We start from the raw sequence: 112,177 nt of genomic DNA, 5'->3' as shown, positions 1-112,177 counted from the left end.
GAGAGCATCGCCGCCTTCGCACTGACCGAACCGGACGCCGGATCGGACGTTGCCAACATCACCTCCAGCGGCGTGCGCGACGGCGACCATTATGTGCTGAACGGCGCCAAGACCTTCATTTCCAACGGCGGCATCGCCGACCATTATCTTATCGTCGTTCGCACCGGCGAAGCGCCGGGGGCCAGGGGCCTCTCCACCTTCCTGGTCGATGCCGCCACGCCCGGCCTCGTCACCGAAAAGCAGGATTATGTCGCCCCCCATGCCGGCGGCTCGCTGCGCTTCACGGACATGCGCGTGCCTGCCGACCGGCTTGTCGGTCAAGCTGGCGGCGGGTTCAAGGCGGCGATGATGACCTTCGATATCTTCCGCGCCTCGGTCGGCGCGGCCGCTGTCGGTTTCGGACGGCGCGCGCTGGACGAGGCGCTGAACCGCGCCGCCACGCGCCAGCTGTTTGGCAAGCCGATGGCGGCGATGGACGGCGTGCAGACCAAGATCGCCGAGATGGCGACCGAAATCGAAAGCGCGAGCATGCAGGTGTATCGCGCCGCCTGGGCCAAGGACATGACCGGCGGTCGCTGCACGCGCGAAGTTTCGATGGCCAAGCTGGTCGGGACCGAAGCCGCTCAGAGCGTCGTCGATGCCGCCGTGCAACTGTTCGGCGGGGCGGGCGTCACGCGCGGATCGGTCGTGGAACAGCTCTACCGCGAGATACGGCCCATGCGCATCTACGAAGGCGCGTCGGAAGTGCAAAAGCTCGTGATCGGGCGCGAGATGCTGAAGAATTGAGTGACGAGAGAGGAAGATGATGAGCGGGACCGCAACCGAGTTCGACTATGTGATCGTGGGCGCGGGCACCGCCGGCTCGCTGATGGCGGCGCGCCTCGCCGAAACGCCCGGCGTCACCGTCTGCGTACTGGAGGCAGGACCGGCCGATACCGATCCGAATATCGGTTTCCCGCCGGGTTTCATGAAGATGATCTTCAACCCCAAGGCGACATGGGGCTTCGTGTCGGAACCGGGCGAGGGCCTGAACGGCCGGTCGATCCCTGCCATTCAGGGGCGCGTCGTGGGCGGATCGATGGCGGTCAACGGCATGGTCTATACCCGCGGCCAGGCCGCGGACTTCGACAAATGGGCGCAGCTGGGCAATCCGGGCTGGGGCTATGACGACATCCTGCCCTATTTCCGCAAGACCGAGACGAACACTGATAAGGGCGATCCCCGATATCGTGGACAGGACGGCAAGCTGCCGATCGTCGCGCTCGACTGGAAGAACGACCTGGTCGACGCCTTCATCCGGGGGGCCAGCGAACTCGGCATCCCCTATAATCCCGACTATAATGGCGCGACCCAGGCGGGGGCGGGCGTCTATCAATATAATATCGGCAAGGGCAAGCGCATCAACACGGCGCGCGCCTTCCTGCATGGCGCGCGCCGCACCGGCCGCGTCGATCTGCGCGTCAACGCCCGCGCGACCAAGGTGCTGTTCGAAGGCAAGACGGCCAAGGGCGTTTCCTACACACGGGATGAGGGCGCGAGCGTGCAGACCGTGACGGCGCGGCGCGAGGTTATCCTCTGCTCCGGCGCGATCAACACGCCGCGCCTGCTGCAAGTGTCGGGCATCGGGGATCCGGAGCATCTTAGAGAGATCGGCGTCGATGTCGTCCATGCCCTGCCGGGCGTGGGGCAGAATCTGCGCGACCATATCACCCCGCGCACGGTCGTGAAGGTGCGTGGCGCGACCTCGCTCAACCAGATCGCCAATAGCAAGGTCAAGATCGCAGGCCAGATGGTCAACTGGTTGCGCAACAAGCCCAGCGTCATCGGCATCGGCGTGGTGCTGGGGCAGATTTTCTGGAAGTCCAACCCCGCGCTGGACAATCCCGACATGCTTGTCACCTTTACCCCGGGCAGCTTCAAGGAAGGCTTTCTGGGCGTGCTGGACGATGTGCCGGGCATGACGCTGGGCGCATGGCAGTTGCGGCCGGAAAGCACAGGCTATGTGAAGGCGAAGTCCACCGACCTGTTCGAAGCGCCGGCGATCCAGCCCAATTATCTGTCCGCCGAACATGACCGTGATGTGCTGCTGAGCGGGCAGAAGCTGATCCGTCGCCTGCTGAACGAAACCTCGCTCAAGAAATATGTGGTGGAGGAGATGATGCCCGGCCCGTCGGTGCAAACCGACGACGATCTGCGCGCCTATGCCCGGCGGCAGGCTCTGGCCGGCTATCATTATTGCGGCACGGCCAAGATGGGACCGGCCACCGACCCGCTGGCGGTGGTCGACGCCTCCCTGCGCATCCATGGCCTCTCCAACATCCGTGTGATCGACGCCTCGATCATGCCCGAGATTACCAGCGGAAACACCAATGCACCCACGATGATGATCGCGGAAAAGGGGGCCGACATGGTGAAGGCGGCCGCCGCCTGACGAGAAATTGACCAATAATGCTCAAACAGTAAGGAGAGGACATATGGCCGATACGGAACTGCTGGCGCGGCTGGAAGCGGTGGAGGCGGACCTCGCCATCCGCAGCCTGGTTGCGCGCTACGCCTTCGTGATGGATGATCGCGACGTCGATGCGATTCCCGCGCTCTTTACGAAGAACGCGCGGGTGACGACGGCCGACGGGGTCATGGACTCGACCGGGCGCGACGAACTTGTGGCGCTTTACGAAGGGCGCTTCGCAGCGCTTGGTGCCACCAATCATGTCGTGCAGGGGATGGACATCACGATCGATAGCCCCACGACTGCCCATGGCCAGATCCAGTCCACGGCGGAAGTCTATCGCAACGGCATCCACCAGGTCGTCGCGCTGCGTTATCAGGACAGCTATGAAAAGGAGGATGGCGCATGGCGCATCGCCACCCGCCACATGGGCTATTTCTATTATGTCCCGCTCGACAAGCATGCCGGCATCCTCGGCACGCTCCAGCGTAACCTGACCTATGCCGAACCCAAGGATGCCGACTTTCCCGAAAAGACGCCGGGCTTCGTCAAATATATGGCGACGCATTGATCTGCCGCGCCGGCACCGGTGCTCGCTTCTAAGAAAAAGCCCTCCCGGTCGCCTGACCGGGAGGGCTTTTTGCCGTACGACCCTCGTGCCCCTTATCTGCGCCACATCGCGCCATCGCCGATGGCGACATTTTTGACCCGCACAAACTCCATCATGCCGTCATGGCCGCCCTCGCGCCCATGACCGCTCAGGCCCCGGCCGCCGAAGGGCGCATTCTCCCGCGCGGTCGGTGCGCCGTTGATCTGGACGGAGCCGGCCTCCAGCCGATGCACCAGTTGCAGCGTGCGGGGCAGGTTGGTCGAATGGATATAGGCGCCCAGGCCGAATTCGGTCGAATTGGCAATTTCGACCGCTTGATCTGCCGTCTTGAATGGGATCACGGAAATGACCGGCCCGAAACATTCGTCCTGGGCGATGCTGCTCGCCGGATCGACATCGGTAAAGACGGTGGGCGCCACGAAATAGCCATTGGGATCGACACCGGCGGGTTTGTTGCCGCCCAGCGCAAGCGTCCCATCGCCCCGTGCCCGCGCCGCCTCGATCAGGCCGAGCAACCGCGTCTGCGAGCTTTCGTTGATGACCGGGCCCAGTTCGGTCGCCTTGTCCTGCGGATCGCCGATGCGGATCGAACTGATCTCCGCCAGCAGCCGTTCGGTAAAGTCCTTGGCGATGCTCTCTTCCACCAGGATGCGCGTCGGCAGGATACAACCCTGTCCCGCCAGGAACATCGGCTGGCGCGCGGCGTGTCGCACGGCGACCTCCATGTCCGCGTCGGCAAAGATCAGGTTCGCCGACTTTCCGCCCAGTTCATAAAGCGCAGGCTTGAGCGAGGGCGCCAGCATCGCGGCGATCCGCTGTCCGGTGGACACACCGCCGGTGAAGCTGATCTTCTGCACGTCGCGATGCTTGACCAGAGCCTCGCCCGCTTCGACCCCGCCGGTGACGAGGTTCAGCACGCCGGGCGGGAAACCCGCCTGCTCGGCCAGGTGGATCAGCTTCCACGCGGTAAAGGGCGTCAGCTCCGATGGCTTCATGACCACGGTATTGCCTGCCGCCAGCGCCGCGCCCAGCTTCATGCCCAGGCCCATCAGCGGGCCGTTCCATGTCAGAATCAGCCCGACCACGCCATAGGGTTCGGCCAGCGTGTAATCGAGCACATTGTCATCCTGGAAGGAAGACACGACCCGGCCCTCCAGCTTGTCGGCGAAGCCCGCCGAATATTTCGTCCAATTGGCGAACTTGGCGGGAATGGCGCGCACGCCACTGATGGGCGACCCATTTTCGCGCGCGCCGATCCAGGCAAATTCGTCGCCATGTTCCAGCACCAGGTCCGACAGCTTCAGCAACAGGTCGCGCCGCACATGCGGGTGGGTCGAACGCCAGCCGGGGAAGGCGGCCTTTGCCGCCGCGACCGCGCGATTGACCTCGTCCGCGCCGGCGACAGGAACCATGGCCTGCACTTCGCCATTGCCGGCAAAGCGATGTTCATGGGTGCCGCCGGTTCCCGTCATCAGCTTTTCCTCGCCGATGATCAGGCCCGCCTGGGGAATGGGGAAGGGTGCGTTCATGCGATCCTCTCTAGTTTATTCGACCGGCCCGGCAGGGCCGCGTTCCAATATGATTTCCATGCGATAACGGTCGGCCGGGAAATGGCCGAAGCCGATTTCCACGATGTCCCCGCTGCTCGCGGAGATAAAGTCGGTCCGCACCAGCAATAGTGGCGACCCCACTTCGACCTTCAGATACTCGGCGATGGCGGGGGATGCTGCGCCGGCATCGATGCTTTGTTCCACCCGCTTGAAGGCGATGCCAAGCTCCTCTTCCAGCACCTTGTAGGCTGGCCCGCTGATCCGCATCTTCTCCGCGAGCGCCGCATGGCGCCCATGAATGTAGATTTCCGAAAAGCCGATCGGAAGAGTGCCGCGCAACGGCATGCGCAATAGTTCCAGCCGCAACCACTGGCTCCCCTGCGCCACGCCGAGCCGCTCGGCCAGCGCCGCCGTCGCCACTATCAGCTCGATGGAGATGATGCGCGTTTCGGTCCGACGGGAATATTGCAGCAGTTCGTGGATCGACTGAACCGAGTTGACGAAATTTTCCTTAGGCTCGCACGACAGCAGGACCGAACGGGTGCCGCGATGCCGCCGGATGTAGCCGTTCAGCTCCAGCGCGCGCAGGCTTTCGCGCACCGTGTTACGGCTGGCGCCGAACCGCTCGACCAACTCCGCCTCGGTCGGCAACGGATCACCGATTTGCCAGCATTGCGCGCGGATGTCGGCGATCAGCCTGTTGGCGATCTGCCGATAACCCGGCCCCCTTTCGCGCGGGACGCTGGTGGAAACGGACCCGTCCTGCTCCGTCATGCCGGCCCATCGCCCTCTTTCATGACGCCGCCGATGGTGATCTTGGCGTCAACCGCCACTACGCCGCCCGTGCCGGGCTGCACCAGTACCGGATTGACGTCGATCGATTCCAGCGCCGGATTGGCCAGTGCCACCCCGCCCAGCGCCGCCGCGACTTGCGCCAGCGCGTCGATGTCATAGCTGCGCCCCCGATAGCCGGTCAGCAACCGCCCGAATTTCGTCCGCAGGATCGCCGCCTTCGCCTCCACGACGGAAAAAGGCGGCACCAGCACGACCGCATCGTCCAGCAATTCGACCAGGATGCCGCCCGCGCCGATCACCACGACCGGGCCGACCGTCGTATCGCGCTGCACACCCAGTATCGCCTCCAGCCCGGTGCCGATCATCTCCTCCAGCAGGATGGAGTCCGCGCCTGGGTCCGCCTTCGCCAGTGCCGCGCCGATATCGTCCCACGCCGTGGCGATCTCCGCATCCGTGCGCAGGCCCAGCGCCACCAATCCATATTCGCTCTTGTGCGCGATCTTGTCCGACAGCCCTTTCATGACCAGCGGCCGCTGCAGTCCGCTGATGTCGCCCATCGGCGCGGCGGCTTTCAGCACCAGGTTGCGCGGCGTGCGGATGCCGGCCTGTTCGATCAACGCCTTGCTGCGCGCCTCGTCCATCAGGCCCGGCGCGGTCGGCAGCGCGACGTCGGGTACAGCCTCGCTGCCCGTCCGGCTCTTGCGCAGCACGGCGGCGGCGCGATGCCGGTCGATCGCACCGAGCGCCTTGAGCAGCGCAGGCACATTGTCGGTGATCAGGATACCCGCTTCGTTAAACCGGGCCCGCTCAGCCGGGTCGACCTGCGGCGACAGCGCGATCAACCGGTCCATGCCCGCCCGCTTCGCTTCGATCAGCATTGCCGCGACCTGTTCGTTGATTTCGGGCTTCAGCATGACCAGCCCGAACAGCAACTGGTTGAAGCCATCCTCGCGGAAAATCTCGATGATGCGCGGTATCAGCCCATTCTGCGCCGCAATGTCGTAGGGGTTGACGGGGTGGCTCTGGGTCGGCAGCGCGGTCAGCTCGGCCGCCCCGGCTTCGGACGGATCGGTCAGCGGCATGCCGAGCCGCGCCATCACATCCGCCGTCTGGGCCGCGAACCCGCCGGAAATGGAGGCGATGAACGGCTTGGCCGGCGCGTCATCCTCCGACCAATCATAGCGCAGCAGGCATTCGACGATCAGTGCCAGCGATTCCAGGTCGTCGGCGACATAGAGGCCCTCATTCTCCAGGAAGGCGATGGTGTTGCGATAGGAGCCGGCGATGGCGCCGGTGTGCGACAGGGTCGCCTTCTGCCCGCTCTCGCTCTCGCCCACCTTGATCGCGACGATCGGCTTGCCGGCGTCGCGGGCCCTGGCGATCGCCGTCTTGAAGGCGGGCATGTCGCGGATCGTCTCCAGATAGATGACGATGATGTCGGTCGCCGGGTCGTCGACCAGATAGTCGATATAGTCGGCGACGTTCAGGATCAGCTCATTGCCGCAGGTCGCGCTCTTGCCGATGCCGATACCGCACTGGTTCAGCTTGGTCAGCAGCGAGGAAACCATCGCACCGCTTTGCGACACCAAGCTGACGCGGCCAGGCTTGACCGCGCCGGCATATTGGAAGATCGGACCGATCGACATGGCGACGCCCCGCGCGACATTGGCGATGCCGTTCGTGTTCGGCCCGGTGATCGCTACGCCCTGGTCCGCCAGCGCCAGCAGCCGCTTGTCGCGCTCCAGCCCTTCGCCGCCCGCCTCGCCAAAGCCTTGCGGGATCATGACCATCGCCTTGACGCCCTTGGCCGCCAGCGCATCGGCCGCGTCCACCGCGCCGGCCGCCGGCAGCACGATCATGGCGACGTCGATATCGTCGGGCAGGGCGTCGATGCTGCCATAGCATTTATGTCCCATCAGTTCGTCGTAACGCGGATTGACCACGCTGATCCGGCCGTCGAAGCCAAGCAGATTCATGGCCGTCAGCGGCGAACTGCCCAATTTGGTCGGATCGGCGGACGCGCCGATGATCGCGATCGATTTGGGTTCGAACAACTTGTCGATCGAATCTCTCACGGAAACGGAAGGACGATCGGCGATGGTCGCGGTCATGCGGGTTCCTCGATTTTCTGGGTGGCGGGGCAGCCGGCGGTGATGAAGTGCCAGAGGCCCTGTTCAGCCTCCCGCGCGGCGCGGCCCAGCAGGGTGGCCCAATGGGCGTCGGTGCCGAAATCGGTCCGCCACTCCCACAGTCGGCGCGTGATATAATGGAGCATATGTTCGTCGGTGACGCCGATCGCGCCGTGCACCTGATGCGCGATCGCGCAGGCCAATCGCGCGGCCTGTCCCGCACGGATCTTGGCAACGGCGGCCATCAGCCCGAGCGATCCCCCGTCCAGCGCCGCCCAGGCGGCATCGGCGGCCGACCGCGCCGCCGCGGCCTCCGCCGCGAGCGCAGCCAGCTGCTGCTGGATGGCCTGAAAACGCCCGATCGGTTTGCCGAACTGCTTGCGCTCATTGGCATAGTCGATCGTCATCTGCAGCGCGCGCGCCACGCCGCCAGCGATCTGGCTGGCGCGCAGCATCGCGCCCAGCGTCAGCGCATCGGGCATGTCGGCGGGCCAGGCCGCATTCGCGACCGGTTCGACATTGGCATCGATCGCCCATCGCGGCGCGCGCGAAATGGACGAAACTTCTTGCGTCGCGGCTGGCAACAACAGCAACTGGCCGGCTTCGCGCAGCAGCACATGCGCCGCTGCGCTGGTCGACCCGACCGATCGGTCGCCCAGCGCGATATCGCCGTCCGGCGCGTTTATTCCGGTCCGCGCTAGCAGCATGCGCGCCAGCATCGTCTCACCGATCGGCAACGGCACGGCGTGATAGCCCAACAGCGCGAACAGCGTACCCGCGTCGGCGAAGGACAGGCCCCCATCTTCCGCCGGCACCGTCAGCGCGTCCGCCAGTCCGAAGGCCTCGACCGCGTCGGCCAGGGCGGCCGGGGCCTTGCCTGCCTCGGCGCCCGCCAGCAGGTCGCGATCGATCAGGTCGCCAAATAGCCGTCCGGCCTGATCGGTCAGCATGGAGATCATATCGTCGCTCATCTCAGGCCCAGCCCCCGTGCGGTCATGCCGCGCATGATTTCGCGCGTGCCGCCGCGCAGGGAAAATGTCGGCGCGGTCTGCGTCAGGAACGCCAGCGCGTCCTCCAGCCCGCCATTGCCCGGCAGGGCCGGGCCGCAGTCGATCAGGTCGCTGAACAGGGCAGGTGTCTCCTGCTCCAGGTCCGCCCCCAGATCCTTCACCAGAGCGGCCTCCTGCAACGGGGTCAGCCCCTCTTCCAGCATTCCGGCGACCGACAGCGACATGCCGCGCAACGTCACATAGCGCGCGACCAGCACGCCGACGGCCCGGTCATCCGAGGCATCCAATCGAGCCAGCGCTGGCTCGATCACCGGGAAGGAACTGAGATAGCGATCCGGCCCGGACCGTTCATAGGCCAGTTCCGCATTGGCCTGCGCCCAGCCTTCGCCCTCGGCGCCGACCAGCATATCTCCGGGCACCAGCACATCCTCGAAATGCACTTCGTTGAAGTGCGCCTCGCCGGTGAGGTCCGCGATCGGCTTTACCGACACGCCCGGCAGCGTCATGTCGATCATCAACTGCGACAGGCCGGCGTGGCGCGCCATGCCATCGGACCAGGGCGTCGTGCGCACCAGGGTGATCGCATAGTCGCATTTGTGCGCGTTGGTGGTCCACACCTTCGTGCCATTGACCCGCCAGTCATTGCCCTCACGCACCGCGCGGGTGCGCAGGGAGGCGAGATCGGACCCTGAATCGGGTTCCGACAAGCCTATGCAAAAGCCGAGTTCGCCGCTGGCTATCTTGGGCAGGAAGCGCATGCGCTGCTCTTCCGTGCCGGCTTTCAGCAGCAGCGGCCCGCTCTGTCTGTCGCCGAACCAGTGCGCGCCGACCGGCGCGCCCGCCGCCAGCATCTCCTCCAGCACGACATAGCGTTCCAGCGCCGATCGCTCATGCCCGCCATAGCGTTTGGGCCAGGTCATCCCGATCCAGCCCTTCGCACCCACCTTCCTGGAAAAGTCGCGGTCGAACCTGGTCCAGCTATGCGCCCGGTCCCACAGGCTCCAGTCCTTGCCTTCCTCGGCCAGGAAGGCGCGCACCTCGGCACGCAACGCTTCGGCCTGCGGCGGCAGCGTCGTCGTCGGAAAGCGGAAGGCGTCGCTCATTTCGCACCTCCATGGATGCGCAGCATGTCCTTGGCCGTCTCGACATGCGCGATATCGACATGTTCGCCGCGATACATGACCGCTGCCTTGCCCTCCGCCTCGGCGGCCGCGAAGGTTTCGATCATGCCCTGGTAATAGTCGCGATCCGCTTCGCTCAGCGAATATATCTCGTTCATGATCGGCACGTTGGACGGGTGGAGCGCGATCTCACCCGTGTAGCCGAGCGATCGGTTGAATGCGGAAAATTTGCGCAGCCCTTCCAGATCATGCACATCCTGCCACAGGCCACCGATCGGGAAGGGCTTGCCCGCCGCGCGGCAGGCGATGATCGTCCTCGATCGGAAATAGAGCGTCTCCAGCCCTTCCGGCGACCAGGTGAAGCCCAGCGCGCGGGCGACATCCGCATTTTTCGCGGCCGACGACACCAGCGTCTGAACGCGCGGGTGCGATGCGATCTCGAACGCCTTCTCCGCCGCGCGCGCCATCTCCAGCGCGACGACCAGCTGCACCTCGCCGATCGGCATGCCCGCGCGGCTCTCCGCCTCCGCCACCATGCGCGACACCATCTCGACATCCTCGACCCCGGTGGCCTTGGCGACGAAGATGCCGGTCAGGTTCGGGTGGACCACAGCCTGGATGTCGTCCCAGTCGGGGATGTGGTTGCCTGGATTCGTCCGGACGTAGAGCAGGCCGTCGGCCGCATCCCATGTCCTGACCGCGTCGGCGACGAGGCCGCGCGCCTCAACCTTGCCGGCCACGGGGACGCTGTCCTCCAGGTCCAGCACAATGGCATCGGGGCCAGCCGCCACCGCCTTGGCGATCCAGCCGGGGCGATTGCCCGGAACGAACATCATCGTACGAATGGGGCGTGCCGGGCGACTCAATGCGCTTCTCCTCCAGGGCCACTCTTGCGTTCTTGTATGGACAACTTTATGGATTGGCGAACGAGCTGTCAATGCATAGACAGACTTGTCACACGCGATATGTGTGGAGCTTGGGAAGGAGAAGGATATGACGGACGATGCTCTGGCGACACGCATCATGAAGTTGGAGGACCGTGAAGCGATCCGGAATCTGTGCAGCCGCTATTCGCTCGCCGTCGATGATCATGATTTTGATACGCTGGCCACGTTGTTCGCGCCCGACACCCAATATGGCTGGATCGACCAGCCGCCCCAGGCGGTGGGCCGCGACGCGACCATCGATCTGCTGCGCAGCCGGATCGGCCCGTCCGGCCCAAGTTTCCACGTCAACCACGACATGATCGTCGACTGGGACGAAAGCGATCCGGCGCGCGCCACCGGCATCGTCTTCTGCCATGCCGAAGTGAACCCGGCGGGCAAGCAGTTGGCGGGTGCCATCCGCTATCGCGACAGCTACATAAAAATTGACGGCAAGTGGATGTTCGCTTCCCGCTTCCTGAGTTTCCTCTATTTCGTGCCCGTGGAAGATCACCCCGGCATATTGACCCAGACGGACAGGCTGCGCGTCGGTGGCACGTCGCGGCCGGCCCATTGGCCGCATTATGCCGTCTAGGCCACATATCGGCGCACTGAATATCTCGACTTGGCCCTGTCACCACTGTTAGGGCGGGGAGCATGGACGTGATAGAAGACAGCGCCGGGCGTGCCGGCTATCGGCAGATCGCAACCCGGCTGATCGACGAGATCCAGCAGGGGATATGGTCGATCGGCACAAAGCTGCCGACCGAACAGGCGCTGGTCGAGCGCTTCGGCGTCAGCCGCAACACCGTGCGCGAGGCGCTGCGCGAACTGCAGAATTTCGGCTATCTCAGCAAACGGCGCGGCGCCAGATCCGAAGTCATCCGCGCCGCGCCCGACAATAGTTTCCTCAATTCCATCCGTTCCGTCGACGAGCTGCTCGAATATGTCCATGCAACTCACGGCACGATCCTCTCCATCGACCGGGTCATCCTGCTGGAGGAACAGGCGCGGCAGGCCGGGGCCGCGCCGGGCAGCGAATGGGTGCGCCTGCAACTCATCCGCCGCCGCGATCCCGCTGCCCCGCCCTTCTGCTATTCGGAAGCCTATGTGGCTCCCAAATTCGCCGAAGCGCTTGATCATCTGGGTCCGTCCTTCGACATCCATCGCGCGGTCGAGGCGCGCTATGGCATCGTCATCGGCCGCGTGATCCAGGAGATTGAGGCGATTACCGCGACCGAAGGCGTCGCGCTCAAGCTCCAGGTCGCACCCGGATCGCCGATCCTGCTGGCGCGCACCACCTTCCATTCGGTTCAAGGCGACCTGGTCGAAATCGGCCTCGCTCATTTCGCGCCCGGCCGTTACAAGATGAAGATCGCGCTGGACCGCCGTCAGCCCGTCGGCGACTGACTTCGCACCCAGCCTGCCCGCTGAATTAGGCGGCGACAAAACCCAAGGTCAGTCCCCGCAATGACCGGTCAATCGATACCCAGCGCATCGAGCACCAGCGCGGTATCGCCATAAAGCGGCACGACCTCCCGCACCTTGCCGCCTTCGAAGGTCCAGCGCTCCAGCAATGGAAAGCTGATCCGCCGACCCGTCGCCCGCGCGGTCCAGTGCATGGTGCCATAGGCGGCGGCCGACATGTCGCTGGCATAGATTTCCTCGATATCGAACCGCCCGTCCTCCCAGCATTCCAATATCTGGTCGATCGCCGCCCGGATCGCCGCTGTGCCGCGATGCGCGCCGCCATAGGGCAGGCTCTCCGCCTCGATCAGCGCCGACCGGTCGTCGATGTAGCTGAACCAGCGATCGAGATCGCCAGTGAAGAAGGCGTCATAGACTTGCTCGACAAGCGCCTTGTTGTCCGCGGCCGATGGCATGGGCGTCCCCCCTATTTCAGGATTTGATGGTCAAAATGCGGTCGAGAAAGGGCTCGAAATCGTCCAGCGAACGGCAATAGGCGCGCGCGGGAAAGCACATCGTCGTGACGCCCGCTGCCTTGAGCGCGGGCACTTTTGCGAGGTTCGCCTCCAGGTCGGCGCTGCCATCCTTGACGTAGAAGGGATCGAGCATCACCCGGACGTTGAGTTCGGCCGGATCGCGCCCTGCTGCGGTGAAGGCGGTCTTCAATGCCGCAATTTGCGGGCCGAGCTTCTCGGGATCCTGCTCCATCGGGAACCATCCGTCGCCCAGTTCGGCGATGCGCGCGAAATTGCGATCGCTCGCAACGCCCAGGCCGAAATTCACCGGCACGCGCGGTTGCAAGGGCAGGGGCAATTGATAGACATTGTCGAAGGCCACGGTTTCGCCGTGATAGCTGGTCGGCGCCTCCCGCCACAGCGCGCGCATCGCCCGCACCGTGTCAAACATGCGTTCGAACCGCCGCGCGAAGGGGATGCCGCAGGCGCTGAACTCCTCCTCCATCCAGCCCGCCCCCACCCCGACCTCTATCCGCCCGCGCGAGATGACGTCGATGGTGGCGATCTGTTTGGCGAGCAGCGCCGCAGGACGAAGCGCCGCGACGACGATCCCGTTGGTCAGCCGGATGTTCTTCGTCACGGCGGCGAAGGCGGACAGCGCGATCAGCGGCTCGAAATAAGGATAGTCGGCCGGCACATAATAGTCGCCGTAAAGATATTTGTCCGGGTTCGCCATCAGGATATGGTCGGGCGTATCGAGCAGGTCGATACCCTTGGCGTCGGCCATCCGAGCTAGGTCCAGCACATTGGCGAAATCGTTGCCGACCAGTTCCTGCGATCCCCACAAACCCAGCGATATACGCATCAGACGAACACTCCTGCCTTGCGCGCGGGCAGGCCCGCAATTTCGACGGGCAGGCGCAGCATGCCGCCTGTCCCCTTCTCTTTGAGATCGCCGCCGGCGACATAAAGCTGGAGCATGTTCTCGCTTCCGAAGGTGAGGCTGGCGACCGCGCCGAAGGGCAGGGGGATGCTGCGAACCAGCCCCTGGCCCGGCACATGATATTCCAGCAGGTTGCACATGTAACGCGCCACCCACAGCCCGCCTCCGCTATCCAGCACGATGCCGTCGCTGTCTGGCAGCGCCGCGATCAGTTGCCGGTCGGTCAGGCGACCGTCGGAGGTCAGGCCATAGCTGAACACGCCCTCGCCGGATTGGGACAGATAGAAGCGGCCATCCGGCCCGAAATCCATCCCGTTGGGAACAGGCATCTGCGCCAGCCTGACCGCATGGCCGTCGCGGTTCAGGCGGAAGAGAATGCTGGGATTTGGGGCGCGGCCTTCATCGAAGGCGGCATAGTCCAGCGTACCCCCATAAAGATTCCCGGCCGCATCCGCCTCCAGGTCGTTCATATCGGCAATGACGACGCCGTCGATCACCACCGGGATCGAACGCCTCTCGCCGGTCATCGGATCGATCCGCAACAGGCCCGCCCTGCCCGAACAGAGGATGCCGCCCGCCTCGTCGATCACCACGCCGCCCACGCTGCGGCGATCGGGTTCGACCGTCTCTATCGCCTCGCCCGGCCGGCAGCGATACAGGCCGACACCCAGGGCGTCGCCGAAATAGAGATCGCCCCGGTCGTCAAAGCGCGGCCCTTCAGCCAGGTTGACGCCCCTGGCAATCCATTCGACCTCGACGCTCATGCCGCTTCCTTTCTGCGGACGGCGCCCACCATGAAGAAGGCGACAAGCGTTTCGGTGTCCCCGTCATTGCGCCAGGCATGACGCGCGCCCGCCATCACGGCGACGTCGCCCGGCCGCATCACACGCTCGACACCGGCGTCCACCGTCAGCGTCAGCGTGCCCGACACCACCAGCACGAAATCCGTCGTATCGGTGCTGTGCATGCCGTCCTCTTCCCAGGGGATGTCCTGCGGTGCACCCTCGGTCGCGCGCAGCTTCTGCCCCGGCGCATAGCGCGACATCACCAGCCGGCATCCCCCGACCGGGGGATAGAGGCCGGACGCGGCGGGATCGCGCCCATCGTCGGGATAGAGCGCGGGTTCGTCCGCACTCCACATGGTCGACAGCAGGCCGACGCCCGGCACGGCCATGCCGGGAACATCCTCGTCGGATGCGATCACCGATCGACCGTCCCCGTCATGCCCGATCACGATCCTGCGCATCGCCTGCCGCTCCCCTGCGCCTTAGAATTTATAGCCGAGCTGGAGCCGGATCTCCCGCGTCCGTGGCGTCGCCGCCTGGAAGTCTGTCGGCGATCCGAAGGATTTGCTTTGGCTGGATTCGATATAATATTTGTTGGTCAGGTTCCTGCCGATCAGCGCGATTTCGTAGCGATCGTCCGTCGTGAAGAACCGCAGCCCCGCATTCACCCGCGCGAAGGCCTTTTGCTCGGTGCCGGGCGCGCGATCCTCCTGGAAGAAATAGCTGCCCGAATAGTTGACGTCGCCATTGATCGACATCGACCAGTCACCGCCGATCGCCGTTTCAAACGTCGCGCCACCGGTGAAAGTCCAGTCGGGCGCGCGCACCAGGGGCGTGCCGGACAGATCCTGCCGCCCATTGGTGCAGAAACCATCGCGCACCGTCGGGCTGGTCGGTTGTCCCGTATAGCATGGCGCCCGCGAGAAATCGAGGAAACGGGCATGGTTGTAGCTGCCGGCGGCGTTCAGCGTCAGTCCCGGCGTGACCCGCCAGTCGCCGGAGACTTCGGCGCCTTGCACCCGCGCGTCCGCGGCATTGGCGATGCTGACGCTGAAGGTCGCAGGGTTGAAGATCGACACCTGAAGGCCGGTGTAGGTGTAGCGATAGGCCACCGCCTCCACCCGGAGCGTGCGGTTTGCCAGCATCGCCTTCATGCCAATCTCTCCGCCCTTCACCTTTTCGGGATCGAAACTCAACTGTTCCGCGCTCGGCTTCTGCCCGGTGGTGGCGTCGATCTGGTAAAGGTCGGCCGAGGAAAAGCCGCCCGACTTGAAGCCGGTCTTGAAGGCGCCATACACCAGAACGTCGCGCTGCGGCTTCCAGGACAAGGTGAATTCCGGCGACCAGTTGGAGAAGGACAGCGTCTCGTCGAAAAAGTCGCCTTCCGGCACCAGATTGAAAGCCGGACCCAGTATCTGGTGCACGAACTGATTGTTGAAATAGCCGCGCCGCCGCTCCCGCGTGTAGCGCACGCCCCCCGCCAGTTCGAGCGTCTCTGCGATCTTGTAGCGGAGCTGACCATAGCCAGAGAGCGTCCGCGCCCAGCCTCTGGGCGTATTTTCGAACGTGTGATATTTGCCGTTGCGCGGGTCCGGGCCGACGTCGCCACCAAAGGTGGATACCCAGTTCTTGCGCTTGATATTGTCGTAGAAGGCGCCGAGTGTGAAATTGATTGGTCCGTCATAGTCCGTCACGGCACGCAGTTCCTGCGAAAAGCCACGCGTCTTTTCCGCGATTGGGACGTAAAGATTGCCAAGGCTGGTGAAGGAATAGCCGTTCGCGTGCTTGTAGTTCAGATTATAATAGCCGGTTACCGACGTCAGCGTGACATTGCCCAGATCCAGATTCATCGTCAGCGACGTGAGGTCTGTCCATGACTTGGTATAGGTGTCGCCATTCCTGTCGGCGAACGGCCAGTCTTTGATATAGCCTGGGTCGATGCCGACGCTGGCCAGCGTGTCGTCGAATTTGCAGTTCAGGAACGGATCGGTGACGCCCAGGTCCGTCGGGCCGCTGCCCGCGATGCAATAGCCCTGCGTGGTCGTGCCATTATCCTCATATTGCGCCAGGCCAACCTTCAGCAGGGCATCGAAATTATCGCTCGGTTCCCACTTCAGCGAAATGCGGCCCATCAGTTCCTTTGCGCCGGGCGAATAGTTGTCCGACGCGCCCGGAGATCCCTTGGTCAGGAATGGGTTGGTTCCGGCGGGAAGGGGTTCGGCGACGTTCCTGATCCATCCGCGCATGGTGGTGCCACGGACGGCTATGCGGGCGCTCAGCGTGTCGCTCAGCGGGCCGGTCACGGCTGCCTCGCCATAGACTTCCTGCGCCTCTGATTCATAGCCGACCCGGGCATAGCCGCCAAAGGTCCGCTCCGGCCCGGCAGTGGTCAGCGAGATCACGCCCGCCGGGCTGTTCTTGCCGAAAAATAGCGCCTGCGGTCCCTTCAGCACTTCTACTTGGGCCAGGTCGAACAGGCCCTGGTTGATGAAGTTGCCGCGTGTCATCTGTATGCCGTCGATGGCCAGCGTCACGCTCTGTTCGATCCCCGCATCGCCTTTGGGCGATCCCACGCCGCGAATGGTGAAGCTGGCGCCAGCACCGGAATCGCCGCGTGCCAGGATAACCTGCGGCGCCAGTTGCGCCAGGCGGTTCAAATCGCTGACGCCCTGGCGCTGAAGCGTCGTTGCGGGAATGGCGGTCACGGCGACGGGGACATCCATAAGAGATTCCGTCCGCTTGCGCGCCGTGACGACGATATCCTCCAGGCCGCCGCTGTCGACGCCGCGTTCAGCCTGTCCGGGCGGCACGGTCTGGGCCTGTGCCAGCCCCACGCTCAAGCTCAGGCCAACTCCACAAAGCAGCGCATGACTAACGATCCGTCCCATTTCCCTCTCCCTCCTTGGACGCCCACCGCAGGGTCGCCCTTTATTCTCTCTGCGCCATCGCTCCTTTGCCCGAGTCGCACCGAGAGGTGGGGGCGAGAGTTCTTCTTGGCGTGAATCAATCATATCCTATCAGAAATGATTTTCGCAAGAGAGAATTATCCAGGAAGGATGATAGTTGGTGACGATAGGCTACTAAGAGAAAGAGTGCCGAGGCCAGCTCCTGCAAATTTCTCGCAGGAGAATTATCATTTCATATCGAGAATTGGGTTCAGGCTGGATTTGAGCGACCCGACATCGGCTGGCCTATGATGGCGCGGCTTGACGAACGTCGCCACAAGCGCCGCAACCGGATCGACATCATGTTCGGCCTGAAGGACCGGCGCCGCATCGCCACACGCTACGACAAGGGTCCAACCGCCTTCTTGTCCGCCATGGCATTCGTCGCAACCGTCATATTCCCGCTCTGGTCAATGCGTCCGGACACCGGGACGTGTGGCTCCGCACCGGTCGTGAAGCGGGCCGGTTGGATGAGTTCGATGCTGATACCCTCATGATCACGCAGATAGATGGCCCGAGCGCCCCGATTGGGTCCTCCGGTGCTCGTGCTGACACCGCCTAACGGCTTCATTCCAAAAGCCGCGGCGCGCGCGACTGTGGCGTCAAGGTCGCGCACGTCGAAGGTGAGGTGGGTGTAGCCGGTGGCACAGGGGCGCGCCTGCACCCGGCCCCGATCGAGCGGACGCCGATATTGCAGCAACTCGACCCCGATCAGGTCAGGACGGCGCAAATGTGCGACCATGATGTCGGAATCCTCGACTCCAGTCAGGGTCGCCACATTGGCGGGGTTGCGCGTCGCGAGCGAAATCAGCCGATATCCGAAGACCTGTGTGAACAAGGCGATGCCACGGTCCATCTCCTCAATGGTGAAGCCGACATGGTTAGTGGCGATAATATCCGACAAGGCGCCTCTCCTTTTAGGATGGGAGAAGACAGGCTCAAGTCAGCTGAGTCAAGATGTCTGGACTAGTTTCATTCGCCCATGATCCGCGACGATCCTGTTCCGGTCCCGCGCGCGCAGGCGAAAAGCCACCTCGTCAGCCGCCAGCATCCAATAGTCCAGGTCCAGCGCCTCGCCGGGGAAAACCGGATTGGTGAACCGCATTCCGATCGCACGCAGGCGCGTCGGATCGCCGTCGGCCAATGCGCATAGCAGAGCCATGCCCGCCATTCCGAAGCTGGCAAGGCCATGCAGGATGGGCCGCGCAAATCCGGCGCCCCGCGCGAACGCGGGATCACTATGCAATGGATTGCGGTCGCCCGACAGCCGATAGATGAGCGCCTGCTGTGGCGAGGAACGAAGCGTGATACTTTGGTCGGGCGGGCGATCGGGCATCGGTTGCGCCGCAGGGGCGATATCATGCGTGCCGCCCAATCCCCCTTCGTCGCGACACAAGATCGTCGATCCCAGGACGGCCAGCAGCCGCCCGTCCGCGGCATCCCGAATCTCGTCCACCGTGCCGATCAGCGCGCCGCGCCCAGCGCCCCGATCAACGATACGGTCGATGCGGGTCTTGCGCCGGATCGTACCTGTCAGCGGCAGGGGGCTTTCCACGCGCAGCGTCTGCGCGCCATGCAGCACGCGCGCCGCGTTGATGCCGGTCGGCACCTGATCGACCCAAAAGCCCGTATATCCCAGCACGACCGCCATGGTGGGCAGCGCACGCAACCGCGCCTCATCGACAAAAGCCAATTGACGATCATCTATCGGGTCCATCCCGGCCCCTACGCCCAGCGCATAGAGCACGCAATCTTGCGGACCATAGCGCTGCACGGTTTCCGGTATGTCGAGCGCGACCAGGCGGTGTGGATCAAATTGCATGGACAACTTACTCTTGATGGAGAATGACATTCGCTATAGCGATTTTGACCGATCAACAAGAGCATAGGAGGGATCATGGGCCAGGATGCGACCGCGATGGCGAGCGAAGAGGGCAAGGTGCTGCGGCCCGGCCTGCTGGCGGGCATGTCTGGCCTCGTCACGGGCGCGGGTTCGGGCATCGGCCGCGCCGTGGCCTTGCGCCTGATGGAACTCGGCATGGACGTGGCGGGCGTCGGCCGCCGGATCGACATATTGGAGGAAACGGCCCAGATGGCTGGAACCCTTCCGGGCCGTTTTTCCTTCGAAAGCTGCGACCTGCGCGATGCCGACGCGACCGAAGCGCTGGTCGCGCGGATCGGCGACCGGCAGGGAATCGACTTGCTGGTCAATAATGCCGGCGGCCAGTTCTACGCGCCCGCGACGGAGATCAGCCGCAAGGGCTGGGACGCCGTCATCGCCATCAATCTGTCGTCGATTTTCACCCTGACGAAGGCGGCCCACCCTTATTTGAAGGCTCGGCGCGGCAGCGTGATCAATATCTCCCTTTCCGGCATCGACCGGGGGTCGAAGGGGCTCGCCCATTCCATCGCCGCCCGCGCCGGGGTGCTGGGCATGGCGCGCTCCATGGCGCTGGAGTGGGCAGCCGACGGCATTCGCCTGAACTGCATCGGACCGGGCCTGGTCACGACCGAGGGGTTGGAAACGCCGACTGCGCGCAAGATGCTGACCAAGCTGCTCGCCGCAACCCCCGCGGGTCGCGCGACGGACCCGGCGGAGGTCGCGGAACTGACCGCCTTCCTTGCCAGTGACGCCGGGCGGCTGATGACCGGCCAACTCATCCAGATCGATGGCGCCGCGCATCTGGGCGCCGGCCTGCACATGATCGATTGAAGAGGGCGCAGATGACCCGGAGCAAGGGCGCCCTTGCGGGCATTCGCATCGTCGAGTTCGCGGGACTGGGGCCGGTCCCCTTTGCGGCGATGATGCTGGCGGACATGGGCGCGGATATCATTCGCATCGACCGGCCCGGCGCGGTGCCGCCGATACCGGACCCTATCACCGGAAGAGGACGGCCACGGGTCGACGCGGACCTGAAGAGCCCGGGCGATCTTGCCGCGGTACAGGATCTGGTCGCCGGCGCCGATGCGTTGCTGGAGGGGTTTCGGCCCGGCGTGATGGAGCGGCTGGGCCTGGGCCCGGACGCGATGCTCGCCCGCAATCCCCGACTGGTCTATGCCCGCATGACCGGCTGGGGACAGGACGGCCCCTATGCCCGCTATGCCGGCCATGACATCAACTATATCGCGATCACCGGCGCTCTGGCGGCGATCGGTCCTGCGGACCGCGCCGTGCCGCCGCTCAGCATCGTCGGTGATTACGGCGGCGGCGCGCTCTATCTGGTCGCGGGCGTCCTCGCCGCCTTGCTTTCCGCCAAGGCGACGGGGCAGGGGCAGGTGGTGGACTGCGCCATGTGCGATGGCGCCTTGTCGCTGACCAGCTTCTTCCACGAAATGGCGGCGGCGGGCCAATGGCGCGAACGGCGCGAGGCGAACATGCTGGATGGCGGCGCCCCCTATTATGGCGTGTTCCGCTGCGCCGATGGCCTGGACGTGGCGGTCGGCGCCATCGAACCCCAATTCCACGCCCTGCTGTGTGCGGGCCTTGGCATCGAGGAGGGGGAGATGGCGGCGCGCGACGATCCCGAGCGCTGGGCTGACCTGCGCGCAAAGATTGCTGCGGTGATTGCAAGCCAGCCGCGCGCGCACTGGCTCGCCCATCTCGAATATAGCGATGCCTGCTTCACCCCGGTCGGCACGTTCAGTGAAGCGGCGCGGCATCCCCATATCGCCGCGCGCGGCGGGATGGTGGAGATCGACGGCGTGCCGCAGCCCGCCCCGGCGCCACGCTTTTCCGCCACGCCTTCTTGCATCCGGTCCGAAGCACGCCGGGCTTTGACGTTGGAAGCCGCCAAGGCCGCATGGTTGTAGGTACAACATATCGGTCATATGATTGACCGGCCTATAGTTGTATGTATAACATTGGGCGCAAGCGGCTGGCGCCGCGAGTCTTTGCAACGGGAGAGCGCGCATGAGCGGCAAATGGTATGAAGAAATGGAACCCGGCATGGTCATCAAGCATGACGTGACGCGCACCTGCACGGAGACGGACAATCTGCTCTTCACGGTGTTGGGCCATAACGACCAGCCGCTTCATCTGGATGTCGAGTTCGCCAAGAAGAGCAAGCATGGCGCCATCGCCGTCAACAGCTTGTGGACGCTGAACCTGATTGGCGGCATTTCGGTACGCAAGACGACGCTCGGCACCACTATGGGCAACCTGGGCTATGACGAGATCCGTTTCCCCAATCCAGTGCGGATCGGCGACACCATTCATGGCGAAACGCACATCCTCGATAAGCGCGAGAGCAAGAAATATCCCAACGCCGGCATCGTCACGTTCAAAGATATCGGCATGAATCAGAAGGATGAAATCGTCGTCACCGCTATCCGCAAAGGCATGGTTTACAAGAAGCCGCAGGCCGAGACGGGGGCATAGGCGATGCATTTCGAGCTGACAGAAGAACAGGTCGCCATCCGTGAGGCGGTGACCCAGTTGATGCAGGATTTTCCTGACGAATATTGGGAAGAAAAGGATCGCGAACACGCCTTTCCCTGGGAATTCTACAACGCCTTCGCCCAGGCCGGCTTCCTGGGCGTCACCATCCCCGAACAATATGGCGGCGCGGGCCTTGGCCTTATCGAGGCGATGATGGCGCTTGGGCCTGTCGCCGGCAGCGGCGCGGGCCTGTCAGGCGCGACGCCGGTGCACATCAACGTGTTCGGCATGAGCCCGCTGGTGAAGTTTGGCAGCGACGAGATGAAGCAGCGCTATCTGCCCGATCTCGTCACCGGCGACCTGCATGTCTGCTTCGGGGTGACCGAACCGGATGCCGGCACCGATACGACCAGCATCACCACCACGGCGAAGCGGGACGGGGACGGCTATATCATCAATGGCCGCAAGGTATGGACGTCGAAGGCGCAGCAATCGACCCACTGCATGCTGCTCACCCGCACGACGCCCCTGTCGGAATGCAAGAAGAAGACCGACGGCATGACGCTGTTCATGGCGCCGATGGACCCCGATCATGTCACCGTCCGCCCCATCCCCAAAATGGGTCGCACCGCCGTCTCCTCCTGCGAGGTGTGGTGGGACAATCTGCGCGTATCCGACGCGGACCGGATCGGCGAAGAGGGCAAGGGCTTCAAATATCTGCTCGACGGCCTGAATGCCGAACGCATCCTGGTCGCCTGGCAGGCGATCCAGCTGGGCAAGCGGGCACTGGAACGCGCCACGCAATATGCGAATGAACGCAAGGTGTTCGGCCGCTTCATCGGCCAGAACCAGGGCGTCCAGTTCCCGCTGGCCGACAGCCACGCCAAGCTGGAAGCAGCCGAGATACTGACCATGAAGTCGGCTTGGCAATATGACCAGGGCCTGCCCTGTGGCGATCTCGCCAACATCGCCAAATATCTCGGCACGGAGGCCGCTTTCGAGGCAGCCGACCGAGCCGTTCAGACCCATGGCGGTTATGGCTATGCGCGCGAATATCATGTCGAGCGATATTTCCGCGAAGCCCGCGTCTGGAAGATCGCACCGATCTCTCAGAATTTGATCCTCTCCTACATCGCCGAAAAGATATTGGGCTTGCCGCGCTCCTTCTGAAGCCGCTGCTCCTTCCGGTTGATTAAAGCGCCGGGTGGCCATGCCGCCCGGCGCATTTTTTTGCTCCCCGAAATGCCGTCGGCGCCCTTTCCCTGGCGAAAATATTTCCAACTGGAGAATGGCGAGCGACTTGGCGGCTCAATGCGCCCGGCCGGCCCGGAGATGGCCTGTGTCCCGACGGCACGTTGTTCCGCCGTTCATATCGATGCTGGCCAAGCGCTGCACGGCGACGGCAACAGGCCCCGCGGATCGCGCGATCGTCCGTTCGCCATGAAGGGCCCCTCGACCGGCTGGGGCAAATCCGTGGCTGGATAAAAAGAGGCGGCATCCTTGCGAATGCCGCCCCATGAGAGGACCAAGATCGAACGGATATATGCTTAGAAGCGCACCGTCGCCTCGATCGCGACCGTCCGGGGGTCGTAGATGGAGGTACGGGTGTCGGCATGGGTGCCGGCGAGCGAGCCCGTGCCCGATCCGGTATAGGTGAGATCGAAAGCGGAGCTGACGATGAAGCGATTGGTCAGGTTCTTGCCGATCAGCTGCAATTGCCAGCTGTCGTCCTGCGCGCCGACCCGAATGCTTGCGTCGATCGTCGCGAACGACTTCTGATAGAAGCGATCGGTATCGTCCGGCGCGAAGCCATAGGTCTTGTAGCGGCTGGAGTAGCGCATATTGCCGGAGAAGCCGCCCTTCAGGCTGGAGCCCAAATCGGTATCATAGTTAACGCCCAGCGTTCCGGTCCATTTCGGTGCCTGGGGCAGCGACTGGCCGCCCAGGTCCTGACGCGTGCCATTGCCCAGCGCATTGGCGCCAAGCCTGCACCCCTCGGCCCGGTTTTGGCCGCTCAGGCAAGGCGCGGCCGGGAACGACTTATATTTGGCGTCGGTGTAGGCGAGCGAAGCCTTGATGTTCAGCCCGTCGATCGCGCGCGGGGCATATTCGACGTCCAGTTCGGCGCCGCGAGTCCGGGCCGACGCGGCGTTCAACGTCAGATACTGAATGGTCAGCGGATTGAAGAAATCCATCTGCAGACCATCATAATTATAGCTGAACATGTCGAAGTTCGCGCGCACCTGGTTGCCGAACAGGGTCGACTTGATGCCGCCCTCGAACCCCTTGACCTTTTCCGGGTTGAACGCGCCGTCAGCGACGGTGCTGGCCGGCGCGATCGTGCCGCTGATCGAATAGCCGCCCGATTTGTAGCCGGTCCGATAGCTCGCATAGGCTGTGATGGCCGGCGTGATCTTGTAGCTGATCGTCGCTTCGGGCGAGGTGTTGTTGAAGGTCTGCGGCACGACGAACTGCGTCAGTGCGGTCGTCTGCTTGAACGAACCCTGAGCCGAAGGATGGACATAGGGCTGAGCCTGGATCGAATCCTTCTTCTCATGGCTGTAGCGAATGCCGCCGGTGATGTTCAGTTCCGGCGTGATGTCCAGGATCGCCTGGCCGAAGACCGAATAGGTCTTGCCCCGGGTTTGCGCATCCTTGAGCACGGACAGATAGCGCAGGCGGGGGTTGGTGACGGCGCTGTTCTCGACGCCGCCAGGGAAATTATTCTCCTGGTCGAAATAGGTGTCCTGGCTCTGATAATAGCCGCCGACCATGAAGTTCAATATGCCGCCAAAATCCGACCGCGCCCGGCCTTCCAGCGAGAAGGCCTTCTGTTGCTCGCGCGTGCCGGTGAAATTGCCGCCGGTGCCCAGCGCCGGATCGCGCGACAGGTAATTGTCGGTGAAATCGAAGTCGCCGGCCCAGTAGGCCAGCGAATGGGTATAGGCCGGCGTCAGGGAGAATGTGATCGCGCCCGCCTTATATTCGAAATTGCCCGTGAAATTATAGGCTTCATAGGTCAGGTATGGGTTGCCGTTGCGACGGCCCGTATAGCTCTGGGTCTGCGCGATGTCATTGGGCAGGCCGCTCTGCACTTGCACGAACTTGTGGCCACATGGCGCGGTCGGATCGGTCTGGACGACGCCCCTTGCTTCACAAACGCCGATGACGGCAGCGGAGTTGGGCGTCGCGCTCGAATATTTGTTGTAGGTCGCCTTGACGTTGGCGGTGAAGTTGTCGGTCGGCTCCCACAGCGCAGTCAGGCGGGTGGTGAACGTCTCCTCGCCCCGGCTCTTGGGGTCGGGACGCGTATGGGGTGTCGATATGCCCGTCACCACGTCGCGGGTATAGGTGGTGCCGCCCTGCGACACGTTGCGGATGAGCGCGTCGAACTGCTTGGAATAGCGGGAGGCCAGGCGCAGCGAGAGCGTGTCGGTGACAGGGCCGGAGATATAGCCTTCGACATAGGGGTTCTGACCGTTGAACTCATAGCCGGTGCGCAACATGCCCTGCAGCTCGCGGGTGGGGCTGGCGGTCGTGAAGGACAGGGCGCCGGCCGTCGTGTTCTTGCCGTAGAAGAGCGACTGCGGGCCCTTGAGCACCTCGACCTGCGCCAGGTCGAACATGCCCATGTTGAGCGCGCGACCGCCGCTGTAATAGACGCCGTCGATCACGATCGCGACCGACTGTTCCAGACTGATCGACGTGGCGTTGACGCTGATGCCGCGCAGGCCGATGGCGGCGCCATTGCCCGATCCGTTGCGGCCGATGATCAGCTGCGGCGCCAGATTGGCGACTTTCTCGATCGAGTTGATGCCGTAATTCTGGATCTGCGCCTCGGAAACGACCGACGCCGCGACCGGAATATTCTGAAGGTTTTCGGTCTTGCGGCGGGCTGTGACGATGATGTCCTCCAGGCCGGAAGAGCGCGCCTCATCCTGCGGCGCGGCCGTAGCGGCGTCGTCCTGCGCGAAGGCGGGAGCCGTCATCAGGCAGGCGGCCGAGCCCAGCAGGACAGTGCGGCCCAAATGCGTTTTGCGTGAAGCGTTCAATCTTACCTCCCCCATGCAACGATGGTTTGATGCCGGACTTGCGAGCGTCCGTGCTGGCATCCCTATAGGCGGAACGAAGGGGTCCAGACAACAAAAATTCGGTATAGACAATGATATTCTTTATGGAGAATTATCGCTGTCCATAGGCGCGTCGCTGCGGCGGCCGCAAAGGCCACGATTCTTGCGGGGATTAAATAGGAGGGACGAAGAGCAATCGCGGTCGTCAGACTTAGGCATCACGCTCGCGTTCAAGACGGAAACCGCGCACCGCGATCGAAAGCAGCACCGCGGAACATAGTCCAAAGGCGGCGGAGATGATCGCCATCGCCTCGCCGATCCGTGATGGATCATGGAAGACCTTTTCCGTCAGCAACGGCACGCCGGTCGGGCCGATACCGTATCCGACCAGACTGACGATGACGAAATAATAGGCTGATGCCGTCCCGCGCAGCCGGGCGGGCGCAGCCAATTGCAGCGACGTGCTCGCCATGCTCATCGGGAAGGTGTAGGAAAAAGTCAGCAACGCCAGGCACAGCAACGCCATTTCCTGCGATTGCGCGAAAATCAGCAGGGTCGCGAAGGCCACAAGCATGAACGGCCCCAATCGCACCGTCTGCATCGTCGGGTCTTTGGACCAGCGGCCAAGGCCCGCGCTGATCAGCGGCGCCGCGATACCGCCGGCAATGCCCAGTACCAACACCAACGTCCCATAGTGGGTGCCGATCTGCGCATGGTTGAGCCCGAACGTCCGCGCCAGATAGGTAGGGGCCCAGGCAGACACCGTCGTCATCACCATGGACGAACAGGACATGCCGAAAAAGAACATGATGTAGAAGCGCCAGCGCTTCGCCATGTAGAGCGTGCCGCGCCAGAAGCCGTAATCTTCGTCATGGCCCGCCGAGCCGGCTGTTGCGGCGGCGCTGGGTCGGCGCCGGTCCGGGATGGTCGTCATCAGCAATACCGGGATCAGCCCGACGATACCGACCACGATCAGCGTCAGCTGCCACCCCTGTAGAGTTCCGATCAACGGCAGGGCGATCGTGCCCAGACTGTCGGTCGCCTCCAGCACCAGACCGCCGCCCAGCAGCGCAAACCCGCCACCCAGCGGCGGGGCAAGCAGAAAGATGCTGGTCGCGACGGGCAGGCGCTTGCGGTCGTACAGATCCGGGATCAGCGACATGCCGGCGGGATAGAGAAAGGCCTCCGACGCGCCGACGAACAGGCGCGAGACGAACAGGCCCGTATAGCCGTCGGCCAGCGCCGCGCTCATCGTGCCGATGCCCCAGGCGATGCCGGCGAACAGGATCAAATGGCTGCGGTTGAACCGATCGGCGCACCAGCCGGCGGGCAGGGCGACGAGCACATAGCTGAAGATGAAGGCCGGTCCCAGCAGATAGCTGATTTCCAGATCGGTGGCGGCAAAGTCGCGCTGGATCGGCCCGACCAGCTGGTTGAAAATCTGCCGGTCGGCAAAGGCGAAGCAATAGACCAACGTAAGGATGATCGCCGCGTAATAGACGCGCAGCACGCTCTCGCGCAGCGTTCCGCCACCGACCATCACGGATGATTTCTCCTGTTGCGACATAGTCGGCGACCTTCTCCAAACATGCTTATCGCGCCTGCATATCCGTAAAGATGTCTGGACATCAAGCCGCTGCTTTGCCCGTTGCCCGGATCGGCAGGCGGGCGCCAGTCATCGCACGGGCCTTGAAAATGGCACTATGCCGGTGCAACATGGGCGAAATGGGGCGTGATTGTATGGATAACTTTATGCAGGAGCGAGTATTGCCGTTGCGGAAAAATCGGTTTCGGGCACCCGTTTCAGCGCTGTCCAGCGCCTTCGCCGCCGTGGCTTTCCTGGCAGCCTGTACTGGCCGAGCGCCCATGGCGGACAGGACGGACATGCCGACCGAGCGTGGCGGCAGGAACTGGGCCGGCTATGGCGGGGAGGAGAATGAGCAGCACTACAGCGCCCTGTCACAGATCAATGCCGGCAATGTCGCTTCACTGGGCCTTGTCTGGTATCATGACATCGACATACCCCCCAACGCCTTCAGCGCGCCCGTGGTGGTGGACGGCATATTATATTTCGCGGCCGGCTACAGTGTCGTGCAGGCGCTCGACGCGCGGACCGGCAAACAGCTCTGGCGCTATGAGCCCAGCCCCAGCGCTGCCTCGGTCGCCGGCGAAAAGATGCGCGGCGGCTGGGGCATTCGCGGCCTGACCTACGGGGACGGGCGCATCTTCGTGGGGACGATCGACGGGCGCCTGCTGGCGATAGACGCGAAGACGGGAAAGCTTGCCTGGTCGACGATGACCATCGGCCAGAATGACGGCCGTTACATTTCCGGCCCGCCGACCTTCTTCAATGGAAAAGTCATTATCGGCCATGGCGGCGCGGATTTCGCCCCGGTGCGCGGATATGTCACCACCTACGACGCCCGGACGGGCAAGCAATTGTGGCGCTTCCATACCGTGCCGGGCAATCCGGCGGACGGATTTGAGAACGAGGCCATGGAGATGGCGGCGAAAACATGGACGGGCCAATGGTGGAAATTCGGCGGCGGCGGGACTGCCTGGAACGCCATCACCTATGATCGCAAATATAACCGCATCTATATCGGGACCGGCAATGGCGCGCCGTGGAACCAGAAAATCCGCTCGCCGGGGGGCGGCGACAACCTCTTTCTCTGCTCGATCATCGCCCTCGACGCCGACACCGGCGCGTATATCTGGCATTACCAGACCAACCCTGGCGAGACCTGGGACTATAACGCCGCGATGGACATAGAGATCGGTACGATCGCGATCGACGGCAAGCCGCGCGAAGTGATTATGACCGCACCCAAGAACGGTTTCTTCTACGTGCTCGACCGAGCCACCGGGAAACTGATTTCCGCCGAAAAGTTCGTGAACAATGTGAATTGGGCATCGCATATCGACCTGAAGACCGGCCGACCGGTCGAAAATGGGGCGGCGCGCTTTCCGGCCGGTCGGGAATTCACCGTCTATCCATCTCCTGTCGGCGCGCACAGCGTGGAGGCGATGGCCTTCAACCCCCGAAGCGGCCTCGTCTATCTGAACGCCATCGAACAGGGCAGGGCCTTTGTCGATCCGCCGGGCGACCTGAAGGCCTGGCGGTTTTCAGGCGGCCAGTTCCTCGACACCGGCGTCGGCAAGGCCACGGCCAAGATTCCGGTCGGGACGAACAGCCTGATCGCCTATGATCCCGCCCGTCAGAAGGTTGCCTGGCGCGTTCCGCTCGCCGGCACTAAAAATGGCGCGACCATGACGACCGCCGGAAATCTGGTGTTCCAAGGCACGGTCAAGGGCACGTTCGACGCCTATGCCGCCGACAGCGGCAAACCGCTCTGGTCCTTCGATGCCCGCACGGGCGTTCAGGCGCAGGCGATCAGCTACGAAGCAGGCGGCACGCAATATGTGACGGTGATTTCGGGCTGGCGCGGCTCGACGGCCGGCGGGCCGGGCCTGTCCTGGGACTATGCCCAACAGAAACGGCGAGTGCTGACCTTCGCGCTCGGCGGCCATCTGTCGTTGCCGCCCGACATCTACGAACCGATGCCGTTCCAGGACGATGCCGGCTTCGTCGTCGATTCCGCGGCGGCGGCACGCGGCGCCGACCAATATGCCAAGCGCTGTGCCATCTGCCACGGCGCCGGGCTCAACGCCGGGGGCACCGCGCCCGACCTGCGCAAGGCGGCCGCTCCCATGTCCTATGAAGGGCTCGCATCCGTGCTCCACGACGGCGTGCTCGTCGAAAATGGCATGCCGGTCTTTCGGGAGCTGACGCCTGACGAGATCCGCGAATTGCAGGCCTATATCCGGCGGGAAGCGCGTGCGGCCCTAGGCGGCGGCGCGGCTGCATCGGCGAAGCATCATGCCGGCGACACCGCGCAATGACGGCAAGGGGAGCAAGTCCTAAAAATCTTTACCGCAATGTTCCGCCTCAGCCTGCCGGCGGCGCCATAGCGGGTCCGGCGGGCGGCTGGATCAATTCTATCGTCACCCCGTCCACATCCCGCAGATAAACGACCCGCGACCCTTCGCTTGCAACCTTCGCGGACTGGACAACGCGGCCCGCCATCTCGAAGCCCAGCGTCATCGCCGTTTGCACCATGTCGCCAATGTCGGCGACGTCGAAAGTCAGGTGCATATGGCCCGCATCGCACGGTCGCGCCATGATGCGCCCGGCATCCTGCGGACCGTGATAGCGGATCAGTTCGATCGCGATCAGGTCTGGATGATGCAGATGCGCGACCTCTATGTCTGCCCCGGCCACGCCGGTCAGCAACTCGACGCCGCGGGGATGGCGGACGCCCCGGTCGTGCAGCACATAGCCAAACAGGCCGACATAGCGCGCGATCGCCCGATCCAGGTCGCTGACGGTAAAGCCCACATGGTTGGTCCGGGCCGCACACTGCATCTTCATCTCCTGATATTTGCCCGACATGCGCATGGAACGACGTCGGAATGAAAAGATATGCGGATTACATAGACATTATTCTGTCCAGATACGTGCGCAGTGATATTCTTATCAGGCAGGTTCGCGTTCGATCATGCCCGGTGCCCGAAAAGTCATCGACCTGCATCCTTTTAATCTTCGGGCCGTCCGGATCGGGGCGGAAAATCATATTGACGACCAAGGCTTGCGCGGTTGAAGGCTTCGGGGGGGGCCTTGGTCGGGAATGGCGAGACTCAGCCCCTGAGCCGCTCCGCAAACGCCATCACGGCGCGGCCGACCCGCTCGCGATCCTCCAGCGTCTTCATGAGAGTGTCGGTAGCGCAATATGCGATATCCAAGCCGGACGCATCGTCCCGTTCATCGACGAGCAGGCCGTCGATAATGCCGAAATAATGGGCCGCGATGTTCGCATTCGTAACGGAAAGCCCCAATTCACCCATCAGTTTTGCGGTTGGTCCCTTGACCGCCTGTCCGCCGACGATCGGCGAAACCGCGACCACAGGAGCATGAGCTGAGGTAAGCGCCTCGCGAATGCCCGGTATAGCGAGAATGGGATCGATGCTGAGCCAAGGATTTGAAGGCGCTATGAATATGGCGATCGTTTCGGGATCCGTAATCGCCTCGATGACGCCTGGGGCGGCCGTCGCGCCCTCCGCGCCGTCGAACCGGATCGAGCGGACAATCGGCGCACAGCGGCGCCCGACGAAATAGTGCTGGAAGGGAAGATCGCCCTCATCGGTCATGAGATGGGTCGCGACGGAATCGTGCGTCATCGGCAAGATGGTAAGATCCAGGCCCCAGGCGGCAGCGAAACCTGCCGTAACGGCGCTGAGGCTTTGCCCGCCAGAGAGAAGATGCGATCGGAGCACATGCAGGGCCAGGTCACCATCGCCCAGCTGAAACCAATCCTCGCCGCCCAGCGATTGCAACGACGACATGAAAGTCCAGCTTTCGCCTTCGCGGCCCCAGCCTTGTTCGGCATTGGCCTTGCCCGACAGGGTGTAGAGAAGTGTATCGATGTCGGGCGAGACCGAAAGGCCCAGATGACAAAAATCGTCGCCCGTGTTGACGATAGCGGTGATCTGATTGGCGGGATGAATGCGCGTCAGCCCAAGCACGAGTTTCGCGCCGCCGACTCCCCCGGTAAGGACCACAATCCGACTCATCTGAAGAGATCTTCCTCCAGCGGACGGACCAGCGCAGCGGCCGGATTTTCTCCCGCCGGCAAAGGCAGGCCACGGATCAAGGCGGCAGGCACGCCTTCCGCGCCTTCTCCAGTCGCCAGCGTCGCGGCAGTCGCAATCTGGTCCGCCAGCGCAATCTGCGTCACCGCCAGCCGACGACCATCCCGGTCGATATCGCCCCTGCGATCGATCAGCGACGGCAGTCCCGATGCACCGATTGCTACGCCGATGACCCCATGTCGCCATGGCCGCCCAAAGCTGTCGGAAATCACGATTCCGATGCCGCCGCCAACCGCTTTCCGGATGCGAGCCGCCGACCCGTCCGGGTCGACGGGCAGCAACAGCACACGTTCACCGTCGCCTGGGCCGATATTGGATTGGTCGATGCCGCTGTTCGCCATGACATGACCCAGCCTGTGCCGGGTGATGAGGATGTGGGGTGCCGCACGTACCACCGCAGTGCTTTCCCGCAGTACCAGTTCCACAAGCCTGGCATCCTTGTGCGTTTTCGCCGCCAGTTCCAACGCCTGCGGACGTGGTTCGATCGTCGCCAGATGCACCGTGCGGCCTTCTGCCTTCGAAACGATCTTCTGCGTGACAACCAGCACGTCGCCAGGTTGCGGGGGCCATAGACCAGATGTCTCAAGCGCTTCGCGCAACAGCATTGCTAAATCATCGTTTTGGCGCACTTCGGGAATAGTATGAAGCGGGTGTATCGAAATCATGGAAGCGCTGTAGCTTTACCAGTGCATAGGGTAAAGCCGCGAGGGGGTGCTGTCAGTCTGACGCGAACGCGTCTTCGCTGCATCGACGGTCCGGCCGGGAGGGCGCCTTCATCTGACTGAAGCGCAGCGTCGCCCGCTCTCGTGGCCGAAAGGGCAGGTGGGTGTTCTTCAGCCGGTTGTTGACCCAGCGCCCGACCGCTTGCTGGTCGCGGTTGCCGATTTGGTTCATCGCCGTGCCTTGGCACTTTGGACAGTGATGGTTGCGACACGCGTTGAAGGCGATCCGCCAGCGCCCGCAGTCGTCGCTCGACGAGACCGTCCAGCGCGGCGGTGCGGCAGTTCCCGATCGCCGTCCGGCATGGTAATGCTGGCCAAAGGTCGATCAACTTTTCCTTGCATCAGGGCGGGCGGGAAAATGAATAGCCAATACGTTCCATATGGCGGCCAGCGGCTGGAGAGGAACGACAGCCAATCAGAACAGTTTATGCAGGAAAGCTAGGATTTCCACACAATGACGGCAATCATAAACCGGCTGTCGACCGCTGTTCCGGGCTGCGATTTCGAAAAGGACTACCGCGCCTGGGCCTTGCGGCAGCTCAAGGGGCAACGGGAAGCGAAGCTATATGCCCGCATGTCCGAGCGTTCGGGGATCGAGCATCGCTGGTCCGTGCTGTCGGAAGAGGACGCCAGGCTGGACGAAGGGGATGGCTTCTATTCGGCCGAAGCGCCGTCCACCGCCCTGAGGATGACGATCTATGCCGAAGAGGCGCCGAAGCTTGCATTGGTGGCGATCAGGAAACTGGGCGAGCTCGGTCATATCACCCATCTCGTCGTGGCCAGTTGCACCGGCTTCGTCGCCCCGGGGATCGACCAGATCGTTGCGCGTCGATTGGGTCTGGCGGACGACGTCGAGCGCGTGCTGATCGGCTTCATGGGGTGCTACGCCGCCGTTACGGCGCTGCGTACGGCCCGCCATATCGTCCGTTCCGAACCCCAGGCACGCGTGCTTGTCGTGACCGTCGAACTGTCGACCCTGCATCATCAGCAGACCGTTGATATCGAGCCGTTGCTGGCGGGCGCGCAATTTGGCGACGGCGCGGCTGCCGCGATCGTCAGCGGCTGCGGCACAGGGCTTTCGATCGGAACCGGAATAGCCGCGGCGCTGGAGGAAAGCGACCAGCTGATCACATGGCAGATAGGCGATACCGGGTTCCGAATGCGGCTTTCGGGCCAGGTGCCGGGCCGCATAGGGGCCGCGCTGAAGCGTCCCGATGTGCGCCAGCGCATCCTGGGTGACGGCGAAAAGCCGGCGGCCTACGCCGTCCATGCAGGGGGCCGTTCCATCCTCGACGCCGTCACGGAAGGGCTTGAGCTGGACCCGCACAGTCTCGACCATTCGCGCGGAGTGCTCCGCGATTTCGGCAACATGTCCTCCTCCACGCTGATGTTCGTGCTGGAACGGTTCATGCAGGAACGGCCTGAAAGCGGCGTGGCCCTGGCTTTCGGGCCGGGTCTGGCGATGGAGGGTTTTCGCTTTGAATGGTGCGATGCTCGCTGATCGGGCCCAGGCCGAGGAAATCATGGATGATCCCGCGCTCGGCACGCATGTCTATGCCGCGGTTCTGGCCGATCTGGCGAAGGTCAACACGATAACCATGGCACGCCGTCCTACGCTGGACTTCATCAAGCGGGCGGTCGGGACGCGAACCCATTTCTCGCTGCTGGATGTCGGCTTTGGTGATGGCGACATGCTGCGCGCCATCGCACGCTGGGCTGGGTCACGGGGCAAGTCGGCGCGGCTCGTGGGGATCGATCTCAATCCGCGCAGCGAGGGAATAGCCCAGGCCAAAACGCGAACCGGCGAGCCGATAGAATATCGCACGGGAGATTACGCCCATCTGGCCGGCGAGGGTTTCGACCTCGTGGTGTCGAGCCTCGTCGCCCACCACATGACCCGCGCGCAGCTGGTCGCCTTCCTGCGCTTCATGGAAAACGAAGCCACCGCAGGCTGGTACATCAACGATTTGCATAGGCATGGATTTGCCTATCTCGGCTACCCGATCCTGGCGCGACTGGCGCGCTGGCACCCGATCGTGCGGCAGGACGGGCGGCTTTCGATCGCGCGATCCTATCGACCGCGGGAATGGACGCCGATCCTTGCCGAAGCGGGCGCCAACGCTGCGACGGTCGAGCGCCGCTTCCCTTTCCGTCTGTGTGTCGAGCGCCTCAAATGACCCGCCCGATCGTGCTGGGCGCAGGACCTGCCGGAAGCATTGCGGCTCTGCTGCTGGCGCAAGGCGGGTCGCAACCGATCCTGATAGATCGCCATGCCGAAGTGGGTGATGCGATTTGCGGCGGATTTCTGAGCTGGCGCACTGCCGAGGGATTGCGGCGGCTGGGCTGCAATCCAGCGACGCTCGGAGCCAGGCCGGTGACGCGGCTGCGGCTCTTCGCCGGACGGCGGGAGGCGGAGGTGCCGTTACCCGAAACGGCCTATGGCCTGTCCCGCCATGCTCTCGACAGCGCACTGCGGCAGCTCGCCATTGCCGAAGGGGCACGGCTCGAGATCGATCGCGCTCGGCGCGTGGCGCCAGGCTTGATCGAAGGCGAACGCCGCCGCTGGGAGAGTCCTGCGATCTTCCTCGCCACGGGGAAGCACGACGTGCGCGGAGAGGGGCGTCCACGCAAGACCGATAACCCCGCGCTCGGCATGCGTGTTCGCCTGCCACCGTCGGCCGAACTTGAACGGCTGATCGGCGCCGCGATCGAATTGCATCTGTTTCGCGGCGGTTATGCCGGCATCGTGCTTCAGGAAGGCGGCAGCGCCAATGTCTGCCTCGCGCTGCGCAAATCCGCGCTTCTCGAAGCGGATGGTGACATGTGGGAGGTTTTGCAGGCGGTGGGGCGGGATAATCCGCATTTTGCGCACCGCATGGCTTGCGCAGAAGGTCGCCTGCCCGTCGATACGATCGGTGCCGTTCCCTACGGATGGATCGCGCAGGACACCGAAGAAGGCGTATATCGTCTGGGCGATCAAGCCGCCGTCATCCCGTCCCTTGCGGGGGAAGGCATGGCCATCGCGCTTGCCAGTGGAGCAGCCGCGGCGCAAAGCTATCTGCAAGGCCAGGGGGCATCGCAATATCAGCGCAGCTTTGCAAGGCGCGCCGCCCGACCGGTGCGTATCGCAAAGCTGCTCTGGCATATGGCCGAAACCCCGAGTGGCGCGCTTGCCATGGTGCTCGCTTCAGGCATCCTGCCCCCCGTCGCTGGATGGGCGATGCGGCGGAGCCGGATCGATTGATCAGGCATGCGTATTTGGCTTTGATCGTGCGGGCCGGTCGCGGGCGGCGACACGCCACTTCTCTTCGTCACATCCGACTTTGCGATGCCCAGAATTGCACGCTGGCTATTTAAAATCCATCTCAAATATCATGACCAAACCGAATTTCTAAAGTGAGAATATGATCAGAACAACCTGTAGCTGATCGAGATACCAGCGCCGTAGCGCGCGCTGTTCTGGTTCGTGCCGACCAGGCCGTAAGCGGTCATATTCCATCGCGGCGACAAACGGATGCTCGCCCAGCTCGTGATTTCGCTCGATGCCGTACGCCCGGCAAATGTTGATTGCTGCCAGTCATAGTCCGCACCCAGGCTGATCCCTTTTGCCGCACTCAGGCTGAAACCGCCGCCTGCGCCCCAGGTCGACCGGATCGTCGAGCCTTCCGGCTTGCCAGCGAATTTGCGACGCCCGTGCAGATAAAAGCTGAACTTCCCAATGTCCTTGACCAGATCGGCGGACACCGTCACGTCGACCTTCTTCGTGCCCAGCCGCTTCTGGCGGGACGCGGTGGGCAGTTTTACCCGCGCTGTCGGCTCGAAATAGAAATCGCCGCCGAGATCGAAACTGTAGGTCGCGGCCACGTTGACATCGCCAAGGCCGCTCCGTCGTTGCATTGCGGACGCAATCGTTCCCACAGATGTTGTCCCGCCGGTCGTGTTGCCCCCCGTGCTGCCCGCTGAACCACCGTTGCCATCGTCGTCGGCGCCATTGTCGTCGGAGCCATCGCCTCCGCCATTATCCAGGCCGCCCTTGTCATCGATGAGCGCGCCGTCATCCTCATCCTCGACTTCAACGTCGCTGCCGGACGAACCGCCACCATGGGAACCGCTCGCCCCGCCTGATCCTTCAGACTTCGCGCCATTATTGGTCTTATCGCGCCCTTCAGGTGTCTGCAGCAAGGATGCCGGTCCCTCGACCCGGACCCAAGGCACCGAAACGCGCAGCTTGAGGCCGCCTCGCTTGTACGTTACCGCGACGGGCGCTGCATAGACTTTCGTATCCCGCGTATCGCCATAATCCCCGGTCGAGAAATTCAGTCCGGTCGAAAGACGCAAGCTCGAGCCTGCCGTGCCGACTTTCTGTTGCGTGACCGGCAAACTGCCCGGATCAGACGGCGCAGCATCGCGCGCTGACACCTGCGTCGGAATCGCGCCAACGCACAGAAAAGCGGCCGTCGCTCGCCAATAACGGAAATGCGCCATGATATTCCCCCCGGACTGAATAATGTCTCGCGAATATTTAGCTGGCAATGTTGAATTGCAGGACGAACAGCCTCGACCGGGTTGCGATCCTGGTCGAGGCTGCCGTTTGATCCCTATATCCTGTCAGATTTTGGGATCGTCCGCGCCACGACCACGGCGACCGCCCAGGGTATCGTCAGCGCCGCGGCCCCGGCGACCGGAGGCGATTGTGTCATCAGCGCCACGGCTTCGCTGCGCCACGGCATCATCCGCACCGCGCCCGCCACGGACATGACCGACCGGATCGTCCGCGCCGCGTCCGCCGCGAACATGGCCAACTGGATCATCGGCGCCGCGACGAGCCATCGCCACACCGGAAGTAGTCAGCATGGCAATAGCTGAACCTGCGACGATCAAGGTCTTATAAACTTGCGTCATTTGAAACTCTCCCGCATCGAATACATCCTGTCATCAGGACAAATATACAACGGGAGGACTGGAAACTTATTCCCCGACGCCGAAATTATTTTTCGATTTTTCCCACCCGGTCGACAGCAGCATCTCTTCTTCCTCCTTGCCCAGGGGGTCGGACATGCTCAGCCGGGCGTAGGCCGCATCCAGGATTCTATCATTCTTTCCACCTGCTGTGCGAATCTGGTCGGTGGCGTCCTGCGCCGCCGCATTTTTGACGAAGGCTTCGAGGGTCCAGCGGGCTTCCTCACGGCAGGCGATCCCAGTCCCGGCCGATTGCCCCCCGTCGCGGACAAATTCCCGACAATAGCGGCCATCGGCAGCTTTGGCGGTCAATTGCGGCGTGATGGTCTCTCCCTTGCCCAGATCGCCACTCTTGCCTGAAGGGAGGTTATCCAGCATCGCAACGACGGCTGGCTCCATGTCATTATTCGCCCTGTCTGGCAGGCCCACCAACAGGAAGACCGCCGCAGCGGCGGCGGCGGCACCCAATCCCGGCCACTGCCAGCGCCGCCAGCCCGGCATATTGTCGTTGCTGGCGGTCGGGCCTCGCGCTGGCGAAGCAGATGCGGTGACGATGGCGGCCTTGACCGAAGCCGTTAGAGTCGCGGGAACAGGCTCGTCAAATGCCTGCCGCAGCAAGGCATCGTTGGCCGCGAACCGTTCGGCGCGCTGCGCCAGGTCGGGCCGCGCTGCCAGTTCCTGTTCGAATGCGGACATTTGCGCCTCGTCCATCGCACCATCCAGATACGCCATCAACCGATCATCGTCTGTCGTCCATTCAGCCATTTCCATCGGTTCCGTTCACAAAGGCATCGATAGCGCGGCGCGCGCGCGCAAGGCGGCTCATCACCGTCCCGATCGGGATTTCCAATATGGCTGCGGCCTCGCCATAGCTTTTGCCATCGAAGACCACCAGCGCCATGAGCGCGCGCTGGTCATCGGGGAGCCGAGAGATTGCCGCGCGCGCCCGCTCCAGAGCGGACCGCTGTTCGACGATGCGAACGCCGTCATCGCCTTTGACCGACGACATTTCATCCACATCCACTTCCTGCCCGCGCGTTTTCACGCGTCGCGCCCGGTCGACGTTCAGATTCTGAGCGATGCGATACATCCAACTGTCGAGCCGGGTGCCGGGATCGAACAGGTGCCGACGCGACAGCGCGCGTTCCACCGTCGCCTGGCACAGATCGTCACCGCCATCACTGGATCTTGTCATAATCACGCAAAATTTCCGCAGTCGCGGGAGCAGCGCCACGATCTGATCGTTCAGATCAGCGGGCGCATCATCCCTGCGTGCCATCATCAATACACTCCCCCTCAACGGTTCGGGCCAGTGATTATTCCCGCTGCGTAGAGAATCCGCATAACCCGAACGGCTTGTTTATCGACAGATTGCACGACCGGGAATAAGCTTAACACCGTTGCGTTGTCGTCCGATGACAACCGGATGAGAGAATATGGCGATGCAGTCTCCCAAGACAGGATGGCCTCTAAAGACAGCGCTGGCCGGGGCGGTCCTGTTCGTTGTCGCACCGGTCGGCGGCGGTTTCGCCAAAGATGGTCGGGACGGTAACGGCGCTGCGGATCGGGCGGACAAGGCTTTGGAAAAGGCGGCCCGCGATGGGGCGCGTGCGGAGGAGCGCGCCGCCCGCGACCAATCGCGCTATATCGATGAGCGTGCCAAGATCATGGATCGCGCAGCGCGAGATCCGCTCAAGGCGCAGGAAGACCTGGCCAAACTGGAAGCCGACAGGTCGAAGGACCAGGCTAAGGCCGCCGAGGATGCCGCCAAGGACAGCGCCGATCTCGCCAAAGACCTCGCTAAGGCGCAGGAGGATGCGGCAAAAGCGGCCCTTGAAAGTACGCAGGACGCAGCCGACGACGATCAACAACTGGGCGACAGCCGCGACATGCGCGATCTTGGCGAGGCGGAAAGTCCTGAATTCGATGAGCGCGGGTTTCCCGTCCGGCGCGGTGAAATCGTTGCGCTCGACCTCAAGGCTGCGAGCCGACAAAATCTCGAACAGGCCGGCTTCACGATATTGGGCGGTGAGCATCTGTCCGCCATTGGTGGCGATGTCACGCGGCTGGCCGTGCCAGAAGGAGTTAGTGTCGGCAGCGCTTTGCGTCGGGTTCGGCAGATCGATCCTGACGGTACGTTCGATTACAGCCATTATTACGGACTGCAAATCACGCCCTCGGGCGCTGGTGGACGGCGCGACACGGGCAGTCTGCCCCGCCACGCAGGCGCGCTGACCATCGGAATGATCGACACGGCAGTCATGAACCATTCGGCCTTGCGCGGCGCCAAGCTGACCGTTCATGATTTCGGCGGTTCACCGGATACGGCGCCTGTCGAGCATGGGACGGCGATCGCGTCGCTGCTGGTCAATGACGGGGCCAGCCAGCTTTATGTAGCCAATATATTCCGCGGAGGCGCCGATCGCCCTTACACCTCCGCCGAGTCGCTCGTCCGCGCGCTGGAATGGATGGTCGCCAACCATGTGCCGGTGGTCAATATCAGCCTTGCCGGGCCGCCAAATGCGATCCTCGACCGGCTGGTCGAACGGACGATCGCGAAGGGTACGATGATCGTGGCGGCGGCGGGGAATGGCGGGCCATCCGCGCCGCCAGCCTATCCCGCAGCGGTACGCCCCGTCGTCGCCGTGACGGCAGTGGACGGGCGAATGCGCGTCTATCGCTACGCCAATCAGGGCCGTTACATCATGGTGGCGTCCAACGGCGTCGATGAACCGGCGGCGCAGGCGAAGGGCGGGATCGGCCGCTTTTCCGGCACCAGCTTTGCCACGCCCCATGTCACGGCATGGATTGCGCGCTGCCTTCAGGGGCATGATGGTCCGACCTGCGTCGGTCGCCTGCGCGAAAGCGCGCGGGATTTAGGACAGCCGGGTTTCGACAGGATCTATGGCTTTGGCTATGTGAGATAGCCGGACAAGGGGAAAAAGGGTGCGGTCAGTCTAACGCGAACGAGTCTCCATTCGATGCACGGAGGGCAAGAAGGGCAGCGGACTGGCTCGCCATCGCCTGCCACTCCGCAAGGGCACAGAACATGGCCGTTTTCCAACCTGTTGTTGGCCCAGCCGCCCACCTCCTGCTTATCCTCATAACAGCCAGAGCAGCCCGATTTGTCGCGCGTTCTGCTGATGTAGCTCTCGCGTATATCGCCCCCGTGATCAATGACGCGCCGGGGTCGGACCATCTCGCCGTTGGTCCTGAGGCACATCTCGTCAAGGTGCCAGCGCCAGCGGTGCAAGCCCCTCATGCGGCTGATCCGCCGCCGACGGATGTCGCCCGCGAACAGGGGGGCTGGACCTGTTCCACCAAAGCCGCGCTGTCTCATCACAGATGTCGACCCCGCGTTCGAACAGCGGCCCTCCACATCCCGCAGTGACAATAGGTAACGCAAGTACATCAGCAAGGCGAGCCGGATCATCTCGCGCCATGCGTTGAAGTAGCGAAAATGGGCTTTGCAATGAACGACACATGCCGCCTCTTCACCCCCGACCCATTTGCTGTGACAGAGCCCTTTTCAACTGACTTTTGGGTCTGAAATTAGGTTCGTCTTGACAAGGAGACTTGCCGGCTGAACAGCGGGGTCGCTTCGGCAGGCTCAAGGGGGGGCGGCGTGCGGGTTCATTATTTTTGGGGTGCTGTCAGTTTGGCGGCGCTCGGCTGGAGCGATTTGGCCGCCGCGCAGGACGGCCGCCAGCTGATCGTCACCGCTCGGCGGATGCCGGAAAATCTGGATAAGGTTCCGCAATCCCTGTCGCGCCTGTCTGCCGCCACGCTGGAAGACCGGCTGGCGCGCGACGTGCGCGATTTGCCGGCGCTGGTCCCCTCGCTGCAACTGGCGACCGCGGGCTGGCGCAGTTCGGCGAGCTTCTCGCTGCGTGGACAAACCACCGGGAGCTACGCTTACGCGACGCCATCGGTGCAGGTCTATCTGGACGATGTGCCGCTGATCGCCGGTATGGCGGTCCGGCAGTTCATGGATCTTGACCATGTGGAGGTGCTGCGCGGCCCGCAGGGGACGTTGTTTGGGCGCGCGTCCAATGGCGGTGCGATCCGGTTCCTGACGCAAGCGCCTGAGCCGGGGACGGATGCGGAGTTGCGCCTTCGTGCGGGCGAGCGCGGCGAACGGGCCGTGCAAGGCGCGATGACCCTGCCGCTCGCTGGCCCGACGCTTCGGCTGCGGGTGGCGGCGCAACTCGCCGAGCGGGATGGCTTCACCAACATCGTGGGCACAAGCGTTGCGCTGGATGGCAAACATGACCTGTCGTGGCGAGCCAGCCTGATGTGGGAGCCGGCGGCGGATTTCAGCACGAGCCTGCTTTACGACGCGACGCGCATCCGCCAGTCCGCCGGGTCTGCCCTGCTCTACAGCCGGCCACGACCCTGCGCGCTTGGGCCGGCGGGGCTGGAAGGGCTGGCGTCCTGCGCCTATGGACCCGGTCTCTCGCTGCTGACCGGCGGGCAAATCGGCTATGCCGACCTGATCCGCGCGCGACCCGAATTTGCGGCCTATCCCGACGGGTTGCAGGACGCATGGCGACAACAACAGAAGCTCGGACCCCGGCGACAAGTGGTGGGCGCGACCGGACTGGCGCGCGGTGATCGGCAGGATTACGTGCTGATCGCACACCGGACCGAAGCGAACCTCGGCACCGTCACGATCCGCAATATTCTTGCCTGGCAGCGCTATCGCGACGCCACGATGATCGACCAGGACGGAACGATCTTCCCCCTGCTCGACAATGTCCGGTCGCCCAGTCCTGGCGGTCGGCAGATCGCGACCACTGGCCTGTCCGATGAAGTGCAGCTGAGCGGCACGACCGGCGGCGTCCAGTGGGTCGCCGGCCTCTTCGCGCAGCGGGTCAGGAGCGACCCGCCCGGCATCCTGTCCTTCCTGCTGCTGCCGATCGTCAACCCGCAGATCAGCAACCTGGCCAATGACGAGCATAGCCGCAGCCGCGCCATATTCGCGCAGGCGGTCGTGCCGGTGGCGCGCGATGTCCGGCTGACCATCGGCGCGCGGCGGACATGGGACCGGGTTGCCCGCTACACGCACCGTTTCGTCCAGCCCTATGACATATTCAGCGACACGGCTGGCTTGGCGATTTGCGCCGAACCGACTTCGGCCGATCTGGGCCTGCCTTTCGATCAGGACCGCTGCGTCGGGCCGGCGGCCAGCGTGCGCAGCCGGGGCACCAACTGGACGCTGGGGCTGGATTATCAGGCGTCACCAGACTGGCTCATCTATCTCGCGTCGCGCCGGGGTTATCGCAGCGGCGGTCTCAATGCCGCCATTTCGGTGCCTGACCTCCAGCGCTTCGCACCGGAAAAGCTCATCGATCTGGAAGCCGGCATGAAAGGACGATGGTCGATCGGCCCCGTGTCGGGATGGCTTGCCCTGGCGGCATACCGCGCCTGGATGCGCGACGTGCAGCGGCAGATTTTCGTCACCGATCCGGCGACCTTCCAGCTTGCGACCATCACCGCCAACGCTGCGCGTGCGCGGGTGGATGGGATCGAGCTGGAAGGTGAGGCGCGCGTGGGCGCCTTCTCGCTCTTGGGCAATGTGGGCCATGTCGACGCGCGATACCGCCGGTTCGACATTCCCACGCTGCTGCCCTCGGGCGGCTTCGGACCGCCGTCGGACGGCCGCGGCAATGCATTTGCCAACACGCCCAGGTGGACGATGGCGCTCACCGGCGCGCTGGCGCTTGCCGTCCCGAAACATTTGGGCGATGTCACAGCGTCCCTCACCGCGCGACACCAGAGCGGCTTCTGGTTTTCCGATCTGCCACAGGCGGAGCGAGACGGACGCGCCCCTGGATACTGGACGTTCGACGCGCGGCTCGCCTGGGACCGCGTCGGCGGCCGGCCGGTCGATCTGGCGTTGTTTGCGCGCAATCTGACCAACCGAACCTATGTGCTGGGCGGGCAGGCGCTCCAGCAACTGGTTGGCTTTACCGTCGCCAATTATGGCGAGCCGCGCATCATCGGGGCAGAGCTTCACTACCGGCTGCGCTGACCGGCTACACCAGCCCGCGTCGCACCGCCTCGACCGCCGCTTCTGCGCGCGAGCTGATATCGAGCTTGCGGTAGATGGTCTTGAGATAACCCGACACGGTCGATTCGCTGATCCCGAGAGCGCCCGCCGCTTCGGATACTTTGAGTCCGCGCCCGATCAGTCTCAGCACGTCGGTTTCGCGTGGGGTAAGCGCGCTGTCGGGCGCGGCCTGTCCCTCCACGAAGCGGGCATGGGCGCGAAACTGGTCGAGGATACGGGTCGCCATTGCGGGCGAGATCGGCAGTTCGCCGCGATCGATCGACGCCAGCCGGCGGCGCAAATCCTCCGGCTCCTGATCCTTCAGCAGATATCCCTGCGCGCCCGCTGCCATCGCGCCAAGCAGATGGGCGTTGTCGTCGAACAGGGTCGTCACCACCGGCTTCGCGCCGGGCAGGGCGCGCAGCAGATCGCGGATGAAGTCCACGCCCGATCCATCCGGCAGGCCAAGATCGACGAGGCAGAGCGGCGTCGAACCGGCAGGCTGCCGCGCCAGCCAGCGGCGCGCCTCCGCCAGCGTCGCGGTCGTGGCCACGACGCCTCCGGGCAAGGCGCGCTCCACCAGTCCCACCAGCCAGTCGCGGGTGGCGGCGCTATCTTCCAGAATCATGATCGACCGCTTGGTCTGCGGATCTGTCATGCGGCTGCCCCTTTGTCTCTCATGCTAAATGGAGGAGAGGGCGGGCGACACCCCGGAAACAGGGGGATGGGCAGGCAGATTGATGAGGATGCGCGTGCCGGGCATACCGGGGGTGATCGCGACATTCCCGCCGACCGCCGCGATCCGGCGCTCTATGTTGACGAGACCATAGCCCTGCGTCACGCTGGCGGGATCAAACCCGATCCCGTCATCGCTGATCGAGAGCCATAGCCGCCCGTCGGCGAGACCGCCATCGACCGCGACGTGGCGCGCCTGCGCATGGCGGATGATGTTGCTGGCGATTTCCCGCACTGCCGACGCCAGATTCTTCGATATCGCATAGTCCAGCAGGATCGCCTCGCCCGCATCGCCGATGGTGATGGGCCAATCGAGCGTCAGGCCGGCGGCGGCCAGGCGCTCGGTGCTTTCGTGGCGGATGACGGCCAGTGCCTGCGGCAGCGGCGTGCGCTCGCCGGCGAGGCCGCCGATGATCGAGCGGATATCGGCGATCGCGGCGCGGACGTCGCCGCGTATCTGCGCCGGATTGTCCCTGTGCAGGCTGGTCAGCAGCCGCGCACCCACATCATCATGTAGATCCTGCGCGATCCGGTCGCGCTCCTGTCGCACCGCTTCCTCGTAGGCGGCGCGATCGTGCTCGACTTCGGCGCAGAGCGTCGCGAAATCCTGCGCCACCGCCAGGTCGCGCGATCCGAACAGCCCGCGCCCGCCCCAGGGATAGCGCAGCAGCAGCGGCGGCGCGCCGGCGACGGCCGGCAGGGCGAGGCCGACCCCGTCCTCGACCAGCGTCGGCCGGCACAGCGGCTCGTCATGGCGCTCGATCGTCAACGGACGGAACAGTGTTTCCAGCATGGCGTGCCAGCGGCGATGCCGCTCGCCCTCATCGCGCGTCAGCACCACATCGACGGCCGAGCGGAACAGCGTTTCGCGGTCATGGCGCGCATTCGGCGCGATCCAGCGCCACAGCCGACCCCGCAGTAGCAGCCAGCCGGCTGTCACCAGCGCCGCGGCGATGATCCAGGCGCGGCTGGGCGCGAGGTTGAACAGGCCCATCAGCGTCAGGTCCACCGCCAGCAACGCCGCCGCCGCCAACGCATAGAGCATCACGCCATAGGACCAGCGATCCAGGTCGAAAAAGCGGAACCGTCCGATGCCGATCGCAAGCCCGCCGTAGAAGGGCAGGAACAGCAGGAAGCTCTGCGCTGTCGTCAGCCACGGCCGCTCGCCCAGCATGACCGGCAGGTGGAAGAAGGCGACATAGAGGCTGAAGCTCAGCAGCGCGACCACGCCGACCCAGCGCAAAAACACCCTTGCGGCCGGATCGCGCCGGCTTGCCCGCCATTGCAGGCTCGCCAGCACCACCAGCGCGACGAAGGCGGTCAGCATCATCCATTGCTGTCGCGCCAAGCCGGCGCTCAACTCGGGCGCGGCGACGCCCCACGCATACCAGCCGGTCAGCAGCGTGGCGATCGCCCCATATTGGCGGGCCGTGATCAGCGGCTTGGGATGCCGTCCCAGCAACCCGATCATCGCCATGGCGAAGAGGGTGACGCCCATCCAGTTCACATAGACGACCCAGACCATCGCCCCGATCATGATGCCGCCCGCGATCAACAAGGCATTGGCGCCGCCAGCGATCAGCAACGCAACGCCGGCGAGCGCGACCATGCGCGCTGCCCATGCCTCGGGCCGCAATATGAGCAGCCACATGCCAATCGCCGCACTCACCAGGCCGATCCCGAGCAGCAGCCAGATGTCGCCAGTCAGCCCGTCCAGTCCCTGCGGCGCGATCGCAACCGGCAGATCGTGAACCGCGCCCTGCCCGTCGCGGACATGGGCGATCGCGGACGCCGATTGTCCGATCGCAGCCATCTCCTTCTGCCGCGGGAACAATGTCGGCCCGACATTGGCCGTTTCCGACCCCAGGCTGTCGGCTTCGACCAGAGCCTCGACCCTGTGCCGTGCGTCGCGGCTGGAGAGGGCGACCAGATGCAGCGGTTGCGGCCAGGCGCGCAACGCGGCCGGACCATCCACGATCCGCAACGCAGTTCCGTCGGCGGTCAGCGCCAGCCCCGGCGCGGGCATCCTCGCGGCAATCGCGATCACCTCCGCGCCCACCAGCGTGAGTAGAAGCAGGAAGCTCGTCAAGATCAAGGTCGGGCGACGCATTTAAAGCCCGCCATAGCCGATGCAAATTCGGGCGTCTCGACCCAATTGTCGATGCGTCCCCCCTGTTCAAGGGGATGCGTTTTGTTCGCCCGCCTTCAATACAGCGCGACATCGCGTTCGACGTGGCGCATTGATCTGGGGGGAACATCATGAAATCGCGCATAAGCGCCTTGCTGCTGGCCGGCTGTCTGCTGGCCCTGACGCCGCCTGCCGCCGCCGAAGTCGATGATGTGGTGAAGCAGGCGTTGGCGCTGCACGGGCAGGGCAAGCCGGACCAGGCCTATGCGCTGCTTGCCCCGATGGAATCGACGCGGGCGGGCGACCCGGACTATGACTATGCGCTCGGCCTTGCCGCCGCCGACAGTGGCCGGCACGGCGCGGCGATCATCGCCCTGCAGCGTGTGATCGCGCAGCAGCCCGGCAACGCGCCGGCGCGCGCCGAAATCGCGCGGGTCTATGCGATGGCGGGCGACATCGACACCGCCCGCGCGACGTTCGACACGGTGGTGAACGATCCGACCGTCCCCGACCCGGTGCGCCAGCGGGTCGGCCGGCTGGTCCGCAACTATGACCGCGAGATCGCCGGTGGCGGACAGAGCCTGACCGGCTTCGTCGATGTCGAAGGCGGCATCGACAGCAACATCAACAGCGCGACGGGCCTCACCTCCATCACGCTGCCGGTATTTTCCTTCCTCGGTCCCGCCGCTCTGGGCGGCGCGGCGACGCGGATGGACGAACCCTATTACCAGGCGCAGGGCGGGCTGTCGGTGAGTGCCGGCCTGTCACGCCAGACCGCGGTCTTCGCATCGGTGCTGGGGTCGTGGCGCGACAATCTGGAGAGCCGTCTGTTCGATCAGGCGGCGGTCACCGGCACCGCCGGCATTCGCCACAGCTTCGCCAACCGTGACGCCATCTCCCTGTCGGGCCAGGCGCAGCGCTTCTGGCTGGGGCGCGACGGGTATCGCACAAGCTATGGCGCGATCGGCCAATATACGCATCTGGTGGGCAGTGGCAGCGCGGTGGCGCTGGGCGCGCAATATTACCGGCTCGATTATGATAATGACCCGCTGCGCGACGCCGACCGTTTCGTGGGATCGCTGACCTACACCACCCGCATCCTGTTCGCGGGCGTCGCGGGCGGCAAGGAGAATACCGTCCGTACCGGGGCCGACCATCTGGGTTACGCCTTCGCCTCGGCGCAGGCCGGCACGGAATATCCGCTGTCCGATCGCGCCGCGCTGATCGCCGGTATCAGCGCCGAGCATCGCGATTATGAAAAGACCGATCCGCTGTTCCTGAAAGGACGCAAGGACACGCAGGTCGATGCGTCGGTCGGGGTGCGCGTCATCGTCGCGGGCGGCTTCAGCGTAAGGCCGCGCGTCACCTGGACCCGCAGCTTCAGCAATATCGACCTTTACGACTATTCGCGCGTCACGGCCGCCATCGGCCTGCGCGCGGAATTTTGAACGACAGCGGGAAACGGGGAAAATCTTGCCATGACGAAGACGCATATCCTTCTGCTCGCCGGCGCATCGCTGATCAGTCTGTCGACCCTCGCCAATGCCCAGCCGCGCGTCATCTATTCGAGCGGCGGCCTGGCTAAGGACGCCGCCCTCAGCGGGCCGCAGAGCACGACCGGCGGCACCACGCAGGTCGCGCTCGATGACGGCAGCCTGCTGTCCTTCACTGGCGCGGCGGCGTTTGAGGTTACCGGCGCGAACGAGGTGTTGGTGACCGGCGGAGCGCTGACGGCGCGGGCCGGGGCGGGGGGCGTCACGGTTCGCACGCCTGCCGGCGCGACGATGCGGTTGAGTGGCGCCAACGCTGCCGCCAGCCTGCGCGTCGATGGCGGACAGGTGAGCGGCATGCCGATGGCCGGACGGCTGTCCGTCTCCTCCAACGGCGCGACCCGCAACTTCACCGCCGGCAGCGCTTTCCGCGCCGACGGCGACAGCGCGCCGCGCGCGGCGGTCACGGCCGGAGCCCAGCCGGTCTCCTCGCCCGGCGTTGGCGGCATGCTGATCGATCAGCCGACGACGCTGGCGCAGGTCATGAACAACGCCGCGCTTATCACCGGCAACGGCGGCGCGGCTGGACTGCCGATCGTGGATAATCCATTGCTGCCGCGCTATCCGCAAGCGGGGGTCGCCGATCTGCTCGAACGCGCCTATGCGGACTCGCGCATCGACTTCCCCGCCGCCAGCCAGGCGCTCAAGGATGTCTATTTGCCCTATCTGCGGAGCGGCGGGACGCCCGGCGGCTTCAACGCCACGCTCGCCGCCAACGCGTCCGCCACGCTGCTGCAATATTTGCGTCGCGGGGGCGAGGGCCCATATCAGGGGCCGCCGCAAGCGCTCGCCGACGCCTATCTCGCCTATCTGAAGGCGGCCGGACTGCCCGCCACCACCGACGAGGGCACCCGCGCGCTCATCCAGAGCTATCAGGCGCTGGTTCAGGCGGCGGCGGGCAAGGCGTTCGCTTTCAGCGGCGAGGGCGTGGCCGACAGCGTCGAGGCTTATGTCCGCTACCTGGCCGAAGGCGGTGACGCCACCGCTTACGCGCTTAGCCCCGCGCTCGTCAGCGCCTATTTCGGCTATATCCAATCGCTTGGCCTAGACGATCAGGTGGCGGAAGCGGTTCGTGCGCAGATTGCCGCCTACCAGGCGCTGGCGCAAGCGGGCGCGACCAATTTCTCCGCCACCAGCGCCGCGGAGGGGCTCGCCACCTATCTCGACTATCTCAAGCAGGGGGGCATATCGGCCGACTATTCGGCGGTCAGCGCCGCCATTCTTCAGGCGTGGCTGACCTACGTCCGCGCGCTTGGCCTGCCTGATGGTCTCGACGGCGATCTGCGCAAGCTGCTGGAAGACTATTTCGCCTATCTCGACGATGGCGGCGAGTTCGGCAAGCTGCCCGATACGCTCGAGCCCCCACCGCCACCGCCGCCGCCACCGCCTGCGGGCAAGGGCATCGGCGCCTCGACCTCGATCAAGGCGCCTACCGCGGTTGCCTTTGCAGGACCGGGCGATCCGGGCGTGCCGCTGGTCGCGCTGGACGCGAGCGGCCATCCCACGACGCTCGACTATTTCGGCGCGCCGGGCACCGCATCGCTCACCGATTTCCAGAGCGGCGATGGATGGATCATGGGGCGTTTCACCAACGGCACCTTCGGCAAGCCGGGCGACAATCGCAGCTATGCCGGCGATGACGGCGTCCATTTCGCGTCCCAGCTGCCGGTGACCAATCTGCCCACCACCGGCACGGCGACTTACACGCTGGCTGCCTTTACCGCGCCGACCTTCGTCAATGGCGGCCGTTCGCTCCTCAACCCGCAAGTGACGATGAAGCTCGGCGTCACCTTCGGCGCAAAGGAGACGTTCGGATTCGAAGGCCGCGTCGCGGGGCTCTTCAACGGCGCGCAGTCCAGCTTCGACTTCGCGACGCCGGGTGGTGGCGCAAAGGGTGTCGGAGCTGCTCCCAACAACAGCCTGCGCTATGACGGGACGCTCGGCCTCTTCGGTTCGGCCCCGGTGACAGCCAGCAGCGGCAATTTCTGCTCGCCGCTCGACGCCTGTAACGTGCTGGCGAATTTCATCGCCGGTGGCGAAGGCGCGGCGACTTTCGCGGTTGCCTGGGGTCTGCAAGCGACCGCCACGAAGAAATCGATCCTGCATGGCGCGGGCATCCTGACCAAGGACGGCACGTCCACGCCGCCCACGCCGCCTAACCCGGACGCGGCTGGCGACGCGCCTTTCGGCAAGCCGCTGATGCTGACCGCGCAGGGCGTGGGCCTCAACCTCGGCGTGAACGCGACGGCCGACATCATCGGGAACAAGGCCGGTGAACTGGCGGGCTGGAGCACCGACACCGGCAACAAGCCCTGGGCCGAACGGGGCACGGCGACGGATGTGCAGAAGGGGGGCATTGCCGGCGTGATCGGCTGGTCGCGCTGGGCGGGCGGCAAGGTGACCCTGACCGGGAACAGCACGACATTGGGCGCAAACCAGTCCGTGCATAATATCTGGGGCCAGGCCGCGACCAACGTCCCGACGAGCGGCACCGCGACCTACAAGCTGGTCGCCGCGACTCAACCGACGAGCGACGCGGGCGCGGCCGCGCCCGGCACCTTCACGGGCAGCTTTGGTGTCGATTTTGCCGGACGAAAGGTCGGCTGGGACGCCACGATCGATTTCGGCGGGCAAAGCTATGCCTACAGCACTTCCGGCGGCATCAGCGCACCTTCGGTCAATCTCCAGGCGGACAACAGCTTCGTGGGCAGCGCCAACATCTCGGGCACCAATCCCGGGCGAGGCTACGGCTTTCTGGCAGGGCCTGGCGCCAGCTATGTTGGCTTCAGCTACTTCATGAACGTCGGCACCGACCGCGTCACCGGAGTGGCGGCCTTCGGGAAAAATTAGACGCAAGGATGGCGGCAGACCCCGGCACCGCCTCCGCAGCTACGGTGCGCGCGGCGCTGACGCGCCGGGCATGGAACGGCGCCGCCCATGTGGTGACCATCGGCGAGGAAAGGGTGATCCGCTGAAACGGAAAGGAGTGGAACAGCCTTTCCGAGGTCGCCCGCGCCATCACCGGCACGCGATGGTCGGACCGACCTTCTTCGGTTTGAAGAGGCGAATGGCGGCATACAGGCCATCCGCTGTGCCATCCATACCCGCAAGTCGAGCGAGGAAGGGCTGGAGCAGAGCGTCAACCCGCTCGACGCGCAGCGCGAGGCCCGCGCCGCCTATATCCTCTCCACGGGCGAGGGAGGGGTGGGTCGAGGTCCAGACCCGCTATGACGATGGCGGCATCTCGGGGGGGGGTACGTTGGGGCGGCCTGGCCTTGAGGCCCTCATGGCGGACATCGCCTTGGGGCTGATCGACATCATCGTCGCCTACACGGTCAATCGCCTCACCCGATCGCTGCTCTCCTTCGCCCAGTTCGAGCACGAGGTCAGCGCCGAGCGCGTCCGCGGCACGATCGCCGCCTAGTGCGCCATGGGTGCGCGGAGAAAGGACCGGAAATTTTGGGCTAATTACTCGGTGGCACGGTCTCAGCGGTACGGAATCACCTGCTGAACGGCGCGGAACTGCGCCGTTTCCGCCAAGAGAAAATGCGACGTACGGACATGTCCAGACTGGGTGGCGGAGCGGGAGTCCGCTATATAATGGCGGAAAGCCGTCGATTATTGCCCACATGCAGACGTTCGGCCAACATACTGGCCATCATAGCGCCGCCCCCAAAGCGCGCACCCCCTGTCTAGCGCGAACGGCACCGAACGCGAAGTCGCAATCGCAACCATCGACGGCATTATGGTCGAAACGCTCGTTGAACTTGCCGTCGTATCTTGCTTTGATGCGGAGAACGAAACGGGGGTGTCGGTATGGCGAGTGCGATTGGCCTACGCGGGTATCTAATTACAGCACATAAGAAGGGCGACCGCGCGCTAGTGCCATTCGGCGCGAAGGAGTTCAACGTTGCCCCGCCGCAATTTTTCACGAACTTCGTGGCCGGGCACGCCTCGGTCGTCCAGAACGCGGAGAAGGAGCGTAGCTGGTATTTCGAAGAGCATGAAAGCGACGGCGTAGGGAACAGCAAGGGCTACACGCACTACGGCACATTCGGATTTGAAAGCAACTTCGTTGATAGCAAGACGAAGGAGAAGAATTACCGTCGCAAGGTTGATGATATCGAAGAAATCCCGCTGTTCTACGAACTGTGGTGGCCGGAAAAGAAGAATTTTTGCTTCGCGGCATTCCAGTCGTTCCAAGGCCGGTCCTGCATCGGACTTGTCATGGATCAAGCGCAAGAAGAGTTCGCCGCGCTCAACCCCGGTTATGTGTTGAAATATCAGAAGCTGCTGCCAAGCGAGGGTAGCAGCCTATACAGCAAAGCGCCGGTCAAAAGGCTTCGTCTCATCAAGCGCAACGCGCCGCAGGACGTAACCGATCGCTACCTTGGCAAGCGAGTGCCGGACAAGGTGAACTTTGAAGTGCGGCTTTCCACGAACCGCAACAAGGTGCTTGGATCATTCGGCGAAATCACTGGCGCACTGAAGAAGAGCGACGCGGGCTTGGTTCTACACGACGGCATCGAATTTACGGAGGCTTACGCCGACGTGAAGATTGGCGGCAAGTATCGGCCTGTTGGCGTATTTGGCAGCGATACGAACGCTGGTGTAATTGACATTACCGAAGACATTGTTCGTGGGGATGATGGCCATCCGACGTTTGATTCCTTGACCGAACAGTGCGACAAGATACTGTTGGACTTCTTCGATGTGCTGACGAACAAGAAACAATGAAGATTAACGTTGCATCCATCGTTAGGGATCACTTCGATACCCTATACGACAGCCGAAGCAATCGCGCGTCGCTGTTTGACTTTGCCTTGTTTTACGGTTTGCCGGTTAGCGCGGCGGGCGCTTCATACTACGTCGGTTTGCGCCTGAAGCCGGAAGCTTACAACATATCTATTACATTCTTCGGCATCTTCATCGCGTTGATATTGAACATTCAGGTAGCGATGTTTTCGATCTTCCAGCGCAAGTGGGAAGTCCCAGCCGATAAGCGCGTTGCGAGTTCAATGGCGGATACGCTGGCGGATCGAAAGAAGCTACTTATCGAATTGAACGCTAACCTGTCTTATCTCATTCTCGTTTGCTGCGTTGCCTTGGTGCTGTCGCTGCTATCGTTTATCAAGTCATACGACAACGGCGTCATTCCAGCGGTGATGGTGTTCCTCTACGCCCATTTCCTGCTAACGCTGTTGATGGTCGTCAAACGCGCCCATGCCCTGTTCCACAAGGAATATCGCGACAGCCCCAGTTGATACGATGGCGGACCTATACTCCGCCCTGTAGCGTCGCAAGCTGCGGCAAATGCTACGTTTTTTCTTGTTAACGACGTTTCGGCCAACATTTCGGCCACCATTGTGCGGAAAAGCCCGGCCCAACGCTGGCACCTACGTTGAACCGGGCTTCCCAAAGCGCGACGGCAAGGAAGGAAGGCGAGACGCCGCGCTAAGGCAGGAACGGAAGCCGATGACCGATAGCGACCCGTTCCTTGGCCGACAGGTGCCATGTGGGCACGACCAGCAGGGGAACAGCGTCAAGGTCCACGCCGGACGCCCCTGCGGCGTCCACGGCGGCGGCTAGGGTCATGTTGGGCGACGGGATGCCCACAAGGGCGCAGGGGCGCGCCTGCCAGCCATCCTGCGTCCGCCACGTCGGGTCTAGGCCAAGCCGGGCGTCTTCCATCTTCGCCACCATGTGCCACAGGCGGTCGAACGCGCGGCCCTGTCCCGATGGCGGCGATAGGTCCGCAACCGGCGGAAGGTTCAACGCTTCGGCCTGCGATTGCGACACGAACAGCGGCAATGCCTGCGGGTCGAAGTCCGACGTTGGCAGCGTGTCGAAATCCCAAGGCAGGATTTCGGCGTATCGACCGACGACGACCATTTCGACGGAATGCGGGATAGGCTTGCCGAAGAAGGTCCGCCGGGGCGGCTTCGCTGAACATGGCGACGGGAACGACGCGCTGGACTTGTCCAACCAGCGCGCCAACTCCGCAAGCCGTTGCTCCGCTAACGTCACGACGGCATTTCAACATACGTCCGAACCTTCGCCAGTTCGAACGGGCTGAAATACGACGACCGCACTTGCGCGATGAACGCCGGATACCGCTTTGCCAGCGCGTCCAGCTTGTGCGACTTGTCGATGTAATCCAATGCCTGTGGCGCGAACTTCTCAACCGCCTTTTCGGCGAAATCCATCGCGTCCGCCTTCGGCAATCCCAGAAGCCGCCAGCTTGTGTTGTAGATCGCGACGGCGAAATCCGGGTCTTCGGTGACGGCTTCGCGAATGGCTTTGTAGCCGTTGCCTTCGCCGTTCTTGGCTTCGCGGGCGATCCAATCGACGGCGCGAAGATAGACGCCTTCACGCTGCGGGTTCGGCGTGAAAGTGTCGTTCATGAACTTTGCTGAAGCTTCGACGTAGCCTTTGGCCTTGGATTCGATAAGGCGTTGCACCCCTTCGGCGGCTTCGATGATGCGACCGGCCAGCTTCGACGCTTCCTGATGCTTCAGCGGCAAGGTGCGAACTTCGTCCTGCGTCAACCGCGCGATGAACTGCGATCCTTCCCGCGCCTTGCCCTGAAGGTTCGTGATGGCGTTGCTGACTTCCGCATCGAATGCGTAGCCTTCAGGATTGCCGGTCATCGCGTTTAGCTGCGTCGGCAACTGCGTGTTTTGATGGAAGGACACGGCTTCCGGGGTTGCGACTAATGATACGTTGGGCGTTACGTCGGCCATTGGGTGCTTCCTTCAGCTTGCGAGTTTCGGTGCGGGCGTCGGCGACAAGGCGGCGCTGTTGTTCTGCCCACAGGGGTTCAAGGTCGGCCAATTCGTCGTCGGTCGCGCGGGCCGGTAGGACGATGCACGACGCCGGGGCGCGGCCATGTCGTGCGACGAAGCGTCCGATGGCCTGTTCGTCGGTTTCGCCAGTGGCCACTTCGATGACGTGCGGCACGATGGCGGCGCGGCCCTGTTCAAGCCGGGCGATGCGACGGGCGATGGCACTGGCCATGTCACCGGCCCGCCTCCAACGCCGCAAGCCGCGCTTCCAAGTCCGACGTTTCGTGAATGCGCGCAATCAGCGACAGAATGTGCGCCAGCTTCGACCCGTCGCCTACGTCCACCAAGCCCGACCGGCATTCGCGATAGACCCGCTGAATTTCCCGGTTCACGTCCGCCACGCTGGACAGCTTGCACCGATACCGCTTGGCGGCGGCAGGGGGAGGGGGCGGCGCTGAAGCCCCCGGCTTTCCGTCGTTTTCTACGCCTGAAGTCCACATATTCCCGCCACCAAGGCCAGCCGAATTGCCCGTTGAACCGCAGAAATATGGCTGAAGCCCTGCCAATGTCAAGTAAGCACCATTTACAATCAAAGTATATCTTAAATTACGCTACATGATACTTGGCAATATACGTTGACTCATACGATGTTTGTAAATGTCGTCTGGCACTAGAAGGCGATCAAAGCTTGCGCCACGACGACGAAGTTCACGACGAATATCGCTTCGAACGCCCGGTAGCGTTGCCGCCGCGAGCAAGATTACGCCGTCGTGTTCAATATAGTCGTATCCCGTCTTCGTGCGTAGGACGTGTAGGCAGGCCAGCCGGAGCATCATGTGATACTGCGGGAAATAGACGTGCGTGTGGTTCGTCAGATGGACGGCGCATTCGCGCTTACGACGTTCCGACAACCGATTGAACTTCGCATCGCCTAGCTTCGATAGGAAGATTTCTGCGCCAATGCGTTCGTCGTTCGTCAGATAGACCAACCCGCCAACGAGGATCCCGGCGCAAGCTTCGATGTAGCGGGCGGTCAGGTATTCGTCGGCCTGCTCCGCCTGACATACGCCGTTGCCGATCATCTTTTCTTCGGTGCGGTCCAGCGCCCCGCTTATGATTGCGTGAAGGCTGTCGTTGAAAGGTTGGGGCTTCATTGCGGCGTTCCTTCGCAGCTATGTTGGACGGTATGTTGGCCGGTTCGCCGACTACGGCGTAGAACGCGCGCAAACCCGATGATCGACGGCGGATATTGTGTCCGCCGTTGTGCCCACAGGATGGTCATGGGCGATGCGTCCCGCCCCAAGCGGGGGCGCTTTCGCCCCTAGCGGGTATGGGGGACTCTGCGGCACGATGTTCGAACAAGTTGGAACAACGGTTTTCTGCGGAGTTGGAAGAAGTTGGAAATTCGCCGGAAGTGGAGTTGGAAGGCATGTTGGAAGTGGAGTTGGAAGTCGCCGCCGCGACGATGACCCGCTTCGATTTCGACGCGAAGCCAACCGCCTGTTCGCCGATGCGCCCGGTGCTGAACAGCCGGTCCATAGCGACGGCGAACTGTTGCTTGGTGAAGCCTTGGGCGTCGGGATGCTTCGCGAACAGCTTCGGCGCATAGTCGATGGACTGCGGGGCGCGGGCTACGGTCTTCCCGCTGGCGTCGAATGCGGCAAGGATTTGAAGGAACAGTTCGTCGGCTGATTGATCGTTGGCCTTCCGCTTCGCCGCTGCGGTGCCGACTGTGCCGACGATGACGAATGCGCCGCGTTCCCACTTCACGCTGATTTGCTGCCCGACCGCGCCATAGTTCGCCTTCATCACTTCGATGGTCCGAAGGTCGGATTGATCGTCGCGTTTCATGTAGAGCCGCGACCGGACGCTGTTATTCCACACCGTCGAACCCGACAGGCCCGACCCGTTCGACATGCCGTTTACCGATGGATGCGCCAGCAATACGACGGTCGTTCCGAAGTCGATTGCGATGGCGCGAAGCATGGCAACGAACTGGCGCACTTGGGCGCGGTTCACTTCGTCGCCGCCGAACAGGTCCGCCAACGTGTCCAGGACGATCAGCGTTGGCCGGTGGGCCTCCACATGGGCGCGCACGGCGGCATAAACCCCTGTGGGCACCAACACGCGCCCGCCCGGCCCCGGCGCTGCCATGAGCGCGTCCAGCCCGGCCAACGACGATATGGCCAGCCGGTCGAAGGCGGACAGCGGCACATGCTCCGCGTTGGCTATGTCGGCCAAGCGGCGGTGAACTTCGTCAAGGTCGTCTTCAGCCGTGAGGAACAGCGCGCCGCCGGGTTGCTGGATAGCTACGCCGAACCATGCGCGGCCCAATACGGTGCCGACTGCCAACTGAAGCGCGACAAGGCTTTTGCCGGTGCCGCCATCGCCGCCGAACAACGTTACGGTGCGCGCCGGGATGATTTCGGCGACATGCCATAGCCGCTGCTGAACGGGCTTGCCGTGTAGCGCGCTGGCCATGACGACGGGCAGTTCGTCGGGCGACGGCGCTTTGAACAGGTGCGAAAAGTCCATCGTGGCGACGGTGCGGTCAAAGGCGCGTTCGATGGTGCGACGACGATAATCGACGCGATGCTGCGTCTTGTCGCGCTGCCCTTGCGGGCTGGCCAGCCATAGCCGTTCAATCTGCGCCGGGTCTTTCGTCCAGAACGCGAGAATGTTCACTAAGGCTTGGTCGATGGCTGAACCCGACGTGTCGCCGGTAAGGTCCGACGCATCCCCGTTCCAAAGCCGCTTGAATTTGCCGCCGTCCGCTGCGTTGGTCGCACGGTTGAATATCGCGTCGTCGGTTTCGGTAGCCGCTTGATAGACCGCCGCGCCGTCGAAGGTGTTGGCCGATGCGCCGCCTAATTCTGCCCACAGTATGCCGAACAATTCGGTCCTGTCCGCGATTGGCACCGGGCGGATTACGTCGCCGGTCATCGTCATAAACCGATGGGACGTATAGACTTCGACGCCACCGCGCCTGCGGCCATTCGCTACGCCGGGCGTTCGCACGATGACATGCGCGCCTTTGCCGCTTGGACTGCGTTCGGTGTAGCTGTCGAATGTCGCTGCGATGTTCTGTTGCCGCTCAAACTCCGCTTGCGGGTTCGCGTGAACGGCGTTGCCTGCGGCGTCCGTCTTCCACGGGTCGTCTAGGTCGATGAAGCCGAACGGGTCGTTGACCGACAGCATGAAGCCTACGCCAGCGACTTCGCCGGTTTGCGCGACACGACACGCGGTGTCGAAATCGCACCATGTCGCCGGATCATCGACGGATGCGCGTTGCCCCGTGTGGGCATTGTAGGGAACCTTGGTCGGCTTGCCGTCGCGGTATTCGGCCTTCCAGACGACGAATTGTTTGAACGACTTCAAGTCGTCAGGAATGTTGTGAAGCACGATGCACCGTCCGACGATACGAGTTACGCGGCGGCGCTGCGCTGGCGGTGAAGGTCATTCACAAGGGCGCGGATTTCGTCGTCAGACTTGCCAGCGATACGGGCGTTCAAGACGGCCTGAACTTCGCGTTCCGGCCAAACCGAAACTGCGCCGATCTTTAGGGGCTTGGGGAAGGTGCCGCGCTTCACGTCGCGGTAGATGGTGGAAGGGGCGAGGCCGGACAGCGCGCGGAGCGTCCCGGCGTCCTGTTCGCCCTTCTTGGGCATCCGAAGCATGGTGTTCACGGGTAGTTTCCTGTGGCGTCGTGTAGAGCCACAGGGATTGCGGGTTCAGGCGCGCGAATGCTGCCAGCAAACCCGGCGATTTACTGGCAGCGGGCTTCCCGTAGGCCGTCGCGGTATTGATCGCGCCACGATTGAAGCTGACTGCGTTCAACATCGACGCCGGTTTCGGCCTGATATTCAGCCATCACTGTGGCCAAGGCCGCTTCGGCGGGTTTGTCCCCAGCTTCGAGACTGTAAACGCGCTCGCCCCAAACAAGCCATGCGTCGGGCGCGTGGCGGTGATGTTTACGACCGCGACCGGCCTTCAGGCCAAGGCGGCGCAACAGTTCGTTCGAGTCTTGGTTCGCATACTGGATCGCATGGCCTAGCCATTGCGCCAGATATGGCGGCAACGCTTCGCCAGCTTCCAAATGTTCGTTGATGGTCGCAAGCTTCGTCCACGGGTCGTCGTTCCGGCCTTCGGGGTTCGCTTCAAACCCGCCGTAGGGCATCTTTGCCATTACGCCGCACCCTTCATCGCTACGACGTTACCGCCGGGCTTTTCGACCGTGGCGCAATACGTCGCCCAATCCGCCATAAGCTTCGCCCGCTTCGGCAGTTGGGTGCGGCGCTGATACGACGCTTCGACCTTATCGGGCAGTTGGTGCGCCAAGGCATGTTCGGCGACTTCGCGCGGATAGTTCGTCCGGTCGGCGACCCATTCGCGGAACGTGGACCGGAAGCCGTGGACCGTCACGCCATCCTTGCGGCCCATGCGCTTCAGGACCGCGCCTAGCGTCATATCGGACATGGTGCCGCCCCGTGGAGCCGGGAAAACGTAGTTGGACCCCTTCATGCGCGGCATGGCCTCTAGGATCGCCACGGCGGCGTCTGACAGCGGCACGACGTGTTCCTTGCCCGCCTTCATCCGGTCAGCAGGCACGGTCCATAGCCGCTTATCAAGGTCGATTTCGTCCCATGTCGCGCCGCGAACTTCGCCGGAACGTGCGGCGGTAAGGATGGCAAATTCCAGCCCGCGCGCTGCGGTGCCGCTGCGCTTGGCCAGTTCGACCATGAATGCGCCAACGTCCGCATAGTCCATTGCGGCGTGATGCTCGACCTTCCGAAGCTTGCCACGCTTCGTCAGATCGTTGTCCAGATGGCCTTTGAACCGGGCGGGGTAATGGCCGCTGCGAAGTTCGTGGAAGGTCGCCCAACCAAGAATGCGTTCGATGCGACCGCGTAGGCGGCTGGCGGTTTCGTTCTTCGTATCCCACAGGGGCTTGGGGCCGTCCTTCGTTTCAACGTCCTGTTTCAACACGCGCAACACGTCGTCGGTGTTCACCGCGTCAATGGGCAGTTCGCCGATCAGCGGATAGGCATAGGTTTCCAGCGTCGCCGACCATTGCTTGACGTGCTTCGCGTTGGAGTTTTCCCATTCGCCTTCCTGCGATTTGAGAAATTCAGCGGCGCATTCCTTGAACGTCTTCGTCCGCACGACCGCGACAAGCTTCGCCTGCGCTTCGGCTTTTTGCTGTTCGATAGGGTCAATGCCCTTGCGGATCATGCGACGGATGACGCGGGCGCGGTTGCGGGCTTCGAACAGCGTCATGCCGGGCGCTTCCTCCGCTTCGGCGTCCGTCATGTTCTTCTTCGGATTATACGGCCCAAGGCCAATGTCCCGGCGGCGTTCGCCAAGCTTGTAGCGCAGCGCCCACGACTTCGACGCGCCTTCGATCCGAAGGTGCAATCCGGCGCAATCTTCGCCGCCAACCATGACGCGACGGTTCGTCTTGCCGTCGCCCTTCAGCTTCTCGACCGCCGTTGCGGACAAAGGTTCAATCGCACCGCGTGACATACGCCATCCTTGGCCAACTTACTGGCCAACATAAAACCATAGATTTGGATGCGCGGCAATGGGCTTCCGTGGACACGGATCGCCGTTAACCCTCTATTTTTCGGGGCTTTCGTAGGTGTCTGTGGATGCCGGTAGAGGCCGGGGTGGCGGAGCGGGAGGGATTCGAACCCTCGATACGCTTTTGACGTATACTCACTTTCCAGGCGAGCGCCTTCGACCACTCGGCCACCGCTCCGCATGCGCTGGAAGGCGGCTCCCTATCGTGCGCGGCGGGGGGTGGCAAGGGGCTTTACATCATTCGGCCGAGCGGCTCTGATGGCGGCATGATCCCTCGCGCCGTCCCTGCCTTAGCCATCATCGCCCTTGCCGCCGCGCCCGCGTCGTCGGCCGATAAGCCGACCACGCCGGCCGCGGTCGTGGCGGCTGCGCCGGCTTCGCAATGGCAGGAGATTGCGGCCGAGGATCTGCTGGTCATGACGATCGAGGACGGGCGGCGCGTCGTCATTCAACTCGCGCCGGGATTTTCGCCGACCCATGTGGGCAATATCCGCGCGCTGGCGCAGGCGCATTGGTGGGACGGCACCAGCATCAACCGGGTGCAGGACAATTATGTCGTGCAATGGGGCGACGCGACCGAGAAGAAGTCGCTGCCGCCCGGCCTGTCGCCCACCAGTCCGGCCGATTATGTCCAGCCGATCGCCAACCGGCGGATGCGGGTAACGCCGTTGCCTTATCCCGATCCCTATGCGCCTTCGACCGGCTTCGTCGCTGGATGGCCGGTGGCGATGGACGGGAACGGGGTCTGGCTGCCGCATTGCTACGGCTTCGTGGGCGTGGGGCGCAACATGTCGCCCGATGCGGGCACCGGCGCGGAGCTTTACGCCGTGATCGGTCAGGCGCCGCGCCAGCTCGACCGCAATATCGCCGTCGTCGGCCGGGTGATCGAGGGCATGGCCCATCTGTCCAGCCTGCCGCGCGGATCGGGCGACCTCGGCTTCTACACGCAAAGCGAGCGCAAGGTGCCGATCCTTTCGGTCCGCCTTGCCAGCGACATGCCGGCAGCCGAGCGGCCGCGCTTCGAGGTTCTGAACAGCGATCTGGACAGCTTTACGCACTATCTGCGGCTGCGCGCGAACCGGAAGGACGACTTTTACGACCGGCCGGCAGGTGGCGTCGATCTGTGCAACGCGCCGGTGCCTGTCCGGCCCATCCCCAAACCCTAAAGCCCGCGCAGCCGGTAGCCGCGCCAGTCGCGGATGCGGCGGATCGCGAAGCTGGTGCGGATCGCCGACACGCCGGGCAGGCGCGCCAGACAGTCGCGATGGATGGCGTCGAAGCCGCTGAGGTCGGCCGCCGCCACCCGCAGCAGATAATCGGCCTGGCCCGCCATCAGGTGACATTCGAGGATTTCGGGAAAGTCGGCCACGGCCGCCTCGAACCGGTCCATCGCCTCGCGGCTCTGGCTGGTGAGCGAGATTTCGACGAAGGCATGGAGCGCGAGGCCCAGCGCGGCGGGATCGAGCCGGGCGGCGTAGCCGGCGATCAGGCCCGATTCCTCCAGCAATTTGATGCGGCGATGGCAGGCGGAGGCGGAAAGGCCGATGCGGTCGCCAAGATCGGCCATGGATCGGCGCGAATCGGCCTGGAGCGCTTCCAGCAGCGCGATATCGAACCGATCCATGCAATATCATCCCGAAAAAGGCGCGAATAATCGGATAGCATCCTGAACGCACGTGATAAAGCCCCTGAATGAGGGAACATCCGCCGCCGCCACTGCGCTATGATGCGGGAAGGGAAGGGCGCGCCGCGCCGGGGAAGCATGGAGAGCCAGGATGATCGTCGGCACCGTCAAGGAAATCAAGAATCACGAATATCGCGTCGGCCTGACGCCCGAGAGCGTGCATGAGCTGGCCGCGCACGGCCATCGCGTGCTGGTGGAAAGCGGCGCGGGCGAAGGCATCGGCGCGAGCGACGATCAATATGTGAAGGCTGGCGCGGAGATCGTCGCCACCGCCGCAGAGATCTTCGCCACCGCCGACATGATCGTGAAGGTTAAGGAACCGCAGGCAGCGGAGCGCGCGATGCTGCGCCCCGGCCAAATCCTCTACACCTATCTGCACCTTGCGCCCGATCCCGATCAGACGCGCGACCTGATCGCATCGGGCGCCACCTGCATCGCCTATGAAACGGTGACCGATGCCAGCGGCGGTCTGCCGCTCCTCAAGCCCATGAGCCAGGTCGCGGGCCGCATGGCGATCCAAGCGGGCGCGACCGCGCTCGAAAAGGCGCATGGCGGGCGCGGCGTGCTGCTGGGCGGCGTGCCGGGCGTGCTGCCTGCCAAGGTCGCGGTGATCGGCGGCGGGGTCGTCGGCTTCAACGCGGCGCAGATGGCCGCTGGCCTGGGCGCCGACGTCACCATCCTCGATCGCAGCCCCGAAGTGCTCGAAAAGCTCGGCATGTATTTCGAGGCTCGGGCCAAGACGCGCTTTTCCAACAAGGCGAACCTGGCCGAATGCGTCGCCGAAGCCGACCTCGTCATCGGCGCGGTGCTGATCCCCGGCGCGGCCGCGCCCAAGCTCGTCACCGCCGACATGCTCAAGACGATGAAGAAGGGCGCGGTGCTGGTCGATGTCGCGATCGACCAGGGCGGCTGTTTCGAAACCAGCCATGCGACCACCCATGCGGAGCCCACCTATGTGGTCGATGGCGTCGTCCATTATTGTGTCGCCAACATGCCCGGCGCGGTGGCGCGCACCAGCACCTACGCACTCAACAATGTGACGCTGCCGCACGCGCTGCGGATCGCCGAGCTGGGCTGGAAGGAAGCGCTGCGCCGCGACCCGCATCTGCGCGCCGGGCTCAACGTCTGGGACGGGAAGATCACCTATCAGGCGGTGGCCGACGACCTTGGCCTGCCCTATACGCCCGCCGACGAGGCGGTCGCCTGATCGCTTGGGCATCGAGGGCTGGACAGGGGACGTTTGATGCAATTCATGTCGGAAGAGGAATCGGCGCGTCTCGTCTCCCACGACATGGCGTTCGCGGCGGCGCGGGAAGCGATGATCGCGGTCGTCGCCGACGCGGTCATCTTTCCGGCGGTGATCGCGCACGGGTCGGCTCCCTCCAACCGCTTCTCGGTCAAGTCGGCGTCGACATCGACCTTTGCCGGGCTCAAGGTCGGTTCCTTCTGGCCGGGCAATGGCGAACGCGGCCTGCCGCGCCATAACTCGCTGACCCTGCTGTTCGACCAGCAGGTCGGGCGGATCGAGTGGGTGATCGAGGCGGGGGTCGTCAACGCCTACCGCACCGCCGCCGCCGATGCGGTGGCGGCCGATGCGCTGGCGCGGCCCGATGCATCCGTGCTCGCCATGTTCGGCGCGGGCAACCAGGCGCTGTACGAAGCCGTTGCGATTGCGCGGGTCCGGCCGATCGAAACGACACTGGTCGTGGCGCGAGACCCGGCGAAGGCCGATGCCTTCATCGCGGCGCTCGCGGAGCAAGGGCTGGCGGCGGCGGTCGCCGACCCGGAAACGGCCTGCCGCCGCGCCGACATCGTCGTGACGGCGACCCCGTCGCGCGCGCCCCTGTTCGATGCGGACTGGATTCGCCCCGGCACCCATGTCGCCAGCATGGGGTCGGATGCGGCGGGCAAGCAGGAACTGCCGCCCGCGCTCTTCGACAGGGCGGCCTTGTTCTGCGACCTTCCCGCCCAGGCTGTCGTGATGGGCGATCTCCAGCATTTCACCGGCGACCGCAATCGGATCGTTGCGATCGGCGACGTGCTGCGCGGCGCGGCGGCGGGCCGGACATCGCCCGATCAGATCACCGTCTTCGACAGTTCCGGCATCGCGCTTCAGGATTTGACCATCGCGCGCAAGCTGATCGCCGCGCGGGGATGAACCGGCGGGCGGCGGTAGATCGTGCCGCCGTTCACGCGATATAGGCCAAGCTGTGCCACGCACGGGGCCAACAATAACAGGATCGCGCCGTTATGTGGCGCTACTCTCCGTAGGAACGACGCCGCGGTTGCGGGTGGGTGATGCCGGGCGGTGGCGCGGCATGATCTTCCGCGTATCTCCGGCGTCGGGGCGATCAGCTTTACCGACAAGGGGGTTCCCGTGACGACACTCAGGCCCAAATATATCAGCTTCGACTGCTACGGCACGCTCATCAACTTCGAGATGGCCCCGGTCGCTTGCCGCGTCTATGCCGACCGGCTGTCGGGACAGGCGCTGGAGGATTTCGTCGAATATTTCTCCGCCTACCGGCTCGACGGCGTACTGGGCGCGTGGCGGCCCTATCGCGAGGTCGTCGCCGAAGCCTTGCAGCGTGCGGCCAAGCGCGCGGGCATCGAATATCGCGATGCCGATGGCGAGGCGCTCTATGCCGCCATTCCGACCTGGAACCCCCATCCCGACGTGGTCGAGCCGTTGAAGCGCGTGGGCGAGAAGATTCCGCTGGTGATCCTGTCCAACTCGATGGTGGACCTGATCCCCTATAGCGTCGAAAAGCTGGAGGCGCCGTTCCACACCGTCTGCACGGCGGAAGAGGCGCAGGCGTACAAGCCCCGGATGCGGGCATTCGAATATATGTTCGACACGCTGGGCTGCGGGCCGGAGGATGTGCTGCACTGCTCGTCCAGCTTCCGCTACGACATGATGACCGCCTATGACATCGGCATCAAGGACAAGGCGTTCGTCAATCGCGGCCATGAACCGCTGAACGCCTATTATGAGGTGCATGACATTCCGAACCTGGGCGGGCTCCCCGGCCTGGTCGGGCTGTGAGCGCCGTCATCGAACAGACGGTCGGCGCGGTTATGGACATGCGCGCCTATGCGGCAGGGACCGCGCCGTCGGCCGACTGGTTCGCCGGCCGCAAGGCGCCGGCCTTCGCCGACGAAGCAGCGCAGGTGTCGGCCTTCGCGCTACGCGGGCAGGGGGAGGTCGCAGGTCTGGCGGCGGATGAATTCGTGCTGGTGCTGAAGGGGTCGCTTGCGATCGATAGCGACGCCGGCACGCTGACGGTACTGCCCGACAATGGCGTGGTGCTGCCGGCGGGGAGCGATTTCCACTGGCGCGCGTCGGACGACATGCTGGCGATCATCTATTCCGCGCCGACGCAGGGGCCGGGGAGCGCCACCGCGCCGACCCCGATCGATCTCGATGCCGAACTGACGCCGTCGGGCGCGCCCGCGCCCGAAAATCTGATCGGCCCGGTGCCGTCCTGCCGCAATCATAGCGACTATCTGTCAGCGAACGGCGAGTTCGTGTGCGGCATATGGGATTCCACGCCCTATCACCGGCGGCAGATAGCCTATCGCCAGGTCGAACTGATGCTGTTGCTGGAGGGCGAGGTGCGCTTCAGCGATGCGGGCGGCAGCGTCGCCTTTCAGGCGGGCGATGTCTGCATGTTCGTGCGCGGCGACGGCTGCGCGTGGCTCAGCGAGACCTATGTGAAGAAGATCTACGCCACGCAGCGCCCGCTGTCCTGACCGACGGCAGCATCTGTCGCAAAGCCGCCGCGTCGCCGCAGTTGTGGTTGGCCGGCGCGGCGCTTTTGGACGATGGTGCCAGGGCAGGCGTGGATAAATGGTGCAAGTGCGAATGGGCGGGAAAGGCGGGCGATCTATGACGGACGGAAGCGCTGCTGCGGTCGGCCTGACCGATGCCATTCCGCTGACGCGCGATCATCTGCCCCAGGCGCTGGTGCTGTCGCAGGCGGTGCAATGGCCCTATCGCGCGGAGGATTGGGCGTTCGCGCTCGATCTTGGCCGGGGTTTCGGGGTCGAAATGGACGGGCGGCTGGTCGGCACGGCGCTCTGGTGGCCCTATGGCGACGATTTCGCGACGACGGGCATGATCATCGTGGCGCAAGACGCGCAGCGACGCGGGATCGGCGCGCGATTGATGGATGCGCTGCTCGCCGATGCGGCCGGGCGGCGCGTCATCCTCAATTCGACCGATGAGGGGCAGGCGCTCTATCGCAAGCGGGGCTTTGCGCCCTTCGACAGCGTGATCCAGCATCAGGCGGTGCTGGGCCAGGTGCCGGCGATCGATCCGGCCGTGCCGCTGCGCGCCGCCACCGCCGATGACCGCGCCGCGCTTCTGGCGCTGGACGAGGCGGCAGCCGGGATGGAGCGGACGGCCTTGCTCGACGCCTTGTTCGCGCTCGCCGACGTGCTGGTGGTGGAACGAGACGGCGCGGCGGCGGGCTATGGCTGCGTGCGCCGCTGGGGCCGGGGGCATGTCGTGGGGCCAGTGGTCGCCCGCAGCGATGCCGACGCCAGGGCGCTGATCGCGGCGCTGGCCGCGCGCCATGTCGGCGATTTCGTGCGGATCGATGTGTTTCGGAGCGGCGGGCTCAGCCCATGGCTCGAAAGCCTGGGCCTGCCGCAGGTCGGCGAGGTGCTGTGCATGGCGCTCGGCGCGCCGCCGCAAGCGCGCGACGGCGTTGCGCTCTACGCTCTTTCGAACCAGTCGCTCGGCTGAAGGGGGAATGATGACGACCGATAGCATCGACACGCCGGCGCTGCTGCTCGACCTCGCAAAGGTCGATCGCAACATCGCGCGGCTGCGCGGCCGGCTCGATGCGCTGGGCGTCGCCTTCCGCCCGCATGTCAAGACCGCCAAATCGATCGAGGTGGCGCGGCGGCTCTTCCCTGCGGGCGTCGGGCCGATCACCGTGTCGACGCTGGCGGAGGCGGACTATTTCGCGGCGGGCGGTTTTACCGACATCACCTATGCCGTGGGGCTGGGGCCGGACAAGATCGGGCGCGCGCGCGATCTGGTCGCGCGGGGCGTGACTTTGTCGGTACTGATCGATTCTGTCGCGCAGGCCGAAGCCCTCGCCGAGGCCGCGCGCGATGGCGGGGCGATGCCGCGCGTGCTGATCGAAATCGACTGCGACGGGCATCGCGGCGGGCTTTTGCCGGATGATCCCACGCTGCTCGCGGTGGCGGACATCGTGCGCGATGGCGGCGTGTCGTTGGCCGGGGTGCTGACCCATGCGGGCGAATCCTATGGCGCGCGGGGCGGCGTCGGCCTGCCGGAAGCGGCCGAGGCGGAACGCGTCGCTGCGGTCGCTGCAGCGCAGGCGTTGCGCGCCGCCGGCCATGCCGCGCCGGTGGTCAGCGTCGGATCGACGCCCACCGCCCATTTCGCGCGCAACCTCGACGGCGTGACGGAGGTGCGGGCGGGCGTGTTCATGTTCTTCGACCTCGTGATGCACGGCATCGGCGTGTGCGCGATCGAGGACATCGCTCTGTCGGTGGTTGCGACGGTGATCGGCCACCGGCCCGAAAAGGGCTGGATATTGACCGATGCCGGCTGGATGGCGATGTCGCGCGACCGGGGGACGCAGAAGCATCCCGTGGATCAGGGCTATGGCCTTGTCTGCGACATTGATGGCACGCCCTTCACCGACCTGATCGTCGCCGATGCCAGCCAGGAACATGGCATCCTGGCTGTACGCGAAGGCAGCGGCGCAAGCCTTCCTGACCTTCCCATCGGCACGCGGGTCCGCATCCTGCCCAACCATGCCTGCGCCACCGGCGCGCAGCATGACGCCTACCGGGTGATCGAGGACGGGCGCGCCATCGCCGCCACCTGGCAAAGGATGCGCGGATGGTAATGGAGACCCGGCCATGAAGATGACTTCCTACTGGCTCGACACCGCCAAACCCTTCGCGTCGGGCGCGCAGGGCGGGCCGCAGGGAACCGCCGATGTGGCGATCGTCGGCGCGGGCTTTACCGGCCTGTCGGCTGCATTGGCGCTTGCGAAGAAGGGCGCGAAGGTCGTCGTGCTGGAGGCCGACCGCGTCGCCGGTGCCGCATCGGGGCGCAATGGCGGCATGTGCAACAATGGCTTCGCGCAGGACTATGCCGGCATGGTCGCCAAGCTGGGCCGCGAACGCGCCAACATGCTCTACCGCGCCTTCGACGCCGGGGTGGACAAGGTGGAATCGATCGTCCGCGAAGAAGGCATCGACTGCCATTTCGCCCGCGTGGGCAAGCTCAAGCTCGCCGCCAAGCCCGACCATTATGACCGGATCGTCCGCTCGCAGGCATTGCTGGCGCAGGAGGTCGATCCCGAAACCCGGCTGGTCCCCCGTTCGGAGATGCGCGCCGAAATCGGGTCCGACGCCTATTATGGCGGGATGCTCTATCTGAAGGGCGCGAACATGCATATGGGGCAGTTCGGCCAGGGGCTGGCGGAAGCCGCCGCCCGCCACGGCGCGCTGATCCACGAACATAATCCTGTCACGGCCATGAAGCGGCTGGCGGGACAGGCGCATGAGCTGACGACCCCGCACGGCAGCGTGCGCGCCAGCCAGGTGCTGCTGGCGACGGGCACGTCGGCGGTCGGGCCGCTCGGCTGGTTCCGCCGCCGGATCGTGCCGGTGGGGGCGTACCTGATCGCGACCGAACCGCTGCCCATTGATCTGCTCGACCGGCTGACGCCGCATCGCCGCAACACCACCGACACGCGCAATTTCGTCAGCTATTTCCGCACCTCGCCCGACAACCGCATCATCTTCGGCGGGCGCGCGCGCTTTTCGGGGCGAAGCGATGCGGCGTCGGACGCGAAGAGCGGCGTCATCCTGCGCCAGTCGATGATCGGCGTCTTTCCCGAACTGGCCGACGCGCGGATCGATTATTGCTGGGGCGGGATGGTCGACATGACCCGCGACCGGCTGCCGCGCGCGGGCGAGCGCGACGGCATCTTCTACTCGATGGGCTATAGCGGCCATGGCACGCATATGGCGACCCATATGGGGGCGATCATGGCGCAGGTGCTGGACGGCCGCGCCGACCTCAACCCTTGGCGCGATTTCGACTGGCCGGCGATCCCCGGCCATTTCGGCAAGCCCTGGTTCCTGCCGTTCGTCGGCGCCTATTATCGCTATCAGGACTGGGTGAAATGAGCGACCTCGACCTGGATGCGGCGATCGCGCGGGGCGGGCAGGCCTATATCGGCGGCGCGTGGGTCGACCTGCGCGATGGCGAGATGCTGCCGGTGGTGAACCCGGCCACGGGCGACGTGGTGGCGAACGTGGCGGCGGGCACGGCGGCGGACCTCGACCGCGCGGTCGCCGCTGCTCGCGCCGCCTTTCCGGCCTTCGCCGCATCGCCGGTCGAGGATCGCCTCGCCCTGCTGGAGCGCATCCACGCGCTGATGCTCGACCGCGCGGAGCTGCTGGCGCAGACTTTGGTGCTGGAGATGGGCGCGACGATCAGCCATGCCCGCGCCGCGCATATCCCGCTCGCCGCCGCCCATGTGCAGGCGGCGATCGACGTGCTGCGCGACTATGATTTCCTGACGCTGCGCGGATCGACCGCGATCGTGCGCGAGCCGATCGGCGTGTGCGGCCTCATTACGCCCTGGAACTGGCCGCTTTACCAGATCGCCGCGAAGGTCGCGCCCGCGCTCGCCGCCGGATGCACGGTGGTGCTGAAGCCCAGCGAACTCTCGCCGCTGAGCGCGATCCTGTTCGCGCAGATCGTGCATGATGCCGGCGCGCCTGCCGGCGTCTTCAACCTTGTCAACGGCACCGGCGCGGAGGTCGGCGCGGCGATGGCGGCGCATCCCGATGTCGACATGATCTCCATCACCGGCTCCAACCGCGCCGGGGTACTGGTGGCGCAGGCGGCCGCGCCGAGCGTCAAGCGCGTGACGCAGGAGCTGGGCGGCAAGTCGCCCAACCTGATGCTGCCCGACACCGATTTCGCGAAGGCGGTGCCACTGGGCGTCCTCTCCGCCTTCCGGAATGTCGGCCAGTCGTGCAGCGCGCCCACCCGCATGATCGTGCCGCGCGATCGGCTGGGCGAGGTCGAGGCGATCGCGCGGGCGACGGCGAAGGCGATCGTCGTCGGCCAGCCGGGCGATCCGGCGACCGAGATGGGGCCGATCGCCAATCATGCCCAATATCGGCGCGTGCAGGCGATGATCGCGGTCGGCGTCGAGGAAGGCGCGCGGCTTGTCTGCGGCGGGCCGGGGCAGCCCGAGGGTCTGGCGCAGGGCTTCTTCGTGCGCCCGACCATCTTTTCCGACGTCGCCAGCCCCATGCGGATCGCGCAGGAGGAAATCTTCGGGCCGGTGCTCGTCATCATCCCCTATGACGATGTCGACCAGGCGGTGGACATCGCCAACGACACCATCTTCGGCCTGGGTGGTCATGTGCAGGGCACGGACCTTACCCAGGCGCGCGCCGTCGCCCGCCGCATCCGCACGGGCCAGGTGCACATCAATCATCCCGCCTGGGACGCGCATGCCCCCTTCGGTGGCTACAAGCGCTCGGGCAACGGGCGCGAATATGGCGCCTTTGGCTTTGAAGAATTTCTTGAGGTGAAGTCGATCCTCGGCTTCGCCTGACCCGCCCCTCACTGGAGACCCGTTCCATGCCCGCCCCGCTGCGCTACATCGAATCGTCGCCCACGCTTCCGGCGGAAGCCGATGTCGTCGTGATCGGCGGCGGGATCATCGGCGCGTTCACCTCCTATTATCTGGCGCAGCGCGGCCTCAAGGTGGCGCTGGTCGAAAAGGGCGTGGTCGGCGGCGAACAGTCGAGCCGCAACTGGGGCTGGTGCCGCCAGCAGAATCGCGACGAACGCGAATTGCCGCTCGCCACCAAGGCGCTCGATCTCTGGCAGGCCTTTGGCGAGGATACCGGCGAAGATACGGGTTTCCGCCGCTGCGGCCTCTTCTATGTCAGCAACAATGACGAGGAACTCGACACCTGGGCGCGCTGGGGCGACTATGCGCGGTCGGTGGGCGTGGCGACGCGGATGCTGTCGGCGGAGGAAGCGACCCGCGCCGCGGGCTTCACGCGCGGCAGCTGGAAAGGCGGGGTCCATTCGCAGAATGACGGCATCGCCAATCCGGGGCTTGCCGTGCCGGCGGTCGCGCGCGCGCTGATGCGGATGGGCAGCACGGTGCATCAGGCCTGCGCCGCGCGGGGGATCGAAACCAGCGGTGGCGCGGTGAGCGGCGTCGTGACCGAGCGCGGCACGATCCGCACCAGGCTCGCCATCCATGCCGGCGGCGCCTGGGCCTCCTCCTTCATGCGCCAGCTGGGCGTCGATTTCCCGCAGGCGACCGTCCGCCAGACCATATTGGCGGTGGGCACGAGCGGGCTCGACCTGCCCGACGCCTTCTACACCCAGTCGCTGTCGATCACCCGCCGCGACGATGGCTGCCACGCGCTGGCGATCAGCGGCCGGGCGAAGGTCGATCCGACGCTCCAGTTCCTCCGCTACCAGCACAAATTCCTGCCGATGTTCACCAAGCGCTGGCGCAGCCTGTCGCCGGGCGGACTGCACGGGCTGCGCGGACGGCATGAAGGCATGGGGCGCTGGCGGCTCGACGGGCCGACGCCGATGGAGCAGGTTCGCATCCTCGACCCGATCGCCGATCCCAAGACGGTGCGCCTGACGCTGAAGCGCGCCGCCGCGCAGATCCCGGCGCTGGGCTCCGTGCCCATGGTCGCATCCTGGGCGGGCTTCGTCGACAGCACCCCGGACGGCGTGCCGGTGATCGGCGAGATTCCCAAGATCCCCGGCTTCATCCTGGCCGCCGGCTTCAGCGGCCATGGCTTCGGCATCGGGCCGGGCGCGGGGCATCTGGTGGCCGACATCGCATCGGGCCACACCCCGATCGTCGACCCTAAACCCTACCGCCTGTCGCGCTTCAGCGGCAGCGGAAAGATCGACGTTTCGGATTTCTGAGGGCCCCGCACGTTCATGCCGCGCGGCTCCCGCGATTCACAATATTGCGCCGGGGTGTCATGCGATTTTGACGTAATATTTCCGTAACCGGGCCTAGCCTGATCTGTAACAAGAGGCAGGAAAACCGCCCCGGCAAAGGCTTCCGACGCAGGGCCATAAGGTTCGCGCGGGTATAAAGGCCAGCCCCCGTTTCGCAGGACATCAGGGAACAGCGATCTTATTAGGGGTATCACATCATGCGCATGTCATCGGCCCACCGCTTTGGTTTTCTCGCCGGTTCCGCCGCCATAGCCCTTTCCGCCGCGCCCGCCGCGCTGGCGCAGGCACCGGCCGAGCCCGCCGCCGAGAGCGACATCGTCGTCACCGGGCTCAAGCGGCAATATTTCGGCGACACGCCGGTCAAGGAAATCCCGCAGGCGGTGCAGTTTCTGGAAGGCAAACTGCTCGACGATCTCAACATCACCCGTCTCGACACCGCGCTCGAACTGGCGAGCGGCGTGTCGCGCCAGAATAATTTCGGCGGCCTGTGGGACAGCTTCGCCATTCGCGGCTTTGCCGGCGACGAAAATTTCCCGAGCGGCTTCCTGGTCAACGGCTTCAACGGCGGGCGTGGCTATGGCGGCCCGCGCGACGCATCCAATGTCGAGCGGATCGAAGTGCTCAAAGGCCCCAATTCGGCGCTGTTCGGGCGCGGCGAGCCGGGCGGCACGGTCAACATCGTGACCAAGAAGCCGACCTTCAAGGAAGGCGGCAGCTTCTCCGTATCGGCCGGCCGCTGGGAAACCTACCGGGTCGAGGGCGATTATAACCTGCCGCTGTCCGACAGCGTCGCCGTGCGGATCAACGGATCGTCCGAGCAGGCGGACAGCTTCCGCGACACGGTAAAGACCCAGAAATATACGGTCACCCCGTCCTTCCTCGCGAAGCTGTCAGATGCCGACATCTTCACCTACGAGCTGGAATATGTGAACCAGGAAGTGCCGTTCGAGCGCGGCGTGGTGGCGATCCCGACCGTCGGCGCAGGCGGCGCCATCAGCTATAATCTGGGCGCAATCCCCAACAGCCGCTTCTTGGGCAACCCCAATGACGGCCCGACCAAGGTCGAGGTGCTGGGCCACCAGGCGCAATATCAGCATGATTTCAGCGAGGATTGGACGCTGATGCTGGGCGCGGGGTACAAGGACACCACGTTCGAGGGCTTCTCCAGCGATCCCGAACTGGTGCTCGGCCGGCAGCGGCTCGACAATGACGGCCGCACCCTGTCGCGCCAGCGCCGCTTCCGTGACTACAGCACCACCCATATGGTGTTCCGGGGCGAAATCAGCGGGAAGCTCGCCATGGGATCGATCATCCACAATATCCGCGTCGGCGCGGACTGGGACAAGTTCAAGATCAAGACCTTCCAGACCCGCTATCGTCCCAGCGCGGCCGACGTGTCCTATGCGATCGACATCTTCAACCCCAATTACAATATCCCGGCGCCGACCCCGACGGTGGTGATCCAGAACTCCACCGAAATCCAGAAGGCCTGGGGCATCTACGCGCAGGATCAGGTGGAAATCACCGAGCAGTTCAAGGTCCGGTTCGGCGGGCGCTACGACGATTTCAGCCAGGATATCGACCTGCGCCTCAACAACACCAATCCGCGCAAATCCTACACCAAATTCAGCCCGATGGCGGGCGTCGTGTTCGAGCCGACCCGCAGCCTGTCCTTCTATGGCAGCTACGGCAAGGGATTCCGCCCGAACAGCGGCGTCGGCTTTGACGGCCAGCCGTTTGAGCCTGAAATCAGCGAATCCTACGAAGTCGGCGCGAAGTTCGTGACGCCCGACGGGCGCATCACCAGCACCGTGTCGCTCTACAAGATGAAGAAGGACAATGTGCTGACGACCGATCCGGCCAATGCGGGCTTCTCCAAGCCGGTCGGCTCCGCCAAGAGCAAGGGCATCGAGTTCGACCTCAACGCCAAGCTGCCCGCCGGGTTCGAGCTTTTCCTCACCTACGCCTATACCGACGCGGAATGGGCGACCAACGCGCTCGATCCCAATTTCGGCTTCCAGATCCGCAAGGGCGATCCGCTGATCAACATTCCCAAGCATCAGGGCAATGCCTTGCTGTTCAAGAATTTCTCGATCGGCGATCATGAAGCGATGCTGGGCGCGGGCGTCACCCATGTCGGCCGCCGCCTGGGCGAAACCGCGACGACCTTCTTCCTGCCGAGCTACACCATCGCCAAGGTACTGGGATCGTTCAACATCACCGACCAGATCAAGCTGTCGGCCGATGTGACCAATGTGTTCAACAAGAAATATTATGCCAGTTCCTACGCGGCTCTGTGGATCGCGCCGGGCGCGCCCCGTTCGTTCAGCGTGCGGGCGAGCTTCAACTTCTGATAGAGAGCCATGCCGCCGGCGTTCGCGCGTCGGCGGCTTTTATCGAGGCGCTTCCCATGTCCCGGCTGCAATGGCTCCGCCTTCATCGCTATGCCGGCCTGACGATGGCGCTGTTCCTGCTGGTGCAGGCGATGACGGGAGCGCTGCTGCTCCATCGCGGCCCGGTGGAGCGGTTGCTCGATCCGGCGGGCCAGACCAGCCGGGGGCAGGGTCCGGCCGTCAGCGCAGGGCAGGCGATGGCGGCGGCGAACGCGGCTTTCCCGGACGCGCGGGTCACGCGCCTGTTCGCCCCCGATGCGAGCCGCTCGACCTGGTTCGCGCACATGGCCCGCGCGGACGGCGGGGCGGTTTACGCCACGGTCGATCCTGCCGGCGGCGCAGTGTTGCGCGCGGGCGGCCTCTCGCGCTTCCCGCTGGAGGCGGCGCTGCAAATCCATTACCGGCTGCTGTCCGGCCGTGCCGGCATGGCGGTGATCGCCCTCAACGGGCTTGCCCTGCTGCTGATGGCGGGCAGCGGGCTTGCCTATTGGTGGCCCAAACGCAATCCGGCAAAGGCGCTGGCGATCCGCTGGAGCCTGTCGCCCCGGCTGGTGCTGCGGCAGGCGCACCGCACGCTTGGCGTCGTCGCGGCGGCCTTCCTTATCCTGCTGTCCACGACGGGCGTCCTCCTGGTCTTTCCCGATCTTCTCGCCAGCAGCGGCGGGGTCGCACCGGCGGTCACGACAGCTGCTCAGATCGATCGCGGTCTGGCACTGGCGCAGAGCGCCTTTCCCGGCGCTGCGCTGCGCGACATCAGGGTCGGCGGCGACCGGCTGACCGTCAATTTCCACGCGCCCGAACGCAATGCCCGCGCGGTGCATGTCGTCGCCGTGGCGCTGCCCGGCCCGCGCATCCTCATCGCCACGCCGGCGCAGCGCAGCCCGGCGCTCTGGATGCCGCTGCTGCCGATCCACACGGGCGAGTTCCTGGCGCCCGTCGGGCCGCTGCTCTGGCTGCTCGTCGCCCTGTCCCTCGCCGCGCTCGCGATCAGCGGCCCGATCATGTGGTGGCACGCCGCCGCCCAGCGCCGCCGCGCCGCCCGAAAGGCTCCCGCATGACCCTGCTCTACACCTCCGACCCCGCGCGCGGGCAGATCTGGCGCGACATTTTCGCGGGCGAGGCGGCCGACATCGGCTTTATCGCGCCGCCCGAACCCTATGATACCGCCGCGATCCGCTATCTTGCCGCCTGGAGCCCGCCCGCCGACCTGATCGCCAGCCTGCCCAATCTGGAAGTCCTCTTCTCGATCGGCGCGGGGGTCGACCAGTTCGACATGGATAGCCTGCCGCCCCATATCCAGGTCGTGCGGATGATCGAGCCCGGCATCGTCGCGGGCATGGTCGAATATGCGACGCTGGCGGTGCTGGCGCTGCACCGCGACCTCATCCCCTATCGCGCCGCGCAGGCGGAAGAACGCTGGGCGCCGATCAAGCTCGTGCCGGCGGAGCAGCGGCGCGTGGGCGTGATGGGGCTGGGGCAACTGGGCAAGGCGGTGCTCGGCGCGCTTGCCCCCTTCGGCTTCGCGCTGTCGGGCTGGAGCCGCTCGCCGCACGAGGTGGAGGGCGTGACCTGCCACAGCGGGGCCAAGGGGCTGGACGCTTTCCTCGCCGGCTGCGACATCCTCCTGTGCCTCCTTCCCCTTACCCCCGACACGCGCGGCATCCTGTGCCGCGACCTTCTGTCCCGTCTCCCGAGGGGCGCGATGCTCATCAACGCGGCGCGGGGCGGGCATCTGGTGGCGGACGATGTGATCGCGCTGCTGGACGAGGCGCATCTGTCCGCCGCGATGCTCGACGTCACCGATCCCGAGCCGCTGCCGGCCGGCCATCCCTTCTGGAGCCACCCGCGCATCCTTCTCACCCCCCATGTCGCCAGCATGACGCGCGCCGACAGCGCCGGCCGCGCGCTCATCGCCAATATCCGCCGGCATCAGGCGGGCGAACCGATGGACGGGGTCGTCGCGCGGGGCAGGGGTTATTAAAGGCTGAAGCCGAAGCCGATCACCGCGGTGGTCGCCTGCACCGTCTCGCCCTGATCCTTCGCCAGCCGGCGCGTCGCGCCCAGCAGCCGCTCATGCGCGACGCCCACATAGGCGTTGATCTTGGGCTTCAGGCGGTAGCGCAGGCGGACCGACCCCTCCGCCTCGCCAATTCCCGATCGCACGCCCTGGTCGGTCCAGTCGCGCGCCGCCCATCCGGCCGCGACGCGCGGTTCGATATAGAGTTTGTCGGTGATCGGCATGGCGTAGATGACCTGCCCCTCGCCGGTCAGCCGTCCGCGATTGGACAGGAAGACATAGGCTTCCCAGCTTAGCCGCGTGCCGACCGATCCCTGCGCGCCGACGATGGCATGGAAGTCACGCGGCGCCGGGGTGATGTCATGGCGGACCCCCGCCAGCCAGGTGACGTTGCCGTCCGTGCGGCCATAAAAGACGCGAATTTCCGACTGGTCGATCTGCGCGGACAGCGGCCCGCCGCCGGTCGTGACGACCATCAGCTGATCGGTCGCGTCGCCATAGGAAAAGGTCGCGTCCCACAGGAAAATGTCGCCGCCCTTGTCGGCGCGCATTTCGATGAGGTCGAAGCCGCCGCTCAGCGCTGCGCCGCCGTCCGCATCCTGCGCCCGCGCGGGCGAGCCGAGCAGTGCAGCGCAGGCGAGCAGCAGCCGACATGGACCTGAAACGCGCAGCATCGACCCCTTTCCGTTCGCGCCGAACCTAGGGCGGCGCGGGCGGGGCTATCGTGCAAAGCCGCGTCGGCCTTGTGGCGAATATGACGAAATCGGGTCAGGCGGCGGCATGTTATGCCGCGTGGGTCAGAACCAGAACCGGATGCCCATGACCAGGCTGGTCGCCGACGCGCGCTCGCCTTCCGCACGGGCGAGGCGGGCCGTGTCGCCGAACTTTCGTTCCCAGTTCACGCCCACATAGGGCGCGAATTCGCGCGCGATCTCGTAGCGCAGCCGCAGGCCCAGCTCGATGTCGGACAGGCCCGACCCGACGCCGATCTCCGGCACGTCCTGCGCCGCGAGATTGACCTCGACCGCCGGTTGCAGGATCAGCCGCTGGGTGATGCGCTGGTCGTAGCTGCCCTCCAGCCGCAGATGCGCGTCGCCCTTGTGCGACAGGAAAAGCTGCCCTTCGGCCTCGAACCAGTAGGGCGCGAGACCCTCGATCCCGATCGTGGCGTAGGTTCGCTCGGGCTGCGGCCGGAAATCCTGCCGCACGCCGCCGATCATGTTCCACCACGGGTCGATGGCGCGGCTGTAGAGCGCCTGCACCTCCGCGCTTTCGAGCGCGCCGCCGACCACGCCTTCGCCCTCCGACTTGATGGCGAGCCGGTCGATGTCGCCGCCGATCCAGCCTTCGCCCTCCCAATGATAGCTGTCGCGGCCCTTCTGGGCGCGATATTCCAGGCGGTCGACCATCAACTGCGAATAGGCCATGCCCCCATGTTCGCGCGTCATGGCGGACCGGGCGCGGGCCATGACGGCGGGATCGTAGAAGGCGTCGGCGGCATGATCGGCCGGGACGGGCGGGGGCGTGCCCTTTGCTATGGCACTGTCCGCGGCGCCCATCGCATGACCGGCATGGGGATCGGCGGTCGGGGGCGTTTCGCTCTGCGGCATCCCATGCGCGCCATGGCCCATCTGGCTATGGTCCATCGTCTGCGCCTGCGCCGGCAGCGCGACGCCGAGCAGCGCGATCGCCACCACGCGCCTCATGCCGCGCCCCCTTCGTGCCGGACGGTCACGACCCGCATCATCCCGGCATGCATGTGCATCAGCATATGGCAGTGAAACGCCCAGTCGCCGATCGCGTCGGCGGTCAGGTCGAAGCTGACCTTGCCGCCGGGCAGCACATTGACCGTATGTTTGCGCGGATTGGCCGCCGCGTCCTCGCCGGTCACGAGCTGGAAGAAATGGCCGTGGATATGGATGGGGTGGGGCATCATCGTGTCGTTGATCAGGGTGACGCGCACCCGCTCCATATGGCGGAAGGCGATGGGCTCGGCCCCTTCCGACAGCTTCACCCCGTCGAACGACCACATATATCGCTCCATGTTCGCGGTCAGGTGAATGTCGAGCGACCGGGTCGGCGGGCGCGTGTCGCTGTTGGGCTCCAGCGCTTTCAAGTCCGCATAGGTGAGCACGCGATGGTCGACATCCTCCAGGCCCGTGGGCCGGTCGGCGGTGCGGTCGGCGGGCATGGCGGACAGGGTGGCGACGCCCGGCCCCATCGGCACATCGGGCGCGACCGAGGGGTCGAGCATCTTCATGGCATGCCCGCTCATGCTGTCATTGGCGGGCTGGCTCAAATCGATGACACCATTCTGGCCCATGTCCATGCCGCTCATGTCCATGCCCATGTCCTTCATCGTGAGCAGCGGGCGCTGGCGCAGCTCCGGGATCGGCGCGACCATGCCGATCTGCGGCGCGAGCGTCGCGCGGACGAGGCCGGAACGGTCGATCGCCTCCGCGATCAGGCCATAGGGCTTCGCTTCGGGCGGCTGGACGATGACGTCATAGGTTTCGGCGATGCCGATCTGGAACTCGTCGGTCTCGACCGGCTGGACATGCTGGCCATCGCACTGGACGACCGTCATGGGGAGGCCCGGCACCCGCACGTTGAAATTGGTCATGGCGGACGCATTGACGATCCGCAGCCGCACCCGCTCGCCCGGTGCAAACAGGCCGGTCCAGTTTTCGCTCGTGCCATGGCCGTTGACGAGGAAGCTGTAGGTGGAGCCGGTGACGTCGGAAATGTCGGTGGGGTCCATCCGCATCCTGCCCCACTCGATCCGTTCTTTCAGGCTCTGGTCCCTGCCCGCGAGAAGGCCGGCCAGCGTCTGCTTCTGGAAATTATGATAGCCGCCCATCTGCTTGAGGCGCTTCAAGAGAATATGCGGGTGGACCGGCGACCAGTCCGACAGGACGATCACATGCTCGCGATCCGCCTGCACGGGATCGGGGCCGGCGGGGTCGATGACGATCGGGCCATAATGGCCCATCGCCTCCTGCATGCCTGAATGGCTGTGATACCAGTAAGTGCCCGACTGGCGGATGGGAAATTCATAGGTGAAGGTTTCGCCGGGCCGGATGCCGGGAAAGCTGATCCCCGGCACGCCGTCCATCTGGAACGGGACGATCAGGCCATGCCAGTGGATCGACGTATCCTCCTTCAGCCGGTTGGTGACGGCGAGGCGCACGGTCTGCCCTTCCTTCAGGCGGATGAGCGGGGCGGGCAGGGTGCCGTTCACGGTGATGGCATGGGCCGACCGGCCGCCGGTGGCGAAATGGCTTTCCCCCACGGTGAGCGCGATCGTGTCGCCAGACAGCACATCCGGGGTGGGGCGCAGGCCCGCCGATCCGCTGCGCGCCCAGGCGGGACAGGCCTGCGCCAGCGTGAGCGCGGCGGCGCCCTTCATCAGGGCGCGACGATCGAAAGTCAGGGAAGCCATGCCCCCTTTACGCGGCAGGCGGGCTAATCCCTCAATATTTCGTTCAGCTTCGCGCGGGCGCGGTAGAGGCGGGTCTCGATCGCCTTCGGGGTCACGCCCAGCACCGCGCCCGCCTCGATCTGGCTCATCCCCTCGATCGCGCAGAGCAGCAGCGGGTCTTTCAATGTCTCGGGCAAAGCGGCGACGGCGGCGTTGATGCGGGCGAGCGCGCGCGCCGACTCCAGCGCCTCCTCCGGCGTCGCCGCCTCATCGCCTATGTCGGATGCCTCGTCGATCGGCCGCGCCCCGGTGAAGAAGCGCCGCACCGCCCGCCGCCGCGCCCAGTCGCGGCACTTGTTGAGCGCGATCCGCGCGATCCAGACGCGGAAGGGCCGCATTCCGTCATAGCGGGCGAGCGCAGCGAAGGCGGCGACGAACGCCTCCTGCGTCACGTCCAGCGCCTCGTCCGCGTCGCCGACATGGCCGCGCGCGAGCCGATACACCGCGTCGCGATGGCGCTGCATCAGCCCGGCATAGCCTGACTGATCGCCCGCCAATGCGCGGGCGACGAGCGCGCGATCTTCGGGATCGGCGGCGCTCACCGTCAACGCTGGGATTGGTCGGGCTGGGTCAGCGCCTTGACGATGGCGGCGTCGAACCGCGCCGCCTGATCGGGGCGCAGCACGCCGCGCATCGCGAAGATGTGCCGCAGCGTCTCCTTCTGGAGTTCTCCCATGACATGATGCGACCGGTCGACCGCCGCGCCGACCTTCGGGCCATAGCCATGCTCGGCGGCGATGGCGTCCGCCAGCCGCCGGTTGTCGGCGCGCATCTCCGCCTCCAGGGTCGCGCGCCGCTTGGCAAAGGACGTTTCCAACGCATGGATGCGCGCCTCCTGCGCCGGGTCGAGCGTCAGCCGCTCGTGCAGCAGCGCATGGACCTCGCTCTCGACCCTAGGCGCGGGCGTCATCCAGGCGCGCGCCACCAGCACGGCGGCGAGCGCGGCGGCGAAGGCCACCAGCGCCACGAGCAGATAGCGACCCGCGCTCATTGGCCGGCGCTCACTGGCCGAGCAGGCGCGAAGGCGCATAGTCGGACATGCCGATCGGCACGGGCGACGCCTGCGCCGGGGCGGAAGGCAGGACGCTGCCCGCCCAGCCGATGCCGATCGCCAGCAGCCCCGCCAGCGCCAGGCTGCGCCGCGCCGCCACCTGCTCACGCCGCCGCGCGACGCCCGCGATCACCGCGCCGTCGATCTGCGTCAGCCGCGCGTCGGTCGGCATGGCGCGCATCGCGTCCAGCATCGCGTCGAGGTCGCTCATCGTCATCGTCTCCATATTCCCGCACTTGCATACGCGCACCGCGCGCCGATCCCTCGCCAGAAATTATGCGCCGCAGATGAGGGGGCGGGCAAGTCAATGCGTAAAGCCTCTTATCCATGCCTTTCGGAGACTGTCCCATGAAGCGTTCGTTCGTCGCCCTGTTTGCCGCCGCCGCCATCGCCCTGCCGGGCGTCGCCGCCGCGCACAGCAAGCTGCTCTCGTCCAGCCCCGCCGCCAACGCGACCGTCGCCAAGCCGACCAAGCTGACGCTCACCTTCTCCGAAACCTTCCTCGCGCCGATGAGCGGCGTGGACCTCACCATGACCGGGATGCCCGGCATGGCCGATCATCCGCCGATGCAGATCAAGGGCTTCAAGACCAGCGTCGAGGGCAAGACCATGACCGTCACCCTGCCGCGCGCGCTGCCCGCAGGCAGCTACGACCTCAAATGGCACATCGTCGGCGCGGACCAGCACAAGATGGAAGGCGGCTACAGCTTCAAGGTCAAGTAAGCCGACATGGGCGAGGGGGCGCTGATCGCCGCGCGCTTCGCGCTGATGATGGACCTCGCGCTGCTTCTGGGCCTGCCTTTGTTTTGGTGGGTCATGGGCAGGGCGGGGCGGGGGGCGGCCGCTGCCTGGCTGGCGCTCGGCGGGCTGCTCCTGTCCGCCTTCTGGCTGGTCGCCAGCACGGCGGCGATGACCGGCACGTCGGTCTTGGCCCCTGACTGGGCAAGCGTCGCGGTGCTGCTGACGATGACGCCGATCGGCCCGGTGCTGGCGGTGCGCGCCTGCGCCCTGCTGCTCGCGCTCCTGCTGGCGCTGGCCGGGCGCCTGCGGCTCGCGATCGTGCCGTCCGCGCTCGCCGTGGCGACTTTGGCCTGGACCGGCCATGCCGGCGCGACCGAGGGGCTGGCCGGCACGCTCCACCGCGCCGCCGATATCGCGCATGTCTGGGCCGCTTCGGCCTGGATCGGCGCGCTCGCGGCGCTGCTTCACGCGGCGCTGCGACTTCGCCAGGGTCATGATCCCCGCCCCGTCGCGGCCATGCTGGCGCGCTTTGCGCTGATGGGGACGCTGGTGGTGGCGACGCTCGTCGTCAGCGGGGCGGTGAACCTCATCCTGATCACCGGTCTGGTGGAAATGACAAAGCTGCCGGGCAGCCGCTACGGCTGGTTGCTCGCCGCGAAGCTGCTGCTGTTCGCGCTGATGCTCGGCCTAGCCGCCGCCAACCGCTGGCGGCTGACGCCCGCGCTGGAGCGCGGCGGCGACGGCGCGCTTCGCCATCTGCGCTGGTCGCTGCTGGTCGAAACCAGCGCCGCCGTCGCCATCATCGGCCTCGTCGCCTGGCTCGGGACTCTCGATCCGATGGCGTAGCATGGTCGGCGGGGTTCGACTCCGGCTGTTCTGACCTGGCGGGCCGGCGATACCGGGCGCCTGTCGCCTATAGCCCGAGCGCCAGTTGCTCTCCGGCCGCATCCGCCTCTTCCCCCTCCAGATTATGCACCCCCAGCCCCAGCAGCCGCGCGCCCATCCGCAGCGGGAGCTGCGCCAGCAGCAGGTCGCGCCCGACCTGCGCCAGCAAGTCGCGCGACCGCACCGGCGCGGCGAAGCTGCGTGACCGGGTGATGATGCGGAAGTCGGCGAACTTCACCTTCAGCACCACCGTCCGCCCCCAGGCATCGGCCTTCTCGATCCGCCCCCAGAGATTGTCGGCGATCCGGTCGAGCTGTTCCACCAGCGCCGCTTCCTCGGTCAGGTCATCGAAGAAGGTATCCTCCACGCTCACCGACTTGCGCCCCTCGCGCTCGCGCACCGGCCGATCGTCCTGGCCCCGCGCGGCGCGGTAATAATAGTCGGCGGCGCTGCCGAAATGCGCCTGGAGGAAAGCCATGGTCCGCGCGCGCAAATCCGCGCCGGTTTCGATCCCCAGCGCCTGCATCCGTTTCGCCGTCACCGGCCCCACGCCATGGATGCGCCGCACCGGCATCGCCGCGATGAAATCCGCGCCCTCATGCGGCCGCACGACGCAGATGCCGTCGGGCTTGTTCTGGTCCGACGCGAGCTTGGCGATCAGCTTGTTGTAGGAGACGCCGGCCGACGCGGTAAGGCCGGTCTCCGCGCGGATCATCGCCCGGATCTGCCGCGCCACCTCCGTCGCCGACGCGATGCCGGGCTTGTTCACCGTCACGTCCAGATAGGCTTCGTCGAGCGACAATGGCTGGACGATGTCGGTAAAGCGGCTGAAAATCTCCCGCACCTGGCCCGACACGGCGCGATACACCTCGAATCGCGGCCGCACGAAGATGAGGTCCGGGCACAGCCGCCGCGCCCGCCCGCCCGGCATCGCCGACCGCACGCCGAACTTGCGCGCTTCATAGCTGCACGTCGCCACCACCCCGCGCGGCCCGCCCCCGCCCACCGCGATCGGCAGCCCGCGCAGCGACGGATCGTCACGCTGCTCGACCGACGCATAGAAGGCGTCCATGTCGATATGGATGATCTTGCGCACGGGCGAGTCCATGGATGCGCTCTATGCCATGACCCGGAACGAAAGGGAAACGCTGCGGCACCCCGCTCAGGGGAGGACGCGCAAATGCCCGAGCAGCGCCTCCAGATGGGCGCGGCTGATGCGGCTCCACACATTATAGGTGCACGCCTGCCCGCCGACGCGCAGATAGGCGACCGACTCCATCCCGTTGCCCTCGGGATTCCCGGTCGGATAGGGCTGCGCCCCCGACAGTCCGTAGCCCGCAAAGCTGGGTGCGGGCAGCGTGTCTATCTCCATCCGATAGGGCCATTGCTTCGCCAGCCGCGCCCGCTGCGCCTCGGCTGGCGCGCGATCCTGCGGCAGCACGCCCGGCCCGGCAAAGCCGTAGGCGCTACGCCGTCCCGGCAGATCGAAGGCAACGCCCCATCCGCCGCTGAACTCGGCCCGTCGCGCGGCACCGTCCGCGCCGGCGTCCGACACCAGCGCCAGCGGAGCGCAGCCCACCTTGGCTTTTGCCTTGGCCCACTCGGCGCGGGCGATGCTTTCCCCGACAAGCATAGGTCGGGGCAGCGGGGCGACAGGCGGCGACGACGGTTGCGCGACATGTGCGCCGGTCTCCGACGTCTTGCCAGCCTTCCCGGCCTCGACCGCGCGCTCTTGGGCCGGTGGCGGCGAGTTGCCACCGTCACATCCCGCCACTAGCGCCGCAATGGCCATCATCATCGTCATCGACCGCATCCGGCATCGACGCCGGAGCCGCCGATCGGGTTCCCTCACCCCTTCCCCTTCAGTCCCAGCAGCGCGGCGAACGGGCTGGCCTGTTCCTCGCTCAGCACGCCCGCCGCCTTCAGCACCGCGTCCGCGTCCGGCGACCGGGGGTAGGGGGTCATCGCCAGCGCCATCGTCTCGGCCACCGCCTCGCCCATGTCGATCGCCTGCCCGTCATAGCCGATCGTGTCGACATCCTCCGCGTCCAGCTCCAGTTCTTCGCCCTCGGCCGCTTCGCTCTCGACCACGAACCGCAGGGAAAAATCAGTGTCTACCGTCTCGGGCACCGGCTCGCCGCTCGCGATGCAGGGCTGGGCCAGCGCCGCGCGCACGCGCCCGCGCGCCACGATTGCGCCGGCCTCCTCGTTCAGCGCATAGTCCGCCTCCAGCCGGTCGAGCGCCAAAAGCCCGAACCGCTTCGCCAGCGCGGCCCGCTCCGCGTCGCTGGCCTCGATATGCGTCTCCCCCGTCAGGCGCTTCACCTGATCGGCCCGCACCACGCGCGAAAATTCCGGCGTCCCGCTCATCCGAGGTCTCCCGCCAGCAGCGCCTCGCGCGTCATACAGCCGATCCGCACCCAGCGCGCCCGCAGCGCGCCCTCGACATGCGCCACCGCCTGCGCCGGCACATCGGCCCCGCGATAGAGGTTGCGCCGCAGCACCCTGTCCAGCGCATCGTCACCGCTGAGCGCCGCGCGATAGGCGCTGATCCGCCCGCCCAGCGCGCTGATCATCCGCCCGACATGCTTGCCCACGACCACGTCGCCAATCCCCTCCTGCCGCAACTGCCCGTCCATATCGTCGACGAACAACTCGGTCAGCCAGACGCTCTCCTGAGCGGCGCCCAGTTGCTCCAGCCGTATCAGCGCCTGCGCCAGCACAGCGACGATCATGTCGAACCGCCCGTCCAGCGTATCGGGCACCTGCCCGTCCAGATACCAGTGCGGCTGCCGCCCCTCGGCGACCACGGCGCGGTAGAGCGGCAGCAAGCCTTCGCGCGGATCGCTCCGGCCCAAAAGGCGATTCAGAAAGGAAGAGGCAGGCATGATGAGGCGCTTCTGTTGAAAAGGGGGATGTTCGCGCCCCTTGCCGGGGGCCGCGCATTTCCATATTGATCGCTGCGTCGCCCAATGCAACAGCGGCGTCTTGAGATTAAAGCGTATCGCGGGCGCGCCCCCGCAGGAGATATACATGCCCCAGTTCAGCCGCCATGACCGCCGCGGGCGCGTGATGATCGCGATCGGCTTGGCCACGCTGCTGGTGGGCACCTCCGCCTGCACCCGCATCCGCACGCATCAGGGCTATCAGGTCGACAAGCTGCTGGTGGATTCGGTGCAGCCCGGCATCGACAATCGCGCTTCGGTGGAAGGGACGCTAGGCCGTCCCAGCTTCGTGTCGCAATTCGGCCAGCAGGACTGGTATTATGTCTCGCGCAACATGCGTCAGCTTGCCTTCGCCAATCCCAAGCCGGTCGACCAGACCGTGCTGCGTGTCCGTTTCGATCCCGCCGGCAATGTCGTCGCGGTCGATCGCATGGGGCTGGAGCAGGTCGCGCGCATCTCGCCCGCCGGCGACAAGACGCCGACGCTTGGCCGCCACCGCAGCCTGTTCGACGAGATCTTCGGCAATATCGGCGCGGTCGGCGCGGGCGGCATGGGCGGCGGCAATGCCGGCCCCAATGGCGGCGGCCCGAACGGCAGCTAAGGGGCAAATCATCCTCCTCTTACAGCGGAGGATCGACACCACTCAGCCTGATCAAACGCCTAATCCACGCCCCCACGCCGCCGCTCGATCCGATGCGTCATCGTATCGAGCAGCCACAGCGCGAGTTCGATCACCCCGTCGGGCACATCCTTCATCAACGCTTCGCGCATCGTCTCCAGCCTTTCCTCGATCCGCCCGGCAAGCGCGCTACCCGTCGGCGTCAGCGCGACGATCTTGGCCCGCCCATCATCGGGGTGCGGACTGCGCTCCACCAGCCCCGCCGCTTGCAGCCGGTCGATCGTCCGCACCAGAGAGGGCGGGGCGATGCCGATCGCCTCGGCCAGTTCCGCCTGCGTCGGATCCGGCCCCAGCCGATCGATGGTGACGAGGCACCATCCGGCGCTGTCGGACACGCCCATCTCGGCCAGCGCCGCGTCCGCCATCACGCGCCATCCGCGCGCGACACCCTGCACCGCAGGCACCAACGCGCGCCGCATTTCGGCCAAGTCCTTATCCATTCCGCCAACCTGCATATAATGTTCCCCGGCGAACGCCGGGGCCCAGGGTGCGAGGCGCTGCCCATGGACTAACGCCCCACCTCAACCATTAGTTAGCTACCTAAAGGAAAAAACGCACCCGCGTATAGCTGTACAACTCGCTGTACAAATCACCGAAAAGGGGCGCTCCGGTCCTCCCGAAGCGCCCCTTTTTCCAAGCCCGAAAGCCGGCCGGCGTCAGGCCCGCCGCGTCCCCGAAAAGGCCGACGCCCCGAACGCGCCGAGCTGCATCGTGCCGCTGATGCTGTCGCCTGAAACCTCGGCCTCGCACTCCAGCGTCATCGGCATCGGCATGGTCATTTCCATTTTCCATGTGAGCTTGCTCCCCGCGACCTGCCCGTCGACCACATCGAGCGATCCCATCATCCCGGCGAACGTGCCGTTGAAGCGGTCGCCGCTGCTGATGACGGTGAATACGCCCTTCTGGTCGCCCATCGGCGTCTTGGCCACGCAATCATAAGCGCCATCCACGCTAGTCATCTCAATTCTCCCAAAAAATAGTCCGTTCGTGCTGAGTAGGGGCTGAGCGAAGTCGAAGACCCGTATCGAAGCATTTGTGCCAAGGCCGGGGCCTTCGACACGCCATTTCGACTTCGCTCAATGGCTACTCAGGACGAACGGAGAAATGTTGATTTACCGCCGCACGTTCTAATCAGCCAATGTGCCCGTTTCCACCGGCAGCCCCACCGCGTCAAGCTGCGGCCGCACCAGCTTGGCATCGCCCACCACGACCCAGATCAGCCGGTCGGGATTGATCGCCTCGCGCGCCGCCTTGTCGAAATCGGCGGCGGTCATCGCGCGGTAGGTCTTGGGCAGCGTCTCATAATAATCGTCGGGCCGGCCGATCAGGTCGTTCCGCATCATCGCCGTCAACAGTTCCGACGACGTTTCGAAACTGCCCGGCAGCGAAAGAATCTGGCTGTTGATCGTCTGGTTGCGCTCGACCTCGGTGGTGCCCTTGGTCGTCAGATACTCGCTCATATCCTTGCGGACCGCGACGATGGACTCGCCTGTCTTGTCGGTCTGGACCGGGGCATAGACCAGCAGCGGGATCGTATCCTTGACCCCCGACAGCACCGTGCCCACGCCATAGGCCCAGCCCTTGGTCTCGCGCAGGTCCATCCACAGCCGCGAGGAGGTGGAACCGCCCAGCACTTCGTTGGCGGTCTGGAGCGTCACCGGATTGTCGGTGCCCTTCTTGTCGGTCAGCAGCCCGGCCAGAATCATCGATTGCGGACTTTGCGGCTTGTCGATCAGCACGATGCGCGCCGGCCGCATCATCTTGTCCATGCGGAACGCCTTGACCCCCTTGGCCGCCGCCGGCGCCTTCCAGTCGCCGAAGCGCTTTTCGAGCAGCGGCATCAGTTCGGCCAGCGTCGTGTCGCCCGCTGCGAAGATGGTAGCGTTGTCGGGCCGCAGCCACTTGTCGTGGAAGCCGGTCAGGTCCGCCCGCGTCACGGCCTTGACCCCGGTCTCGGTGCCGGAGCCGGTGAAGGGGATGCCGTAGGGATGCGCCTGTCCATAGAGCAGGGGCGGCAGCATCCGCTGCGCGATCGCCATCGGCTCGGTCTTCTCGGCCTTGATCCGGGTGAGTATCTGCCCGCGCAGCCGTTCCACTTCCTCGGGCTTGAACGCGGGGTTGCGGATCACGTCCGCCAGCAGGCCGAGCGACGCATCCAGATTGGGCTTGAGCGCGAACAGGCCCACCGAGGTGCGGTCCATGCTGTTGGCCGCGCTGATCGTCGCGCCCAGCCGTTCCTGCTCTTCGGCGATCTGCTTGCCGGTGCGGGTCGTCGTGCCTTCATCGAGCAGCGCGGTCGTCAGCCCCGCCGTGCCCAGTTTCGCCTTGTCGTCCGCCGCATTGCCCGCGTCGAAGCCGACAGAGACGCGCACGGTCGGCACGGCGGTGCGCCGCGCGAACACGACCTTGATCCCGTTCTTCAGCGTCGCCCGCTCGACATCGGGGAAGTCCAGATCCTTGACCGGCTCGATCGGCGGCTCGGCGATCTTGGTCGGGGCGGGGGGGCTGCCCGCGGCCGGAGCCGGGGCGCCGGGCTGCTGGAAATAGGCGGGATGATGGGTCGCCTCGCCGCCCTTCGCATTGCCCGCCAGCGCATTGTCCGCCGCGCTCCGCTCGCCCGGCGACACCGTCAGCCGCAGCACCGGCCGTCCCAGCCACTTTCGCGCCGCCGCGCTGACCGACTCAGGCGTTGCGGCGGCATAGATGGCGAGATCCTTCTTATATTTCTCGGGATCGTTGGAATAGACCGCGCCCTCGGCCAGCGTCACCGCCTTGCCCGAAAAGCCGCCGACCTTCTCCAGCCCGGATATGGTGCCCGACGCTTGCTGCGTGGCGGCGCGCAGCACCTCGTCGGCGGTCGGTCCCTTGGCGAGATAATCGGCCAGCAGCTGGTCCAGCCGCTTGCCCACCGCCACCGCGTCCACGCCCGGCTTCACATCGACCGTAATCTCGACCATGCCCAGCTTCTCGAACGGCTGGACGCTGGCCTTGGCCGCCACCGCCACCTTTTCGTCGCGCACCAGGATATTGTCGAGCCGCGAGGAAGCGAGGCCGCCGAAGATCGACAGCGCCAGGTCGAGCTGCGGCAGCTCGGGCGAATTCAGCCCCGGTACGATCCAGTTGCGATAGAGACGGGTGGCCGCGACATTGTCGTGCATCGTCACCTCGGCGTCCTTCGCCAGCGTCGGCACGGTCGCATCGACATCCTGCGGCGCGGGACCGGCGGGAATATTGCCGAACCACTTCTCGACCTTGGCCTTGGCGCTCGCCACGTCGATGTCCCCGGCCAGCACCAGCACGGCGTTGTTGGGGCCGTAATGGGTCTTGAACCAGCTCTGCACGTCGGTCAGGCTGGCGGCATTCAGGTCCGCCATCGACCCGATGGTCGAGTGGCGATAGGGATGCCCCTCGGGCAGCAGCGCGGCGAGCTGGGCATATTCGACCAGGCCATAGGGCTCATTCTCGCCCATCCGCTTCTCGTTCTGCACGACCCCGCGCTGGGTATCGAGCTTCACCTGGGTCACCGCGCCCAGCAGATGCCCCATGCGGTCGCTTTCAAGGAACAGCGCCCGGTCGAGCGCGCCGGTCGGCACCGTCTCGAAATAGTTGGTGCGGTCGAACCAGGTCGTCCCGTTCCAGTCGGTCGCGCCGATATCCTCCAGCCGCCCGAAGAAAGGCCCGTCGGCATTTTCCGAACCATAGAACATCAGATGTTCGAACAGATGGGCAAAGCCGGTCTTGCCCGCCGGCTCGTGCCGCGACCCGACATGATACCAGATCGACACGCCCACGATCGGCGCCTTGCGGTCGGTATGGACGATGACGCGCAGCCCGTTCGCCAGCCGGAACTCCTCATAGGGGATGTCCACCTTCGATACGAGGCTGGACAGCGGCGCGGGCGCGGCGGTGGCGGTCGCGCTCTGCGCCAGGGCATGGGCGGGCGTCAGGGCGAGGGCGGACAGCCCGGCCATCAAAGTCAGGCGGCGCGAGGAGCGGGACAGGATCATGACAGGGCCTTCTGCGAAAAAGCGTGTGGACCAACGGCACGGACGCGCCGCAACTGCCCGCACCATAGCGGGGCGTGGTAGCGGCGCAATACGCTTCGATGGGCCACCGCGCCGTCCCGCGCGATAATCTTGTCGCAACCCTTGTGTTGTTTTTCGGCAACACTACATCTCGCCCAGAAAGTGAGAGTGGGACCGCCATGAACCTCGAGAAATTCACCGATCGCGCCAAGGGCTTCCTCCAGTCGGCGCAGACCGTCGCCATCCGCATGAGCCATCAGCGGATCGGCCCGGAGCATTTGCTGAAGGCACTGCTGGAGGATGAACAGGGCATGGCGTCCGGCCTCATCAAGGCGGCTGGCGGAAACGCGTCCACGGCGCTGCGCGAAACCGACGCAGCGCTCGCCAAGGTGCCGTCTGTCTCGGGCAGCGGCGCGCAGCAGACGCCTGGCCTCGACAATGACGCTGTGCGCGTGCTCGATACCGCCGAGCAGGTCGCGCAGAAGGCGGGCGACAGCTTCGTGACGGTGGAACGACTGCTGCTCGCCCTGACCCTCGCCACCACCACCGCCGCGGGCAAGGCGCTCGCCGCCGCCGGGGTGAAGCCCGATGCGCTCAACGCCGCCATCAACCAGCTGCGCGGCGGCCGCACCGCCGACACGGCGGGCGCGGAGGATCGCTACGACGCGCTCAAGAAATTCGCCCGCGACCTGACCGAAGCGGCGCGCGCGGGTAAGCTCGATCCGGTCATCGGCCGCGACGAGGAAATCCGTCGCACCATCCAGATCCTCGCCCGCCGGACCAAAAACAACCCCGTCCTCATCGGCGAACCTGGCGTCGGCAAGACCGCCATTGCCGAGGGGCTCGCGCTCCGCATCGCCAATGGCGACGTGCCCGACACGCTCAAGGATCGCACCTTGATGGCGCTCGACATGGGCTCGCTCATCGCTGGCGCCAAATATCGCGGCGAGTTCGAGGAGCGGCTGAAGGGCGTGCTCGACGAAGTGAAGGGCGCCGAAGGGCAGATCATCCTCTTCATCGACGAGATGCACACGCTGATCGGCGCGGGCAAGTCCGAAGGCGCGATGGATGCCGGCAACCTGCTCAAGCCCGCCCTGGCACGCGGCGAGCTGCACTGCATCGGCGCGACCACGCTGGACGAATATCGCAAATATGTGGAGAAAGATCCCGCGCTCCAGCGACGGTTCCAGCCCGTCTTCGTCGGCGAACCCACGGTCGAGGACACGATCTCGATCCTGCGCGGCATCAAGGACAAATATGAGACGCACCACGGCGTCCGCATCGCCGATAGCGCGATCGTCTCTGCCGCGACCCTCTCCAACCGCTACATCACCGATCGTTTCCTGCCCGACAAGGCGATCGACCTGATGGACGAGGCCGCCTCGCGCATTCGCATGGAGGTGGAGAGCAAGCCCGAGGAGATCGAGACTCTCGACCGCCGCATCATGCAGCTCCAGATCGAGCGCGAGGCGCTGAAGAAGGAAAGCGATCAGGCGTCGAAGGACCGGCTCGCCGCGCTCGAAGCCGACCTCGCCAATCTGGAGCAGCAGTCGGCCGAACTCACCCAGCGCTGGCAGGCGGAAAAGGACAAGATTGCCGGCGAAGCCAGGCTAAAGGAACAGCTCGACGCCGCGCGCGTCGCGCTGGAGCAGGCGCAGCGCTCGGGCGAATATGCCAAGGCGGGCGAGCTGCAATATGGCACCATCCCGACGCTGGAAAAGCAGCTGGAGGAAGCGCAGTCCGCTTCCAAGGGTGCGATGTTGCGCGAGGAGGTGACGCCGGAAGACATCGCCGCCGTCGTCAGCCGCTGGACCGGCATCCCGGTCGACCGGATGCTGGAGGGCGAGCGCGAGAAGCTGCTCAATATGGAAGCCGAACTCGGCAAGCGCGTCATCGGTCAGGCCGATGCGGTCAAGGCCGTATCGACCGCCGTCCGCCGGTCCCGCGCCGGGCTGCAAGACCCCAACCGCCCGCTTGGTTCCTTCCTGTTCCTGGGGCCGACGGGCGTCGGCAAGACGGAGCTAACCAAGGCGCTCGCTGGCTTCCTGTTCGATGACGACAGCGCGATGGTCCGCATCGACATGAGCGAGTTCATGGAGAAGCATTCGGTCGCCCGCCTGATCGGCGCGCCGCCGGGCTATGTCGGCTATGAGGAAGGCGGGGTGCTGACCGAGGCCGTCCGCCGCCGCCCCTATCAGGTCGTCCTGTTCGACGAGGTCGAAAAGGCGCACGGCGACGTGTTCAACATCCTGCTTCAGGTGCTGGACGACGGCCGCCTGACCGACGGACAGGGGCGCACAGTCGATTTCACCAACACGATCATCGTGCTCACCTCCAACCTTGGCAGCCAATTTATCGCGTCGCTGGGCGACGATGATCCGGTGGAAAAGGTCGAGGATCAGGTGATGGACGTGGTCCGCGCCCATTTCCGGCCTGAATTCCTGAACCGGCTGGACGAGATCATCCTGTTCCACCGCTTGGGGAGCAGCCACATGGCCCCGATCGTCGACATTCAGGTCGCGCGCATCGGCAAGCTGCTCAAGGACCGCAAGATCAGCCTGGACCTGACCGACGGCGCGCGGGCGTGGCTGGGCCGCGTGGGTTATGACCCGGTCTATGGCGCGCGACCCCTGAAGCGCGCGGTCCAGCGCTACCTGCAAGACCCCCTCGCCGACCTCATCCTGCGCGGCGAAGTGCCCGACGGGGCAACGGTGCGGGTCGAGGATGGCGATGGCGCTTTACGGCTGGAGGTGGCGTGACAGCTGCGGGCCGGCTCTCTTCCGAGTGCCGGCCCGGTCTGGCTTAGCCGTTGGGGTTCATCCCCGCGCGGCTGCGTGTAATCAGGTCGTCGGCGTCACGATTCTGCTGCTCGCTCGTCGCCCGCCATTCCGCGTTCGTCCGACAGACGCGCTCTTTCCGCACCAGCGATCCGGTGACCGCCAGCCGCTTGCAGCGTGTCGCGTTCGGATCGTTTCGGTCCAGCTTGGGCTTGTCCTCGGCCATAGCCGGCAGGGCGATCGCAAACAGACCGGACGCAATAATCAACTTCGCAGCACGCATTCTAAAAGTCTCCCGAAAGGACGGCCGGGCTTTTCCTGCGCGCGCCGCCGGTTAGATGCCCGCCATCATGGTCTTGCTGGCATCGGCCGTCGCATAGAATTGCTTCAACAGCATCTGTTCTTCAAGCGACAAATGCGGATTCCAGACATCGAATATCAGCACCACGCGCAAATGATCGCTGTCGTTCCAGGCTTCATGGTCGATCGTGTCGTCGAAGGCGAAAGCCACGCCCTCTTCCCAGACGCGCGTTTCGCCTCCGACACGAAAGCGGCACCCCGGCGGAACGATCAGCGGCAGGTGGATGATCGCCCGGGTGTTGGTCACCCCGCTATGGGCGGGAATATGGCTGCGCGGCTTGAGAAGCGAGAAGAAGGCGGACGGGGCGCGGCCGGGGATATCCGCCCGCGGCAGCGCCTCCAGCGCCGCGACGGTCTTCGGACAGGCGGCGCAGACGGCCTCGTTGCGCACGCCATATTCCCACAGGAAGGCCGCGCCCCAGTCGAGCGATCCGTCGAGCGCGGTCCACTTATTCTCGGGCGTCCCCGCCTCCTGCCTGACATAGGGGCGGACGGTGTCGCCCCTTGCGGCGACCAGCGCTAGAAACTCGTCGCGGATCGCGCCCGACTGCGCCTCCAGCTCAGCCATCCAGGGGAAGTGCGGGCGGTCGAAAAACTCGTCTGCGGGCAGGAACGGGTAATGCAGCCCCGAACATTGATTGGTGAAGATGTCGCGGCGACCAAATTCCCGGTCGAGGCACGCCTGGAAACGCCGCCGCGCTACCGGATCGGCCTGAATCAGGTTCTGCGCCACCCCCGCCTCCACGAAAGTGGCAAAGCGGGCCTGGTGATCCTGCACGAAGCGCCTCGCTTCCACCAGAATCTCCGCCAGCGCCGGCGGCACATCGGGGATGGCCGATGCCAGCGCCAGCACCTTTCCCCAGCTGTCGACCGCCCCCTGACGCTCGCCCAGCCGTTGCTGCAATTGTGCCATACGCACCTGGCCCATGAGGTTGCGCTGGTCGATCGCGAGTACATGATCGAGCGCCGCGCGCTCGCCTTCGCCCGAACCCAGGCCGCGTTCGGCCGACGCGACGTTCATCCATAGCGCCGGCTCCCGCGGATCGGCCTTGGTGGCCTCCAGAAAATAGCGCCGCGCGTCAGCATGACGGCTTTGTTCGAGCGCAATGAGGCCGAGCAGGTTGAGCGCCTGTGGCTCCCCTGGCCCCAATGCCAACGCTTGTTGCAAGGCGCGCTCCGCTTCCGCCGGCCTGCGCGCCTGCCTCGCCTCCACCGCCTGCCGCATCAGCCGCGCGACTGTCCCGTCCATGCAAGCCCCCTTGCCGATAACGGGTGCTATCATAGGTTGCTATCGGGCGTCACCAGCCCATTTGTGCGCCTGCTTGCCGATCGGGCTCCACCATGTAACAGGCAGGAAATGACCCGCCCCGTCTCTTCCGTTGCCGACATCGCCGGACAGGCCGAATGGCTGGCCCACCGCTATGATCCGGGCCATGACGCTTTTCATTTTCGCTTCGTGCCCCGTGCCCGTCATGCCGAGCTTCCCTTTCTGACCGACGCGCATCTGGGCGAGGTGGATCCTGTCGTGCTGACGGCACAGGACGCGCTCGCTCACGCGGCGGCGGCTGGCCCGGTGCATTTCATATTCCATTCGGCCTATTGCTGCTCGACCCTGCTAGCCGCCGCCTTCGACATTCCCGGCGTCGCCATGGCCCTCAAAGAGCCTGTCCTGCTCAACGATCTCGTCGGGTGGCGGCATCGCGGCGCGCAGGGCGCTCAGGTTGCCCGCGTGCTCGACCAATCCATGCGCCTGCTCGCCAGACCCTTCGTATCGGGAGAAGCGGTGGTGATAAAGCCGTCCAATATCGTCAATCCGCTCATCCCGGCTATGCTAGCGATGCGCCCCGCCACGCGGGCGCTCTTCCTCCATGCCCCCCTCGATGCCTATCTCGCCTCGATCGCGCGCAAGGGCATGTGGGGGCGGCTATGGGTGCGCGACCTGTTCGGCAAGCTGCTGCGCGAAGGCATGATCGCGCCGCTCGGCATCGCGCCGGACCAGTATCTTGCGCTGACGGACATTCAGGTCGCCGCAGCCGGCTGGCTGGCGCAACAGCATCAGTTCGCGGCCCTCGCCCGGCAGAATCCGGGGCGGGTGGCGACCCTGAACAGCGACACGCTGATCGCGGACCCTCGCACGGCGCTTGGCGCGCTGGCGGCGCTGTTTGGTTTAGCGATGGAAGCGGGCGTGATCGACCGGATCGTCGATGGTCCGATCTTCGCGCGCGACAGCAAGACCGGCGCGGCCTTCGGCCAGGCCCAGCGCGCACAGGATGCCCGGCGCGGCCAGGATCTGTTCCGCGATGAGGTCGAGAAGGTCGGCGAATGGGCACGCGCGGTCGCGCAAGGCGCGGGCATTCCGCTGGATCTGCCGGCCCCACTGCTGGCCTGACGCCCGGCCACCGCGCATAAGAAAAGGGCCGGTGTCGCCACCGGCCCTTTCTTTTATCGGATGTGAACCGCGATCAGAAGCGCAGCTTGGCGGCGACCGTGTAGCGGCGGCCCAGCGCGTCGTAGGTCGACGGATAGACGTTACCGCTATTGTAGCTGGTCGAGCCGATGGTGTTACCCACGACCTTGGGCTGGTTGTCGAGCAGGTTCTGCACGGTCAGCGTGAAGGTCAGCTCGTCCGAAGCATGGAAACGACCGGTCAGGTCGAAATAATGCTCGGCCGGAATGGTGTTGAAGTCGACCTGCTTGCCGTTGAGGGTGCCGACAAAAGCGTCGCCGTCCTCATACTTCACGCCGTCGATGTAGCGCCACAGCACCGACACGTCGAACGACTTGAACGCCAGCGTGTTGCGGACCGACCAGCTGAACTCTGGCTGGATCGAGGCGCAGTTGACCGAGTAGAGCCCCACGCAGTCGCGGTTCAACGACGTCGGCGTCGCCTGGAAGGTCGATTTGTTGGTCCAGTTGCCGATGGCGCTGAGCGACCACGTCGAGAAGCCGATATCCTTGCTGTAGTTCAGCTGAACGTCGATTCCGTCGGTGGCCAGGCGGCCCAGGTTCGACAGGGTGAGCGGAAGGCCAGGGGCCACAGCGGCTTCGCCGAACAGGGCACCCGTGCCCGGATCGCGGCGGATGCTGGTGCATGCCGGGTCGGTCGCGCTTGCCGCCGTAATATTGGCAAAACACGCTTGAACCGCGTCATCAGGAGTCGGCGAGGTTATCGCGCCGGTGATCTTGATGTTGTAATAGTCGACCGTCAGGCTGAGGCTGGGCACAGCGCTGGGCTGAAGCGTGATGCCCACGCCCCAGCTGTTCGACTTTTCCGGTCCCAGGGCGAGGTTGCCGCCGCCGGTCGAGTTTACCTGGCCGGCCGGATCGTTGATGATCGAGCCGAGCTGGGCGGCGGTTGCGCCCTGTGCAATACAGACCGCGCCCAGGTTCGCGTTCTGCGTCGGTGCGACACCGGCGCAAGGATCGTTGTCCAGGTTGGTCAGCGTGGTGTTCACAGGCGCAAACAGTTCGGCGATGTTGGGCGCGCGAACCGCACGGCTGTAATTGCCGCGGATCTTGAAGCCATCTACCGGCGCCCAGTTGCCCGCGACCTTCCACGTCGTGGTGTTGTAGCCCGAGGCGTTGGGCGCTTTGACGGTGTAGTCGGAATAGCGGATGCCCGCTTCAACCGACAGCTCGTGGAAGAAGGGCTTGTCTTGCACCAGCGGCAGGATCAACTCGCCGAAGGCTTCGTACACGTCGTAGCCGCCGTCAATATTCGGCGCTGCGCCGCCGGCACCGCCCAGATCGCCCGACTGCGACAGCAGATCGGATTCCTGGCTCGCCTTGTACCGGCGGAATTCGCCGCCGATGGCGAAGGCGATCGCGTCCGACGCCCAGGGGCTCGCCACGCCGACGTCGCCATTGATGACGCCCTTGACCTGCGCCAGCGACGTCTTGGTCGCGACCAGGCTGTTGGCGGTCAGGTAGGCATTCTGCGCGGCAGTGATCGAACCGTCCGGCCCGAAGACGTTGAGCGGCACGCACCCGTTGGTGTCGGTGAGGCAGGTGTTGGTGTTGGTCGCAAGAAGCGCTTGGCGAACGCGCGAGTTCAGCCAGTAGCCCTGCTGGGTCTGCACATTCTCTGATTCGCCATAGGCGCCCGCGATATCCCAATCGATCGTGTCGGTGATGCCGCCACGTGCGCCGATGCGATAATCGAAGAAGGTCGTAACGAAGTCCGAGATGCGCGGCCCAAGTTCAGTCGCACGACGGGACAGCGTCGTGGTAACGGTCCGGTAGTCGGGATTTGCCGTGCCGTCAGCCAGGGTCGGCTGCGCGGTCGCTGCCGCGTCGCACTGCGCCTGAGTGAAGCGCGGGGTGTAGCCGACACCCGGGTTGGTGTCGAAGGCGCAGAAGGCGTTACGCTGGGCCGCAGTAAGGTAAGGGTTGCTCAGCGGGACGACGACCGAAATCCCGAACGCGCCCGACGGAGCGATGATCGTGCTGACGGTGTTCTTCGAGAAGATGCCCTTGCTGTACACTTCCACCGCGTCGCTGACTTCGTAGCGCGCCGAGCCGAACATGTTAAAGCGTTCGAACGGCGTCTGGAAGATATTGAACGGGTTGAAGTTATAGGCGTCGAACGCAGAAGTGCCGCGGAAGCCGCCACCGGCGGCGAGAACCTGCCGGTTGCCCTGGACCGTGTTACAAGCCGGCTGGCCCGCCAGGCCGCAGCCTGTGGTGATGGAATCAGCGCCGGTCGTGTTCACGTTGGTGAAGCGCGACGGGGTCGACGTGCCCGAGCCGCCATTTGCGCCGGAGAAGGAGTCGATCGAGAAGTTCGAGAACGACCGCTGGCCTTGATAGACCGGGTCCGACTGCTGATAGCCGACCGCGAACACGACATTGCCGCGACCATCGTCGAAGTTGGCGCCGATGGTGAGGTCGGCACGGAAATAATTGCCGTCGCCCTGTTCGGTGAGCTGATTGGCGACATTCGCTTCCACGCCGGCAAAGTCCGACTTAGTGATGAAGTTCACCACACCCGAGATAGCGTCCGCACCATAGGTGGTGGAAGCACCACCGGTCAGCGTTTCGACGCGCTCGACGAGGGCGACCGGGATATTGTTAAGGTCGAAACGGCCGTTCAATTCGGCAGGCACCAGGCGGTTGCCGTCGATCAGAACGATGTTGCGGTTGGAACCCAGGCCACGCAGGTTGACGAAAGAAGCGCCGCCGTTGCCGTTGTTCACGGCCGAGCCGATGCTGGGGACAATACCCGGAATTTCACGCAGAATTTCTTCCGCAGTGTTGTTCTGCTTCAGCTCGATCTGGTCGGCGGTGGTCGTGGTCACCGGCGTGGAGCGCGCCAGGTTCGGGTTCTTGATCAGCGACCCCGTCACGATGATGGTGTCGCCTTCGGTCGCTTCGGCCGCTTGCGGCGCATCCTGCGCGAATGCTGCGGTTGCGATCAGCGACGCGCCCAGGATCGCCGGAGCGGCGCTGGCACGCAAAAGTGCCCTTTTCGAAAATGTTGTCACGGTCCAGTCCCTTGCTCTGGAGGTGGCAGATGCCTGCCACTGAAATGGCCCGTGTGGGAGGATATGGTGCCCGACAGCGATCCCCCCACATGGATCGGGCGAACCTGCGCGGGGTTATGGGCGCTGTAAAGCAGGGGAAAAGGGCAACCGTTGCTTTTGAATGCGGCTGTATCATAATTACAACACGGCAACGAAAGCGCAGTTTTACATTCGTATGGCAACAATATTGCGGGACGGCGTGGGTGGCGCGCCAAAAGCTGCGAGTTAGGCGGGAATGACGAATCTTTTGTGACCCCTTGCGGTTCACCGACGCAACGCTTGACCTGCCGCCCGGCCGGTGCATGTTAGCGTCCGTGGCAGGATCGAGGGAAAAGGGCGTCCGATGAAGCGCGCGATAATCTGGCTGGCAGGCGGCGGCATGGCGCTGCTTGGCGTATCGGTGGCCGCCGCGCCTAAGACGCAGCAGCCCCGCCCTGAAATCTTCACCAGCCTGCTCCAATGCCGCGCCATAGCGGAGGACGCCGCACGGCTAGCCTGTTTCGATCGGCAATCCGCCGCCATGGATGCCGCAGCGCAGCGCGACGAAGTCGTCGTTCTGGACAAGAGCGAACTGAAAAAGACCCGAAAGACCTTGTTCGGCTTTTCTTTCCCGAAGCTGCCTTTTCTGGGTGGCGGCGATGACGAGCAGGAGGTGGCGCGCGAGGAGGAGGGCTTCAGCCATATCGAAGCGAAGATCGCGTCGCTACGCAGCATGGGCTATGGCAAGTGGCAGATCGGGCTTGAAGACGGCGCGCAATGGGCGACGACCGAGGCCGTGACCGGCCGGGAACCCAAGGTCGGACAGATGATCGAAATCCGCCGCGCGGCCATGGGCAGCTACATGGGCAAAGTCGCGGGCGGCCGCGCCGTTCGGATGCGGCGGGTCGGCTAACCCGCCGGCATCGCCCCCGCCACAAGCAGGGGATCGATCCGCGCATCGTTCCATTTCATCCCCCAGTGGAGATGTGGCCCGGTGGCGCGGCCCGTCGCCCCGATGGCGCCGATACGCTGGCCCTGCCGCACCGCGTCTCCCACCTTCACGTCGATCCGAGACAGGTGCAAGAAGGCGCTGTTCAAGCCATGGCCATGGTCGATCATCAGCAGATGCCCCTCCAGGGTGAAGGGCTTGTCGGCGGCGGCCAGGATCACCACGCCGTCGGCCGGGGCGACCACCGGCGTGCCGGTCGCGCCCGCCACATCGACCCCGCCATGATAGGCGCCCGGCACGCCTTGGTAGACGCGCTGCGCGCCGAACAGGCCCGATACCCGTCCGACGCTGGGCCAGATAAAGCGCTGCCGCCACCCTTGCGCCTGTGTCACCATCGCCCGCGCCGCCGCGATCGCCGCCAGTTCGGGCTGGCGCAGCGCCAGAAAGGCCGCGCTGTCCTTGGTCGGACGAAGCGGGGCATCGATCCGCTCGATCCGCCAGGCGCGTGGGCCGACCTCCAGCGTTCGTTCGACGACATGCCCGTCGCTCGTCCGTGCGCTGAGCTTCGCCGCCGGCGCAGCGTCGCGATCGAAGGCGATCAGGAAGCGCCCATCGGCATCGAGCGGCACCGGCTGTCCGCCGAGCGTCAGCGCCACCGTTCCGGCAGGCGCTGTGCCCAGCATCACCCCGCCCTGCACCGCGCGTCCTTCAAAACGGAAATCGTGCGCTACCGGCGGCTGCGCCACGGCCCCGGTCGCCCATAGCAGCGCGGCGGCTCCCGCTCTCCGCATCAACCGCGTACCGCCCGCTGCTCCGCCTCGACCGACGCCTCTGCGCTGGCATAGGCTTCCTGCCGCGCGATGCTCCAGTAGCGCAGATGTTCGAGTGCGATTTTCTGCCCCGTCACCGCACAGAGCACATAATCACCCGCCTGCAACACCCGGAAGCTGTAGGGCATATAATGAAGCCGGGCGACCCGGTCGCTATTGGACATCAGCATGAGGCGGCCTTTCTGCGCGTCAGGAGAAAAGATCTTGCTGTCCCTCTTCGGAACCGCGCGCCTTACGCGCCGGACGGGAGGGAGGAGATATAGCGGGCGCTGTCGCTGGCTCAAGCGAGCGCACGGCATCGCCCACCCGCGCGCCGACCGTCCCGTCGCGGAAATGCAGCACCACTTGGCCCGCCGTCCGCGCCGCGTCCACCGATGCGACCAGGTGCCCGCCCGCCATCACCCGCGCATAGCCGCGCTCAAGCGGCAGGTCGGGATCGAGCGAGGCGAAATGGCGCGCCACCCGGTCGAACGCTGTGGCGCAGTCGCGATGCGCGCGCGTCAGATAGTCGGGCCTCAGCCGCAGCCGGCCCAGCCGCTCGGCCGCGCGAAGTAAGTGCTGCCTGAGCAGCGGCGGGCGCAGCGCCGCTCCCGCCTCGCTCAGATGCGCGCGCGCCTCCGCCAGCCGATGGCGCAGCCCGCCCGCCAGCGCGTCGGACAATTGGTCGAGCCGCTGCCGCTGGGGGCTGAGCAGTGTGTCGGGCGTCGGCATCAGCCGCGCCTGCATCTCCAGCCGTTCGCGTGCCTGCGCCGCGCTGCGCCGCACCGCTCTGCCCGACCGCAGGCCCATTTCGGTGAGGCCCGCCAGCAGCTCCGCCCGCACCGGCACCGCCATTTCAGCGGCGGCGGTCGGCGTGGGCGCACGCCGGTCGGCGGCATGGTCGCACAGCGTCGTATCGGTCTCATGCCCCACGGCCGAGATGATCGGAATGGTGCAGTCTGCAACGGCGCGGACGACGATCTCCTCGTTGAAGCTCCACAGATCCTCGATCGACCCGCCGCCGCGCGCCACGATCACCAGATCGGGCCGGGGCAGGGGGCCGCTGCCGTCCATCGCGGAAAAGCCTCGCACCGCGCGGGCCACCTGTTCGGCCGCGCCGGCGCCCTGCACCAGCACGGGCCAGACCAGCACGTCGGTCGGGCAGCGATCCGAGAGGCGATGCAATATGTCGCGGATCACCGCCCCGGTGGGCGACGTCACCACGCCGATGGTGCGCGGCAGGAAGGGGAGCGGCTTCTTGCGTTCCGGCGCGAACAGCCCCTCGGCGGCCAGCTTCGCCTTCAGCTTCTCCAGCAGCGCCATCAGCGCGCCTTCGCCTGCCAGCTCCATCCGGTCGATCACGATCTGATATTTGGACCGCCCCGGATAAGTGGTGAGCTTGCCGGTCGCGATGACTTCCACCCCGTCCTGCGCGGCAAAGGCGAGCCGTTGCGCGCCGCCCTTCCACATCACCCCGTCGATGACCGCATTGTCGTCCTTCAGGCAGAGATACAGATGCCCCGACGCCGCCCGCTTGAACCCCGAAATCTCGCCGCGAAGGCGGACATGGCCGAACCGGTCCTCCACCGTGCGCTTCAGGGACGCCGACAATTCGCTGACGGTCAGCGGCGGCGCGTTGTCGCCCGCCCGTTCCTCGGCTAACAGGCGGGCCGAACTGTCATAGGCGTCATATTCCGGGGACATGGGCGAAATGAACATCCTTCTGCTGGGCGGCGGCGGCCGCGAACATGCGCTGGCGTGGAAGCTGGCGCAATCGCCCCGGCTTTCGACCCTCTATGCCGCGCCGGGCAATCCCGGCATAGCCCAGCATGCGCGGCTGGTCGACCTCGACGCCTCGGATCATCGCGCGGTGCTGGATTTCTGCACGCGCCATTCGATCGGCCTGGTGGTGATCGGGCCGGAAGCGCCGCTGGTCGATGGCCTCGCCGACAATCTCCGCACGATGGGCGTGCCGGTGTTCGGCCCGAACAGGAAGGCCGCGCAGCTGGAAGGGTCGAAGGGTTTCACCAAGGATCTGTGCAAGCGAGCCAACATCCCCACCGCCGCCTATGTGCGCGTTACCAGCAAGGACGGGGCGATCGCGGCGCTCGACGATTTCACCCTGCCCGTCGTCATCAAGGCCGACGGGCTGGCGGCGGGGAAGGGTGTCATCATTGCTGAAACCCGCGAGGAAGCGCTTCAGGCGCTCGACTCCATGTTCTCCGGCGCGTTCGGCGCGGCGGGCGAGGAGGTCGTCCTCGAAGAATTTATGACAGGGGAGGAGGCTAGCTTCTTCGCCCTGACGGACGGCAGCGCGATCCTGCCCTTCGGTTCGGCGCAGGATCACAAACGGGTAGGCGACGGCGACACCGGCCCCAATACCGGCGGCATGGGGGCATATAGCCCGGCGCGGGTGCTGACGCCCGAACTGGAAGCGCAGGTGATCGACACGATCATCCGCCCCACCGTGGAAACGATGGCGGCGGAGGGGATGGCCTATTCGGGCGTGCTCTATGCCGGTTTGATGCTGACCGACGAAGGCCCGAAGCTGATCGAATATAATGCCCGCTTCGGCGACCCGGAATGTCAGGTGCTGATGATGCGTTTCGATGGCGATCTGGTGGACCTGCTGCTGGCCGTGGCGCAAGGGCGGCTGGCGGAACAAGAGCCGGTGGCGCTGGCCGACCGGACGGCGCTGACCGTGGTCATGGCGGCGAAAGGCTACCCTGGCACGCCGGAAAAGGGCGGCGCGATCGGCGGCATGGACGCGGCGGAAGCGCAGGGGGCCAAGGTCTTTCACGCCGGCACCGCCGATCGCAACGGAACGCTCGTCGCCAGCGGCGGCCGGGTGCTGAACGTCACCGCGACCGGCGACAGCGTCAGCGCTGCCCAAGCGGCCGCCTATGCGGCCGTCGATGCGATCGATTTTCCGACCGGGTTCTGCCGCCGCGACGTTGGTTGGAGGGAGGTCGCCCGCGAAGCGGGCTAGGGGGTTGGAGGGAGGTCGCCCGCGAAGCGGGCTAGGGGGCTGGAGGGAGGCCGCCCGCGAAGCGGGCTAAGGGGCTGGAGGGAGGTCGCCCGCGAAACGGCGTGACGCTCTTGCGGCGCGGCGTCGTCCGTTCTTAAATGGCGCAAATCATCATCAGGGGAGATAAGCGGGCGATGCAGGAATTCTTCATGGACTATGGGCTGTGGTTGCTGATCGGCCTGCTCGTGGTGATCGCCTTGGTCTTTCTCCTTTCGGGCCGCAGCAAGGCGGAGCGCACCACCGACGCTTCGCCGACGTCAGTCGACGTCGCGTCGCTCCCGCCTGAGGCCGTTGCTGTCGCAGCCGCCCCCCAACCGACGGCCGTCGTCGCTGCGCCTGAGGCGGTTCCGCCGGCTCCCGTCGTGGTTCCGGTCGAACCCGTCATGCCGGTCACGCCCCAGCCAGCCTCCGAACTGATCCCGGCTTCGTCGGCGGTTACCGCCGCCTCGGAGCAGGCTGACGATCTGCTCCGCCTGAAGGGCGTCGGCCCCAAGCTCAAGGCTCTGCTGATCGAACTCGGCGTCACCCGCTATGCTGAGATCGCCGCCTGGTCGGAAAGCGACATCGCCGCCATCGACGCGCGCCTCGGCAACTTCAAGGGTCGTCCGGTGCGCGACCAGTGGGTCGATCAGGCCAAATATCTGGCCGCCGGCGACCTTGCCGGTTTTGAGGCGAAATACGGCAAGGTCTAAGGGCGGAGCTGCCGCGCCGTCATCAATGGCGCGCAGGCACGGCGTCCGACTGGCGGCGGATCAGCTGATAATCCAGCTTCACCTTGCCGACGATACCGTTCGCGCCCTCATCCTGGCTGCGAAAGCGCATCGCCAGCAGGCCGATCGCCTCGCGGCTCATGTCGCGGATCGGCTGGCGGATGGTGGTCAGCGCCGGCCAGATCGCGCTCGCGAGCGGCGTATCGTCGAAGCCGCAGATGCTGATCTCCGCCGGCACGTTGATCCGCCGCTGGTGCGCGACGGTGATCGCGGCAGCGGCCATATCGTCATTGCAGGCGAAGATGGCGGTCGGGCGCTGGTCCAGCCCCATCAGCCGCTCGGCCGCGTCGAGGCCCGACCGATAGCTATAGTCGCCCGCCACGATCAGCGCCTCGTCCACCGGCAGTTCATGGCTCGCCATCGCATCGCGGAAGCCCTGCAACCGCCGCGCGCTTGACCGGTGGCGCGGATTGCCGGCGATGAAGCCGATCCGCTGATGCCCCAACTCGACCAGATGGCGCGTCAGGTCGTAGGCGGCATGGCGATCGTCGGTGCCCACGCTCAGCATCTCGTCGCCATCCTGATCGGGGGCGACCGCCACCACCGCGATCTCGCGGGCATGGAGCGCCTCGACCAGCTCCGCCCAGTCGCACAGCGGCGGCGGCAGGATGACGCCCGCCACATGCGCCTGCGCCACCTGCTCGACAATCTCCTCGACATAGGCGCCGGGCGCGCATTGTTCGACCACCATATGCAGATGGCGTTGCGGCGCTTCGCCCAGCGCGCCAAGCAGCAGTTCGCCGAGATAGGCCGATGTGGTCGAATTGCTGTGGAGCAGCGCCACCCGCCGGTCGACATTGCCCGCCAGCGCCCGCGCCGATGCATTGGGGACATAGCCCAGCGCCTTGACCGCCTGCTCCACCGCGCGCTGCGCCTTGGCGCTAACCAGCGCCTTGCCGTTGACCGCGCGCGACGCGGTCATCACCGATACGCCGGCCTTCGCCGCTACATCCCTGATCGTTGGCGCCTTGCCGTTCTGGTTTTTGTCCATGCCCTGTCCTAACCGCTTTTCGAGCAAAGCATAGGCGCCGGTTCAGCGGAAAAGGCGCAGGTCGAAGGCGTCGGCCATCGCCTTGAACCCCGCGTCATTGGGATGGAGCGCATCGCCCACATCATAGGGCTTCGCCATGCGCGCCGGATCGGCGGGGTCTGCGATCGCCTTGTCCAGATCGACAAAGCCGTCCGCTTGCCCGCTGGTCCTGATCCAATGGTTGACGGCCAAGCGCGCCGTCTCGCCCGGTTCGCTCCAATAGCCTGCCCCCTTGTAAGGCAGGATCGTCGCCAGGATCACCTTCACGCCCCGGTCGTGCGCCCGCGCGATCATCTGGCGGTATGCGCCGATCAGCGCCTCGGGCCGCAACATCTGTCCGGCGCGCGCGGCATTGCCAAGGTCGTTCACTCCTTCCAGGATGACGACGTGGGTGACGCCCGGCACCGCCAGAACATCGCTGTCGAACCGCGCCAGAGCATTATAGCCCGCCCCTTCCGACAAGAGCCGGTTCGCGCTGATCCCGGCATTGGCGATCCCGACCGATGTCCGTCCCGCCTTCTGCAACCGCTCCGCCAGCAAGTCGGGCCAGCGGCGGTTGCTATCGGGGGTCGCGCGCACGCCGTCGGTGATCGAATCGCCCAGCGTGACGATGGTCGTGCCGGCCTTGCGATTCTCGACCTCGACCGCGGTCAGGATCAGCCGCGGCTCGATCCGGCTCTCGCCCGTCATACGCACCGCCGCCGTCTGATCGCCCGGCGCGGTCCAGCCTGTGGCCGCCGAATAGCTGTGAACCGTCGCATCGGGCGCACCGCGCGGCATATGGATACTGACGGTGACATGCGTCAGCGGTTTCACCGGCATCGCGATCGGGTCGCTCAGCAGCGGCGCGCGAGCGGGGATCAGCGCATCGCGCCGCCCGTCGAAGGTAACGACATGATCGGACCCCGGCACGATCGCGCCATTCTCGCTCGCCAGCGCGACATGCACTGCGCCCACCTCCAGCGGCAGGACCGACATTTCGTTGGACAGGCGCAGGCGGATGCGCTGCCCCCCGCTGCTGATCCGCACCACCTGTCGCACGGTGCGGTCGGCTAGATCGGGCCGGTTCTCCGCCGGCGCGCCCGCCACCTGCGGCGCGGCCATCCAGCTGCGCGACCAGCCCTCCGCCAGCGCTGGCGCAGCGCCCAGAGTCAGCACCAGAGCAGCGCCGATCACGCCCGTCCGCATCTTCATCCCTCCAAAAAGAAACCCGCCGGTCATCGGCGGCCGGCGGATTTCTTGTAGCGGCGCTTGGCGAACGCTCAATATTGAATGGTAACGGTCACCGCGCGGCGATTCTGCGCCCAGGCCGCTTCGTCCGATCCCAGCGCCGCCGGTCGTTCCTTGCCATAGCTGACGGTGGTGATCCGGCCCGGATCGATGCCGAGCGAGGCGAGATAGTTTTTCGCTGCATTGGCGCGGCGCTCGCCCAGCGCGATATTATAGTCGCGGGTGCCGCGCTCGTCGGCATGGCCCTCGATCGTCACCCGCACCGACGGGTTCTGCTGCAACCACGCCGCCTGGCTCTGGAGCGTCGCCTGATCCTCGGCGTCGATGTCATATTGATCGAGGCCGAAGAATATGCGGTCGGACGCGACCGACGCGACGAAATCTTCCTGGCTGCCCTTGCGCGGGCCGGCGGGCGTGCTGGGGCCGCTAGGGGCCGTCGCGCCGGTCCCCGACCCGGCGGGCGGCGGGGGCAGGTCGGCAGGCGGCTTTTTCGAGCAGGCGGCCAGCGCGATCACGGCGCTCGCCATGATGATGGTCCGGGACAATTTCATCGGGGTCTCCTTTATTTCGTCTGCCCACCCGCGAAGACAGGACATGGTTCGTGAAGTTCGTTACGCTGTCAAGACGAACTGGTTCCCTTGGGCCTCACGGCAACAACGGTCCCCAGGCCGGGTCCGATCCGCTCAAGGGCGTGGGGATGCGCCGCTCGTTCACGCCGGTCAGGTCGACCTGCCACACCTGGCTGCTGCCTTGGCGGCCCGGTGTCGTGCGGAAGAATTGCAGCACGCGGCCATTGGGCGACCAGGTCGGCTGCTCGTCCTGCCAGCCATTGGTCAGGATGCGCTCATTGTCGCCGCTGGGCGTCATCACCGCGATCTTGAAGTCGCCCAACAGTTTGGTGAAGGCGATGAGATCGCCGCGCGGCGACCATTCGGGCGTCGCATAGCGTCCGCCGCCATGGCTGATCCGCTGCTGGTTCGATCCGTCGGCGTTCATGACGTAGAGTTGCTGCCCGCCCGACCGATCGCTCTCGAACACGATCCGGCTGCCATCCGGCGAGTAACTGCCGCCGACGTCGATGCCTGGCGAGGTGGTGAGCCGCACCGGCGTGCCCCCATTGGCGCCGACGCGGTAGATATCCGTGTTGCCGGCGACAGCCATCGAGAAGAGGATGCTGCGGCCATCGGGCGACCAGCGCGGCGCGAAGGTCGGGTTGTTGCTTTCGGTCACCAGCCTCTGCTGGCCGCTGCCATAGTCGTAGACATAGAGGCGCACCCGACTGCCCAGATAGCTCACATAGACGATCGACTTGTAGTCGGGCGACCAGCGCGGCGTCAGCGCGATCGATTGGCCGTTGGTGATGAACCGGTGGTTCGCCCCGTCCGAATCCATGATGGCGAGCCGCTTGGTGCGGTTTCCCTTGGGCCCGCTTTCGGCGATATAGGCGATGCGGCTGTCGAAGAAGGGGCTTTCGCCCGACAGCCGTGCATAGATGGCGTCGGCGCATTTGTGCGCGGCGCGTCGCCAGTCGCGCGGGGCGACGACATAGCCCTGCCGCGTCAATTCCTGCTTCAGCGCTACGTCGTAGAGATAGCAGCCGACGGTAATGTCCGCCTCGCCCCCGGTCGTGCGCACGAAGCCCTGCGCCAGCGCCTGGTATGCGCCCCATTTGTCATAGACCGGGTTGGTGACCTCGGGAAAAGCGACGGGCGGCATCCCGCCCGGACCCGAAGGATCAAACAGCCCCGAGCCTTTGAGGTCCGACGCGATCACCTCCGCGATCTTGCGGCCAAGGTCCGACGCGGTGCCGGCGGGCGTGTCAACATCCTGCTGCGCGGGGAGGGCAGGGACGGCAATCTTGAGGTTGCTGTCGATGTCGCCGGTCACGTCGACCGACAGCTGCGCCAGTGCGGGCGCGGAGAGGATGGCGGAAAGCGCGGCGGTCGCCACGAGCAGGCGGCGCAACAAGTGGGTCTTCATCGGTTCAGCCTCGCGTCAAAGCGGAGTGGCCGCAGCCATTTCCATTGGTCGTAAAATTCGCCCGGTAGATTGCGGAACGGCGACGCCAGCTTGACGGCCTGGATCGCCCGCTCGGCATGCAGTTTGGCCTGCGGCTGGTTGCTGGCGGTCACGCCCTGCTGGTCGATCACCTGCGGCGTGCCCACGATATTGCCATTCTGGTCCAGCCGCACCTCCAGCAACGTCACCAGCTTGTCCGCGTCCGCACCCGACGGCGGTCGCCAATGCGGCTTCAACTGGCGACGAATCTCGGCGTCCAGCGCTGCCTTCTGCTGCGGCCCCATGACGGCGGCGGGCGGCGGCGCGGGCTTGCGCGGGGCGTCATCGGTGCTGTCGATGCCCTTGAGGAAATCCTTGCCCAGCAAAGACCCGCGCGGCTTCTCCGCCTTGCCCTGTCCTGACGCTTTGGCGGGCGCGGTAGCCTTGCTGCTACTGCTGCTGCTCTTGGCGGGAGCCGAAGATTTGGCCTCGCTCTTTGCCGGCTTGGCGGGCGCTGCCGCTGCCGGCTTCGGTTTCTCAGGCGTCGGTTTCGCTTTGGGCGCGGGCTTTTCCGGCGCTGGCTTGGGTTTGGCCGGAGCCTTAGCCACTGGCTTCTTGGCCGGCGCGGGCTTTTCCTGCGGCTTGGGGGGCTCGACCTTCTTGGGCGGAGGCGCGGGAGCGGGCTTGGGCGCGGGTGCCGGCTTGGGCGGCGACGGAACCGGTTCGGGCTGCGGTTCGGGTTCCGGCGCGGGCGCAGGCTTGGCGTCCTCGGTCGGCCCCTGCTCCGGCGCGACGCTGGGCGGCGGTGGCTGGGTCGACACCTGCGGCGCGGCGGATTGCAGCGCGACCTCGTCCACCAGGCTGACGTCCATCGGCGGCGACTTGAGCTTCAGCGGATTGGGCGACGCCAGAAATCCGGCGGACAGCAGGCCGAACAGCAGGACATGCCCCGCCGTCGCTACGCCTAAACCGATTTTTTCCGCGCGCTCCATATGCCCGGCCTATGGCCCCTAGTCTGAACCGCCGCTGTCCGCACCGGCATCGGTGCTGACCAGCGCGACCTTGTTGAGCCCGGCGCGATTGAGCTCGCCCATCACCCGCATCACCCGGCCATAGTCCAGCGCGGTATCCGCGCGCAGGAAGATTTGCGGCGGCTCGGCCTTGCCGGCATTGGCCGACATGATCTCGGCCAGCCGATCGGGCAGGTCGGCGTCGCTGATCTGCGCGTCGTCGATGAACAGGCCGCCGTCGCGGTCGATCGACACGACGGTCGGTTTCTGGTCCTCATCCAGCGCCTTGGCCCGCGTTTCCGGCAGGTTCACCGGCACACCCGTCACCAGCAGCGGCGCTGTGACCATGAATATGATCAGCAGCACCAGCATGACGTCGACCAGCGGCGTCACATTGATGTCCGCCATCGGCGCACGCCCGCGTCCGCGCCGGCTGGAAGGCGGTCCCGCCATCGCCATCAGCGTTGCGCCTCAAGTTCACGGCTTAGCGTCGCGTAAAAGCCGTCGGCAAAGCGCGACAGGCCCGCCTCCAGCCGGTTGATGCCATGGCTGAAGCGGTTGTAGGCGATCACGGCCGGAATCGCCGCGAACAGGCCGATGGCGGTCGCGAACAGCGCCTCGGCGATGCCGGGTGCGACCACCGCCAGGCTGCTATTCTGCTCCGCCGCGATCGAGGTGAAGGCGCGCATGATGCCCCATACCGTGCCGAACAGCCCGACGAAGGGCGCGACCGACCCGATCGTCGCCAATATGTTCAGCCGGTCGGACAGTTGATCCACCTCCGCCGCGATCGCGCTCGACATGGACGTCGACAGGCGGTCGCGCGTCCCTTCCCGGTCGATCACCCGCTGCGCGGTCGATCGACGCCATTCGGTGACACCCGCCGCCATCACCTTGGCCGCCGGAAAATCGGTCTTGCCGCGTGATTCATAGAAGCGGTCGATATCCTCCGCCTTCCAGAAATCCGCCTCGAACTTGCGGCTTTCCTTGCTCGCCCGGCGCAGCGTGATGGAAAAGCCGATGATGATCGCCCAGGTCCAGATGCTTGCGAGCAGCAGCCCGAGCATTACGCCTTTGACGACGATATCGGCCTGAAGGAACAGGGCGAGAGGGGAAAGGGTCGCGGCGTCGGTGATCGCGCCGGCGGTCAGGTGGAGGCTCATGGGTGAAGATCGTCCCCTTGGCAAAGGCGGGTGTAGATGTCGGTCCAGGCTTTGGGCTGTCGCTGCGGCCGGCCCTGCGGCGTCAGCCAGGCGACGGTGATGCTGGCGTCGGTCAATTCGTCCGCGTCACGCATGACCGCCTGACCGATGGTACAGCGCGTCGGGCGCACGTCGATGACGCGGCTCACCACGGTCAGATCGTCGTCCAGCCGCGCCGGCCGGCGGTAGCGGATCGAGAGGTCGGTGACGGCATAGACGCCCGCGCCACCCTCATGCTCGCTTCGCTGGTCGATCCCGGCCAGGCGCAGCATGTCCGATCGCGCCCGCTCCATATAGCGCAGATAATTGGCGTGATAGACCAGCCCCGACAGGTCGGTGTCCTCGAAATAGATGCGCAGCGGGAAATGATGCACGGCGGAAACGAAGCGGCCGGACGCGGGCATCAGTGTGGGCAAGGACATGGGCCGGCTTTTAACCATGGCGCACCCTCCACGCAAAGCGGGAAATCGTTCATCGATGTCATCTGTCGCGCCCGCCTGCTCGCCTCGCCGCCTCGCGCATTTGACAGGGCGCGGGCACTGGCGGCGGGCGCGAGCCGCCGCTAAGGGAGGGCGGAAAGATGGAGGGAGACAGGCATATGACGGATATTCGCACCCTGGGCGTCATCGGCGCGGGACAGATGGGCATCGGCATCGCGCAGGTGTCGGCGCAGGCCGGCTATGACGTCATCCTGTCCGACATTGATCTTCCTCGCGCTGAAAAGGGCAAGGCGAACATCGCCAAGCTGCTGTCCCGTGCGGTGGAGAAGGAGAAAATCAGCCAGGCCGACGCCGACGCGACGCTGGCGCGTATCACGCCCGTCGGCGAACTCGCGCCGCTCAGCGCCGCGCAGTTCGTGATCGAGGCCGCGACCGAGCGCGAAGAGGTCAAGCGCGCCATCTTCGGCAATGTGGGCAAGCTGCTCGGCCCCGACGCGATCCTCGCCACCAATACGTCCTCCATTCCGATCACTCGCCTGGCCCAGGCCGCGCCCGATGCCGGCCGCTTCATCGGGCTGCATTTCTTCAATCCCGTGCCGGTCATGGTGCTGGTGGAGATCATCCGCGGGCTTGCCACCACGCCGGAAACGGTCGCCGCCATTGAGGGCTATGCGACGAAGATCGGCAAGACCATCGTCCACGCCTTCGACGCGCCGGGCTTCGTCGTGAACCGCATCCTGCTGCCTATGCTCAATGAAGCGGTGTTCGTGCTGGGCGAGGGCGTGGGCGGCGTCACCGACATCGATCAGGGCTGCAAGCTCGGCCTCAACCACCCCATGGGTCCGCTGACCCTGCTCGATTTCGTCGGGCTCGACACCGCGCTCGAAATCCTCAACGTGTTTTTGAGCACGACGGGCGACCCGAAATATCGGCCCGCGCCGCTGCTGGTCAAATATGTCGAAGCCGGCTGGTATGGCCGCAAGAGCGGGCGCGGCTTCTACGACTATTCGGGGCCGGAGCCGGTGCCGACCCGCTGACCCGGATCAGCCCGCGCTCAGCCCATGCTTCTTCATGCAATGGCGCAACTGGTCGTAGCTGAGGCTCAGCGCCTTCGCCGTTGCCCGCTGATTATAGCGATAGCGTTCCAGCGCGGCACGGATGATCGCCACTTCATGCGCGTCCACCGCTGCGCGCAGGTCGGTGATGTCATCGAGAGGCGCGGGCATCGCGCTTGCCGACGCACGGGCGGGGGCAGGATCGCCTTCCTCCGCCCTTGGCATCAGGGCCTTGGGTTTCCA

Annotated in this window: 105 protein-coding genes, 1 tRNA gene and 2 pseudogenes (2 of these 108 running past the window's edge); 44 read left to right on the top strand and 64 right to left on the bottom strand. The window is 65.3% G+C overall.

The annotated features are described in order from the left end of the window. The 3 genes in view from ACETPF_RS11950 to ACETPF_RS11940 are tightly spaced (at most 43 nt apart) and all read left to right on the top strand, a layout consistent with a single transcriptional unit that may run on beyond the window. A protein-coding gene (locus ACETPF_RS11950; RefSeq protein WP_373934705.1) for an acyl-CoA dehydrogenase family protein crosses the window boundary here: on the top strand, positions 1-786 show its 3' portion. It extends 366 nt beyond the left edge of the window; the window shows 786 of its 1,152 coding nt (coding positions 367-1,152); the start codon falls outside the window, past its left edge; it ends in the stop codon at positions 784-786. A 19-nt stretch (positions 787-805) separates the two neighbouring features. After that, the gene (locus ACETPF_RS11945) at positions 806-2,431 is read left to right on the top strand and encodes a GMC family oxidoreductase (protein ID WP_373934704.1); all 1,626 of its coding nucleotides are present in this window, start codon (positions 806-808) and stop codon (positions 2,429-2,431) included. Between the two features lie 43 nt (positions 2,432-2,474). Further along, the gene (locus ACETPF_RS11940; RefSeq protein WP_373934703.1) at positions 2,475-3,020 is read left to right on the top strand and encodes a nuclear transport factor 2 family protein; all 546 of its coding nucleotides are present in this window, start codon (positions 2,475-2,477) and stop codon (positions 3,018-3,020) included. A gap of 92 nt (positions 3,021-3,112) precedes the next feature. Here the strand turns inward: ACETPF_RS11940 and ACETPF_RS11935 are convergent, their stop codons facing one another. The 6 genes from ACETPF_RS11935 to ACETPF_RS11910 are packed head-to-tail and all read right to left on the bottom strand — an operon-like array spanning position 3,113 to position 10,500. After that, positions 3,113-4,588 (bottom strand): aldehyde dehydrogenase family protein, encoded by a 1,476-nt coding sequence (locus ACETPF_RS11935; RefSeq protein WP_373934702.1) that lies wholly within the window; start codon positions 4,586-4,588, stop codon positions 3,113-3,115. Positions 4,589-4,603: 15 nt separating this feature from the next. Continuing rightward, the gene (locus ACETPF_RS11930) at positions 4,604-5,383 is read right to left on the bottom strand and encodes a GntR family transcriptional regulator (RefSeq protein ID WP_373934701.1); all 780 of its coding nucleotides are present in this window, start codon (positions 5,381-5,383) and stop codon (positions 4,604-4,606) included. Next, positions 5,380-7,515 (bottom strand): acetate--CoA ligase family protein, encoded by a 2,136-nt coding sequence (locus tag ACETPF_RS11925; protein ID WP_373934700.1) that lies wholly within the window; start codon positions 7,513-7,515, stop codon positions 5,380-5,382. The genes ACETPF_RS11930 and ACETPF_RS11925 overlap by 4 nt, the downstream gene beginning before the upstream one ends. After that, positions 7,512-8,504, bottom strand: a complete 993-nt coding sequence (locus ACETPF_RS11920; protein ID WP_373934699.1) for an acyl-CoA dehydrogenase family protein — start codon at positions 8,502-8,504, stop codon at positions 7,512-7,514. The genes ACETPF_RS11925 and ACETPF_RS11920 overlap by 4 nt, the downstream gene beginning before the upstream one ends. Further along, positions 8,501-9,646, bottom strand: coding sequence for an acyl-CoA dehydrogenase family protein (locus ACETPF_RS11915; protein ID WP_373934698.1), 1,146 nt, complete (start codon positions 9,644-9,646; stop codon positions 8,501-8,503). The genes ACETPF_RS11920 and ACETPF_RS11915 overlap by 4 nt, the downstream gene beginning before the upstream one ends. Then, positions 9,643-10,500: an HpcH/HpaI aldolase/citrate lyase family protein gene (locus tag ACETPF_RS11910; RefSeq protein ID WP_373934697.1), complete on the bottom strand. Its 858-nt coding sequence runs from the start codon at positions 10,498-10,500 to the stop codon at positions 9,643-9,645. The genes ACETPF_RS11915 and ACETPF_RS11910 overlap by 4 nt, the downstream gene beginning before the upstream one ends. Positions 10,501-10,657: 157 nt before the next feature. Here ACETPF_RS11910 and ACETPF_RS11905 point away from each other — a divergent pair, with 157 nt between their 5' ends. Together ACETPF_RS11905 and ACETPF_RS11900 are read left to right on the top strand one after the other, a co-directional pair. Then, positions 10,658-11,182, top strand: coding sequence for a nuclear transport factor 2 family protein (locus ACETPF_RS11905; protein ID WP_373934696.1), 525 nt, complete (start codon positions 10,658-10,660; stop codon positions 11,180-11,182). 62 nt (positions 11,183-11,244) lie between these two features. Continuing rightward, positions 11,245-11,997: a GntR family transcriptional regulator gene (locus ACETPF_RS11900; RefSeq protein WP_373934695.1), complete on the top strand. Its 753-nt coding sequence runs from the start codon at positions 11,245-11,247 to the stop codon at positions 11,995-11,997. 68 nt (positions 11,998-12,065) lie between these two features. Here ACETPF_RS11900 and ACETPF_RS11895 read toward each other — a convergent pair whose 3' ends face one another. The 5 genes from ACETPF_RS11895 to ACETPF_RS11875 are packed head-to-tail and all read right to left on the bottom strand — an operon-like array spanning position 12,066 to position 17,125. Beyond that, positions 12,066-12,470 carry a nuclear transport factor 2 family protein gene (locus ACETPF_RS11895; RefSeq protein ID WP_373934694.1) on the bottom strand — a complete coding sequence of 135 codons (405 nt, stop codon included), beginning with the start codon at positions 12,468-12,470 and terminating at the stop codon, positions 12,066-12,068. Between the two features lie 16 nt (positions 12,471-12,486). Then, a complete protein-coding gene (locus tag ACETPF_RS11890) occupies positions 12,487-13,374 on the bottom strand; it encodes a TIGR03619 family F420-dependent LLM class oxidoreductase (protein ID WP_373934693.1) in 888 nt (295 codons plus the stop codon). Continuing rightward, positions 13,374-14,216 carry an SMP-30/gluconolactonase/LRE family protein gene (locus tag ACETPF_RS11885; RefSeq protein ID WP_373934692.1) on the bottom strand — a complete coding sequence of 281 codons (843 nt, stop codon included), beginning with the start codon at positions 14,214-14,216 and terminating at the stop codon, positions 13,374-13,376. Before ACETPF_RS11885 ends, ACETPF_RS11890 begins: the two co-directional genes overlap by 1 nt. After that, positions 14,213-14,698 (bottom strand): cupin domain-containing protein, encoded by a 486-nt coding sequence (locus ACETPF_RS11880; RefSeq protein ID WP_373934691.1) that lies wholly within the window; start codon positions 14,696-14,698, stop codon positions 14,213-14,215. Before ACETPF_RS11880 ends, ACETPF_RS11885 begins: the two co-directional genes overlap by 4 nt. A gap of 21 nt (positions 14,699-14,719) precedes the next feature. Then, a complete protein-coding gene (locus ACETPF_RS11875) occupies positions 14,720-17,125 on the bottom strand; it encodes a TonB-dependent receptor (RefSeq protein ID WP_373934690.1) in 2,406 nt (801 codons plus the stop codon). A gap of 314 nt (positions 17,126-17,439) precedes the next feature. Between ACETPF_RS11875 and ACETPF_RS11870 the strand changes: the two are divergent. Then, a pseudogene (locus ACETPF_RS11870) lies at positions 17,440-17,583 on the top strand (IS5/IS1182 family transposase); the annotation flags it as partial. Here ACETPF_RS11870 and ACETPF_RS11865 read toward each other — a convergent pair. After that, positions 17,523-18,086, bottom strand: a complete 564-nt coding sequence (locus tag ACETPF_RS11865; protein WP_373934689.1) for a VOC family protein — start codon at positions 18,084-18,086, stop codon at positions 17,523-17,525. The pseudogene ACETPF_RS11870 and the gene ACETPF_RS11865 sit on opposite strands and share 61 nt — an antisense overlap. Before the next feature lie 48 nt (positions 18,087-18,134). Continuing rightward, positions 18,135-19,004 (bottom strand): MaoC/PaaZ C-terminal domain-containing protein, encoded by an 870-nt coding sequence (locus ACETPF_RS11860; protein ID WP_373934688.1) that lies wholly within the window; start codon positions 19,002-19,004, stop codon positions 18,135-18,137. A gap of 75 nt (positions 19,005-19,079) precedes the next feature. Here ACETPF_RS11860 and ACETPF_RS11855 point away from each other — a divergent pair, with 75 nt between their 5' ends. The 4 genes from ACETPF_RS11855 to ACETPF_RS11840 all read left to right on the top strand — a co-directional run bounded on the left by ACETPF_RS11855 (position 19,080) and on the right by ACETPF_RS11840 (position 22,730). Then, complete coding sequence (locus tag ACETPF_RS11855) at positions 19,080-19,895, top strand: SDR family NAD(P)-dependent oxidoreductase (RefSeq protein ID WP_373934687.1); 816 nt, start codon at positions 19,080-19,082, stop codon at positions 19,893-19,895. An 11-nt stretch (positions 19,896-19,906) separates the two neighbouring features. Then, complete coding sequence (locus ACETPF_RS11850; protein ID WP_373934686.1) at positions 19,907-20,992, top strand: CaiB/BaiF CoA transferase family protein; 1,086 nt, start codon at positions 19,907-19,909, stop codon at positions 20,990-20,992. A gap of 100 nt (positions 20,993-21,092) precedes the next feature. Then, complete coding sequence (locus ACETPF_RS11845) at positions 21,093-21,560, top strand: MaoC family dehydratase (protein WP_373934685.1); 468 nt, start codon at positions 21,093-21,095, stop codon at positions 21,558-21,560. 3 nt (positions 21,561-21,563) lie between these two features. Next, positions 21,564-22,730 (top strand): acyl-CoA dehydrogenase family protein, encoded by a 1,167-nt coding sequence (locus ACETPF_RS11840; RefSeq protein ID WP_373934684.1) that lies wholly within the window; start codon positions 21,564-21,566, stop codon positions 22,728-22,730. 377 nt (positions 22,731-23,107) lie between these two features. On the opposite strand, the gene ACETPF_RS11835 is transcribed toward ACETPF_RS11840, so the two are convergent. Both ACETPF_RS11835 and ACETPF_RS11830 read right to left on the bottom strand, forming a co-directional pair. Next, positions 23,108-25,612, bottom strand: a complete 2,505-nt coding sequence (locus ACETPF_RS11835) for a TonB-dependent receptor (protein WP_373934683.1) — start codon at positions 25,610-25,612, stop codon at positions 23,108-23,110. A 229-nt stretch (positions 25,613-25,841) separates the two neighbouring features. Beyond that, on the bottom strand, positions 25,842-27,197 hold the full coding sequence (locus ACETPF_RS11830; protein ID WP_373934682.1) for an MFS transporter: 1,356 nt from the start codon (positions 27,195-27,197) through the stop codon (positions 25,842-25,844). A 299-nt stretch (positions 27,198-27,496) separates the two neighbouring features. Between ACETPF_RS11830 and ACETPF_RS11825 the strand changes: the two genes are divergently transcribed. Then, positions 27,497-29,533 carry a PQQ-dependent dehydrogenase, methanol/ethanol family gene (locus tag ACETPF_RS11825; RefSeq protein ID WP_373934681.1) on the top strand — a complete coding sequence of 679 codons (2,037 nt, stop codon included), beginning with the start codon at positions 27,497-27,499 and terminating at the stop codon, positions 29,531-29,533. Positions 29,534-29,579: 46 nt separating this feature from the next. Here the strand turns inward: ACETPF_RS11825 and ACETPF_RS11820 are convergent, their stop codons facing one another. From ACETPF_RS11820 to ACETPF_RS20975, 5 genes and pseudogenes are all read right to left on the bottom strand, one after another. Beyond that, positions 29,580-30,083 carry a VOC family protein gene (locus tag ACETPF_RS11820; protein ID WP_373934679.1) on the bottom strand — a complete coding sequence of 168 codons (504 nt, stop codon included), beginning with the start codon at positions 30,081-30,083 and terminating at the stop codon, positions 29,580-29,582. 245 nt (positions 30,084-30,328) lie between these two features. Continuing rightward, complete coding sequence (gene cofD / locus ACETPF_RS11815) at positions 30,329-31,261, bottom strand: 2-phospho-L-lactate transferase (RefSeq protein ID WP_373934677.1); 933 nt, start codon at positions 31,259-31,261, stop codon at positions 30,329-30,331. Continuing rightward, positions 31,258-32,004, bottom strand: coding sequence for a coenzyme F420-0:L-glutamate ligase (gene cofE, locus ACETPF_RS11810; protein WP_373934675.1), 747 nt, complete (start codon positions 32,002-32,004; stop codon positions 31,258-31,260). The genes cofD and cofE overlap by 4 nt, the downstream gene beginning before the upstream one ends. Before the next feature lie 52 nt (positions 32,005-32,056). Next, on the bottom strand, positions 32,057-32,233 hold the full coding sequence (locus ACETPF_RS11805; protein ID WP_373934674.1) for a hypothetical protein: 177 nt from the start codon (positions 32,231-32,233) through the stop codon (positions 32,057-32,059). Beyond that, a pseudogene (locus tag ACETPF_RS20975) lies at positions 32,234-32,369 on the bottom strand (transposase zinc-binding domain-containing protein); the annotation flags it as partial. Between the two features lie 146 nt (positions 32,370-32,515). Between ACETPF_RS20975 and ACETPF_RS11800 the strand changes: the two are divergent. The 3 genes from ACETPF_RS11800 to ACETPF_RS11790 are packed head-to-tail and all read left to right on the top strand — an operon-like array spanning position 32,516 to position 35,305. Further along, a complete protein-coding gene (locus ACETPF_RS11800; protein WP_373934673.1) occupies positions 32,516-33,562 on the top strand; it encodes a type III polyketide synthase in 1,047 nt (348 codons plus the stop codon). Then, positions 33,552-34,238, top strand: coding sequence for a methyltransferase domain-containing protein (locus ACETPF_RS11795; protein WP_373934672.1), 687 nt, complete (start codon positions 33,552-33,554; stop codon positions 34,236-34,238). Before ACETPF_RS11800 ends, ACETPF_RS11795 begins: the two co-directional genes overlap by 11 nt. Continuing rightward, entirely contained in the window at positions 34,235-35,305 is a 1,071-nt protein-coding gene (locus ACETPF_RS11790; protein WP_373934671.1) for an NAD(P)/FAD-dependent oxidoreductase, read from the top strand. The genes ACETPF_RS11795 and ACETPF_RS11790 overlap by 4 nt, the downstream gene beginning before the upstream one ends. 164 nt (positions 35,306-35,469) lie before the next feature. Here the strand turns inward: ACETPF_RS11790 and ACETPF_RS11785 are convergent, their stop codons facing one another. Then, the gene (locus ACETPF_RS11785) at positions 35,470-36,399 is read right to left on the bottom strand and encodes a hypothetical protein (protein ID WP_373934670.1); all 930 of its coding nucleotides are present in this window, start codon (positions 36,397-36,399) and stop codon (positions 35,470-35,472) included. A gap of 228 nt (positions 36,400-36,627) precedes the next feature. On the opposite strand from ACETPF_RS11785, the gene ACETPF_RS11780 reads away from it, so the two are divergent. Next, a complete protein-coding gene (locus tag ACETPF_RS11780; protein ID WP_373934669.1) occupies positions 36,628-36,927 on the top strand; it encodes a hypothetical protein in 300 nt (99 codons plus the stop codon). 102 nt (positions 36,928-37,029) lie between these two features. Here the strand turns inward: ACETPF_RS11780 and ACETPF_RS11775 are convergent, their stop codons facing one another. Further along, positions 37,030-37,785 carry an anti-sigma factor family protein gene (locus ACETPF_RS11775; protein WP_373934668.1) on the bottom strand — a complete coding sequence of 252 codons (756 nt, stop codon included), beginning with the start codon at positions 37,783-37,785 and terminating at the stop codon, positions 37,030-37,032. Next, complete coding sequence (locus ACETPF_RS11770) at positions 37,778-38,254, bottom strand: RNA polymerase sigma factor (RefSeq protein ID WP_373934667.1); 477 nt, start codon at positions 38,252-38,254, stop codon at positions 37,778-37,780. The genes ACETPF_RS11775 and ACETPF_RS11770 overlap by 8 nt, the downstream gene beginning before the upstream one ends. 202 nt (positions 38,255-38,456) lie before the next feature. On the opposite strand from ACETPF_RS11770, the gene ACETPF_RS11765 reads away from it, so the two are divergent. Together ACETPF_RS11765 and ACETPF_RS11760 are read left to right on the top strand one after the other, a co-directional pair. Next, a complete protein-coding gene (locus ACETPF_RS11765; RefSeq protein ID WP_373934666.1) occupies positions 38,457-39,947 on the top strand; it encodes a S8 family serine peptidase in 1,491 nt (496 codons plus the stop codon). A 698-nt stretch (positions 39,948-40,645) separates the two neighbouring features. Continuing rightward, complete coding sequence (locus tag ACETPF_RS11760) at positions 40,646-43,054, top strand: TonB-dependent receptor (protein ID WP_373934665.1); 2,409 nt, start codon at positions 40,646-40,648, stop codon at positions 43,052-43,054. A gap of 4 nt (positions 43,055-43,058) precedes the next feature. Here the strand turns inward: ACETPF_RS11760 and ACETPF_RS11755 are convergent, their stop codons facing one another. Together ACETPF_RS11755 and ACETPF_RS11750 are read right to left on the bottom strand one after the other, a co-directional pair. Then, positions 43,059-43,730: a LuxR C-terminal-related transcriptional regulator gene (locus tag ACETPF_RS11755; protein WP_373934664.1), complete on the bottom strand. Its 672-nt coding sequence runs from the start codon at positions 43,728-43,730 to the stop codon at positions 43,059-43,061. Between the two features lie 24 nt (positions 43,731-43,754). Continuing rightward, positions 43,755-45,917: an ATP-binding protein gene (locus ACETPF_RS11750; protein ID WP_373934663.1), complete on the bottom strand. Its 2,163-nt coding sequence runs from the start codon at positions 45,915-45,917 to the stop codon at positions 43,755-43,757. 149 nt (positions 45,918-46,066) lie between these two features. Between ACETPF_RS11750 and ACETPF_RS11745 the strand changes: the two genes are divergently transcribed. The 5 genes from ACETPF_RS11745 (at position 46,067) to ACETPF_RS11725 (ending at position 52,749) form a co-directional block, all read left to right on the top strand. Further along, positions 46,067-47,383, top strand: coding sequence for a tetratricopeptide repeat protein (locus tag ACETPF_RS11745; RefSeq protein ID WP_373934662.1), 1,317 nt, complete (start codon positions 46,067-46,069; stop codon positions 47,381-47,383). Between the two features lie 30 nt (positions 47,384-47,413). Beyond that, positions 47,414-50,335, top strand: a complete 2,922-nt coding sequence (locus ACETPF_RS11740) for a hypothetical protein (protein WP_373934661.1) — start codon at positions 47,414-47,416, stop codon at positions 50,333-50,335. A gap of 70 nt (positions 50,336-50,405) precedes the next feature. Then, positions 50,406-50,909 carry a recombinase family protein gene (locus tag ACETPF_RS11735; RefSeq protein WP_373934660.1) on the top strand — a complete coding sequence of 168 codons (504 nt, stop codon included), beginning with the start codon at positions 50,406-50,408 and terminating at the stop codon, positions 50,907-50,909. 392 nt (positions 50,910-51,301) lie between these two features. Next, positions 51,302-52,222 carry a hypothetical protein gene (locus ACETPF_RS11730; protein ID WP_373934659.1) on the top strand — a complete coding sequence of 307 codons (921 nt, stop codon included), beginning with the start codon at positions 51,302-51,304 and terminating at the stop codon, positions 52,220-52,222. After that, a complete protein-coding gene (locus ACETPF_RS11725; RefSeq protein WP_373934658.1) occupies positions 52,219-52,749 on the top strand; it encodes a hypothetical protein in 531 nt (176 codons plus the stop codon). Before ACETPF_RS11730 ends, ACETPF_RS11725 begins: the two co-directional genes overlap by 4 nt. Positions 52,750-52,939: 190 nt before the next feature. On the opposite strand, the gene ACETPF_RS11720 is transcribed toward ACETPF_RS11725, so the two are convergent. The 10 genes from ACETPF_RS11720 to ACETPF_RS11675 all read right to left on the bottom strand — a co-directional run bounded on the left by ACETPF_RS11720 (position 52,940) and on the right by ACETPF_RS11675 (position 60,028). Next, complete coding sequence (locus ACETPF_RS11720) at positions 52,940-53,377, bottom strand: hypothetical protein (protein WP_373934657.1); 438 nt, start codon at positions 53,375-53,377, stop codon at positions 52,940-52,942. Between the two features lie 131 nt (positions 53,378-53,508). Further along, entirely contained in the window at positions 53,509-54,135 is a 627-nt protein-coding gene (locus ACETPF_RS11715; protein WP_373934656.1) for a hypothetical protein, read from the bottom strand. After that, positions 54,119-54,502, bottom strand: coding sequence for a hypothetical protein (locus ACETPF_RS11710; RefSeq protein WP_373934655.1), 384 nt, complete (start codon positions 54,500-54,502; stop codon positions 54,119-54,121). Before ACETPF_RS11710 ends, ACETPF_RS11715 begins: the two co-directional genes overlap by 17 nt. 1 nt (position 54,503) lies before the next feature. Further along, entirely contained in the window at positions 54,504-54,662 is a 159-nt protein-coding gene (locus tag ACETPF_RS11705; protein WP_169800566.1) for a hypothetical protein, read from the bottom strand. 219 nt (positions 54,663-54,881) lie between these two features. Then, positions 54,882-55,424, bottom strand: coding sequence for a hypothetical protein (locus ACETPF_RS11700; protein ID WP_373934654.1), 543 nt, complete (start codon positions 55,422-55,424; stop codon positions 54,882-54,884). Between the two features lie 124 nt (positions 55,425-55,548). Next, positions 55,549-57,648 (bottom strand): phage NrS-1 polymerase family protein, encoded by a 2,100-nt coding sequence (locus tag ACETPF_RS11695; protein WP_373934653.1) that lies wholly within the window; start codon positions 57,646-57,648, stop codon positions 55,549-55,551. A gap of 47 nt (positions 57,649-57,695) precedes the next feature. Then, positions 57,696-57,947, bottom strand: coding sequence for a helix-turn-helix transcriptional regulator (locus ACETPF_RS11690; RefSeq protein WP_373934791.1), 252 nt, complete (start codon positions 57,945-57,947; stop codon positions 57,696-57,698). 89 nt (positions 57,948-58,036) lie between these two features. After that, complete coding sequence (locus ACETPF_RS11685) at positions 58,037-58,456, bottom strand: hypothetical protein (RefSeq protein ID WP_373934652.1); 420 nt, start codon at positions 58,454-58,456, stop codon at positions 58,037-58,039. After that, positions 58,456-59,793, bottom strand: coding sequence for a tyrosine-type recombinase/integrase (locus ACETPF_RS11680; RefSeq protein WP_373934651.1), 1,338 nt, complete (start codon positions 59,791-59,793; stop codon positions 58,456-58,458). The genes ACETPF_RS11685 and ACETPF_RS11680 overlap by 1 nt, the downstream gene beginning before the upstream one ends. A 144-nt stretch (positions 59,794-59,937) precedes the next feature. Continuing rightward, positions 59,938-60,028 (bottom strand) — tRNA-Ser (locus ACETPF_RS11675). A gap of 88 nt (positions 60,029-60,116) precedes the next feature. On the opposite strand from ACETPF_RS11675, the gene ACETPF_RS11670 reads away from it, so the two are divergent. Beyond that, positions 60,117-61,016, top strand: coding sequence for a peptidylprolyl isomerase (locus ACETPF_RS11670; protein ID WP_373934650.1), 900 nt, complete (start codon positions 60,117-60,119; stop codon positions 61,014-61,016). Here ACETPF_RS11670 and ACETPF_RS11665 read toward each other — a convergent pair. Next, entirely contained in the window at positions 61,013-61,474 is a 462-nt protein-coding gene (locus ACETPF_RS11665) for an Lrp/AsnC family transcriptional regulator (RefSeq protein ID WP_373934649.1), read from the bottom strand. The genes ACETPF_RS11670 and ACETPF_RS11665 overlap by 4 nt on opposite strands. A gap of 151 nt (positions 61,475-61,625) precedes the next feature. Between ACETPF_RS11665 and ald the strand changes: the two genes are divergently transcribed. From ald to ACETPF_RS11605, 12 genes are all read left to right on the top strand, one after another. Continuing rightward, positions 61,626-62,741, top strand: a complete 1,116-nt coding sequence (gene ald / locus ACETPF_RS11660) for an alanine dehydrogenase (RefSeq protein ID WP_373934648.1) — start codon at positions 61,626-61,628, stop codon at positions 62,739-62,741. Positions 62,742-62,777: 36 nt separating this feature from the next. Beyond that, positions 62,778-63,692: an ornithine cyclodeaminase family protein gene (locus tag ACETPF_RS11655; protein ID WP_373934647.1), complete on the top strand. Its 915-nt coding sequence runs from the start codon at positions 62,778-62,780 to the stop codon at positions 63,690-63,692. A 219-nt stretch (positions 63,693-63,911) separates the two neighbouring features. Beyond that, positions 63,912-64,580 (top strand): haloacid dehalogenase type II, encoded by a 669-nt coding sequence (locus ACETPF_RS11650; protein WP_373934646.1) that lies wholly within the window; start codon positions 63,912-63,914, stop codon positions 64,578-64,580. Then, on the top strand, positions 64,577-65,287 hold the full coding sequence (locus tag ACETPF_RS11645) for a cupin domain-containing protein (RefSeq protein ID WP_373934645.1): 711 nt from the start codon (positions 64,577-64,579) through the stop codon (positions 65,285-65,287). Before ACETPF_RS11650 ends, ACETPF_RS11645 begins: the two co-directional genes overlap by 4 nt. Positions 65,288-65,423: 136 nt before the next feature. After that, positions 65,424-66,284, top strand: a complete 861-nt coding sequence (locus ACETPF_RS11640; protein ID WP_373934644.1) for a GNAT family N-acetyltransferase — start codon at positions 65,424-65,426, stop codon at positions 66,282-66,284. Positions 66,285-66,294: 10 nt separating this feature from the next. Further along, the gene (locus ACETPF_RS11635; RefSeq protein WP_373934643.1) at positions 66,295-67,425 is read left to right on the top strand and encodes an alanine racemase; all 1,131 of its coding nucleotides are present in this window, start codon (positions 66,295-66,297) and stop codon (positions 67,423-67,425) included. A gap of 13 nt (positions 67,426-67,438) precedes the next feature. Further along, complete coding sequence (locus ACETPF_RS11630) at positions 67,439-68,719, top strand: NAD(P)/FAD-dependent oxidoreductase (RefSeq protein ID WP_373934642.1); 1,281 nt, start codon at positions 67,439-67,441, stop codon at positions 68,717-68,719. Next, on the top strand, positions 68,716-70,167 hold the full coding sequence (locus tag ACETPF_RS11625) for an aldehyde dehydrogenase family protein (protein ID WP_373934641.1): 1,452 nt from the start codon (positions 68,716-68,718) through the stop codon (positions 70,165-70,167). The genes ACETPF_RS11630 and ACETPF_RS11625 overlap by 4 nt, the downstream gene beginning before the upstream one ends. Before the next feature lie 26 nt (positions 70,168-70,193). After that, a complete protein-coding gene (locus tag ACETPF_RS11620; RefSeq protein ID WP_373934640.1) occupies positions 70,194-71,519 on the top strand; it encodes an NAD(P)/FAD-dependent oxidoreductase in 1,326 nt (441 codons plus the stop codon). A 236-nt stretch (positions 71,520-71,755) separates the two neighbouring features. Next, positions 71,756-73,912 carry a TonB-dependent siderophore receptor gene (locus ACETPF_RS11615; protein ID WP_373934639.1) on the top strand — a complete coding sequence of 719 codons (2,157 nt, stop codon included), beginning with the start codon at positions 71,756-71,758 and terminating at the stop codon, positions 73,910-73,912. Between the two features lie 56 nt (positions 73,913-73,968). Further along, positions 73,969-75,009, top strand: coding sequence for a PepSY-associated TM helix domain-containing protein (locus ACETPF_RS11610; protein WP_373934637.1), 1,041 nt, complete (start codon positions 73,969-73,971; stop codon positions 75,007-75,009). Next, positions 75,006-75,932: a 2-hydroxyacid dehydrogenase gene (locus ACETPF_RS11605; RefSeq protein ID WP_373934636.1), complete on the top strand. Its 927-nt coding sequence runs from the start codon at positions 75,006-75,008 to the stop codon at positions 75,930-75,932. The genes ACETPF_RS11610 and ACETPF_RS11605 overlap by 4 nt, the downstream gene beginning before the upstream one ends. On the opposite strand, the gene ACETPF_RS11600 is transcribed toward ACETPF_RS11605, so the two are convergent. The 6 genes from ACETPF_RS11600 to ACETPF_RS11575 all read right to left on the bottom strand — a co-directional run bounded on the left by ACETPF_RS11600 (position 75,929) and on the right by ACETPF_RS11575 (position 80,711). Then, the gene (locus ACETPF_RS11600; RefSeq protein ID WP_373934635.1) at positions 75,929-76,642 is read right to left on the bottom strand and encodes a copper resistance protein B; all 714 of its coding nucleotides are present in this window, start codon (positions 76,640-76,642) and stop codon (positions 75,929-75,931) included. The two genes, ACETPF_RS11605 and ACETPF_RS11600, sit on opposite strands and share 4 nt — an antisense overlap. Positions 76,643-76,765: 123 nt before the next feature. Next, positions 76,766-77,674, bottom strand: coding sequence for a copper resistance protein B (locus ACETPF_RS11595; RefSeq protein WP_373934633.1), 909 nt, complete (start codon positions 77,672-77,674; stop codon positions 76,766-76,768). Further along, the gene (locus ACETPF_RS11590; RefSeq protein ID WP_373934632.1) at positions 77,671-79,410 is read right to left on the bottom strand and encodes a copper resistance system multicopper oxidase; all 1,740 of its coding nucleotides are present in this window, start codon (positions 79,408-79,410) and stop codon (positions 77,671-77,673) included. The genes ACETPF_RS11595 and ACETPF_RS11590 overlap by 4 nt, the downstream gene beginning before the upstream one ends. 23 nt (positions 79,411-79,433) lie before the next feature. After that, positions 79,434-79,991, bottom strand: coding sequence for an RNA polymerase sigma factor (locus ACETPF_RS11585; RefSeq protein ID WP_373934631.1), 558 nt, complete (start codon positions 79,989-79,991; stop codon positions 79,434-79,436). Between the two features lie 2 nt (positions 79,992-79,993). Further along, the gene (locus ACETPF_RS11580; RefSeq protein WP_373934630.1) at positions 79,994-80,440 is read right to left on the bottom strand and encodes a periplasmic heavy metal sensor; all 447 of its coding nucleotides are present in this window, start codon (positions 80,438-80,440) and stop codon (positions 79,994-79,996) included. Positions 80,441-80,450: 10 nt separating this feature from the next. Then, complete coding sequence (locus ACETPF_RS11575) at positions 80,451-80,711, bottom strand: hypothetical protein (protein ID WP_373934628.1); 261 nt, start codon at positions 80,709-80,711, stop codon at positions 80,451-80,453. 137 nt (positions 80,712-80,848) lie between these two features. Here ACETPF_RS11575 and copC point away from each other — a divergent pair, with 137 nt between their 5' ends. Continuing rightward, entirely contained in the window at positions 80,849-81,223 is a 375-nt protein-coding gene (copC, locus tag ACETPF_RS11570) for a copper homeostasis periplasmic binding protein CopC (RefSeq protein ID WP_373934627.1), read from the top strand. 6 nt (positions 81,224-81,229) lie between these two features. After that, positions 81,230-82,087 carry a copper homeostasis membrane protein CopD gene (gene copD, locus ACETPF_RS11565; RefSeq protein WP_373934626.1) on the top strand — a complete coding sequence of 286 codons (858 nt, stop codon included), beginning with the start codon at positions 81,230-81,232 and terminating at the stop codon, positions 82,085-82,087. Positions 82,088-82,154: 67 nt separating this feature from the next. On the opposite strand, the gene dinB is transcribed toward copD, so the two are convergent. From dinB to ACETPF_RS11545, 4 genes are read right to left on the bottom strand one after another with little or no spacing between them, the layout of a single operon-like run. Then, a complete protein-coding gene (gene dinB / locus ACETPF_RS11560; protein WP_373934625.1) occupies positions 82,155-83,234 on the bottom strand; it encodes a DNA polymerase IV in 1,080 nt (359 codons plus the stop codon). 54 nt (positions 83,235-83,288) lie between these two features. Then, on the bottom strand, positions 83,289-83,930 hold the full coding sequence (locus tag ACETPF_RS11555) for a hypothetical protein (protein WP_373934624.1): 642 nt from the start codon (positions 83,928-83,930) through the stop codon (positions 83,289-83,291). Between the two features lie 44 nt (positions 83,931-83,974). Continuing rightward, positions 83,975-84,496, bottom strand: coding sequence for a DUF177 domain-containing protein (locus ACETPF_RS11550; protein WP_373934622.1), 522 nt, complete (start codon positions 84,494-84,496; stop codon positions 83,975-83,977). Continuing rightward, entirely contained in the window at positions 84,493-85,014 is a 522-nt protein-coding gene (locus tag ACETPF_RS11545; protein ID WP_373934621.1) for a ubiquinol-cytochrome C chaperone family protein, read from the bottom strand. The genes ACETPF_RS11550 and ACETPF_RS11545 overlap by 4 nt, the downstream gene beginning before the upstream one ends. Positions 85,015-85,159: 145 nt before the next feature. Here ACETPF_RS11545 and ACETPF_RS11540 point away from each other — a divergent pair, with 145 nt between their 5' ends. Further along, complete coding sequence (locus ACETPF_RS11540; RefSeq protein WP_373934620.1) at positions 85,160-85,672, top strand: outer membrane protein assembly factor BamE; 513 nt, start codon at positions 85,160-85,162, stop codon at positions 85,670-85,672. A gap of 59 nt (positions 85,673-85,731) precedes the next feature. On the opposite strand, the gene ACETPF_RS11535 is transcribed toward ACETPF_RS11540, so the two are convergent. The 3 genes from ACETPF_RS11535 to ACETPF_RS11525 all read right to left on the bottom strand — a co-directional run bounded on the left by ACETPF_RS11535 (position 85,732) and on the right by ACETPF_RS11525 (position 89,757). Then, positions 85,732-86,190 (bottom strand): MarR family winged helix-turn-helix transcriptional regulator, encoded by a 459-nt coding sequence (locus ACETPF_RS11535; protein ID WP_373934619.1) that lies wholly within the window; start codon positions 86,188-86,190, stop codon positions 85,732-85,734. A 216-nt stretch (positions 86,191-86,406) separates the two neighbouring features. Beyond that, the gene (locus ACETPF_RS11530) at positions 86,407-86,709 is read right to left on the bottom strand and encodes a hypothetical protein (protein WP_373934618.1); all 303 of its coding nucleotides are present in this window, start codon (positions 86,707-86,709) and stop codon (positions 86,407-86,409) included. A gap of 168 nt (positions 86,710-86,877) precedes the next feature. After that, entirely contained in the window at positions 86,878-89,757 is a 2,880-nt protein-coding gene (locus ACETPF_RS11525; protein ID WP_373934617.1) for a M16 family metallopeptidase, read from the bottom strand. A gap of 197 nt (positions 89,758-89,954) precedes the next feature. On the opposite strand from ACETPF_RS11525, the gene clpB reads away from it, so the two are divergent. Continuing rightward, positions 89,955-92,534 carry an ATP-dependent chaperone ClpB gene (gene clpB / locus ACETPF_RS11520; protein WP_373934616.1) on the top strand — a complete coding sequence of 860 codons (2,580 nt, stop codon included), beginning with the start codon at positions 89,955-89,957 and terminating at the stop codon, positions 92,532-92,534. Between the two features lie 43 nt (positions 92,535-92,577). On the opposite strand, the gene ACETPF_RS11515 is transcribed toward clpB, so the two are convergent. Both ACETPF_RS11515 and ACETPF_RS11510 read right to left on the bottom strand, forming a co-directional pair. After that, complete coding sequence (locus tag ACETPF_RS11515; protein WP_373934790.1) at positions 92,578-92,778, bottom strand: hypothetical protein; 201 nt, start codon at positions 92,776-92,778, stop codon at positions 92,578-92,580. Positions 92,779-92,886: 108 nt separating this feature from the next. Then, the gene (locus ACETPF_RS11510) at positions 92,887-94,137 is read right to left on the bottom strand and encodes an aspartyl/asparaginyl beta-hydroxylase domain-containing protein (RefSeq protein ID WP_373934789.1); all 1,251 of its coding nucleotides are present in this window, start codon (positions 94,135-94,137) and stop codon (positions 92,887-92,889) included. 132 nt (positions 94,138-94,269) lie between these two features. On the opposite strand from ACETPF_RS11510, the gene ACETPF_RS11505 reads away from it, so the two are divergent. After that, positions 94,270-95,301 carry a hypothetical protein gene (locus tag ACETPF_RS11505; protein ID WP_373934615.1) on the top strand — a complete coding sequence of 344 codons (1,032 nt, stop codon included), beginning with the start codon at positions 94,270-94,272 and terminating at the stop codon, positions 95,299-95,301. Positions 95,302-95,374: 73 nt separating this feature from the next. Here ACETPF_RS11505 and ACETPF_RS11500 read toward each other — a convergent pair whose 3' ends face one another. Continuing rightward, positions 95,375-98,395, bottom strand: a complete 3,021-nt coding sequence (locus ACETPF_RS11500) for a TonB-dependent receptor domain-containing protein (RefSeq protein ID WP_373934614.1) — start codon at positions 98,393-98,395, stop codon at positions 95,375-95,377. A 418-nt stretch (positions 98,396-98,813) separates the two neighbouring features. Between ACETPF_RS11500 and ACETPF_RS11495 the strand changes: the two genes are divergently transcribed. Beyond that, on the top strand, positions 98,814-99,326 hold the full coding sequence (locus ACETPF_RS11495) for a hypothetical protein (protein ID WP_373934788.1): 513 nt from the start codon (positions 98,814-98,816) through the stop codon (positions 99,324-99,326). On the opposite strand, the gene ACETPF_RS11490 is transcribed toward ACETPF_RS11495, so the two are convergent. Genes ACETPF_RS11490 through xseA form a run of 3 tightly spaced genes read right to left on the bottom strand, consistent with a single transcriptional unit; the run spans position 99,323 to position 101,875 of the window. Further along, on the bottom strand, positions 99,323-100,153 hold the full coding sequence (locus ACETPF_RS11490) for a M23 family metallopeptidase (protein WP_373934613.1): 831 nt from the start codon (positions 100,151-100,153) through the stop codon (positions 99,323-99,325). The genes ACETPF_RS11495 and ACETPF_RS11490 overlap by 4 nt on opposite strands. Next, positions 100,153-100,362 carry a DUF2093 domain-containing protein gene (locus tag ACETPF_RS11485; protein ID WP_373934612.1) on the bottom strand — a complete coding sequence of 70 codons (210 nt, stop codon included), beginning with the start codon at positions 100,360-100,362 and terminating at the stop codon, positions 100,153-100,155. Before ACETPF_RS11485 ends, ACETPF_RS11490 begins: the two co-directional genes overlap by 1 nt. A 19-nt stretch (positions 100,363-100,381) precedes the next feature. Beyond that, the gene (gene xseA / locus ACETPF_RS11480; protein WP_373934611.1) at positions 100,382-101,875 is read right to left on the bottom strand and encodes an exodeoxyribonuclease VII large subunit; all 1,494 of its coding nucleotides are present in this window, start codon (positions 101,873-101,875) and stop codon (positions 100,382-100,384) included. A gap of 7 nt (positions 101,876-101,882) precedes the next feature. Here xseA and purD point away from each other — a divergent pair, with 7 nt between their 5' ends. Both purD and ACETPF_RS11470 read left to right on the top strand, forming a co-directional pair. Further along, complete coding sequence (gene purD / locus ACETPF_RS11475) at positions 101,883-103,160, top strand: phosphoribosylamine--glycine ligase (protein ID WP_373934610.1); 1,278 nt, start codon at positions 101,883-101,885, stop codon at positions 103,158-103,160. 173 nt (positions 103,161-103,333) lie between these two features. Next, entirely contained in the window at positions 103,334-103,891 is a 558-nt protein-coding gene (locus ACETPF_RS11470) for a helix-hairpin-helix domain-containing protein (RefSeq protein WP_373934787.1), read from the top strand. 22 nt (positions 103,892-103,913) lie between these two features. On the opposite strand, the gene ACETPF_RS11465 is transcribed toward ACETPF_RS11470, so the two are convergent. The 8 genes from ACETPF_RS11465 to ACETPF_RS11430 all read right to left on the bottom strand — a co-directional run bounded on the left by ACETPF_RS11465 (position 103,914) and on the right by ACETPF_RS11430 (position 110,861). Beyond that, positions 103,914-104,960 carry a LacI family DNA-binding transcriptional regulator gene (locus tag ACETPF_RS11465; protein WP_373934609.1) on the bottom strand — a complete coding sequence of 349 codons (1,047 nt, stop codon included), beginning with the start codon at positions 104,958-104,960 and terminating at the stop codon, positions 103,914-103,916. A gap of 42 nt (positions 104,961-105,002) precedes the next feature. Beyond that, on the bottom strand, positions 105,003-106,193 hold the full coding sequence (locus tag ACETPF_RS11460; protein ID WP_373934608.1) for an SGNH/GDSL hydrolase family protein: 1,191 nt from the start codon (positions 106,191-106,193) through the stop codon (positions 105,003-105,005). A gap of 68 nt (positions 106,194-106,261) precedes the next feature. Continuing rightward, entirely contained in the window at positions 106,262-106,780 is a 519-nt protein-coding gene (gene pal, locus ACETPF_RS11455) for a peptidoglycan-associated lipoprotein Pal (protein ID WP_373934607.1), read from the bottom strand. Between the two features lie 94 nt (positions 106,781-106,874). Beyond that, positions 106,875-108,209: a Tol-Pal system beta propeller repeat protein TolB gene (gene tolB, locus ACETPF_RS11450; protein WP_373934606.1), complete on the bottom strand. Its 1,335-nt coding sequence runs from the start codon at positions 108,207-108,209 to the stop codon at positions 106,875-106,877. Continuing rightward, on the bottom strand, positions 108,206-109,219 hold the full coding sequence (gene tolA, locus ACETPF_RS11445; RefSeq protein ID WP_373934605.1) for a cell envelope integrity protein TolA: 1,014 nt from the start codon (positions 109,217-109,219) through the stop codon (positions 108,206-108,208). The genes tolB and tolA overlap by 4 nt, the downstream gene beginning before the upstream one ends. A gap of 18 nt (positions 109,220-109,237) precedes the next feature. Further along, positions 109,238-109,696, bottom strand: a complete 459-nt coding sequence (gene tolR / locus ACETPF_RS11440; RefSeq protein WP_373934604.1) for a protein TolR — start codon at positions 109,694-109,696, stop codon at positions 109,238-109,240. Beyond that, a complete protein-coding gene (gene tolQ, locus ACETPF_RS11435) occupies positions 109,696-110,400 on the bottom strand; it encodes a protein TolQ (RefSeq protein WP_373934603.1) in 705 nt (234 codons plus the stop codon). Before tolQ ends, tolR begins: the two co-directional genes overlap by 1 nt. Further along, a complete protein-coding gene (locus tag ACETPF_RS11430; RefSeq protein ID WP_373934602.1) occupies positions 110,397-110,861 on the bottom strand; it encodes a YbgC/FadM family acyl-CoA thioesterase in 465 nt (154 codons plus the stop codon). The genes tolQ and ACETPF_RS11430 overlap by 4 nt, the downstream gene beginning before the upstream one ends. A gap of 176 nt (positions 110,862-111,037) precedes the next feature. Between ACETPF_RS11430 and ACETPF_RS11425 the strand changes: the two genes are divergently transcribed. Further along, positions 111,038-111,916 (top strand): 3-hydroxyacyl-CoA dehydrogenase NAD-binding domain-containing protein, encoded by an 879-nt coding sequence (locus ACETPF_RS11425; protein ID WP_373934600.1) that lies wholly within the window; start codon positions 111,038-111,040, stop codon positions 111,914-111,916. A gap of 6 nt (positions 111,917-111,922) precedes the next feature. Here the strand turns inward: ACETPF_RS11425 and pspF are convergent, their stop codons facing one another. Continuing rightward, positions 111,923-112,177, bottom strand: the end of a protein-coding gene (gene pspF / locus ACETPF_RS11420; RefSeq protein WP_373934599.1) for a phage shock protein operon transcriptional activator. The gene runs 771 nt beyond the window's last position; the window shows 255 of its 1,026 coding nt (coding positions 772-1,026); its start codon lies beyond the right edge, outside the window; its stop codon occupies positions 111,923-111,925.

This window comes from Sphingobium agrisoli (assembly GCF_041877245.1).
Taxonomy (GTDB): domain Bacteria; phylum Pseudomonadota; class Alphaproteobacteria; order Sphingomonadales; family Sphingomonadaceae; genus Sphingobium.
Note: the sequence above shows the minus strand (reverse complement) of the source record. Positions and strands in the feature narration are given on the sequence as shown.

What these genes read in the sequence shown, in the direction of transcription:
- xseA (WP_373934611.1), bottom strand. Translation starts at nt 101,875, where the DNA reads ATGTCCCCGGAATATGACGCCTATGACAGTTCGGCCCGCCTGTTAGCC.
- ACETPF_RS11905 (WP_373934696.1), top strand. Translation starts at nt 10,658, where the DNA reads ATGACGGACGATGCTCTGGCGACACGCATCATGAAGTTGGAGGACCGT.
- ACETPF_RS11820 (WP_373934679.1), bottom strand. Translation starts at nt 30,083, where the DNA reads ATGTCGGGCAAATATCAGGAGATGAAGATGCAGTGTGCGGCCCGGACC.
- ACETPF_RS11655 (WP_373934647.1), top strand. Translation starts at nt 62,778, where the DNA reads ATGCAATTCATGTCGGAAGAGGAATCGGCGCGTCTCGTCTCCCACGAC.
- clpB (WP_373934616.1), top strand. Translation starts at nt 89,955, where the DNA reads ATGAACCTCGAGAAATTCACCGATCGCGCCAAGGGCTTCCTCCAGTCG.
- pal (WP_373934607.1), bottom strand. Translation starts at nt 106,780, where the DNA reads ATGAAATTGTCCCGGACCATCATCATGGCGAGCGCCGTGATCGCGCTG.
- ACETPF_RS11850 (WP_373934686.1), top strand. Translation starts at nt 19,907, where the DNA reads ATGACCCGGAGCAAGGGCGCCCTTGCGGGCATTCGCATCGTCGAGTTC.
- dinB (WP_373934625.1), bottom strand. Translation starts at nt 83,234, where the DNA reads ATGGACTCGCCCGTGCGCAAGATCATCCATATCGACATGGACGCCTTC.
- ACETPF_RS11680 (WP_373934651.1), bottom strand. Translation starts at nt 59,793, where the DNA reads ATGTCACGCGGTGCGATTGAACCTTTGTCCGCAACGGCGGTCGAGAAG.
- ACETPF_RS11470 (WP_373934787.1), top strand. Translation starts at nt 103,334, where the DNA reads ATGCAGGAATTCTTCATGGACTATGGGCTGTGGTTGCTGATCGGCCTG.
- ACETPF_RS11895 (WP_373934694.1), bottom strand. Translation starts at nt 12,470, where the DNA reads ATGCCATCGGCCGCGGACAACAAGGCGCTTGTCGAGCAAGTCTATGAC.
- ACETPF_RS11690 (WP_373934791.1), bottom strand. Translation starts at nt 57,947, where the DNA reads ATGCTTCGGATGCCCAAGAAGGGCGAACAGGACGCCGGGACGCTCCGC.
- ACETPF_RS11495 (WP_373934788.1), top strand. Translation starts at nt 98,814, where the DNA reads ATGGCGCTGCTTGGCGTATCGGTGGCCGCCGCGCCTAAGACGCAGCAG.
- purD (WP_373934610.1), top strand. Translation starts at nt 101,883, where the DNA reads ATGAACATCCTTCTGCTGGGCGGCGGCGGCCGCGAACATGCGCTGGCG.
- ACETPF_RS11755 (WP_373934664.1), bottom strand. Translation starts at nt 43,730, where the DNA reads ATGACAGATCCGCAGACCAAGCGGTCGATCATGATTCTGGAAGATAGC.
- ACETPF_RS11875 (WP_373934690.1), bottom strand. Translation starts at nt 17,125, where the DNA reads ATGGGACGGATCGTTAGTCATGCGCTGCTTTGTGGAGTTGGCCTGAGC.
- ACETPF_RS11885 (WP_373934692.1), bottom strand. Translation starts at nt 14,216, where the DNA reads ATGAGCGTCGAGGTCGAATGGATTGCCAGGGGCGTCAACCTGGCTGAA.
- copD (WP_373934626.1), top strand. Translation starts at nt 81,230, where the DNA reads ATGGGCGAGGGGGCGCTGATCGCCGCGCGCTTCGCGCTGATGATGGAC.
- ACETPF_RS11670 (WP_373934650.1), top strand. Translation starts at nt 60,117, where the DNA reads ATGATCCCTCGCGCCGTCCCTGCCTTAGCCATCATCGCCCTTGCCGCC.
- ACETPF_RS11940 (WP_373934703.1), top strand. Translation starts at nt 2,475, where the DNA reads ATGGCCGATACGGAACTGCTGGCGCGGCTGGAAGCGGTGGAGGCGGAC.
- ACETPF_RS11775 (WP_373934668.1), bottom strand. Translation starts at nt 37,785, where the DNA reads ATGGCTGAATGGACGACAGACGATGATCGGTTGATGGCGTATCTGGAT.
- ACETPF_RS11900 (WP_373934695.1), top strand. Translation starts at nt 11,245, where the DNA reads ATGGACGTGATAGAAGACAGCGCCGGGCGTGCCGGCTATCGGCAGATC.
- tolA (WP_373934605.1), bottom strand. Translation starts at nt 109,219, where the DNA reads ATGGAGCGCGCGGAAAAAATCGGTTTAGGCGTAGCGACGGCGGGGCAT.
- ACETPF_RS11600 (WP_373934635.1), bottom strand. Translation starts at nt 76,642, where the DNA reads ATGCTGCGCGTTTCAGGTCCATGTCGGCTGCTGCTCGCCTGCGCTGCA.
- ACETPF_RS11945 (WP_373934704.1), top strand. Translation starts at nt 806, where the DNA reads ATGAGCGGGACCGCAACCGAGTTCGACTATGTGATCGTGGGCGCGGGC.
- ACETPF_RS11715 (WP_373934656.1), bottom strand. Translation starts at nt 54,135, where the DNA reads ATGACCGGCAATCCTGAAGGCTACGCATTCGATGCGGAAGTCAGCAAC.
- ACETPF_RS11550 (WP_373934622.1), bottom strand. Translation starts at nt 84,496, where the DNA reads ATGAGCGGGACGCCGGAATTTTCGCGCGTGGTGCGGGCCGATCAGGTG.
- ACETPF_RS11730 (WP_373934659.1), top strand. Translation starts at nt 51,302, where the DNA reads ATGGCGAGTGCGATTGGCCTACGCGGGTATCTAATTACAGCACATAAG.
- ACETPF_RS11665 (WP_373934649.1), bottom strand. Translation starts at nt 61,474, where the DNA reads ATGGATCGGTTCGATATCGCGCTGCTGGAAGCGCTCCAGGCCGATTCG.
- ACETPF_RS11805 (WP_373934674.1), bottom strand. Translation starts at nt 32,233, where the DNA reads ATGAACCAAATCGGCAACCGCGACCAGCAAGCGGTCGGGCGCTGGGTC.
- ACETPF_RS11530 (WP_373934618.1), bottom strand. Translation starts at nt 86,709, where the DNA reads ATGACTAGCGTGGATGGCGCTTATGATTGCGTGGCCAAGACGCCGATG.
- ACETPF_RS11910 (WP_373934697.1), bottom strand. Translation starts at nt 10,500, where the DNA reads ATGATGTTCGTTCCGGGCAATCGCCCCGGCTGGATCGCCAAGGCGGTG.
- ACETPF_RS11465 (WP_373934609.1), bottom strand. Translation starts at nt 104,960, where the DNA reads ATGGACAAAAACCAGAACGGCAAGGCGCCAACGATCAGGGATGTAGCG.
- ACETPF_RS11750 (WP_373934663.1), bottom strand. Translation starts at nt 45,917, where the DNA reads ATGCGTCGCCCGACCTTGATCTTGACGAGCTTCCTGCTTCTACTCACG.
- ACETPF_RS11935 (WP_373934702.1), bottom strand. Translation starts at nt 4,588, where the DNA reads ATGAACGCACCCTTCCCCATTCCCCAGGCGGGCCTGATCATCGGCGAG.
- ACETPF_RS11710 (WP_373934655.1), bottom strand. Translation starts at nt 54,502, where the DNA reads ATGGCCAGTGCCATCGCCCGTCGCATCGCCCGGCTTGAACAGGGCCGC.
- ACETPF_RS11795 (WP_373934672.1), top strand. Translation starts at nt 33,552, where the DNA reads ATGCTCGCTGATCGGGCCCAGGCCGAGGAAATCATGGATGATCCCGCG.
- ACETPF_RS11790 (WP_373934671.1), top strand. Translation starts at nt 34,235, where the DNA reads ATGACCCGCCCGATCGTGCTGGGCGCAGGACCTGCCGGAAGCATTGCG.
- ACETPF_RS11685 (WP_373934652.1), bottom strand. Translation starts at nt 58,456, where the DNA reads ATGGCAAAGATGCCCTACGGCGGGTTTGAAGCGAACCCCGAAGGCCGG.
- ACETPF_RS11620 (WP_373934640.1), top strand. Translation starts at nt 70,194, where the DNA reads ATGCCCGCCCCGCTGCGCTACATCGAATCGTCGCCCACGCTTCCGGCG.
- ACETPF_RS11825 (WP_373934681.1), top strand. Translation starts at nt 27,497, where the DNA reads ATGGCGGACAGGACGGACATGCCGACCGAGCGTGGCGGCAGGAACTGG.
- ACETPF_RS11925 (WP_373934700.1), bottom strand. Translation starts at nt 7,515, where the DNA reads ATGACCGCGACCATCGCCGATCGTCCTTCCGTTTCCGTGAGAGATTCG.
- tolR (WP_373934604.1), bottom strand. Translation starts at nt 109,696, where the DNA reads ATGGCGATGGCGGGACCGCCTTCCAGCCGGCGCGGACGCGGGCGTGCG.
- ACETPF_RS11855 (WP_373934687.1), top strand. Translation starts at nt 19,080, where the DNA reads ATGGGCCAGGATGCGACCGCGATGGCGAGCGAAGAGGGCAAGGTGCTG.
- ACETPF_RS11840 (WP_373934684.1), top strand. Translation starts at nt 21,564, where the DNA reads ATGCATTTCGAGCTGACAGAAGAACAGGTCGCCATCCGTGAGGCGGTG.
- ACETPF_RS11425 (WP_373934600.1), top strand. Translation starts at nt 111,038, where the DNA reads ATGACGGATATTCGCACCCTGGGCGTCATCGGCGCGGGACAGATGGGC.
- ACETPF_RS11920 (WP_373934699.1), bottom strand. Translation starts at nt 8,504, where the DNA reads ATGAGCGACGATATGATCTCCATGCTGACCGATCAGGCCGGACGGCTA.
- ACETPF_RS11845 (WP_373934685.1), top strand. Translation starts at nt 21,093, where the DNA reads ATGAGCGGCAAATGGTATGAAGAAATGGAACCCGGCATGGTCATCAAG.
- ACETPF_RS11575 (WP_373934628.1), bottom strand. Translation starts at nt 80,711, where the DNA reads ATGAGCGACCTCGACGCGATGCTGGACGCGATGCGCGCCATGCCGACC.
- ACETPF_RS11635 (WP_373934643.1), top strand. Translation starts at nt 66,295, where the DNA reads ATGACGACCGATAGCATCGACACGCCGGCGCTGCTGCTCGACCTCGCA.
- ACETPF_RS11515 (WP_373934790.1), bottom strand. Translation starts at nt 92,778, where the DNA reads ATGGCCGAGGACAAGCCCAAGCTGGACCGAAACGATCCGAACGCGACA.
- ACETPF_RS11580 (WP_373934630.1), bottom strand. Translation starts at nt 80,440, where the DNA reads ATGAGCGCGGGTCGCTATCTGCTCGTGGCGCTGGTGGCCTTCGCCGCC.
- ACETPF_RS11505 (WP_373934615.1), top strand. Translation starts at nt 94,270, where the DNA reads ATGACCCGCCCCGTCTCTTCCGTTGCCGACATCGCCGGACAGGCCGAA.
- ACETPF_RS11930 (WP_373934701.1), bottom strand. Translation starts at nt 5,383, where the DNA reads ATGACGGAGCAGGACGGGTCCGTTTCCACCAGCGTCCCGCGCGAAAGG.
- ACETPF_RS11745 (WP_373934662.1), top strand. Translation starts at nt 46,067, where the DNA reads ATGAAATCGCGCATAAGCGCCTTGCTGCTGGCCGGCTGTCTGCTGGCC.
- ACETPF_RS11510 (WP_373934789.1), bottom strand. Translation starts at nt 94,137, where the DNA reads ATGCGGCAGGCGGTGGAGGCGAGGCAGGCGCGCAGGCCGGCGGAAGCG.
- tolB (WP_373934606.1), bottom strand. Translation starts at nt 108,209, where the DNA reads ATGAAGACCCACTTGTTGCGCCGCCTGCTCGTGGCGACCGCCGCGCTT.
- ACETPF_RS11800 (WP_373934673.1), top strand. Translation starts at nt 32,516, where the DNA reads ATGACGGCAATCATAAACCGGCTGTCGACCGCTGTTCCGGGCTGCGAT.
- ACETPF_RS11615 (WP_373934639.1), top strand. Translation starts at nt 71,756, where the DNA reads ATGCGCATGTCATCGGCCCACCGCTTTGGTTTTCTCGCCGGTTCCGCC.
- ACETPF_RS11540 (WP_373934620.1), top strand. Translation starts at nt 85,160, where the DNA reads ATGCCCCAGTTCAGCCGCCATGACCGCCGCGGGCGCGTGATGATCGCG.
- ACETPF_RS11555 (WP_373934624.1), bottom strand. Translation starts at nt 83,930, where the DNA reads ATGACGATGATGATGGCCATTGCGGCGCTAGTGGCGGGATGTGACGGT.
- ACETPF_RS11610 (WP_373934637.1), top strand. Translation starts at nt 73,969, where the DNA reads ATGTCCCGGCTGCAATGGCTCCGCCTTCATCGCTATGCCGGCCTGACG.
- ACETPF_RS11640 (WP_373934644.1), top strand. Translation starts at nt 65,424, where the DNA reads ATGACGGACGGAAGCGCTGCTGCGGTCGGCCTGACCGATGCCATTCCG.
- ACETPF_RS11630 (WP_373934642.1), top strand. Translation starts at nt 67,439, where the DNA reads ATGAAGATGACTTCCTACTGGCTCGACACCGCCAAACCCTTCGCGTCG.
- ACETPF_RS11485 (WP_373934612.1), bottom strand. Translation starts at nt 100,362, where the DNA reads ATGCTGATGTCCAATAGCGACCGGGTCGCCCGGCTTCATTATATGCCC.
- ACETPF_RS11700 (WP_373934654.1), bottom strand. Translation starts at nt 55,424, where the DNA reads ATGAAGCCCCAACCTTTCAACGACAGCCTTCACGCAATCATAAGCGGG.
- ACETPF_RS11735 (WP_373934660.1), top strand. Translation starts at nt 50,406, where the DNA reads ATGGAACGGCGCCGCCCATGTGGTGACCATCGGCGAGGAAAGGGTGAT.
- ald (WP_373934648.1), top strand. Translation starts at nt 61,626, where the DNA reads ATGATCGTCGGCACCGTCAAGGAAATCAAGAATCACGAATATCGCGTC.
- ACETPF_RS11535 (WP_373934619.1), bottom strand. Translation starts at nt 86,190, where the DNA reads ATGGATAAGGACTTGGCCGAAATGCGGCGCGCGTTGGTGCCTGCGGTG.
- ACETPF_RS11890 (WP_373934693.1), bottom strand. Translation starts at nt 13,374, where the DNA reads ATGCGTATATCGCTGGGTTTGTGGGGATCGCAGGAACTGGTCGGCAAC.
- ACETPF_RS11740 (WP_373934661.1), top strand. Translation starts at nt 47,414, where the DNA reads ATGACGAAGACGCATATCCTTCTGCTCGCCGGCGCATCGCTGATCAGT.
- ACETPF_RS11625 (WP_373934641.1), top strand. Translation starts at nt 68,716, where the DNA reads ATGAGCGACCTCGACCTGGATGCGGCGATCGCGCGGGGCGGGCAGGCC.
- ACETPF_RS11590 (WP_373934632.1), bottom strand. Translation starts at nt 79,410, where the DNA reads ATGGCTTCCCTGACTTTCGATCGTCGCGCCCTGATGAAGGGCGCCGCC.
- copC (WP_373934627.1), top strand. Translation starts at nt 80,849, where the DNA reads ATGAAGCGTTCGTTCGTCGCCCTGTTTGCCGCCGCCGCCATCGCCCTG.
- ACETPF_RS11460 (WP_373934608.1), bottom strand. Translation starts at nt 106,193, where the DNA reads ATGAAGATGCGGACGGGCGTGATCGGCGCTGCTCTGGTGCTGACTCTG.
- ACETPF_RS11605 (WP_373934636.1), top strand. Translation starts at nt 75,006, where the DNA reads ATGACCCTGCTCTACACCTCCGACCCCGCGCGCGGGCAGATCTGGCGC.
- ACETPF_RS11720 (WP_373934657.1), bottom strand. Translation starts at nt 53,377, where the DNA reads ATGGTCGTCGTCGGTCGATACGCCGAAATCCTGCCTTGGGATTTCGAC.
- ACETPF_RS11880 (WP_373934691.1), bottom strand. Translation starts at nt 14,698, where the DNA reads ATGCGCAGGATCGTGATCGGGCATGACGGGGACGGTCGATCGGTGATC.
- ACETPF_RS11595 (WP_373934633.1), bottom strand. Translation starts at nt 77,674, where the DNA reads ATGAGGCGCGTGGTGGCGATCGCGCTGCTCGGCGTCGCGCTGCCGGCG.
- ACETPF_RS11830 (WP_373934682.1), bottom strand. Translation starts at nt 27,197, where the DNA reads ATGTCGCAACAGGAGAAATCATCCGTGATGGTCGGTGGCGGAACGCTG.
- ACETPF_RS11915 (WP_373934698.1), bottom strand. Translation starts at nt 9,646, where the DNA reads ATGAGCGACGCCTTCCGCTTTCCGACGACGACGCTGCCGCCGCAGGCC.
- ACETPF_RS11525 (WP_373934617.1), bottom strand. Translation starts at nt 89,757, where the DNA reads ATGATCCTGTCCCGCTCCTCGCGCCGCCTGACTTTGATGGCCGGGCTG.
- tolQ (WP_373934603.1), bottom strand. Translation starts at nt 110,400, where the DNA reads ATGAGCCTCCACCTGACCGCCGGCGCGATCACCGACGCCGCGACCCTT.
- ACETPF_RS11860 (WP_373934688.1), bottom strand. Translation starts at nt 19,004, where the DNA reads ATGCAATTTGATCCACACCGCCTGGTCGCGCTCGACATACCGGAAACC.
- ACETPF_RS11490 (WP_373934613.1), bottom strand. Translation starts at nt 100,153, where the DNA reads ATGCGGAGAGCGGGAGCCGCCGCGCTGCTATGGGCGACCGGGGCCGTG.
- ACETPF_RS11430 (WP_373934602.1), bottom strand. Translation starts at nt 110,861, where the DNA reads ATGTCCTTGCCCACACTGATGCCCGCGTCCGGCCGCTTCGTTTCCGCC.
- ACETPF_RS11545 (WP_373934621.1), bottom strand. Translation starts at nt 85,014, where the DNA reads ATGCCTGCCTCTTCCTTTCTGAATCGCCTTTTGGGCCGGAGCGATCCG.
- ACETPF_RS11765 (WP_373934666.1), top strand. Translation starts at nt 38,457, where the DNA reads ATGGCGATGCAGTCTCCCAAGACAGGATGGCCTCTAAAGACAGCGCTG.
- cofE (WP_373934675.1), bottom strand. Translation starts at nt 32,004, where the DNA reads ATGATTTCGATACACCCGCTTCATACTATTCCCGAAGTGCGCCAAAAC.
- ACETPF_RS11725 (WP_373934658.1), top strand. Translation starts at nt 52,219, where the DNA reads ATGAAGATTAACGTTGCATCCATCGTTAGGGATCACTTCGATACCCTA.
- cofD (WP_373934677.1), bottom strand. Translation starts at nt 31,261, where the DNA reads ATGAGTCGGATTGTGGTCCTTACCGGGGGAGTCGGCGGCGCGAAACTC.